Source organism: Streptomyces sp. NPDC048696, assembly GCF_043198895.1.
GTDB lineage: Bacteria > Actinomycetota > Actinomycetes > Streptomycetales > Streptomycetaceae > Streptomyces.
On sequence record NZ_JBICVJ010000007.1, the window covers coordinates 235,111 to 350,453 of the forward strand.

97 protein-coding genes, 5 tRNA genes and 1 pseudogene (2 of these 103 only partly in view) are annotated in these 115,343 nt (G+C 71.4%); 68 read left to right on the forward strand and 35 right to left on the reverse strand.

The features are described 5' to 3' along the window. A protein-coding gene (locus ACGFRG_RS17305) for an AAA family ATPase (RefSeq protein WP_393264707.1) crosses the window boundary here: on the forward strand, positions 1 to 1,389 show its end. The gene continues 1,713 nt to the left of window position 1, outside the view; 1,389 of the gene's 3,102 nt are visible here — the last part of the coding sequence; its start codon lies off the left edge, out of view; its stop codon occupies positions 1,387 to 1,389. 25 nt (positions 1,390 to 1,414) lie between these two features. Here ACGFRG_RS17305 and ACGFRG_RS17310 read toward each other — a convergent pair whose 3' ends face one another. Then, entirely contained in the window at positions 1,415 to 2,560 is a 1,146-nt protein-coding gene (locus ACGFRG_RS17310) for a PQQ-dependent sugar dehydrogenase (protein ID WP_361420509.1), read from the reverse strand. Between the two features lie 91 nt (positions 2,561 to 2,651). Then, complete coding sequence (locus tag ACGFRG_RS17315; protein ID WP_361420872.1) at positions 2,652 to 3,650, reverse strand: aldo/keto reductase; 999 nt, start codon at positions 3,648 to 3,650, stop codon at positions 2,652 to 2,654. Between the two features lie 74 nt (positions 3,651 to 3,724). On the opposite strand from ACGFRG_RS17315, the gene ACGFRG_RS17320 reads away from it, so the two are divergent. The 7 genes from ACGFRG_RS17320 to ACGFRG_RS17350 all read left to right on the forward strand — a co-directional run bounded on the left by ACGFRG_RS17320 (position 3,725) and on the right by ACGFRG_RS17350 (position 14,347). After that, positions 3,725 to 4,663, forward strand: a complete 939-nt coding sequence (locus tag ACGFRG_RS17320) for a 2-hydroxyacid dehydrogenase (RefSeq protein WP_361420506.1) — start codon at positions 3,725 to 3,727, stop codon at positions 4,661 to 4,663. A gap of 513 nt (positions 4,664 to 5,176) precedes the next feature. Beyond that, entirely contained in the window at positions 5,177 to 8,035 is a 2,859-nt protein-coding gene (locus ACGFRG_RS17325; RefSeq protein WP_393264711.1) for a putative bifunctional diguanylate cyclase/phosphodiesterase, read from the forward strand. Between the two features lie 228 nt (positions 8,036 to 8,263). Continuing rightward, entirely contained in the window at positions 8,264 to 10,150 is a 1,887-nt protein-coding gene (locus ACGFRG_RS17330; RefSeq protein WP_361420500.1) for an acetolactate synthase large subunit, read from the forward strand. A gap of 23 nt (positions 10,151 to 10,173) precedes the next feature. Next, positions 10,174 to 10,701, forward strand: a complete 528-nt coding sequence (gene ilvN, locus ACGFRG_RS17335) for an acetolactate synthase small subunit (RefSeq protein WP_067164603.1) — start codon at positions 10,174 to 10,176, stop codon at positions 10,699 to 10,701. Positions 10,702 to 10,802: 101 nt separating this feature from the next. Further along, on the forward strand, positions 10,803 to 11,804 hold the full coding sequence (gene ilvC, locus ACGFRG_RS17340) for a ketol-acid reductoisomerase (protein WP_361420497.1): 1,002 nt from the start codon (positions 10,803 to 10,805) through the stop codon (positions 11,802 to 11,804). 264 nt (positions 11,805 to 12,068) lie between these two features. Then, complete coding sequence (serA, locus tag ACGFRG_RS17345) at positions 12,069 to 13,658, forward strand: phosphoglycerate dehydrogenase (RefSeq protein ID WP_393264715.1); 1,590 nt, start codon at positions 12,069 to 12,071, stop codon at positions 13,656 to 13,658. Between the two features lie 68 nt (positions 13,659 to 13,726). Further along, positions 13,727 to 14,347 carry a TetR/AcrR family transcriptional regulator gene (locus ACGFRG_RS17350; protein ID WP_361420491.1) on the forward strand — a complete coding sequence of 207 codons (621 nt, stop codon included), beginning with the start codon at positions 13,727 to 13,729 and terminating at the stop codon, positions 14,345 to 14,347. On the opposite strand, the gene ACGFRG_RS17355 is transcribed toward ACGFRG_RS17350, so the two are convergent. Then, complete coding sequence (locus ACGFRG_RS17355; RefSeq protein WP_393264918.1) at positions 14,336 to 15,517, reverse strand: PucR family transcriptional regulator; 1,182 nt, start codon at positions 15,515 to 15,517, stop codon at positions 14,336 to 14,338. The genes ACGFRG_RS17350 and ACGFRG_RS17355 overlap by 12 nt on opposite strands. 184 nt (positions 15,518 to 15,701) lie before the next feature. On the opposite strand from ACGFRG_RS17355, the gene ACGFRG_RS17360 reads away from it, so the two are divergent. Together ACGFRG_RS17360 and pruA are read left to right on the forward strand one after the other, a co-directional pair. Then, positions 15,702 to 16,628 carry a proline dehydrogenase family protein gene (locus tag ACGFRG_RS17360; RefSeq protein WP_361420488.1) on the forward strand — a complete coding sequence of 309 codons (927 nt, stop codon included), beginning with the start codon at positions 15,702 to 15,704 and terminating at the stop codon, positions 16,626 to 16,628. A 31-nt stretch (positions 16,629 to 16,659) separates the two neighbouring features. Further along, the gene (gene pruA / locus ACGFRG_RS17365) at positions 16,660 to 18,291 is read left to right on the forward strand and encodes an L-glutamate gamma-semialdehyde dehydrogenase (protein WP_393264719.1); all 1,632 of its coding nucleotides are present in this window, start codon (positions 16,660 to 16,662) and stop codon (positions 18,289 to 18,291) included. Positions 18,292 to 18,374: 83 nt separating this feature from the next. Here pruA and ACGFRG_RS17370 read toward each other — a convergent pair whose 3' ends face one another. Together ACGFRG_RS17370 and ACGFRG_RS17375 are read right to left on the reverse strand one after the other, a co-directional pair. Beyond that, positions 18,375 to 19,241 carry an alpha/beta fold hydrolase gene (locus tag ACGFRG_RS17370; protein WP_393264722.1) on the reverse strand — a complete coding sequence of 289 codons (867 nt, stop codon included), beginning with the start codon at positions 19,239 to 19,241 and terminating at the stop codon, positions 18,375 to 18,377. 96 nt (positions 19,242 to 19,337) lie between these two features. After that, positions 19,338 to 20,042, reverse strand: a complete 705-nt coding sequence (locus ACGFRG_RS17375) for a nitroreductase family protein (RefSeq protein ID WP_361420478.1) — start codon at positions 20,040 to 20,042, stop codon at positions 19,338 to 19,340. 112 nt (positions 20,043 to 20,154) lie between these two features. Here ACGFRG_RS17375 and ACGFRG_RS17380 point away from each other — a divergent pair, with 112 nt between their 5' ends. Continuing rightward, positions 20,155 to 20,697 (forward strand): GNAT family N-acetyltransferase, encoded by a 543-nt coding sequence (locus ACGFRG_RS17380; protein ID WP_361420475.1) that lies wholly within the window; start codon positions 20,155 to 20,157, stop codon positions 20,695 to 20,697. 89 nt (positions 20,698 to 20,786) lie between these two features. On the opposite strand, the gene ACGFRG_RS17385 is transcribed toward ACGFRG_RS17380, so the two are convergent. Further along, positions 20,787 to 21,635 carry an NAD(P)-dependent oxidoreductase gene (locus ACGFRG_RS17385; RefSeq protein WP_361420472.1) on the reverse strand — a complete coding sequence of 283 codons (849 nt, stop codon included), beginning with the start codon at positions 21,633 to 21,635 and terminating at the stop codon, positions 20,787 to 20,789. A gap of 124 nt (positions 21,636 to 21,759) precedes the next feature. On the opposite strand from ACGFRG_RS17385, the gene ACGFRG_RS17390 reads away from it, so the two are divergent. Then, positions 21,760 to 22,593 (forward strand): helix-turn-helix transcriptional regulator, encoded by an 834-nt coding sequence (locus tag ACGFRG_RS17390; RefSeq protein WP_393264726.1) that lies wholly within the window; start codon positions 21,760 to 21,762, stop codon positions 22,591 to 22,593. Here ACGFRG_RS17390 and ACGFRG_RS17395 read toward each other — a convergent pair. From ACGFRG_RS17395 to ACGFRG_RS17410, 4 genes are all read right to left on the reverse strand, one after another. Further along, positions 22,583 to 24,643, reverse strand: a complete 2,061-nt coding sequence (locus tag ACGFRG_RS17395) for a phosphocholine-specific phospholipase C (protein ID WP_393264729.1) — start codon at positions 24,641 to 24,643, stop codon at positions 22,583 to 22,585. The two genes, ACGFRG_RS17390 and ACGFRG_RS17395, sit on opposite strands and share 11 nt — an antisense overlap. Before the next feature lie 141 nt (positions 24,644 to 24,784). Further along, a complete protein-coding gene (locus tag ACGFRG_RS17400; protein ID WP_361420463.1) occupies positions 24,785 to 25,549 on the reverse strand; it encodes a hypothetical protein in 765 nt (254 codons plus the stop codon). Next, complete coding sequence (locus ACGFRG_RS17405; RefSeq protein WP_361420460.1) at positions 25,546 to 25,893, reverse strand: PadR family transcriptional regulator; 348 nt, start codon at positions 25,891 to 25,893, stop codon at positions 25,546 to 25,548. Before ACGFRG_RS17405 ends, ACGFRG_RS17400 begins: the two co-directional genes overlap by 4 nt. Positions 25,894 to 26,087: 194 nt before the next feature. Next, positions 26,088 to 27,089, reverse strand: coding sequence for a zinc-binding dehydrogenase (locus tag ACGFRG_RS17410; protein WP_393264732.1), 1,002 nt, complete (start codon positions 27,087 to 27,089; stop codon positions 26,088 to 26,090). 101 nt (positions 27,090 to 27,190) lie between these two features. Here ACGFRG_RS17410 and ACGFRG_RS17415 point away from each other — a divergent pair, with 101 nt between their 5' ends. Continuing rightward, the gene (locus tag ACGFRG_RS17415) at positions 27,191 to 28,075 is read left to right on the forward strand and encodes a LysR family transcriptional regulator (protein WP_361420454.1); all 885 of its coding nucleotides are present in this window, start codon (positions 27,191 to 27,193) and stop codon (positions 28,073 to 28,075) included. A 207-nt stretch (positions 28,076 to 28,282) separates the two neighbouring features. Beyond that, entirely contained in the window at positions 28,283 to 28,426 is a 144-nt protein-coding gene (locus tag ACGFRG_RS17420) for a hypothetical protein (RefSeq protein WP_361420451.1), read from the forward strand. Between the two features lie 91 nt (positions 28,427 to 28,517). Here the strand turns inward: ACGFRG_RS17420 and ACGFRG_RS17425 are convergent, their stop codons facing one another. Next, positions 28,518 to 30,098, reverse strand: coding sequence for a purple acid phosphatase family protein (locus tag ACGFRG_RS17425; protein WP_393264736.1), 1,581 nt, complete (start codon positions 30,096 to 30,098; stop codon positions 28,518 to 28,520). Between the two features lie 266 nt (positions 30,099 to 30,364). Here ACGFRG_RS17425 and ACGFRG_RS17430 point away from each other — a divergent pair, with 266 nt between their 5' ends. Together ACGFRG_RS17430 and ACGFRG_RS17435 are read left to right on the forward strand one after the other, a co-directional pair. Next, entirely contained in the window at positions 30,365 to 31,405 is a 1,041-nt protein-coding gene (locus ACGFRG_RS17430; protein WP_361420445.1) for a 3-isopropylmalate dehydrogenase, read from the forward strand. A 234-nt stretch (positions 31,406 to 31,639) separates the two neighbouring features. Next, positions 31,640 to 32,728: a branched-chain amino acid aminotransferase gene (locus ACGFRG_RS17435; RefSeq protein ID WP_361420442.1), complete on the forward strand. Its 1,089-nt coding sequence runs from the start codon at positions 31,640 to 31,642 to the stop codon at positions 32,726 to 32,728. 277 nt (positions 32,729 to 33,005) lie between these two features. On the opposite strand, the pseudogene ACGFRG_RS17440 reads toward ACGFRG_RS17435, so the two are convergent. Next, positions 33,006 to 34,293: pseudogene (locus tag ACGFRG_RS17440) on the reverse strand (cytosine permease). Positions 34,294 to 34,455: 162 nt separating this feature from the next. Here ACGFRG_RS17440 and ureA point away from each other — a divergent pair. The 7 genes from ureA (at position 34,456) to ACGFRG_RS17475 (ending at position 43,441) form a co-directional block, all read left to right on the forward strand. Continuing rightward, positions 34,456 to 35,169, forward strand: a complete 714-nt coding sequence (gene ureA, locus ACGFRG_RS17445) for an urease subunit gamma (protein WP_393264740.1) — start codon at positions 34,456 to 34,458, stop codon at positions 35,167 to 35,169. A 47-nt stretch (positions 35,170 to 35,216) separates the two neighbouring features. Then, on the forward strand, positions 35,217 to 36,899 hold the full coding sequence (locus ACGFRG_RS17450) for an urease subunit alpha (protein WP_393264920.1): 1,683 nt from the start codon (positions 35,217 to 35,219) through the stop codon (positions 36,897 to 36,899). An 11-nt stretch (positions 36,900 to 36,910) separates the two neighbouring features. Beyond that, a complete protein-coding gene (locus ACGFRG_RS17455) occupies positions 36,911 to 37,945 on the forward strand; it encodes an agmatine deiminase family protein (RefSeq protein WP_361420436.1) in 1,035 nt (344 codons plus the stop codon). Positions 37,946 to 37,962: 17 nt separating this feature from the next. Next, complete coding sequence (locus ACGFRG_RS17460) at positions 37,963 to 38,580, forward strand: TetR/AcrR family transcriptional regulator (protein WP_393264742.1); 618 nt, start codon at positions 37,963 to 37,965, stop codon at positions 38,578 to 38,580. Between the two features lie 80 nt (positions 38,581 to 38,660). Next, a complete protein-coding gene (locus ACGFRG_RS17465; protein WP_361420430.1) occupies positions 38,661 to 39,986 on the forward strand; it encodes an MFS transporter in 1,326 nt (441 codons plus the stop codon). Positions 39,987 to 40,269: 283 nt separating this feature from the next. Next, positions 40,270 to 41,892, forward strand: a complete 1,623-nt coding sequence (gene cimA, locus ACGFRG_RS17470) for a citramalate synthase (protein ID WP_393264745.1) — start codon at positions 40,270 to 40,272, stop codon at positions 41,890 to 41,892. Positions 41,893 to 42,076: 184 nt separating this feature from the next. Continuing rightward, on the forward strand, positions 42,077 to 43,441 hold the full coding sequence (locus tag ACGFRG_RS17475; RefSeq protein ID WP_393264747.1) for a hypothetical protein: 1,365 nt from the start codon (positions 42,077 to 42,079) through the stop codon (positions 43,439 to 43,441). A gap of 152 nt (positions 43,442 to 43,593) precedes the next feature. Here ACGFRG_RS17475 and ACGFRG_RS17480 read toward each other — a convergent pair whose 3' ends face one another. After that, a complete protein-coding gene (locus ACGFRG_RS17480) occupies positions 43,594 to 44,196 on the reverse strand; it encodes a YceI family protein (protein ID WP_361420421.1) in 603 nt (200 codons plus the stop codon). Positions 44,197 to 44,350: 154 nt separating this feature from the next. Then, positions 44,351 to 45,700 carry a helix-turn-helix domain-containing protein gene (locus ACGFRG_RS17485; protein WP_361420418.1) on the reverse strand — a complete coding sequence of 450 codons (1,350 nt, stop codon included), beginning with the start codon at positions 45,698 to 45,700 and terminating at the stop codon, positions 44,351 to 44,353. Between the two features lie 136 nt (positions 45,701 to 45,836). Between ACGFRG_RS17485 and ACGFRG_RS17490 the strand changes: the two genes are divergently transcribed. The 4 genes from ACGFRG_RS17490 to ACGFRG_RS17505 all read left to right on the forward strand — a co-directional run bounded on the left by ACGFRG_RS17490 (position 45,837) and on the right by ACGFRG_RS17505 (position 51,646). Beyond that, positions 45,837 to 47,201, forward strand: a complete 1,365-nt coding sequence (locus ACGFRG_RS17490) for a M64 family metallopeptidase (RefSeq protein ID WP_393264923.1) — start codon at positions 45,837 to 45,839, stop codon at positions 47,199 to 47,201. 126 nt (positions 47,202 to 47,327) lie between these two features. Next, positions 47,328 to 49,682 carry a polysaccharide lyase 8 family protein gene (locus ACGFRG_RS17495; protein ID WP_393264750.1) on the forward strand — a complete coding sequence of 785 codons (2,355 nt, stop codon included), beginning with the start codon at positions 47,328 to 47,330 and terminating at the stop codon, positions 49,680 to 49,682. 154 nt (positions 49,683 to 49,836) lie between these two features. Then, positions 49,837 to 51,420: an acyl-CoA carboxylase subunit beta gene (locus ACGFRG_RS17500; protein WP_361420409.1), complete on the forward strand. Its 1,584-nt coding sequence runs from the start codon at positions 49,837 to 49,839 to the stop codon at positions 51,418 to 51,420. Between the two features lie 13 nt (positions 51,421 to 51,433). Then, positions 51,434 to 51,646, forward strand: coding sequence for an acyl-CoA carboxylase subunit epsilon (locus tag ACGFRG_RS17505; protein ID WP_361420406.1), 213 nt, complete (start codon positions 51,434 to 51,436; stop codon positions 51,644 to 51,646). 80 nt (positions 51,647 to 51,726) lie between these two features. On the opposite strand, the gene ACGFRG_RS17510 is transcribed toward ACGFRG_RS17505, so the two are convergent. From ACGFRG_RS17510 to ACGFRG_RS17545, 8 genes are all read right to left on the reverse strand, one after another. Further along, complete coding sequence (locus ACGFRG_RS17510) at positions 51,727 to 52,308, reverse strand: ATP/GTP-binding protein (protein WP_069978110.1); 582 nt, start codon at positions 52,306 to 52,308, stop codon at positions 51,727 to 51,729. Further along, a complete protein-coding gene (locus tag ACGFRG_RS17515; RefSeq protein ID WP_361420403.1) occupies positions 52,289 to 52,858 on the reverse strand; it encodes a DUF742 domain-containing protein in 570 nt (189 codons plus the stop codon). Before ACGFRG_RS17515 ends, ACGFRG_RS17510 begins: the two co-directional genes overlap by 20 nt. 115 nt (positions 52,859 to 52,973) lie before the next feature. Next, positions 52,974 to 53,387 (reverse strand): roadblock/LC7 domain-containing protein, encoded by a 414-nt coding sequence (locus ACGFRG_RS17520; RefSeq protein WP_026057603.1) that lies wholly within the window; start codon positions 53,385 to 53,387, stop codon positions 52,974 to 52,976. Between the two features lie 10 nt (positions 53,388 to 53,397). Further along, positions 53,398 to 56,799 carry a nitrate- and nitrite sensing domain-containing protein gene (locus ACGFRG_RS17525; RefSeq protein WP_393264754.1) on the reverse strand — a complete coding sequence of 1,134 codons (3,402 nt, stop codon included), beginning with the start codon at positions 56,797 to 56,799 and terminating at the stop codon, positions 53,398 to 53,400. A gap of 339 nt (positions 56,800 to 57,138) precedes the next feature. Further along, positions 57,139 to 57,720, reverse strand: a complete 582-nt coding sequence (locus ACGFRG_RS17530; RefSeq protein WP_361420397.1) for an ATP/GTP-binding protein — start codon at positions 57,718 to 57,720, stop codon at positions 57,139 to 57,141. Next, positions 57,701 to 58,108: a DUF742 domain-containing protein gene (locus tag ACGFRG_RS17535; protein ID WP_188275576.1), complete on the reverse strand. Its 408-nt coding sequence runs from the start codon at positions 58,106 to 58,108 to the stop codon at positions 57,701 to 57,703. The genes ACGFRG_RS17530 and ACGFRG_RS17535 overlap by 20 nt, the downstream gene beginning before the upstream one ends. A 109-nt stretch (positions 58,109 to 58,217) precedes the next feature. Next, a complete protein-coding gene (locus ACGFRG_RS17540; RefSeq protein WP_067164664.1) occupies positions 58,218 to 58,631 on the reverse strand; it encodes a roadblock/LC7 domain-containing protein in 414 nt (137 codons plus the stop codon). 9 nt (positions 58,632 to 58,640) lie between these two features. Beyond that, a complete protein-coding gene (locus ACGFRG_RS17545; protein WP_393264759.1) occupies positions 58,641 to 62,378 on the reverse strand; it encodes a nitrate- and nitrite sensing domain-containing protein in 3,738 nt (1,245 codons plus the stop codon). Between the two features lie 581 nt (positions 62,379 to 62,959). On the opposite strand from ACGFRG_RS17545, the gene ACGFRG_RS17550 reads away from it, so the two are divergent. The 9 genes from ACGFRG_RS17550 (at position 62,960) to ACGFRG_RS17590 (ending at position 67,019) form a co-directional block, all read left to right on the forward strand. Then, positions 62,960 to 63,139 (forward strand): hypothetical protein, encoded by a 180-nt coding sequence (locus ACGFRG_RS17550; protein WP_361420391.1) that lies wholly within the window; start codon positions 62,960 to 62,962, stop codon positions 63,137 to 63,139. A gap of 92 nt (positions 63,140 to 63,231) precedes the next feature. Next, a complete protein-coding gene (locus ACGFRG_RS17555) occupies positions 63,232 to 64,005 on the forward strand; it encodes a fumarylacetoacetate hydrolase family protein (RefSeq protein WP_393264761.1) in 774 nt (257 codons plus the stop codon). After that, on the forward strand, positions 63,998 to 65,473 hold the full coding sequence (gene gltX / locus ACGFRG_RS17560) for a glutamate--tRNA ligase (RefSeq protein ID WP_361420385.1): 1,476 nt from the start codon (positions 63,998 to 64,000) through the stop codon (positions 65,471 to 65,473). The genes ACGFRG_RS17555 and gltX overlap by 8 nt, the downstream gene beginning before the upstream one ends. 207 nt (positions 65,474 to 65,680) lie before the next feature. Beyond that, positions 65,681 to 66,400, forward strand: a complete 720-nt coding sequence (locus ACGFRG_RS17565) for an HAD family hydrolase (RefSeq protein ID WP_361420382.1) — start codon at positions 65,681 to 65,683, stop codon at positions 66,398 to 66,400. Positions 66,401 to 66,489: 89 nt separating this feature from the next. Further along, a tRNA-Gln gene (locus ACGFRG_RS17570) sits at positions 66,490 to 66,561 on the forward strand. A 41-nt stretch (positions 66,562 to 66,602) separates the two neighbouring features. Further along, a tRNA-Glu gene (locus tag ACGFRG_RS17575) sits at positions 66,603 to 66,675 on the forward strand. 62 nt (positions 66,676 to 66,737) lie between these two features. Continuing rightward, positions 66,738 to 66,810: transfer RNA gene (locus ACGFRG_RS17580), tRNA-Glu, on the forward strand. A 16-nt stretch (positions 66,811 to 66,826) separates the two neighbouring features. Continuing rightward, positions 66,827 to 66,898 (forward strand) — tRNA-Gln (locus tag ACGFRG_RS17585). A gap of 48 nt (positions 66,899 to 66,946) precedes the next feature. After that, positions 66,947 to 67,019: transfer RNA gene (locus ACGFRG_RS17590), tRNA-Glu, on the forward strand. A 92-nt stretch (positions 67,020 to 67,111) separates the two neighbouring features. Here the strand turns inward: ACGFRG_RS17590 and ACGFRG_RS17595 are convergent. After that, positions 67,112 to 67,756, reverse strand: a complete 645-nt coding sequence (locus ACGFRG_RS17595) for a MerR family transcriptional regulator (RefSeq protein ID WP_393264765.1) — start codon at positions 67,754 to 67,756, stop codon at positions 67,112 to 67,114. Positions 67,757 to 67,837: 81 nt separating this feature from the next. Between ACGFRG_RS17595 and ACGFRG_RS17600 the strand changes: the two genes are divergently transcribed. Beyond that, the gene (locus ACGFRG_RS17600; RefSeq protein ID WP_361420376.1) at positions 67,838 to 68,359 is read left to right on the forward strand and encodes a DUF4188 domain-containing protein; all 522 of its coding nucleotides are present in this window, start codon (positions 67,838 to 67,840) and stop codon (positions 68,357 to 68,359) included. Between the two features lie 128 nt (positions 68,360 to 68,487). Here the strand turns inward: ACGFRG_RS17600 and ndgR are convergent, their stop codons facing one another. Then, a complete protein-coding gene (gene ndgR / locus ACGFRG_RS17605) occupies positions 68,488 to 69,204 on the reverse strand; it encodes an IclR family transcriptional regulator NdgR (protein WP_005311436.1) in 717 nt (238 codons plus the stop codon). Positions 69,205 to 69,375: 171 nt separating this feature from the next. On the opposite strand from ndgR, the gene leuC reads away from it, so the two are divergent. The 4 genes from leuC (at position 69,376) to ACGFRG_RS17625 (ending at position 72,692) form a co-directional block, all read left to right on the forward strand. Next, complete coding sequence (leuC, locus tag ACGFRG_RS17610; RefSeq protein ID WP_393264768.1) at positions 69,376 to 70,800, forward strand: 3-isopropylmalate dehydratase large subunit; 1,425 nt, start codon at positions 69,376 to 69,378, stop codon at positions 70,798 to 70,800. A gap of 6 nt (positions 70,801 to 70,806) precedes the next feature. Further along, positions 70,807 to 71,400: a 3-isopropylmalate dehydratase small subunit gene (gene leuD / locus ACGFRG_RS17615; protein ID WP_361420370.1), complete on the forward strand. Its 594-nt coding sequence runs from the start codon at positions 70,807 to 70,809 to the stop codon at positions 71,398 to 71,400. Between the two features lie 260 nt (positions 71,401 to 71,660). Continuing rightward, entirely contained in the window at positions 71,661 to 71,888 is a 228-nt protein-coding gene (locus tag ACGFRG_RS17620; protein ID WP_188275272.1) for a hypothetical protein, read from the forward strand. A gap of 144 nt (positions 71,889 to 72,032) precedes the next feature. After that, complete coding sequence (locus ACGFRG_RS17625; protein ID WP_393264772.1) at positions 72,033 to 72,692, forward strand: HU family DNA-binding protein; 660 nt, start codon at positions 72,033 to 72,035, stop codon at positions 72,690 to 72,692. Positions 72,693 to 72,794: 102 nt separating this feature from the next. Here ACGFRG_RS17625 and ACGFRG_RS17630 read toward each other — a convergent pair whose 3' ends face one another. Continuing rightward, positions 72,795 to 72,998, reverse strand: coding sequence for a hypothetical protein (locus ACGFRG_RS17630; protein WP_361420363.1), 204 nt, complete (start codon positions 72,996 to 72,998; stop codon positions 72,795 to 72,797). Between the two features lie 10 nt (positions 72,999 to 73,008). Next, positions 73,009 to 73,728 carry a 2-phospho-L-lactate guanylyltransferase gene (gene cofC / locus ACGFRG_RS17635; RefSeq protein ID WP_361420863.1) on the reverse strand — a complete coding sequence of 240 codons (720 nt, stop codon included), beginning with the start codon at positions 73,726 to 73,728 and terminating at the stop codon, positions 73,009 to 73,011. A gap of 138 nt (positions 73,729 to 73,866) precedes the next feature. Here cofC and ACGFRG_RS17640 point away from each other — a divergent pair, with 138 nt between their 5' ends. The 3 genes from ACGFRG_RS17640 to ACGFRG_RS17650 are packed head-to-tail and all read left to right on the forward strand — an operon-like array spanning position 73,867 to position 76,830. After that, on the forward strand, positions 73,867 to 74,619 hold the full coding sequence (locus tag ACGFRG_RS17640) for a lysophospholipid acyltransferase family protein (RefSeq protein WP_361420360.1): 753 nt from the start codon (positions 73,867 to 73,869) through the stop codon (positions 74,617 to 74,619). After that, positions 74,616 to 75,629: an NAD(P)H-dependent glycerol-3-phosphate dehydrogenase gene (locus tag ACGFRG_RS17645; protein WP_393264775.1), complete on the forward strand. Its 1,014-nt coding sequence runs from the start codon at positions 74,616 to 74,618 to the stop codon at positions 75,627 to 75,629. The genes ACGFRG_RS17640 and ACGFRG_RS17645 overlap by 4 nt, the downstream gene beginning before the upstream one ends. A gap of 34 nt (positions 75,630 to 75,663) precedes the next feature. Further along, positions 75,664 to 76,830, forward strand: a complete 1,167-nt coding sequence (locus ACGFRG_RS17650; RefSeq protein ID WP_393264777.1) for a D-alanine--D-alanine ligase family protein — start codon at positions 75,664 to 75,666, stop codon at positions 76,828 to 76,830. Positions 76,831 to 76,928: 98 nt separating this feature from the next. On the opposite strand, the gene ACGFRG_RS17655 is transcribed toward ACGFRG_RS17650, so the two are convergent. Together ACGFRG_RS17655 and ACGFRG_RS17660 are read right to left on the reverse strand one after the other, a co-directional pair. After that, positions 76,929 to 77,411 carry a DUF3515 domain-containing protein gene (locus ACGFRG_RS17655; protein ID WP_361420351.1) on the reverse strand — a complete coding sequence of 161 codons (483 nt, stop codon included), beginning with the start codon at positions 77,409 to 77,411 and terminating at the stop codon, positions 76,929 to 76,931. Between the two features lie 20 nt (positions 77,412 to 77,431). After that, positions 77,432 to 77,665: an Lrp/AsnC family transcriptional regulator gene (locus ACGFRG_RS17660; protein WP_064070330.1), complete on the reverse strand. Its 234-nt coding sequence runs from the start codon at positions 77,663 to 77,665 to the stop codon at positions 77,432 to 77,434. A gap of 263 nt (positions 77,666 to 77,928) precedes the next feature. On the opposite strand from ACGFRG_RS17660, the gene ACGFRG_RS17665 reads away from it, so the two are divergent. Both ACGFRG_RS17665 and thiD read left to right on the forward strand, forming a co-directional pair. Continuing rightward, the gene (locus ACGFRG_RS17665; RefSeq protein ID WP_361420348.1) at positions 77,929 to 78,891 is read left to right on the forward strand and encodes a thiamine-phosphate kinase; all 963 of its coding nucleotides are present in this window, start codon (positions 77,929 to 77,931) and stop codon (positions 78,889 to 78,891) included. Next, positions 78,888 to 79,685, forward strand: coding sequence for a bifunctional hydroxymethylpyrimidine kinase/phosphomethylpyrimidine kinase (gene thiD / locus ACGFRG_RS17670; protein ID WP_393264781.1), 798 nt, complete (start codon positions 78,888 to 78,890; stop codon positions 79,683 to 79,685). The genes ACGFRG_RS17665 and thiD overlap by 4 nt, the downstream gene beginning before the upstream one ends. A gap of 223 nt (positions 79,686 to 79,908) precedes the next feature. Here the strand turns inward: thiD and rpmB are convergent, their stop codons facing one another. Then, on the reverse strand, positions 79,909 to 80,094 hold the full coding sequence (gene rpmB, locus ACGFRG_RS17675) for a 50S ribosomal protein L28 (RefSeq protein WP_003957616.1): 186 nt from the start codon (positions 80,092 to 80,094) through the stop codon (positions 79,909 to 79,911). Positions 80,095 to 80,341: 247 nt separating this feature from the next. Here rpmB and ACGFRG_RS17680 point away from each other — a divergent pair, with 247 nt between their 5' ends. The 9 genes from ACGFRG_RS17680 (at position 80,342) to mutM (ending at position 89,503) form a co-directional block, all read left to right on the forward strand. Then, a complete protein-coding gene (locus ACGFRG_RS17680) occupies positions 80,342 to 81,925 on the forward strand; it encodes a DAK2 domain-containing protein (RefSeq protein WP_393264784.1) in 1,584 nt (527 codons plus the stop codon). A 74-nt stretch (positions 81,926 to 81,999) separates the two neighbouring features. Next, positions 82,000 to 84,198, forward strand: coding sequence for an ATP-dependent DNA helicase RecG (recG, locus tag ACGFRG_RS17685; protein WP_361420339.1), 2,199 nt, complete (start codon positions 82,000 to 82,002; stop codon positions 84,196 to 84,198). Positions 84,199 to 84,323: 125 nt separating this feature from the next. Continuing rightward, on the forward strand, positions 84,324 to 84,908 hold the full coding sequence (gene rsmD / locus ACGFRG_RS17690; protein ID WP_361420336.1) for a 16S rRNA (guanine(966)-N(2))-methyltransferase RsmD: 585 nt from the start codon (positions 84,324 to 84,326) through the stop codon (positions 84,906 to 84,908). A 20-nt stretch (positions 84,909 to 84,928) separates the two neighbouring features. Then, complete coding sequence (gene coaD / locus ACGFRG_RS17695) at positions 84,929 to 85,411, forward strand: pantetheine-phosphate adenylyltransferase (protein ID WP_361420860.1); 483 nt, start codon at positions 84,929 to 84,931, stop codon at positions 85,409 to 85,411. A gap of 126 nt (positions 85,412 to 85,537) precedes the next feature. After that, positions 85,538 to 86,653, forward strand: a complete 1,116-nt coding sequence (locus ACGFRG_RS17700) for a cell division initiation protein (RefSeq protein ID WP_393264788.1) — start codon at positions 85,538 to 85,540, stop codon at positions 86,651 to 86,653. 144 nt (positions 86,654 to 86,797) lie between these two features. Then, positions 86,798 to 87,463, forward strand: coding sequence for a YceD family protein (locus ACGFRG_RS17705; protein WP_393264791.1), 666 nt, complete (start codon positions 86,798 to 86,800; stop codon positions 87,461 to 87,463). Positions 87,464 to 87,465: 2 nt separating this feature from the next. Next, entirely contained in the window at positions 87,466 to 87,639 is a 174-nt protein-coding gene (gene rpmF, locus ACGFRG_RS17710) for a 50S ribosomal protein L32 (protein WP_003965982.1), read from the forward strand. 19 nt (positions 87,640 to 87,658) lie between these two features. Beyond that, positions 87,659 to 88,492, forward strand: coding sequence for a ribonuclease III (rnc, locus tag ACGFRG_RS17715; protein WP_361420330.1), 834 nt, complete (start codon positions 87,659 to 87,661; stop codon positions 88,490 to 88,492). Positions 88,493 to 88,612: 120 nt separating this feature from the next. Further along, entirely contained in the window at positions 88,613 to 89,503 is an 891-nt protein-coding gene (gene mutM / locus ACGFRG_RS17720) for a bifunctional DNA-formamidopyrimidine glycosylase/DNA-(apurinic or apyrimidinic site) lyase (protein WP_393264795.1), read from the forward strand. Between the two features lie 198 nt (positions 89,504 to 89,701). On the opposite strand, the gene ACGFRG_RS17725 is transcribed toward mutM, so the two are convergent. Beyond that, entirely contained in the window at positions 89,702 to 90,130 is a 429-nt protein-coding gene (locus ACGFRG_RS17725) for a helix-turn-helix domain-containing protein (protein ID WP_361420324.1), read from the reverse strand. Between the two features lie 88 nt (positions 90,131 to 90,218). Next, positions 90,219 to 91,112: a CAP domain-containing protein gene (locus ACGFRG_RS17730; RefSeq protein WP_393264798.1), complete on the reverse strand. Its 894-nt coding sequence runs from the start codon at positions 91,110 to 91,112 to the stop codon at positions 90,219 to 90,221. A 178-nt stretch (positions 91,113 to 91,290) separates the two neighbouring features. Between ACGFRG_RS17730 and ACGFRG_RS17735 the strand changes: the two genes are divergently transcribed. The 4 genes from ACGFRG_RS17735 to ACGFRG_RS17750 all read left to right on the forward strand — a co-directional run bounded on the left by ACGFRG_RS17735 (position 91,291) and on the right by ACGFRG_RS17750 (position 97,611). Beyond that, positions 91,291 to 91,572 (forward strand): acylphosphatase, encoded by a 282-nt coding sequence (locus tag ACGFRG_RS17735; protein WP_361420318.1) that lies wholly within the window; start codon positions 91,291 to 91,293, stop codon positions 91,570 to 91,572. 381 nt (positions 91,573 to 91,953) lie between these two features. Next, positions 91,954 to 92,172: a hypothetical protein gene (locus ACGFRG_RS17740; protein WP_188275291.1), complete on the forward strand. Its 219-nt coding sequence runs from the start codon at positions 91,954 to 91,956 to the stop codon at positions 92,170 to 92,172. 254 nt (positions 92,173 to 92,426) lie between these two features. Further along, a complete protein-coding gene (smc, locus tag ACGFRG_RS17745) occupies positions 92,427 to 95,984 on the forward strand; it encodes a chromosome segregation protein SMC (protein ID WP_393264803.1) in 3,558 nt (1,185 codons plus the stop codon). 208 nt (positions 95,985 to 96,192) lie between these two features. Then, positions 96,193 to 97,611, forward strand: a complete 1,419-nt coding sequence (locus ACGFRG_RS17750) for a sugar porter family MFS transporter (protein WP_361420310.1) — start codon at positions 96,193 to 96,195, stop codon at positions 97,609 to 97,611. Positions 97,612 to 97,653: 42 nt separating this feature from the next. On the opposite strand, the gene ACGFRG_RS17755 is transcribed toward ACGFRG_RS17750, so the two are convergent. Beyond that, complete coding sequence (locus ACGFRG_RS17755) at positions 97,654 to 98,625, reverse strand: LLM class flavin-dependent oxidoreductase (RefSeq protein WP_393264806.1); 972 nt, start codon at positions 98,623 to 98,625, stop codon at positions 97,654 to 97,656. Between the two features lie 58 nt (positions 98,626 to 98,683). Further along, the gene (locus ACGFRG_RS17760) at positions 98,684 to 100,144 is read right to left on the reverse strand and encodes a cytosine permease (protein WP_393264808.1); all 1,461 of its coding nucleotides are present in this window, start codon (positions 100,142 to 100,144) and stop codon (positions 98,684 to 98,686) included. Between the two features lie 189 nt (positions 100,145 to 100,333). On the opposite strand from ACGFRG_RS17760, the gene ftsY reads away from it, so the two are divergent. Beyond that, positions 100,334 to 101,548 carry a signal recognition particle-docking protein FtsY gene (ftsY, locus tag ACGFRG_RS17765; RefSeq protein ID WP_393264811.1) on the forward strand — a complete coding sequence of 405 codons (1,215 nt, stop codon included), beginning with the start codon at positions 100,334 to 100,336 and terminating at the stop codon, positions 101,546 to 101,548. Positions 101,549 to 101,648: 100 nt separating this feature from the next. On the opposite strand, the gene ACGFRG_RS17770 is transcribed toward ftsY, so the two are convergent. Further along, positions 101,649 to 102,296, reverse strand: coding sequence for a bifunctional DNA primase/polymerase (locus tag ACGFRG_RS17770; protein ID WP_361420298.1), 648 nt, complete (start codon positions 102,294 to 102,296; stop codon positions 101,649 to 101,651). 424 nt (positions 102,297 to 102,720) lie between these two features. On the opposite strand from ACGFRG_RS17770, the gene ACGFRG_RS17775 reads away from it, so the two are divergent. From ACGFRG_RS17775 to ftsH, 6 genes are all read left to right on the forward strand, one after another. Beyond that, on the forward strand, positions 102,721 to 104,196 hold the full coding sequence (locus tag ACGFRG_RS17775; protein ID WP_361420295.1) for a hypothetical protein: 1,476 nt from the start codon (positions 102,721 to 102,723) through the stop codon (positions 104,194 to 104,196). Between the two features lie 332 nt (positions 104,197 to 104,528). Then, entirely contained in the window at positions 104,529 to 105,872 is a 1,344-nt protein-coding gene (locus ACGFRG_RS17780) for an ammonium transporter (protein WP_361420292.1), read from the forward strand. Next, positions 105,869 to 106,207 (forward strand): P-II family nitrogen regulator, encoded by a 339-nt coding sequence (locus ACGFRG_RS17785; RefSeq protein WP_101390346.1) that lies wholly within the window; start codon positions 105,869 to 105,871, stop codon positions 106,205 to 106,207. The genes ACGFRG_RS17780 and ACGFRG_RS17785 overlap by 4 nt, the downstream gene beginning before the upstream one ends. A gap of 47 nt (positions 106,208 to 106,254) precedes the next feature. Then, the gene (locus ACGFRG_RS17790) at positions 106,255 to 108,714 is read left to right on the forward strand and encodes a [protein-PII] uridylyltransferase (protein WP_393264815.1); all 2,460 of its coding nucleotides are present in this window, start codon (positions 106,255 to 106,257) and stop codon (positions 108,712 to 108,714) included. A gap of 150 nt (positions 108,715 to 108,864) precedes the next feature. Beyond that, complete coding sequence (ffh, locus tag ACGFRG_RS17795) at positions 108,865 to 110,406, forward strand: signal recognition particle protein (protein ID WP_361420285.1); 1,542 nt, start codon at positions 108,865 to 108,867, stop codon at positions 110,404 to 110,406. Positions 110,407 to 110,597: 191 nt separating this feature from the next. Beyond that, positions 110,598 to 112,514, forward strand: coding sequence for an ATP-dependent zinc metalloprotease FtsH (gene ftsH / locus ACGFRG_RS17800; protein WP_393264818.1), 1,917 nt, complete (start codon positions 110,598 to 110,600; stop codon positions 112,512 to 112,514). Between the two features lie 61 nt (positions 112,515 to 112,575). Here ftsH and ACGFRG_RS17805 read toward each other — a convergent pair whose 3' ends face one another. Beyond that, positions 112,576 to 113,418, reverse strand: a complete 843-nt coding sequence (locus ACGFRG_RS17805; RefSeq protein ID WP_393264820.1) for a methyltransferase domain-containing protein — start codon at positions 113,416 to 113,418, stop codon at positions 112,576 to 112,578. Between the two features lie 165 nt (positions 113,419 to 113,583). On the opposite strand from ACGFRG_RS17805, the gene proS reads away from it, so the two are divergent. Then, positions 113,584 to 114,996, forward strand: coding sequence for a proline--tRNA ligase (proS, locus tag ACGFRG_RS17810; RefSeq protein ID WP_361420276.1), 1,413 nt, complete (start codon positions 113,584 to 113,586; stop codon positions 114,994 to 114,996). A gap of 260 nt (positions 114,997 to 115,256) precedes the next feature. Continuing rightward, positions 115,257 to 115,343, forward strand: the 5' portion of a protein-coding gene (locus tag ACGFRG_RS17815) for a hypothetical protein (protein WP_101390352.1). The gene runs 507 nt beyond the window's last position; only the first 87 of its 594 coding nucleotides appear in the window; the start codon lies at positions 115,257 to 115,259; its stop codon lies beyond the right edge, outside the window.

Consider the following 115,343-nt stretch of genomic DNA (forward strand, 5'->3'; position numbering starts at 1 on the left):
GCGGCGGTCCTGGCCACCGCCGCCGGCTGGGGCATGCTGCACCGGCCCGGCTCCGAGTCGCTGGCCGCCGCCGAACGGGCCGTGGAGTACGCCAGGTTGGTCGATGCCGAGGAGATCGAGCTCAACGCCCGGCTCACGCTCGGCGGCCTGATGGTCGACGCCGGTGACGTCGAGGACGGCATCGCCATGATGCGCGAGGTGACCGAGCGCTCGCTGCGCCTCGGCCTCGTCGGCGAGGCGGGCCGCGGCTACGTCAACCTCTCCTCCAGCCTGGAGTCCCTGGGCCGCTTCCGGGAAGCCGTGGAGAGCGCCGCCGAGGGGCTGCGGGTCTCCCGGCGGTACGGGCTGCTCGACAGCGAGGCGTGGGCGGCGGGGAACGAGGCCTTCGCACTGCTGGCCCTGGGCGACTGGGAGGCGGCCGGTGCCCGCGCCGAGCACGTCCAGCGCTCCAGCGTCAGCGGCAAGCCCAAGGGCACGGCCGCGCTGATCCGCGCCCAACTGGCCGTGCTGCGGGGCGAGTCCGAGCTCGCCGCACAGTGTCTGACCGAGGCCGTCGGCTACTTCGGCCCGTACGACCCGATGCCCCAGCACTCCATCCCGATGGCCCGCGTCGCAGTGGAGCTCGCGGCCGGGCAGGGCCGGTTCGCGGACGCCCGGGCCGAGTTCGCCCGTACCGTCGAGGCCGGATTCCCGCCCGGCACCCAGCGCTACGGCTGGCCGCTGCTGCTGACCGCCGCCTGTGTGGAGGCCGATCTGCGCGGGCTGCCCGCCGCCGAGGAGGGCCGGGCCGCCTCGCTCGCCCTCATCTGGGACGCGGCCAAGGAGATGACCACGCCCGGCCCGCTGGCCATGGCGTACGCGCTCTGCGTCGAGGCGGAGCTCGCGCGGGCCGACGGGCGCGACGACGCGGCCCGCTGGGAGGCGGCGGCCATCGCGCTGCGGCCGCTGGAGCTGCCGCACCAGCTCGCCCAGGTCTGCCACCGCTGGGCCGCCGCGCTGCTCGCCGAGGGCGGTGACCGCGCGACGGCGGGCACCCTGCTGCGCCAGTCGTACGCGGTCGCCGTGCGCCTGGGGGCCCGGCCGCTGGTGGAGGAGCTGGAACTGCTGGCCCGCCGGGCGCGGCTGGCGCTGGCCGAGGAGGAGAGCACGGTGGCGGACGAGCCGGTCGACCCGGCCGAAGCGCTCGGGCTCACCAGCCGCGAACAGGACGTGCTGCGTCTTGTCGCCGTCGGTCACAGCAACCGTCAGATAGCGGAGGCGCTGTACATCTCGCCGAAGACGGCCAGCGTGCACGTCTCCAACATCCTCGCCAAGCTGGGGGTTTCGGGCCGGGGGGAGGCGGCCGCGCTGGCGCACCGGCTCAACCTGTTCGCACCGAGCGCGGCCTGATCCGGCCCGGTCGGCCCCGCCCCCGTCACGTCACGTCGAGCTCCAGGATGCGGTCGTCGCCGGGGTGCGGGGTGCCCCGGCCGTCGGTCGCGCTGGTGACCAGGAGCAGGGTGTGCGGCCCGGTCGCGATCACCGTGCGCAGCCTGCCGTACTGAGATGTCAAGAACGCCTCGGGCTCCGCGAGCGGCTTGGCGCCGTCGAGCGGGATGCGCCACAGCCGTTCGCCGCGCAGCGCCGCCATCCAGATGCTGCCCGCCGCGTACGCGATCCCGCTCGGCGAGGCGTCCGCCGTGCGCCACTGCTCCACCGGGTCCACGAACCCCGGCCTGTTGCCCTTGCCCTCGACCAGCGGCCAGCCGTCGTTCTCGCCCGGCCCGATCAGATTCAGCTCGTCCCAGGTGTCCTGGCCGAACTCCGAGGCCCACAGCCGGCCCGCGTCGTCCCAGGCCAGACCCTGCACATTGCGGTGGCCGTAGGAGTACACCACCGAGTCCGCCTCCGGGTTGCCGTGCACCGGCTGCCCGTCCGGGGTCATGCGCAGGATCTTGCCGCCCAGCGACTTCCTGTCCTGGGCGAGCCCGCGCTCGCCGGTCTCGCCGGTCCCCACGTAGAGCATCTTGTCCGGCCCGAACGCGATCCGGCCGCCGTTGTGGATGGTGCCCTTGGGGATGCCCCGCAGCACGGTGTCCGGCGCGCCCAGCTGCTGGCCCGCCGGGCGCTTGTCGTCGTAGAGCATCCGGGCGACGCGGTTGTCGGACTCGGTGGTGAAGTACGCGTACACGAGGTGGTCCGAGGCGTACGAGGGGGAGAGCGCGAGGCCCAGCAGGCCGCCCTCGCCGCCGGGTTTGACGCCCGTGACGGTGCCGAGCAGCGTCTTCTTCCCGCCCGCGTCGATCCGGGTGACGGTGCCGTCGTCGCGCGAGGCGACCAGCAGGCCGCCGTCCGGCAGCGGCGCCACGCCCCACGGCGACTTCAGACCCTCGGCGAGCGTCCGGACGACCTTCACCGAGCCCTTCCTGGGCGGGAGTTGAGCGGTGGAGGCCGGGGCCGAGGAGCCGGGCCCGGCGGTCGTGGGGCCGCCCTGCGGGCGCGGCGAGGTCCCGGACGAACACCCGGCCGCGAGCACCAGCGCGGCAGCGGCCAACAGGGCTCTCAGAGCGGGACGTTGCACGGTTCGCTTCCTTTCGGGCACGCGGGCATCAGCTCTCTACCGTACGGGTGCCGACCTCGCCGCCAGGGGTTGCGGCCGCGCGTCCCGCACCTCAGTCCCACGAACCCCGTGCCGCCGGGAGCCGGCCGATCTCCGCCTCGTCCTGCGGGGTCAGGGCGAGCCGGGCCGCCGCCGCGTTCTCGCGGGCCCACTCCTCGCGCTTGGTGCCCGGTACCGGCACCACGTGCGGGCCCCGGCCGAGCAGCCAGGCGAGGGCGACCTGGGCCGGGGTCACCGTGTCCCCGTGCCGCGCCGCGACCCGGCGCAGCCCCGCCACCACGGGCTGGTTGGCGGCCATCATCTCGGCGGTGAAACGGGGGTGGCGGGCGCGTACGTCGTCCGGCTCGAAGCCCTGGCCCGGGGTGAGCGTGCCCGTCAGGAAGCCGTTGCCCAGCGGCATCGCGGCCAGGAAGCCGACACCCCGCGCGGCGCACCACGGCAGCAGCGCGTCCAGTGCCTCCCGCGACCACACCGACAGCTCCGCCTGCACGGCGCTGACCGGGAACACCTGCTGCATACGCTCCAGTTGACGGATCGTCACTTCGTAAAGGGTGCCGGACCTGCGGGCGGCCCGGGCGCCCATCGCGCTCACCCCGAGCGCCCGCACCTTGCCCGCCGTCACCAGCTCCGCCATCGCGCCCCAGGTCTCCTCGACGGGTACCTCGGGGTCGGCGCGGTGCAGCTGGTAGAGGTCGATGACGTCGGTGCGCAGCCGCCGCAGCGAGGCGTCGCAGGCCCGCTTCACATAGCCGGGGCGCCCGTTGGCCACCACATGCGCGTCGCCGCCGACGAGCAGCCCGACCTTGGTGGAGACGAAGGCGTCGGCCCGGCGCTCCTTGATGGCCCGGCCCACCAGGAGCTCGTTCTTGAACGGCCCGTACATGTCCGCCGTGTCGAGCAGGCTGGACCCGGCGTCGAGCGCGGCGTGCACGGTGCGCAGCGAGCGCTCGCCGTGCTGCTGCGAACTGGTGTAACCCCAGCTCATGGGCATACAGCCGAGGCCGATCGCGCCCACCTCCAGGGCCGCCGCACCGATAGTCCTGCGCTCCAACTCCCCGTACCCCTCCTCAAGCCGCACCCCAAAGTAACCTCTGGCCACCGCATCCCCTGACATAGCCTCCGACCATGACTGCAGACGTGTGGCTCCCCGTCCCGCCCGAGGAGATCCCGGGCCTCCCCGACGCCTTCGCCTACCGGTTCTGGGACGGCGGGCCCGAGTACCCGGCCGACCCGGCCGACTGCGTGTACTACGTCGTCCCGTACATGAAGGGAGTGGACATCGCCGTACGCCCGCTCGCCGCGATGACCGGGGTCCGGGTCGTACAGACGCTGTCGGCCGGGATCGACCAGATGGAGCCGGGCCTGGGCGCACTGGCCCCGGGGGTGCTGCTGTGCAACGCGCGCGGAGTGCACGAGGCGTCCACCGCCGAGCTCACGCTGGCCCTGATCCTGGCCTCGCTGCGCGGCATCCCGTCGTTCGTCGCGGGCCAGGAGAAGGAGGAGTGGCGCTCCGGCTTCTATCCGGCGCTGGCCGACAAGTCGGTGCTGATCGTGGGGTACGGATCGATCGGCGCGGCCATCGAGGACCGGCTCGCACCCTTTGAGTGCGCGCGAGTGGCGCGCGTCGCGCGCTCCTGGCGCGCGACCGCGCGCGGCCCCGTGCATCCCCTCACCGAACTGCCGGAACTGCTACCGCATGCCGACGTCGTCATCCTGTCCACACCGCTGACGGAGCAGACGAAAGGGCTGGCCGGAGCCGCCTTCCTGAGCTCGATGAAGGACGGGGCGCTGCTGGTGAACGTGGCCCGCGGCCCGGTCGTCGACACGGGGGCGCTGCTCGCCGAGCTGGAGAGCGGACGGCTGCGGGCCGCCCTCGATGTCACCGACCCGGAGCCGCTGCCCGCCGGACACCCGCTGTGGCATGCGCCGCATGTGCTGATCAGCCCTCATGTCGGCGGATCCACCTCGGCGTTCATGCCGCGCGCCAAGCGTCTGGTGGTCCGTCAGCTCACCCGGTTCGCGGCCGGACAGCCGCTCGACAACGTGGTCCTGACGACGTCCTGACGCGGGATCCGGGCCAGGCGCCGACGGCGTCCTGGGAGCCGATCCGCCCCGGCCCGCCCCGGGTTGACCACGCTCCGCGTCGGCCCGGGTGCGATCCGTATCCACAACTGCCCTGGTGGTCACGGAGCGTAGAGGAACTATGTCCCTGAGTGACGAGACTGGTGTATCGTCCCGACCGGGGGCTGCGCCGCGCGACTGACGGCGCGGGGGAGCAATGTCACAGCGAGGGGGGCGACGGGCGATGCACGGCCAATGGACGAACGATCCGACGCGGCGGAGCCGCCGACGGCTACCCCGAGGCGCGCGTGCCGGACTGCCCCGGGCTCATGCGCGGCCCCGGCTCCACTGCCGGGGACGGACCCGGACGGCGGCGCGGACCCGGCCCCCGGCCCGGACCGCCCGCCCGCCGGCGCCGCAGGCCCGTCCCCGAGGCACGCGGGCTCATCCACCGGACCGAGGCGCGGGCCTCGCGGCGTCCCGCCGCCACAGCGCGACCGGGTCCGGAGGGACCCGGTGAGCGCCCCGGGCGCGGTGCTCGCCCGCCCGCCGGTCCCCGAGCTGTCCGACGGCGGATCGGGGCTCGTTTCCCAGCTGGTCCTCGCCGTGGTCTGCGCGGGGTATGCGACCGGGGCGGCGCTCGGCTGGGGATCACATGGAGTCGCCCTGTTCATGGGGGACTTCGGCCTCAGTGCGGCGGCGCTGATGGCCTCGGCCTCCTGTTTCCTCTACGCGCGCGGAGGCGGCGGGGAAGGGGAGAGCCGTTTGCGGCCGGCCTGGCTGCTGTTCTCCTTCTCCTCCGCCATGGCGGCGAGCGGCAACGGAGTCTGGGGGTGGTACGAGGTGGTGCTCCACTACCCGACCGTGCCCTCGCCCTCCCTGGCCGATCTGTTCTTCCTGCTCTTCGCGCCACCCGCGATCGTCGGCCTGCTGGTGCTCGCCAAGCGTCCGGTCACCCGGGCCGGCTGGGTGTGCCTGGCCCTCGACTCCTGGCTGATCGGCGGCTCGCTGCTGACGCTCTCCTGGAGCCTGGCCCTCGAACACACCGCGCACACGGAGGGCGCGAGCGTCGCCGGGGCCGCGCTGTCGCTGGCGTATCCGCTGCTCGACATCGTGCTGGTGAGCATGGTGCTCGCGCTGCACTTCCGGCGCTCGTCGGCCAACCGGTCGGCGATCAACACCGCGATCGCCTCGCTCGCCCTGACCGTGCTGTGCGACGCGCTGTTCACCTCGCCGCTGCTGCGCGACACCTACCGCTCCGGGCAGCTCCTGGACGCGGGCTGGTTCGCCGGGTCGCTGCTGCTCGCCTACGCGCCCTGGGGCGCCCGCCGGCTCGCCTCGACGGGCCGGGCCGTACCGCCCCCGCAGCGCCGCCCGGTCGCGCCCGCCACCACCCGGCCCATCGCGGGCTCGCTGGGGGCGCTCACGCCGTACCTGGCGGCGGCCGTCTGCACGCTGGGGATCCTCTACAACGTCATCGAGGGCCGCCGGGTCGACCGGGTGGTGGTCTTCACCGGGTGCACGGTGGTGCTCGCGCTCGTCGTGCGCCAGGGCATCATGCTCCTCGACAACATCGCGCTCACCCATGAACTGGCCCAGAAGGAGAACCACTTCCGCTCCCTGGTGCAGGGATCGAGCGACGTCATCATGATCGCCGCCCCCACCGGAATACTGCGCTACGTCAGCCCGGCCGCCGCGGGCGTCTACGGACGGGACGCGGAGGACCTGGTCGGCTCGGAGCTGGCCTCGATCATCCACCCGGAGGACCTGGGCAGAGTCGTGCACGAGGTGCGGCGATTTCTGGCCACGCCGCCGCTGGAGGAGCCGACCACCCGGATCGAGTGCCGCTTCAAGTCCGGTACGGGGGAGTGGCTGAACGTCGAGTCCACCATCAACCGGCACCAGGGCGGGCTGATCCTCAACAGCCGGGACGTCACCGAACGGGTGCGCCTGCAGGCCCAGTTGCAGCACAACGCGGAGCACGACCCGCTCACCGACCTGCCCAACCGGGCGCTGTTCACCGAGCGCACCCGCCAGGCGCTGACCGGCCGGCGCGCCGGTGACCCCGGCACCGCCGTGCTCTTCATCGACCTCGACGGCTTCAAGCAGGTCAACGACACCATCGGCCACCAGGCCGGCGACGAGCTGCTGATCCAGGCGGCCCGCCGCCTGCAGGAATCGGTCAGAGCCGGGGACACGGCGGCGCGCCTGGGGGGCGACGAGTTCGCCGCCCTGATCCTCGGCGACGGCGGCCGCGACCGCGCGGCCCGCCAGCGCCAGGTGTACGAGATCGCCGACCGGCTCCGCCTCACGCTCTCGCAGCCGTACCAGATCGACGGGAACGAGGTGCGGGTCGCGGCCTCCATCGGGGTCGCCTTCGCCGAGCGCGACATCACCGCCCGCGAGCTCATGCGCAACGCCGACCTCGCGATGTACCGGGCCAAGTCGGGCGGCAAGAACCGGGTCGAGATGTACGCGCCGCAGATGCAGGCCGAGGTCGTACGGAAGTCGGAGGTCGCGGCCCGGCTGCGCACCGCGCTGCACGACGGCGAGTTCGCGCTGCTGCACCAGCCGGTGGTCAACCTCGCCACCGGGCGGGTGGCCGCGGTGGCCGCGCAGGCGCGCTGGAGATCGGCCCAGGGGATCCTGTTCACCCCGGCCGAGTTCCTGCGGGTCGCCGACGACAGCGAGCGCACCGCCGAGCTGGGCCGCTGGCTGCTCGAAGAGGCCGTGGCGCAGGCCGCCGAGCGGTGCAGGGCCGGGCACGAGGCCCCGGTGGCGGTCCGCCTGCCGGCCCGCCGGCTGCTCGACAAGTCGATGCCGCTGGGGTCCGTGGAGGCCCTGCTGGCCCGGCACGGACTGCCGTCCGGCGCCCTGGTCATCGAGCTGGCCGACAGCGACCCCAGGATCTCCTTCGACGACCTGGAGCGGCGCCTGGTGAGCCTGCGCCGCCTCGGTGTGCGGATCGCCCTGGACGGCTTCGGCAGCGGCTACGCGGCGATCAACGCCCTGCGCCGGCTCCCCATCGACGTACTGAAACTGGACAGGGGGCTGGTCGAGGGCGTGGTCGAGTCCGCCCGGCTGCACAAGATCACCAGCGGGCTGCTGCGGATCGCCTGCGACCTGGGGATGCAGTCCGTGGCCGACGGGGTGGACGTGCCGGAGCAGGTGCTCGCGCTGCGGGCCATGGGGTGCACCCATGGGCAGGGCATGGCGTTTTCCGGTCCTCTCGACGAGTTCCGGCTGCGGCGGGCCCTGGTGCACGGTACTTTCCCGGTGCCGGGCGGGGCCGCGTTGCCCGTGCTCAGCGGCCGGAAGGTGCCCTCCGTCCGGGTCAATCACTCAAATAGTGAGACACCCGTCCCACCCACTTGACACGTCCGGGGCGCCGGAGGGAGGGTCAATGCCATGCGCACCCGAATTCTCGTACTTGGAAAGCGCGTCGGCTGAAGCCGGGCCCCGTCGCGGGCCCAGCGGACCACACCCGACGCGCTCCCCTCGCTTGCCTCACGGCACGAGGGGTTTTTTGTTGCACCGGTGCCCCCGGAGCAGCAGAGCGATCTCGACCAAACCCCCGCAAAAACCCTCAGCTTCGAGAAGAGAATGCCGATGACCGAGCAGGCCTCCGGGGCCCACCATCCGCAGCCGCGGGCCCGTAACGGCGGACACCACGCCGCCCCCGTCGAGCACGTCACGGGCGCGCAGTCCCTCATCCGCTCTCTTGAGGAAGTCGGGGCCGAGACCGTCTTCGGCATTCCGGGAGGCGCGATCCTCCCGGCGTACGACCCGATGATGGACTCCACCCGGGTCCGTCACGTCCTGGTCCGCCACGAGCAGGGCGCGGGCCACGCGGCCACCGGTTACGCGCAGGCCACCGGCAAGGTCGGCGTCTGCATGGCGACCAGCGGCCCGGGCGCCACCAACCTGGTCACGCCGATCGCCGACGCCCACATGGACTCGGTGCCGCTGGTCGCGATCACCGGCCAGGTCTCCTCCAAGGCGATCGGCACGGACGCCTTCCAGGAGGCGGACATCGTCGGCATCACGATGCCCATCACCAAGCACAACTTCCTGGTCACCAAGGCCGAGGACATCCCGCGCACCATCGCCGAGGCGTTCCACATCGCCTCCACCGGCCGCCCGGGCCCGGTCCTGGTCGACATCGCCAAGGACGCCCTCCAGGCGCGCACCACCTTCTCCTGGCCGCCGCACACCGACCTGCCGGGCTACCGGCCGGTCACCAAGCCGCACGCCAAGCAGATCCGCGAGGCCGCCAAGCTGATCGTGGCGGCCAAGCGCCCGGTCCTGTACGTCGGCGGCGGCGTCCTCAAGGCCGGTGCCACGGCCGAGCTGAAGGTTCTCGCGGAGCTCACCGGAGCGCCCGTCACCACCACCCTGATGGCGCTCGGCGCCTTCCCCGACAGCCACCCGCTGCACGTGGGAATGCCCGGCATGCACGGTGCGGTCACCGCCGTCACCGCACTGCAGAAGTCGGACCTGCTCATCGCGCTCGGCACCCGCTTCGACGACCGCGTCACCGGCAAGCTGGACAGCTTCGCCCCGTACGCGAAGGTCGTCCACGCGGACATCGACCCGGCCGAGATCGGCAAGAACCGCGAGGTCGACGTCCCGATCGTGGGCGACGCGCGCGAGGTCATCGCCGACCTGGTCCAGGCAGTGCAGGCCGAGCACACCGAGGGCCACACCGGCGACTACACCGCCTGGTGGAACGACCTGAACCGGTGGCGCGAGACCTACCCGCTCGGCTACGACCAGCCCGACGACGGCAGCCTCTCGCCGCAGCAGGTCATCCAGCGCATCGGCGAGCTCGCCCCGGCCGACACCATCTACGCGGCCGGCGTCGGCCAGCACCAGATGTGGGCCGCCCACTTCATCAACTACGAGCTCCCGGCCACCTGGCTGAACTCCGGCGGCGCCGGAACCATGGGCTACGCCGTCCCGGCCGCCATGGGCGCCAAGGCCGGTATGCCGGACCGCACCGTCTGGGCGATCGACGGCGACGGCTGCTTCCAGATGACCAACCAGGAGCTCACCACCTGTGCGCTCAACAACATCCCGATCAAGGTCGCCATCATCAACAACGGCGCCCTCGGGATGGTGCGCCAGTGGCAGACGCTGTTCTACAACGAGCGCTACTCCAGCACCGTCCTGCACGCCGACGACACGGGCCACGACACCATCGGCTCCCAGGTCGGCGCGTCCACCGCACCCCGCAAGGGCACCCGCGTCCCCGACTTCGTGAAGCTGTCGGAGGCCATGGGCTGCTACGCGATCCGCTGCGAGCGCCCCGAGGACCTGGACAAGGCCATCGAAGAGGCCAACTCGATCAACGACCGCCCGGTCGTCATCGACTTCATCGTCCACGAGGACGCCCAGGTCTGGCCGATGGTGGCCGCCGGCACCTCCAACGACGAGGTCATGGCCGCGCGCGGCGTCCGCCCCGACTTCGGCGACAACGAAGACGACTGAGAGAGCAGAGAGAGACCGACACCATGTCCACCAAGCACACGCTCTCCGTCCTGGTCGAGAACACCCCCGGCATCCTCGCCCGGATCGCCGCGCTCTTCTCCCGCCGCGGTTTCAACATCGACTCGCTCGCCGTCGGTGTCACCGAACACCCCGACATCTCGCGCATCACCATCGTGGTCAATGTCGAGGACCTGCCCCTGGAGCAGGTGACGAAACAGCTCAACAAGCTGGTCAACGTCCTGAAGATCGTCGAACTTGAGCCCAGCGCTGCGATCCAGCGCGAGCTCGTTCTGGTGAAGGTGCGGGCCGACAACGAAACGCGCTCCCAGATCGTCGAGATCGTCCAGCTGTTCCGCGCCAAGACCGTCGACGTCTCGCCGGAGGCCGTCACCATCGAGGCCACCGGCGGCGCGGACAAGCTGGAGGCGATGCTCAAGATGCTGGAGCAGTTCGGCATCAAGGAGCTCGTCCAGTCCGGCACGATCGCCATAGGGCGCGGCTCGCGCTCGATCACCGACCGCAGCCTGCGGGCCCTGGACCGTACGGCCTGATCCCGCCCCCTCGCGGTGTTCGCATCGCGAGACTTGAAACGTCCCGACGCATCCCCGCCGTACGGTGGGACGCAACACCAGCACACCAAGGAGATATCCCAGTGGCCGAGCTGTTCTACGACGACGACGCCGACCTGTCCATCATCCAGGGCCGCAAGGTCGCGGTGATCGGTTACGGCAGCCAGGGCCACGCCCACGCGCTGTCGCTCCGTGACTCGGGTGTCGACGTCCGCGTCGGTCTGCACGAGGGCTCCAAGTCCAAGGCCAAGGCCGAGGAGCAGGGCCTGCGCGTGGTGACGCCCGCCGAGGCCGCCGCCGAGGCCGACGTCATCATGATCCTGGTCCCGGACCCGATCCAGGCCCAGGTCTACGAGGAGTCCATCAAGGACAACCTGAAGAACGGCGACGCGCTCTTCTTCGGTCACGGCCTCAACATCCGCTTCGGCTTCATCAAGGCCCCCGAGGGCGTCGACGTCTGCATGGTCGCCCCCAAGGGCCCGGGCCACCTGGTCCGCCGTCAGTACGAGGAGGGCCGCGGCGTTCCGTGCATCGCGGCCGTCGAGCAGGACGCGACCGGCAACGGCTTCGCGCTCGCGCTCTCGTACGCCAAGGGCATCGGCGGCACCCGGGCCGGCGTCATCAAGACGACCTTCACCGAGGAGACCGAGACCGACCTCTTCGGCGAGCAGGCCGTGCTCTGCGGTGGCACCTCGGCGCTCGTCAAGGCGGGCTTCGAGACCCTGGTCGAGGCGGGCTACCAGCCGGAGATCGCGTACTTCGAGTGCCTGCACGAGCTGAAGCTCATCGTGGACCTCATGTACGAGGGCGGCCTGGAGAAGATGCGCTGGTCGGTCTCCGAGACCGCCGAGTGGGGCGACTACGTGACCGGCCCCCGCATCATCACCGCCGACACCAAGGCCGAGATGAAGAAGGTCCTCACCGAGATCCAGGACGGCACCTTCGCCAAGAACTGGATGGACGAGTACCACGGCGGCCTGAAGAAGTACAACGAGTACAAGACCCAGGACGAGAACCACCTCCTGGAGACCACCGGCAAGGAGCTGCGCAAGCTCATGAGCTGGGTGAACGACGAGGAGGCGTAAGCCTTCGCGAGGGGCCGCGGCACCGCGCCGCGGCCCCTTGTCCATCCCGTCCACCCCCGGACGGGTGACATTCCTCCCCCAAGGTCTTCATGACCAGGGGGGACCCCCATCGGCTGGAAAAGACCGCCCAGAGCACCACTACACTGCTGCTCAATACCTACGCGTCAGGCCCACAGCGTCGTGCGTCTTCCACGCGGCTAGCACCCTCCACCGCCTGCGGCCGTCGGGACGGCAGTCCGCAGCATTGGACTTGTGAGGACTCACGTGAGCTCGAAACCTGTCGTACTCATCGCTGAAGAGCTGTCGCCCGCCACCGTCGACGCCCTTGGTCCGGACTTCGAGATCCGGCACTGCAACGGCGCGGACCGCGCCGAACTGCTGCCCGCCATCGCGGACGTGGACGCCATCCTGATCCGCTCGGCGACCAAGGTCGACGCCGAGGCGGTCGCCGCCGCCAAGAAGCTGAAGGTCGTCGCCCGCGCGGGCGTCGGTCTCGACAACGTCGACGTCTCCGCCGCCACCAAGGCCGGCGTGATGGTCGTGAACGCGCCGACCTCCAACATCGTCACCGCCGCCGAGCTCGCCTGCGGTCTGCTCGTGGCCACCGCGCGCAACATCCCGCAGGCCAACACCGCGCTGAAGAACGGCGAGTGGAAGCGGAACAAGTACACCGGCGTCGAGCTGAGCGAGAAGACCCTCGGCGTGGTCGGCCTCGGCCGGATCGGCGTCCTGGTCGCGCAGCGCATGTCGGCCTTCGGCATGAAGATCGTGGCGTACGACCCCTACGTACAGCCCGCGCGGGCCGCGCAGATGGGCGTGAAGCTGCTGACCCTGGACGAGCTCCTGGAGGTCGCCGACTTCATCACCGTGCACCTGCCCAAGACCCCCGAGACGCTGGGCCTGATCGGCGACGAGGCGCTGCACAAGGTGCAGCCGCACGTGCGGATCGTGAACGCGGCGCGCGGCGGCATCGTCGACGAGGCCGCGCTGTACTCGGCGCTCAAGGAGGGCCGCGTCGCGGGCGCGGGCCTGGACGTGTACGCCAAGGAGCCCTGCACGGACTCCCCGCTCTTCGAGCTCGACCAGGTCGTGTGCACCCCGCACCTGGGCGCCTCCACCGACGAGGCCCAGGAGAAGGCGGGCATCGCGGTCGCCCGCTCGGTGCGCCTGGCGCTCGCCGGTGAGCTGGTGCCGGACGCGGTGAACGTCCAGGGCGGCGTCATCGCCGAGGACGTCAAGCCCGGTCTGCCGCTCGCCGAGCGCCTGGGCCGGATCTTCACCGCGCTCGCGGGCGAGGTCGCGGTCCGTCTCGACGTCGAGGTGTACGGCGAGATCACCCAGCACGACGTGAAGGTGCTCGAACTCAGCGCGCTCAAGGGCGTGTTCGAGGACGTGGTCGACGAGACGGTGTCGTACGTCAACGCCCCGCTGTTCGCGCAGGAGCGCGGCGTGGAGGTCCGGCTGACCACCAGCAGCGAGTCCCCGGACCACCGCAACGTGGTCACCGTGCGCGGCACGCTCTCGGGCGGCGACGAGGTGTCGGTCTCCGGCACTCTGGCCGGCCCCAAGCACCTCCAGAAGATCGTGGCCATCGGCGAGTACGACGTGGACCTGGCGCTCGCCGACCACATGGTCGTGCTGCGCTACGACGACCGTCCCGGCGTCGTCGGCACGGTCGGCCGCATCCTCGGCGAGGCGGGCCTGAACATCGCGGGCATGCAGGTCGCCCGCGCGTCGGAGGGCGGGGAGGCGCTGGCCGTCCTCACGGTCGACGACACCGTGCCGCAGCCGGTCCTCACCGAGGTGGCCGAGGAGATCGGCGCGGTCTCCGCGCGCTCGGTGAACCTGGTCTGAGCAGCTGCGTACTCGGCTCGTAGACGCTTGTCTTAGACATTCGTCTACGGGCCGAGTACGCTCCCCGCATGGGACACCGTGAGGATCTGCTGGAAGGCGCGAAGCGCTGCCTGCTGGAGAAGGGCTTCGTGCGCACCACCGCGCGCGACATCGTGAAGGAGTCCGGGACCAACCTGGCCTCGATCGGCTACCACTACGGCTCCAAGGACGCCCTGCTCGCGCAGGCGTACCTGGAGATGATCGAGAGAATCGGCGAGGACTTCGACGGCCCGCCCGGCGAGGAGCCGAGCGGCGCGCCCGGCTCGCTGGAGCGGTTCCAGCAGGTGTGGGCGAACGTCATCGAGACGATGGACACGGCCCGCCCGATCTGGCTGCTCAGCCTGGAGGTGGTCACCCAGGCCGACCGGATGCCCGGGGTCCGCGAGCACCTGGCGAAGGCGTCGATCGAGGGGCGCTCGGGGCTGATCCCGATGTTCCAGGGCGGCGCGGAGCCCGAGCGGGACGACCCCGTCGTCTCCTCGCTCGGCGGGCTCTACCAGGCGCTGCTCAACGGCCTGATGATCCAGTGGGCCTTCGACCCGGACACGGCCACCGACGCCGAGAAGCTGACCGAGGGGATGCGCCTGCTCATCGAGGGCGCCCGCAAGGCGGACAGCGGCGGCAGCGCGGAGCAGACCTCACAGGCGTGACGCCTTCAGCGCCATATGGAGCAGCAGCCGGTCCTCCCCGTCGTCGAGGTCGAGCCCGGTGAGCTGCTCGACCCGGGAGAGCCGGTAGTAGAGGGTCTGGCGGTGGATGCCGAGCGCCGCCGCCGTACGGCCCGCCTGGCCCGCGCAGTCGAGGAACACCTCGGCGGTGCGGGCCAGTTCGGTGTGGGCGGGGGAGAGCAGCGCCCGCACCGCCCGGTCGTGGGGTGCGGTGTCGGGGAGCGCGGTCAGCAGCCGGTACGGGCCGATGCCGCTCCACTGCGCCACCGGCCCCAGCCGTGCCTCGGCGCGGGCCGCCCGGGCCGCGGCTCTCGCCTCGTGCCAGGAGGCGGGCAGTTCGGCGAGCCCCCGGCGGGGTACGGCGATCCCGGCGGCCGCGCCCGGCCCGCCCGAGGCGCGCAGCCGCTCGGCGGCGGACAGCGCGGGCGCGAGCGCGTCGGCGGACCGGAGCCGGACGAGCGCGGCCAGCGCCTGCGGGGCGGCGGCGCCCGTGTCCTCGTCGGGAGCGCTCCGCTCCTCCCCGTACGTTCCCCACGGCACCACGCACAGCGCCGCCGTGCCCGCCACCGTGCGCACCGACGGGGCCTCGCCCGGCCAGGGGGTCGCGCAGACCACCGCGTGCAGGCCGTCCGCGTCCGGGCCGAGCGCCGCGCGCAGGGCCGCCATCGCCATGTCGCGCTGCCAGCCCCGGCCCGCCGTCAGGACCGCGCGGAACTCCCGGGAGAGATCGGTGCCCGCTTGGGCCTCGTCCGCGAGCAGACCGCCGATCCGGGCCGCCACCTCCATCGCGGCCGCGAGCCGGTCCTCGGCCGGGCCCGGGTCGGCGTCGAGCAGCCATACGTAACCGAGCACGATGCCCCGGTGGCGCACCGGCAGACAGACGCGGTCGCGGAAGACGCCCGCCTCGGGGGCGGCCGGGATGCGCACCGGGCCGGTGGCGCGGGTGATGCCGAACCCCTCGAACCAGGCGCGGACCGCCGGGGTGGAGCGGCGGGTCAGGATCGAGCGGGTGCGCACGGGGTCCATGGCGCTGTCGTCGTCGGAGTCGTGCGCGCCGAAGGCGATCAGCTTGAAGTCCCGGTCCTCCAGGGTCGCGGGGGTGCCGAGCAGCGCCGAGATCTCATCGACCAGGTCCTGGTAGTCGCCCTTCACGTCAGACATTCTCGCGCACATCGGCGCTGCCTTCAGACATCTGTCTGAGATGCGGGGCACGGATGCGTGACAGGTGTCGATGGCAGAGGATCGAAACGGTCCCTAGGTTTCACGGTGGTTCTCCGTGCCGTTCCCCAATAGTCGGGTTTCGGCCTCCTGCTACCCCTTTCCATGGAGGTGCCCCGTGCTGGGTCCCGTGATCCTTGCCGCGTCGCGCAGCGACAAGATGCGCCGTTTCATCTCGGCCGCCCCCGGCACCAAGCAGGTCGTCGACCGGTTCATCGCCGGTGAGACGGTCGACCAGGTGGTGCCGATCGTCAAGGACGCCGCCGGCAAGGGCCTGGAGGTCACCCTGGACGTGGTGGGCGAGGACATCACCACGGTCGAGCAGTCGTACGCCGCCCGGGACGCCTACCTGGAGCTCATCGGCCGCCTCAAGGACCTGGACTTGGGCGCCCGCGCCGAGATGTCCGTGAAGCTCTCCATGTTCGGCCAAGCGCTGGAAGGCGGCCACGAGCTGGCCCTCGCCAACGTCCGCCCGGTCGTCGAGGCCGCCGCCGCGATCGGCACCACGGTCACCCTGGACGCCGAGGACCACACCACCCTCGACTCGATGTTCGCCATCCACGAGGAGCTGCGGAAGGACTTCCCGCAGACCGGCTGTGTCATCCAGGCGTACCTCTTCCGCACTGAGGACGACGCGCGCCGCCTGTCGGCCGCCGGCAGCCGGGTCCGGATCGTGAAGGGCGCCTACAAGGAGCCCGCCTCCGTCGCGTACCAGGACAAGGCCGAGATCGACAAGGCGTACGTCCGCATCCTGAAGATCCTGATGGAGGGCGACGGCTACCCGATGATCGGGTCGCACGACCCGCGCCTGATAGCCATCACCCAGGAGCTCGCGCGGCGCGCCGGGCGCAAACTGGACGAGTACGAGTTCCAGATGCTGTACGGCATCCGCAGCGACGAGCACGTCCGGCTCGCGGCCGAGGGCCACCGGATGCGCGTCTACACGGCGTACGGCACCGACTGGTACGGCTACTTCATGCGCCGCCTCGCGGAGAAGCCCGCCAACCTGCTCTTCTTCGCCCGCTCCATCCTCACCAAGGGCTGAGCCCACCCCTCACAAAGGAGTTCAGAGACTCATGGACGCTGTAACCCAGGTCCCCGCTCCCGTCAACGAGCCGGTGCACGGCTACGCCCCCGGTTCCCCGGAGCGCGCGCGCCTCGAAGCCAAGCTCAAGGAGCTGGCCGAGAACCCCATCGAGCTGCCGATGACCATCAACGGCGAGCGCCGGATGGGCGGCGGCGAGCGCTTCGACGTCGTGCAGCCGCACAACCACAAGGCCGTCATCGGTACGTACGCCAACGCGACGACCCAGGACGCCCAGGACGCGATCGACGCGGCGCTGGCCGCCGCCCCGGCGTGGCGCGCGATGTCCTTCGACGACCGCGCCGCGATCATCCTGCGCGCCGCCGAGCTGCTGGCCGGCCCGTGGCGCGAGACGCTGGCCGCCTCGACCATGCTGGGCCAGTCGAAGACCGCCCAGCAGGCCGAGATCGACACCCCGTGCGAGCTCGTCGACTTCTGGCGCTTCAACGTCCACTACGCCCGCCAGCTGCTCGCCGAGCAGCCCCCGGCGAACTCCCCGGGCGTGTGGAACCGTATGGACCACCGTCCGCTGGAAGGTTTCGTCTACGCGATCACGCCGTTCAACTTCACGGCCATCGCGGGCAACCTGCCCACCGCCCCGGCCCTGATGGGCAACGTGGTCGTGTGGAAGCCGTCCCCGACGCAGACCCACGCCGCCGTGCTGCTGATGCGGCTCCTGGAGGAGGCGGGCCTGCCCAAGGGCGTCATCAACCTCGTCACCGGTGACGGCCTGGCGGTCTCCGAGGTCGCGCTGAACCACCGCGACCTCGCGGGCATCCACTTCACGGGTTCGACCAAGACCTTCCAGCACCTGTGGAAGACCGTCGGCACGAACATCGAGAAGTACCGCACCTACCCGCGCCTGGTCGGCGAGACCGGCGGCAAGGACTTCGTCGTCGCGCACCCGAGCGCCGACCGCGCTGTCCTGAAGACCGCGCTGACCCGTGGCTCCTTCGAGTTCCAGGGCCAGAAGTGCTCGGCGTCCTCGCGTGCGTACGTCCCGGCCTCGATCTGGAACGACGGCTTCAAGGAGGAGTTCGCGGCCGAGGTCGACGGCATCACCATGGGTGACGTCACCGACCTGTCGAACTTCATCGGCGCCGTCATCGACGAGCGCTCGTTCGCCAAGAACAAGGCGGCCATCGACCGTGCGAAGGCCGACGCCTCCTGCACGATCGTCGCGGGCGGCACCTACGACGACTCGGTCGGCTACTTCGTCCGCCCGACCGTCATCGAGTGCTCGGACCCGGCCAACGAGGTCTTCACGACCGAGTACTTCGGCCCGATCCTGGCGATCCACGTCTACGACGACGAGAAGTACGACGAGATGCTGACCCAGATGGAGTCGGTCTCGGACTACGCGCTCACCGGCTCGGTCATCTCGGGCGACCGCGCCGCGGCCGCGTACACGATGGACAAGCTGCGCTACGCCGCGGGCAACTTCTACATCAACGACAAGTCGACCGGCGCCGTCGTCGGCCAGCAGCCCTTCGGCGGCGGCCGCGCGTCCGGCACCAACGACAAGGCGGGCGCGCCGCAGAACCTGATGCGCTGGACGCTGACCCGCGCCATCAAGGAGACCCTGGTGCCTCCGACCGACTACACGTACCCGCACATGGGCTGACGCATAGTCACTTCCTGAAACCCCGCCCCCGTCCTTGGTCCCCCAACCGAGGACGGGGGCGGTTTCCATGTGTGCCGCCGTTCTCAGACCTTGCGGGCCAGGAAGTCGCCGATCAGGGCGCCGATCCGGCGCGCGTGCGTCTCCAGGGCGAAGTGGCCGGTGGGCAGGAGGTGGACCTCCGCCTCGGGCAGGTCGCGCTGGAAGGCGAGGGCGCCGGCCGGGACGAAGATCTCGTCGTGCGCGCCCCAGGTGGCGAGGAGGGGGACCTGGCTGGTGCGGAAGTACTCCTGGAACGCCGGGTAGAGGTCGAAGTTGGAGCCGTAGTCGGCGATCAGGTCCAGCTGGATCTCGGCCTGGCCGTCGCGGGCCATCAGCGCCGCGTCGTGGTGGTACGCGTCCGGGCTCACCAGCGACGGGTCCACAAGTCCGTGCAGATACTGCCACTTGATGCCGTCGAGCGAGCGGATCTCGCGGACCGGCGCCTCGGTCTCGGGGGTGCGCTCCGCGATCAGCGCGAGCGGCGCGGCCCACGCCTCGCCCAGGCCCTCGGTGTAGGCGTTGCCGTTCTGCGTGACGATCGCGGTGACCCGCTCGGGGTGCTTGAGGGCGAGCCGCAGCCCGATGGGGGCGCCGTAGTCCTGGATGTACAGCGCGTACCGGGTGAGCCCGACCCGCTCGGTGAACCGGTCCGTCAGATCGGCCAGGTCGGCGAAGGTGTACGAGAACTCCTTCGCCGACGGCGCCGAGGAGTAGCCGAAGCCGAGGTGGTCGGGGGCGATCACGCGGTAGCGGTCGGCCAGCAGGGGGATCAGGTCCCGGAACATGTGGGAGCTGGTGGGGAAGCCGTGCAGCAGCAGGATCGCGGGCGCGTCGGGCGCGCCCGCCTCCCGGTAGAAGATCTCCTGACCGTCGACGGTCACGCTCCGGTAGTGGATCTGCGCCGCGTCCATCTGTGCCCCCTCGTGCCGGCGCGACCGATCGTCGCGCGGTGGGCACAGCCAATCGCGAACACACCTAACCTGTCAATGGAGTTTTAGGGGTTAGTCTCAGATTTCGATCAGCACCTGGTCGAGCGATTTGCGGACCAGGTCCGGGACTTGGCAGTCGTCCGCCGGATAGCCGACCGGGATCACCGCGAACGCCTTCTCGTTGGTGGGACGGCCGAGCACCTCGGACAGGAACCGCATCGGGCTGGGGGTGTGGATCAGCGCGGCGAGGCCGCACTGGTGCAGCGCCGACAGGAGCAGGCCGACCGCCATCCCCACCGACTCGTCCACGTAGTAGTGCTTGTGCTTGGTGCCGTCCTCGGCCAGCCAGTACCGCTGCTGGAAGACGACGATCAGGGCCGGGGCGTCGGTGAGGTGCGCCTTCACCGCGTCCGTGCCCAGCGGGCGCAGCGCGGCCAGCCACTCCTCGCCGAGCCGGCCGTCGTAGGAGCGGCGCTCCTCGTGCTCGGCGGCCTCGCGGATGTGCCGCCGCACCTCGCGGTCGCGGACGAGTACGAAGGTCCACGGTTGCTGGTGGGCGCCGGAGGGCGCGGTCGCGGCGCACGCGATGGCGTCCCGGATCACCTGCTCGGGGACCGGGTCGGGGGAGAACTGCCGTACGGTCCGGCGCCGGTCCATCGTGTCGCGCAGCTCGGCCGCCCGCGCCAGGGATTCGGCGGCGGGCATCCGGTCGGGCCGGTAGGGAACGGGGCGGTAGGGATCGCCGTGGGTGGGCGTCCACCGCTGCTCTGTCGACGGTGACATGCCACCGAGTCTGCGGCACGGCCGCCGGGCGCGGTAGATCGCGAAACGGTCACCGGGTCCGGGCACGCCGTACGGCGGGGTGGAACGCGAAACGGCCTGCGAGAGTGGGCGCATGACTGAGTCACAGCACACCGCCCACACCTCGCAGCTCGGCCCGGACGGCCTGCCGAGGATCCGCGCGCTGCTCGACGCGGCCTTCGAGGGCGACTTCAGCGACGAGGACTGGGACCACGGTCTCGGCGGTGTCCACTCCTTCCTCGACGACGAGTCCGGGCTCGCGGCGCACGGCAGCGTCATCATGCGCCGGGTGCTGCACGGCGGCCGCTCGTACCGCATCGGCTATGTCGAGGCCGTCGCCGTGCGCGCGGACCGGCGCCGGCAGGGGCTCGGCGGGCGGGTCATGGCCGCCCTTGAGCATGTGATCGACGAGGCGTACGAGTTCGGCGCGCTCTCGGCGTCCGACGACGGGGCGGGGCTCTACCGGGCGCGCGGCTGGCAGCTCTGGGAGGGGCGGATCGAGGTGCTGAGCCCGGACGGGGTGGTGCGGCTCGCCGAGGAGGAGGGCAGCACGTTCGTGCGCCCGGCGGCGGGCCGCCCGCTGCCCGACCCCGCGCTGCCGCTGATCTTCGACTGGCGCGACGGCGACGTGCTGTGACAGCGGTGCGCGGGGCGGCGGTCCGGACCCCCGTCCCGGACCGCCGCCCCGCGCATCTCACCGTCCTGTAACGGCGTTACAGGACGGTGTTACAGGACCCCCGCGTCCCGTGCCGTCCACACCGACGGGTACAGCGGGCGAAATCCCAGCTCGTCCCGGATCCGCAGGGTCGACACGATCGTGTAGAACGGGTCCGGGTCGGTGCGCTCGGCCAGCTGCGGCGGCACCTCCACCCCGTTGAGCTGGAGCAGTTCGACCGCCGTCACCGGGCTGTCGTCCGCGATGTTGTACTTGCGGCCCGCGACCCCCGGCGCGTACAGCAGCCGCGTCAGGCCCTGGGCCACGTCGGCGTGGTGCACCATCGGCAGCCGCTGGTGCCCGGCCCACTGGGACGCCCAGTGCACCGACTGCGCCAGATGCGGGTCGCCCTCGCCGTAGACGAAGGCGAGCGCGCCGATGCGCACGTCGAGGCCGTGCTCGCGGTGGAGCGCGAGCAGCCCGGCCTCGGCCGCCCCCTTGGACTGCGCGTACGGGCCCCACAGCGGGCCGCCGGGCACCGGCTCGTCGTCCTCGGTCAGCGGACGGCCGCGCCCGAGCCCGTACACGAGGTTGGACGACACCTGGACGAAGCGGCTCACCCCGGCGTCGAGCGCGGCCCGGCCGAGCGCGATCGCCGCGTCGCCGTTGACCGCCCGGTTCTCCGCCTCCGGCACATCGCGGTAGGCGACCGCGAGGTTGACCACCGCGTCGACCCCGGCCAGCGCCTTGCGCACCGACTCCGCGTCCCGTACGTCGCCGACCGCCACCTCATGGGCGCCGAGCGCGTGGCCACGGGCTTCGTCGCGCACCAGCACGCGCACCACGTCGGACCGCTGCAGCAGCCTCGGCACATACCGCCGCCCGACCTGGCCCGTCGCGCCCGTCACCAGAATCCGCATCGTCCACTCCTCTCGGTTGCCTGGCTCAAGGCTGGCGCGAGGTGGCCCGTGGCGGGAGGGGTGTACGCATCCAGGGAGCGACACTCCCTGGATACCTGCGGGGACCGACCGTCATGCTGAGGGCGTGGACAGAGAAGAACTCGCGGATTTCCTGCGGCACTGCCGGGCCCGTCTGGAACCTTCGGACGTGGGCCTGGCGGCCGGGCCCCGCCGGCGCACGGCGGGGCTGCGCAGGGAAGAGGTCGCCCAGCTCACCGGGATGTCGGTCGACTGCTACACCCGGCTTGAGCAGGCCCGCGGCTCGCGCCCGTCCCGGCAGATGCTGACCGCGCTGGCGCGGGCGCTGAGGCTGACCCAGGACGGGCGCGATCACCTCTTCCACCTCGCCGACGAGGAGCCGCCGCGCGAGCGGCACGGCTCGGTCCATGTGCGCCCCGGTCTGATGCTGATCCTCGACCGGCTGCACGACGCGCCCGCGCAGGTGATGAGCGACTGGGGCGAGGTGCTGGCCCAGAACGCGCTCGCGGCCGCCCTGGTCGGCGAGGCCATGCCCGGCCGGAACATCATCCGGGGCTACTTCACCGAGCCCTCGGTGCGCCGGCTCTTCCCGCCCGAGGACCAGGCCGAGCACGCCCGCAACCACGTGGGCCAGCTGCGCGCGGTGCTCGCGGCCCGCCCGGACGACCCGGGACCGGCCGCGCTGGTGGCCGAACTGAGGGCGGCGAGCGAGGAGTTCGCGGCGCTGTGGGGCGAGCACGAGGTGGCGGTGCGGCGCTCCAAGGTGAAGCGGTTCGTCCACCCCGTCGTCGGTCTGCTGGAGCTCGACTGCGAGGTGCTGCTCAGCTCCGAGCACGGCCAGTACCTGGTGGTGCACTCGGCGCGGCCCGGCACGGAGGCCCACCAGCGGCTCGAACTGCTGCGGGTGGTGGGCCTCCAGGACCTGACGGTCAGCCGCTGACCGAGGCGTCGCCGGTCTCGATGTGGCCGGTGTAGCGCCGCGACCAGGTCGAGTCGACGTCCACCGTGACGGTGAGGTCGTACCAGCCGTTCTGGTACGCCACCGCGTTGAAGTAGTCCTCGGTCGAGGAGCCCGCCGCGACCTGGTACGTCCAGGGGCCGTCCGTACGGTAGTTGTCGGGCCTGATCGTGAAGGTCACCGGCGACGACGACGTGTTGGTCATCTTGAACCAGATGGCGATGCGCCCGGTGCCGCTCTCCACGCCGTACCGGGCCGCCACCTCGACCGCCTTGCCCGGCGCCGTCGCGTCGCCGGTGAAGCGGCGCTGGAAGCGGTTGGGGCCGGTCATGGTGAAGTCGTACTTGCCACTGCCGAAGGCGAGGCCGATGTTGAAGAAGTCGCTGGCCGTGCCGCCCGCGTCGACCGTGTACTGCCACGGCGTGGTGTCGCGGTACGCGTTGGGGTGCAGCGAGAAGTGGGCGGCCGACGTCGCCGGGTCGCCCTGGTTGGCCATCGAGAACCAGGCCAGGATCTTGCCCGCCGCCCCGTACTCGAAGCGGTCGAGGTTGCCGTTCGGCTGGTACGGCAGCGCGCGGGCCGGGCGGGTGCCGCTCTCCTGCACGGGCAGCGCGTTGTTCTGCGGCGCCGGGTTGGGCAGCGGGCCGCAGTTCACCCCGAGCGCCTTGGTGGCGGGCAGCCCGGACGGGACGCCGTACACCGGGTTGGTGAAGTCGAAGACGCCGGTCAGGTCGCCGGTCACCGTGCGGCGCCAGGGGCTGATGTTCGGGCAGGTGGCGGGGGTGCCGAGGGCGGCGGTCCAGGTCTCCAGGAAGCGCAGCACCGAGGTGTGGTCGAAGACCTCGGACGACACCCAGCCCCCGCGCGTCCACGGCGACATGACCAGCATCGGGACCCGGAAGCCCAGGCCGACGGGGACGCCGCCGACGAACTCCCCGGCCGCGCCCGAGGGCGGCGACGGCGGCGGGACGTGGTCGAAGAAGCCGTCGTTCTCGTCGTAGTTGAGGAACAGGACGGTCGAGTCGAACACCTCGGGGCTGGCCGCGAGCGCCCGGTAGACCAGGTCCACGAAGTGCGCGCCGTCGCCGGGCGGGGCGTAGGGGTGCTCGGAGAACGCCTGGTTGGCGACCACCCAGGAGACCTGCGGGAGGGTCCCCGCGAGCGCGTCCGCCTTGATGGCGGCGGCGATGTCGTCGGGGGTCGAGCCGGTGGCGGCCGGGACCGAGGACATGCCCCGGTCGTGCAGCGGGTCGCCGGCCGGGGCGTCGGTGAACTTCTTGAAGTACGCCAGACCGTTGTCGCCGTAGTTGTCGTTGGCGTTCTGGTACACCTTCCAGCTGACCCCGGCCCGCTGCAGTGCCTCCGCGTACGTCTCCCAGGTCAGCCCCGACTCGTCGCCGCCGTCCTTGCTGGCCGCGTCGACCTTGCCGCTCCACAGGAACGTACGGTTGGGGCCGGTGGCGCTGAGCGCGGAGCTGAAGTAGGCGTCGCAGACGGTGTAGTTGTCGGCGAGCGCGTAGTGGAACGGGATGTCGTCGCGGTCCAGGTAGCCGAGCGAGCGGACGTTGCCGACGCCCAGCACCCAGTTGTCCATCCGGCCCTTGTTCCAGGCCGAGTGCTGCGAGGTCCAGCTGTGCGGGAGATCGCCGCTGCACTGGGCGAGCGTCTCGCCGTCGGCGCCGCCGGAGGCCGGGGTGGAGCTGAGCTTCCACGGGTACTGCCGGCTCAGCCCGTTGGGCTGGTTGAACACCGGCTGCCCGCCCGAGATCAGGATCCCGCTGCGGTCGCCGAAGCCGCGTACGCCCTTGAGGCGGCCGAAGTAGTGGTCGAAGCTTCGGTTCTCCTGCATGAGGATCACCACGTGCCTGACGTCCTGGACCGTGCCGGTCGCCGAGGCGGCGGCCGCTGTGGTGACCGCCGTGCCGGTGACCGCCGTGCCCCCGGCCGCCTCGGCCGTCCCCACCGGCAGTACGGCGCCCGCCGCCACGCCCGCGCCGAGCGCCACGAACCCTCTACGACTGATCGGTGTCATTCCCGAACCGCCCGCCCTCTTGGCCTGCTAGTGCCCCAGCGGCACATCGAGCAGAAGGGTGGACCCGCCAAAGGTGTGAAGCCATACCTCTACCGGAAGGGATGGGTGAACACTGGGTCAACGGGCGGTATGGCGGGGCGGCTACGCGTCCTCGACACCCGCCGCGACCTCGCGCTTGATCCTGCGCAGGCCGAACAACGTCCCGATCACGCCCGAGAGCACCGCCGAGACGAACACGACCGGGAGGATGCCGTCGCCCGCGTAGTGGATCGCCGCGAAGGTCACCGTGCCCGAGACCACCGCGCCCGCGGCCATCTGCTTCAGCTTGCCCCGGTAGGTGCCGCTGAGGAAGAGCTGCTTGGCGGGCGGCGCCACCAGCTCGTCGAGCTCGGCGGCGGGACCGGCGCTCGCGGCCTTGGGGCGCTTGAAGTACATGAAGAACATCCACTGCGCGCACGGCTCCCAGCCGTCCGGGGCGAGCGCCGCCGTGAGCGACTCGCGCTCTCTCGCGTTGTTGGCGGCCTCGCGCCGGTACTCCCAGCGCATCGCCGCCGACGGGTCGCGGCGGCACACGAACCGGCCGAGCCGGTCCAGGCCCTCGACCTCCCAGCCCTGGTCGCCGTAGTGGTTGAGGTGCTTGCGGTCGGTGTAGATGTCGGCGGCCCACTTCCAGGTCTCCGCCTCGGCGGCCGGCTCCTCGGCCGCCGAGCCCCCGGTGAGCCGGGCCGCGAAGTCCTGGGGATCGCCGAACTCCTCGTACGCGTCCGTCGATCCGCTCTCCGCGAGATAGCCGGTGAGCTCGGCGACGGTGGTCGTCGCCTGCTGCTCGCTCATGCCCCGGGCCAGCAGCCCGGCGGCGAGCTCGATGAAGTAGTCGGGCCTCGCGGCGCCGTCCGTCCCGGTCATGTGGTTCCCCCTGATGTCGCGCTGGTCAGCATGGTCTTCACGGCGGTGTGGAACTCCAGCCAGGACGCGCCCTGTTCGGCGAGCGCCCGGTGTCCGTCCTCGGTCAGCCGGTAGTACCGGCGGCCCGGCCCGCGCTCGGCGGCGCGGAACTCCCCGACGGCGAGCCCGGCCTCTTCGAGCCGGTTCAGTACGGGGTAGAGCGTTCCGCCCTTGATCTCCCCGAGCCCGGCGGCGGCCAGGGCCTTGGAGATCTCGTAGCCGTAGCTCTCGCCCTCAGTCAGACAGGTGAGGACGAGGAGGTCGAGGACGCCCTTGAGCCAGCTGGATCTGCGGTCTGCGGCCATGCCTGTATTCCACCACCAGCTAGATAGGAATGCAACCTAGGTGGTGGTGCAGAGCTCCCCTGAAGGGGCGCGGGGCTGTGACATGTGCGGCTCCGCCGCGATGGGGGTCCCCCCTGTTCGAGCGGAGTCGAGAACTTGGGGGAGCGACAAGCCACGCACGGTCCGCAGACGAACAACCCGCCCCCGCGGAGCGCTCAGTCGCAGACGCGGATCAGCATCTTGCCCGTGTTGCCGCCCCGCAGCATGCCGATGAACCCCTCCACCGTCCGCTCCATCCCGTCGACGACCGTCTCGTCCGAGGCCATGCGCCCGGACCGCAGATGCGGCACCAGGAACTCCTCCAACTCGCCCTGCGCGTCCCGGTGGTCGCGTACGAGGACGCCCTCCAGGCGCAGGCTCTTCGCCACCACGGAGTAGAGGTTGCGGGGCGCGGCGGGCGGTGCGGCGGGGTTGTTGTACTGCGCGACCGCGCCGACCCAGGCGATCCGGCCATGAGCGCGCAGCGCCGAGATCGCGCCCTCCAGGTGGTCGCCGCCCACGTTGTCCAGATACGCGTCGATGCCGTCCGGCGCCGCCTTCGCCAGCTGCTCGCCCACCGGCCCGTCGTGGTAGTCGAACGCGGCGTCGTAGCCGACCGCTTCGGTCAGGAAGCCGACCTTCGCGGCCGAGCCCGCGCTGCCCACGATCCGCCCCGCGCCGAGCAGCCGCGCGATGCGGCCCGCCGCCGTGCCCACGCCGCCCGCCGCGGCCGAGACGAACAGGTCCTGTCCGGGCCGCAGTTGGAGCGTGCGGGTGAGCGCCACGTACGCGGTGAGGCCGGTGCCGCCGAGGATGCCCAGATGCGCGGAGAGCGGGACGCCCTCGTACGGCTGGATCGTGCGCGTGCCGTCCGTGCCGAGGGTGACCAGGGCGTGGGTGCGCCAGCCCTGGCGATGGAAGACCAGGTCGCCCTCGCGCAGCCCCGGGTCGCGGGAGGCGACGACACGGCCGAGCGCGCGGCCCTCCAGCGGCCGGAACAGCGGGCCGACGTCCATGACCTCGCGGTGGTACGGGTCCACGGACAGGTAGAGGTTCTCCACCAGCGCCGTGCCGGGCGCCGGGTCGGGAACCGGGGCCTCGACGAAGGCGAAGTCGGCGGGGGTGGGCAGGCCCGTGGGGCGGGCGGTCTGGTGCACGGTGATCGAGGTCGTCGTCATGGATGAGGACGGTAGGAAGGAATGCGCGCGGTGGGCAGGGGGTTGCGTCGATGGAACGCGCCGATCCATCAATTCCGTTCATACGTCCAGGTGGGAGCCCCATGTCGAACGATCTCGCCCCGCGTGAACTGCGCGTGCTCGTCGCGGTCGAGGAGGAGCGCAGCTTCTCCGGGGCCGCCGGGCGGCTCGGTATGACCCAGTCGGCGGTATCGCACTCGGTGCGTTCCAGCGAGGCCAAGATCGGCGCGGTGCTCTTCGAGCGGGGCCGCGGCGGGGCGGCCCCGACACCTGCGGGGGAGAGGGCCGCCGCCCATGCCCGCCGGGTGCTGCGGCTGCTCGACGCGCTGGGGGCGGAGGCGCGCGGGGCGGCGCCGGACCCGGCCGACGACACCGCGTCCGGACCGCTGCGGATCGCCGCCTTCCGTAGCGCCGCGCTGCATCTGCTGCCGCCCGCCCTGGAACGCCTCACCGCCCGCCACCCCGGCATCGTGCCCGAGGTCCACCTCGTACGGGAAGTGGGGCCGGGGACGGCTGGGGAGGTCGCGGCGGGGCGGGCGGATCTGGGCATCGCGACGGTCGGGACGACCTCGCCGGTGCCGTCGGGGCTGGTCGGCGGCGTCCTGCTGAAGGAGGGGTACGCGCTGGTCCACCCGGCCGGGCATCCGGCGCCGCGCTCGCTGCCGCTGGTGGACTGGACCGAGAACTGCACCTCGTACACCCGTGAGTGGTGGGCCGGGCAGGAGTGGATCCCGGCGGCGACGGTGCGGGCGGAGGACGACGGAGCGGTGCTCTCGATGGTGAGCAGTGGTTTCGGTATGGCGATCATGCCGGAGTTGTCGCTGGTCGGAGCGGAGCACACGGTCGAGATCACTGATCTCGGTCCGGAGCGCCCGACGCGGGACGTCGGCTATGTGACCACGCCCGAGCTCGCCTCCACGGTCGCCGTACGCGCCCTGATCCGGGAGCTGCGCGCGCTGCGGCGGTGAAGTCGCCGTCTCGGATAGTAGGAAGTCCGAGTAATTGTGGAGACAGGAGCGGGGTCCTCCCTTAGCTTTGTAGAAGCCGAACGTCTCGCTAGATCCAGCGAATGGCGGTCGCGAGCGCCGTGCCCCCTGGCAGGCAACCCCTGTGGCAGCGCTCCCCGCCCCTTCCGGCGCCCTGATATCCCCGTGATCTCAAGGAGTCGATCCCTCATGCCCGAGACGATGACCGTCCGCCGTGTCCGCCATGTCGCCCGTACGAGCGATGCCGACCGCAAGAACGCCGCGGCCGCGCTTCAGCGCGCGCTCGACCGTCGGGACAACGGGGGTGCGACGGGGCACGTGCGCGGCCAGTAGGTACGTTTTCGGGTGCGGGCCGTCTTGGGCTGGTCGCGCAGTTCCCCGCGCCCCTGAAGATGTAGGCGCGCGGGGACGTCAGTGCTCCCCCTTACCTACCGCGCCTGATCTCGAAGTGGTCGATGCGGGCGCCCGACTCGGCCAGGGCCGAGACCGTCATGCGGGGGTGCCTGCCCGCGTCCACCTGGACCGCGAGGAACGAGTAGCCGGTGTAGCGCACCCGCGACCACTCCACGGTCTCCTTCGCCTTCGCGCCGCCCTTGACCCAGTGGTACGTCGGCACGCTCTCCTGGTCCTTGACGTGGCCCTCGTAGCTGTCCGGGGCCGGGAAGTCGTAGAGCGAGCGGCCCGCGCCGCCGGCCGTGACGTAGACGATGCCGTCGCGCGTCGGGTCGGTGCGCTCGCCGATCGGGACCTTGCGGCCGACCGCGTTCGCCTTGATGGCGTCGGTGCGCTCGTAGACGTGGTTGTGGCCGTTGATGACCAGGTCGACCTGGTGCTTCTCGAAGAGCGGCACCCACGCCTCGCGCACCCCGCCCTCGGAGGCGTGCGAGTTGGTGGTCGAGAAGGCGCAGTGGTGGAAGAACGCCACGATGAAGTCGACGTTCCGGTCCGCCCGCAGCTCGGCCAGACGCCGGTCCAGCCACTGGGTCTGCTTGCCGCCGCTGATCCCGTAGTTGGCGGGGATCTCGTACGAGATGTCGTTGGCGTCCAGGGCCACGACGCCCACGTTGCCGTGCACGAACGAGTAGACGCCGGGCAGGTTCACCGGGTCCGGGCCGTTGTGCGGCAGCGACCAGCGGGCGTTCTGGCCGCCGTAGCCGTCCGGCGAGTACCAGGCCTCCATGTCGTGGTTGCCGGTGGTCACCATCCACGGCACGGTCTTGGCGACCGACTCCGTCTGGGCCAGGAACTGGTCCCAGGTGCGGGCGTCGTAGGTGTCGCCCGAGGTGCCCGAGCCCGACGGGTCGGCGTAGCAGATGTCGCCCGCGTGCAGATGGAACGACGGGTTCTGACCGAGGATCAGCTGGTCGTTGCCGAGGGCGTGGTAGCTGACGCCCTGGTCGCCGAAGGCCGTGAAGGTGAACGACTCGGCGCGCTCGGGCGCGGTGGTGAAGGTGCCGAGCGTGCCCAGGTTGCGCGGGTCCGCCGGGTCGAAGCCGTCGTGGCCGACGCCGTAGTAGTACGTGGTGCCGGGCCGCAGCCGCTCCAGGCCCGCGTGCACGTAGTACTGCTCGGCCGCCGCGATCTTCCCGCCGTTGAGCGCGGGCGTGGTGAGGTGGCGCACCTCGGCGGCGATGCGGTGGCTGAGCGACCACGGCTTGAGGCCGATCCGCAGGTACGGACGGCGCACCGCGAACGGGACCTGCCAGGAGACCGTCATCTGGGTCTTGGGGTCCGCGCCGTACTGGAGGTGGCGGCCGAACGGCGCGACCAGCGAACCGTCCACGTGCGGCGCCGAGTTGCGCGCGGTCAGCACGGTGGGCGCGGCGTACGCCGTCGACGCCGAGGCCAGCCCGGTGCCCACCCCGGCACCGGCGACCGCCGCGGTGGCCACGGAAGTGCGCAGTACTCCGCGTCTGGTCAGACGCGTGCGCAGGTACTCGTGCTGCTCGGCCATGGTCATGCGGCCGGCGAGCTTCTCGGGTACACCGAAACGAGGGATGTCCATGGCCGGAAACTTCCTCTTCTCAGGCGACGCGAATCTCACGAGTGGGTGAACGGGACGTTACGGCTCCCCATGCAACTCCCCGGAATCTCCCCGCACATCACGCCTTCCAGCCATTCGGCGGCCACCCGGAGGAACCAGGGCGGGGCTCACGCGCACCACAGCGCGCGCCACCCGGTCCTGACCGGCTCCACCGTCCGGGGGACCGGCGGCTGTCCGCATGATGGACTCGACATGTCAATGCATGGGACGCGGAGTACGGTGCTTGCATGTCTCGCAGCATCGATCTCGCAGTGATCCCCGGTGACGGCATCGGCCAGGAAGTCGTGGCGCAGGGCCTCAAGGTCCTCAACGCGGTCCTTCCGGCGGACGTGAAGCTGGAGACCAAGGAGTACGACCTCGGCGCCCGGCGCTGGCACCGCACCGGCGAGACCCTGCCGGACGCGGAGCTCGAAGCGCTGAAGACCCATGACGCGATCCTGCTCGGCGCGATCGGCGACCCGAGCGTGCCGTCCGGCGTCCTGGAGCGCGGGCTGCTCCTGAAGCTGCGCTTCGCCTTCGACCACTTCATCAACCTGCGCCCGTCGAAGCTGTTCCCGAACACCGCGACCCCGCTGGCCGGTCGTCCCGACATCGACTTCGTGGTCGTCCGCGAGGGCACCGAGGGCCCGTACACGGGCAACGGCGGCTCGCTGCGCACCGGTACGCCGGCCGAGGTCGCGACCGAGGTCAGCGTCAACACCGCGTACGGCGTGGAGCGGGTGGTGCGGGACGCGTTCGCGCGGGCCCAGGCGCGGCCGCGCAAGAAGCTGACGCTGGTCCACAAGAACAACGTCCTCGTCTTCGCCGGGCACCTGTGGAAGAACATCTTCGACACGGTGGCCGAGGAGTACCCGGACGTCACCACCGACTATCTGCACGTCGACGCCGCGACGATCTTCTTCGTCACCCAGCCCGAGCGCTTCGACGTGATCGTCACCGACAACCTCTTCGGTGACATCCTGACCGACCTCGCCGCGGCCGTGACCGGCGGCATCGGCCTGGCCGCGTCCGGCAACATCAACCCGACCGGCGCGTTCCCCTCGATGTTCGAGCCCGTGCACGGCTCGGCGCCGGACATCGCGGGCCAGGGCAAGGCCGACCCGACCGCCACGGTCCTCTCGGTCGCCCTGCTCCTGCGCCACCTCGGCTACCAGGCCGAGGCGGCCCGGATCGAGGACGCCGTCCAGGCCGATCTGGCCGCCCGGGACGGCTCCGCCCGCACCACGGACGAGATCGGCGACGCGCTCGCCGTACGCGTATCGGGCTGACCCGAGCGCTCTTCGAGACGAAAGCCGCCGGGTCGCACGAGGACCCGGCGGCTTTTCCTGTACGGCCCCGGGGTGCCACCATCAATCCCGGGCCGCAATCACACCACTTCTGTCATGGTCCCGCACGAGCGATAATCGAACGTGGGACCGCGGCATGCGGAAAGCTCGGACGTCCAAGCAGTAGGGACGCGTGAGCGCGGTCCGACCCACACAACCGGTGAAGGACACGCAACCATGACGACGCCCACGATCGAGCTCAAGCCCTCCGCGAACCCGCTGTCGGACGCGGAGCGTGACGCGATCCTGGCCGGCCCCGGATTCGGCCGCCACTTCACCGATCACATGGTGACGGTCAAGTGGACCGAGGGACGCGGCTGGCACGACGCGGAGCTTGTCCCGTACGCGCCGCTGTCGATGGACCCGGCGAACATGACGCTGCACTACGCGCAGACGATCTTCGAGGGCCTGAAGGCCTACCGCCAGCCCGACGGCACGGTGGCGACCTTCCGCCCCGAGGCCAACGCGGCGCGCTTCCGCGCCTCGGCGCGCCGTATGGCGATGCCCGAGCTGCCGGACGAGCTGTTCATCGGCGCCTGTGACGCGCTGATCCAGCAGGACAAGGCGTGGGTGCCGCCGTCGACCGGCGAGGCGTCGCTGTACCTGCGGCCGTTCATGATCGCGAGCGAGGTCGGGCTCGGGGTGCGGCCGGCCAACGAGTACCTGTTCATCGTGATCGCCTCGCCCGCCGGGGCGTACTTCCCGGGCGGCGTGAAGCCCGTCTCGGTCTGGCTCTCCGAGGAGTACGTGCGGGCCGTCAAGGGCGGTACGGGTGCGGCCAAGACCGGCGGCAACTACGCGGCGTCCCTCGTCGCCCAGGCCGAGGCGGCCGAGCACGGCTGCGACCAGGTGGTGTGGCTGGACGCGGTGGAGCACCGGTGGATCGAGGAGATGGGCGGGATGAACCTGTACTTCGTGTACGGGGACCGCATCGTCACCCCGGCGCTGACCGGCTCGCTGCTGCCGGGCATCACGCGCGACTCCCTGTTGAAGATCGCCCGTGACCTCGGCTACACGGCCGAGGAGGGCCGGATCTCCACGGAGGACTGGAAGCGGGACAACGAGGCGGGGACGCTGACCGAGGTGTTCGCCTGCGGTACGGCCGCGGTGATCACGCCGGTCGGGTCGGTGAAGTCGGCCCGGGCGAACTGGACGCAGGGCGACGGCGAGCCGGGCGAGGTCACGATGCGCCTGCGCCGCGCGCTCCTGGACCTCCAGATGGGCCGCACGGAGGACACCCACGGCTGGATGCACCCGCTGGGCTAGGGGGTTTGCCCCACCCCGCCCCTTCGCCTGAACCCTCCGGGGGTGGGTGGGGGTGGGTTTCCCGGGGGCTGCGCCCCCGGACCCCGGGCGGGGCCTGCGGCCTCTGCACCCCGCTCTGGAGCGTTCGTCTGACGACCGTGCTGGGTTGCTCGCGCAGTTCCCCGCGCCCCTGAAAGCGCCCCTGCGGGGCGCCCAGGGGGTTGCCGCGCAGCGGCGCTCTTAGGGGCGCGGGGAGCTGCGCGACCAGCCCCCACCGGGCCGCAGGTGAAACGTGGCCTCAACCCACCTCCACCCCCGGAGGGTTGAGGGAAGGGGCGGGGTGGGGGAGGCTCCGCCGGGTCACGGCCGCGTACGCCGCACCCCCCACCACCCCCGACAGCACGAAGCTGACATCCACCCCGCCGGTGAGCCGCAGCAGCGGGCCCTCGTAGCCCGGGAGCGACACCGCCGACAGACCCGCCGCCGCCCCCAGCGCCCACGCCCCCACGGCCCGCCAGTTCCACCCGCCCCGTGGCCCGCGAAGACACACACCGTCGCCACCCCCGCCACCGCGAACGTCGCCTGCGTACGCGACGCGCGCGGCAGGATCGCGTCCAGGTCGAGGCCCATGGAGTAGAGCATCAGACCCGCGTTGCCCACCGACCCCGCCGACGCGGCGAGCAGCAGCGGCACCAGGTACCAGCCGGGCGCCGCCGCGACCAGCGGACCCGCGTAGTCCGCCGCCGCCCGTGCCGCGTACGCCGTGAACGTGCCGAACAGCTGCGGCACCAGGAGTCCGGCCACCAGGCCCAGCCACGTCGCGTGCAGCACGCGGCGCGGGGAATGGCGGGTGGGGGAGATGTATCTCGTGTAGTCGCCCAGCAGCGTGATGAAGGCGATGGGGCCGCTCAGACCCGCCGCGACCAGCGCCAGCAGCCACGTCGGCCAGAACGAGCCGAGCAGGTAGCCGCCCGCGTCGGGCAGGGCGGCGGAAGTGAAGTGGGGGGCGTACGCCGCCACGCCCAGCACGAGGAGCGCGGTCATGCCCACCGCCAGGACCCGGGAGAGGCGCAGCAGCACCCGGTACCCGTACACCGCGCCGATCACCGTCGCCGCCGCCAGCACCGCGTACACGATCCCGTACGCGAGTCCGCCCGTGGGCAGGCCGAAGAGGCGGTGGAGCACGCCCGTCATCGCGTCGCCGCCGATCCAGACCGTGAGCGCGGTGTAGCCGAGCGACAGGAGCAGGCCGACCACCGAGCCGACCAGGCGGCCCCGTACGCCGAACTGCGCGCCCGACGACGTCGACAGGTTCGTCGCCGTGCGCAGGGACACCAGCGCCAGCGGGGCCGTCAGCAGGGTGCCGACCAGCGTGCCCGCGACCACCGCGCTCACCGACGCCCACCAGCCGAGGCCGAAGGAGACCGGCAGCCAGCCGAAGACGATCACGCCGAGGCAGAGGTTGGAGCCGAGCAGGATCGACACCAGATCGCCCGGGCGTTCCCCAAGCTCTTAAGGAGCAGGGGAGACCCCATCGTGCGTTCCCCCTCCGGGATCGTGTCGACTCCGCGCTGTTCGATCTGCATGCACTGCCCCTGACGCTCGACGGCCTTGTCGCTCGCTGGCCTGATTTCGACGTTCCGGTTGTTTGAGTGGCGTTTAATGTCGGCCATGTTCGGTCAGCCCGTCAACCCCTTGTCATCGTTATTTCAGCGGTTAGAGTGGTGTTCTAATCGGAGGTGTGGTGCGTGCGACTTACCCCTACAGAACGTGACCGGCTGCTGCTCTTCGGCGCCGCCGAGCTCGCCCGGGCCCGCCGGGCGCGCGGGCTGCGGCTGAACGTCCCCGAGGCGACCGCGCTGATCGCGGACACCGTCTGCGAGGCGGCCCGCGACGGGCAGCGGCTCGCCGACGCGATCGCGGCGGCCCGGACCGTCCTCGGCCCCGACGACGTCCTGCCGGGCGTCGCCGACGTGGTCACCGAGGTGCATGTCGAGGCCGTCTTCGACGACGGCTCGCGGCTCGCCGTGGTCCCGGCCCCGATCCGGGACGCGCGGCCGCTCGGCGAGGACGCGCCCGGCGCCGTACTGCCGGGGCCGCAGAGTCCGGACCCCGAGCCCGCCGTCCGGCTGACCGTGCGCAACACCGCGTCCGTCCCGGTCAGCGTCACCTCGCACTTCCACTTCTTCGAGGCCAATCCGCGCCTCGACTTCGACCGCGCCGCCGCCTACGGGATGCGGCTGTGCGTACCGGCCGGGTCCTCGGTCCGGTTCGACCCGGGCGGCGAGGGCGAGGTCGGGCTCGTCCCGATCGGCGGCGCCCGGATCGCCGTCGGCTTCGCCGGACTGGTCGACGGGCCGCTGGACGCGCCCGGCGCCAGGGAAGAGGCCCTGCGCCGGGCCGCCGCCTGCGGCTACCTCGGCGTGGGCGAGGGCACGCATCCCGAAGGAGGACCCGCGTGAGCAGGCCCAGCAGTCACAGCGACCACTGCGCGCCCGGCAGCCGCCACATCGACCCGCAGGAGTACGCGGCCGTCTTCGGACCCCGCGCGGGCGATCGCATCCGGCTCGGCGACTCGGGTCTCACCGTCCGGGTCGAGTCCGACGCCCAGCAGTCCGGCGACGAATTCCTCGCCGGGTTCGGCAAGACCGCCCGCGACGGGCTGCATCTGAAGGCCGCGGCCGTCCGCGAGACCTGTGACGTCGTGATCAGCAATGTGGTCATCATCGACGCCGTCCTCGGCATCCGCAAGGTCTCCATCGGGATCCGCGAGGGCCGCATCCACGCGATCGGGCGGGCCGGGAACCCGGACACGCTCGACGGCGTGGACGTCGTCGTCGGCACCGGGACCAGCATCGTCTCCGGCGAAGGGCTCATCGCCACCGCCGGAGCCGTCGACACCCATGTCCATCTGCTCTCGCCGCGCATCATGGAGGCCTCGCTCTCCTCGGGCGTCACCACGCTCATCGGCCAGGAGTTCGGGCCGGTCTGGGGCGTGGGCGTCAACTCGCCCTGGGCGCTGCGCAACGCCTTCGCCGCCTTCGACGCCTGGCCGGTCAACATCGGCTTCCTGGGCCGGGGTTCGTCGTCGGACCCGGCGCCGCTGGTGGAGGCGCTGGCCGAGGGCGGCGCCTGCGGGTTCAAGGTGCACGAGGACATGGGCGCGCACACCCGCGCCCTGGACACGGCCCTGCGCGTCGCCGAGGAGCACGACGTCCAGGTCGCCCTGCACAGCGACGGCCTGAACGAGTGCCTGTCGGTGGAGGACACGCTCAGGGTCCTCGACGGGCGCACCATCCACGCCTTCCACATCGAGGGGTGCGGCGGCGGCCATGTGCCGAACGTGCTGAAGATGGCGGGCGTGCCGAACGTGATCGGCTCGTCCACCAACCCGACCCTGCCGTTCGGCCGTGACGCGGTCGCCGAGCACTACGGGATGATCGTCTCCGTACACGGCCTCAAGCCCGATCTGCCCGGCGACGCCGCCATGGCGCGCGACCGGATCCGGGCCGGGACGATGGGCGCCGAGGACGTGCTGCACGACCTGGGCGCGATCGGCATCACCTCGTCCGACGCCCAGGGCATGGGCCGCGCGGGCGAGACCGTGCGCCGCACCTTCGCCATGGCCGGGAAGATGAAGGCCGAGTTCGGCCCCCTGGAGGGCGACGGCGAGGGCGACGACAACGCGCGCGTGCTGCGCTACATCGCCAAGCTGACCATCAACCCCGCGATCGCGCACGGCCTTTCGCACGAGATCGGCTCCATCGAGGTCGGCAAGCTGGCCGACATCGTGCTGTGGCGGCCCGCCTTCTTCGGCGCCAAGCCGCAGATGGTGCTGAAGTCGGGATTCCCCGCCTGGGGGGTCACGGGCGACCCGAACGGGGCCACCGAGACCTGCGAACCGCTGCTGCTCGGCCCGCTGTTCGGCGCCCACGGCGCCACCCCCGCCGAGCTCTCCGTCGCGTTCGTGGCCCGCGCCGCCCTCGACCGGGGCGGCGACCTGATGCCGACCCGCCGGCGCCGGGTCGCGGTGCGCGGCACGCGCGGCATCGGCCCGGCCGACCTGCTCCTCAACTCCCGTACCGGAGCGGTGGACGTGGACGGCCGCACCGGTCTGGTCACCCTCGACGGCGACCCGCTGCGCTCCGAGCCCGCCGACTCGGTCTCCCTCAACCGCCTCTACTTCCTGTAAGGAACCCTGTGATGACCGCTGCCGCCGACGGCTTTCGGATGCCCGCCGAGTGGACCCCGCACGAGCGGACCTGGATGGCCTGGCCGGGCCCCAACGTGACCTTCCCGAACGAGGCGGAGCTCGCCGAATCGCGCGCGGCCTGGGCCGCCGTCGCCCGGGCCGTACGCCGTTTCGAGCCGGTCACCGTCGTCTGCGGCCCCGGTCAGTCGGCCGGGGCGGCGGCGCTGCTCGGCCCGGACATCGACCTGGTGGAGCGCGAGCTCGACGACGCCTGGATGCGCGACATCGGCCCCACGTTCTTGACCAACGGCTCGGAACTGGCCGCCGTGGACTGGACGTTCAACGGCTGGGGCGCCCAGGACTGGGCGCGCTGGGAGCACGACGCCAAGATCGGCGCACATGTCTCGGACCTCGCCGGGGCGCGTACGTACACCTCGCGGCTGGTCAACGAGGGCGGCGCGATACATGTCGACGGCGAGGGCACGGTGCTGCTCACCGAGACCGTGCAGCTCGGCCCGGAGCGCAATCCGCACTGGACGCGCGAGGAGGTCGAGGCGGAGATCCACGCGATGCTCGGCACCCGCAAGGCGATCTGGCTGCCGCGCGGCCTGACCGCCGACTACCCCCCGCACGGCTACGGCACGCTGGGCCACGTCGACATCGTGGCCGCGTTCGCCCGCCCCGGAGTGGTCGTCGCGCACACCCAGCCCGACCCGGCCCACCCCGACCACGAGGTGTGCAAGGAGAACGTGGCGCTGCTGCGGTCCCAGACCGACGCCCGGGGCCGCAGCCTCGAAGTCGTGGAGATCCCCGCCCCGACCGTGGTCGCCGACGACGAGGGCTGGGTCGACTACTCGTATATCAACCACTACCTCTGCAACGGCGGCGTCGTGCTGTGCGGCTTCGAGGACCCGAGGGACGAGCAGGCGGCCGGGATCTTCCGCCGGCTGTTCCCGGAGCGGACCGTGACCCTCGTGGACGCACGTACGATCTTCGCGGGGGGCGGTGGTATCCACTGCATCACCCAGCAGCAGCCCAGGGTGTGATCCAGGAGGAGCAGGCAATGGCCGGTCCGGCCCGCGCGCGCAGGAACGCGCCGCCGCGCGAGGAAGTGCTGGCCGCCGCCATGGCCACGATCGCCGAGCGCGGTCTGGACGGCCTGACCATGGCCGGGCTCGGCCGTGAGGTCGGCATGTCCAGCGGCCATCTCCTCTACTACTTCCACAGCAAGGACGAGCTGCTGCTGCAGACCCTGGAGTGGAGCGAGGGGCAGCTCGGCGGCGAGCGCCGGGCGCTGCTGTCGCGGCCGGGCACGGTCCGTGAGCGCCTGGACGGTTACGTCGACCTGTACGTCCCGGACGGGCCGCGCGATCCGCACTGGATCCTGTGGCTCGAAGTCTGGAACCGCTCGCAGAACGCCGACGGCCAGGCCCGCGCCCGCCAGGCCGCCATCGAGGGCGCCTGGCACCGCGACCTGGTGGCGCTGATCGCCGAGGGCGTCTCGCACGGCGAGTTCCGGCCGGTCGACGCGGACCGCTTCGCGGCCCGGCTGCGCGCGCTGCTCGACGGCTTCAGCGTCCATGTGGCGGTCGGCCTGCCCGGCACCGGACGGGCCCAAGTACTCGACCACGTGCGGGAGTTCGTGGACGAGTCGCTGGCGGCCCCGGTGACCGGCCGCTGAACACAACGTACGCAAGTACGCCTTATCGTTGCGTCCACCACCCTTGTCGGCCCGTCCGACCTGGGCCAACGTGATCGTCCATGGGACGAGAGCAGTGGAAGAAGATCTGGGTCGGCTCGGCCGGGAACATGGTCGAGTGGTTCGACTGGTTCGTGTACGCGACCTTCGCGGTGTACTTCGCGGACGCGTTCTTCCCCAAGGGGAACGAGACCGCGAACCTCATGAACACCATGGGAATCTTCGCGGTCGGCTTCTTCATGCGGCCGGTGGGCGGCTGGTTCCTCGGCCGGATCGGCGACCGGCGCGGCCGCAAGGCGGCGCTCACCCTGACCGTCACGCTGATGTCGGCCTCCGCGATCCTGATCGCGGTGGCGCCGACGTACGGGGTGGCCGGATACGGGGGAGTGGCGGTCCTGCTCGTCGCCCGGCTGCTGCAGGGCCTGTCGGTGGGCGGTGAGTACGCGGCCAGCGCGACCTACCTCACCGAGGCGTCCGCCCCCGAGCGGCGCGGCTTCGCCTCCAGCTTCCAGTACGTGTCGATGACCGCGGGCCAGCTGGTCGGCCTCGGCCTCCAGATCGTCATGCAGCGCACGATGTCCGAGCACGCGCTGCACAGCTGGGGCTGGCGCATCCCGTTCATCGTGGGCGCGCTTGGCGCCGCGATCGTCTTCTATCTGCGCCGCTCGATGCTGGAGACCGAGGTGTACGCGGAGTCGGGCGCGGCCCGCGACGACGACCGGGGCACCCTGAAGGCGCTGTGGCGCCACCGCCGGGAGGCGTTCCTGGTGGTCGCGCTGACGATGGGCGGCACGGTCGCGTACTACACGTACACCACGTATCTGACGAAGTTCCTGTCCAAGAGCGCGGGCATGGAGAAGCAGACCGCCTCCCTGGTCAGCTTCTGCGCGCTGTTCGTCTTCATGTGTCTGCAGCCGCTCGCCGGGATGCTCTCGGACCGGATCGGCCGCCGTCCGCTGCTGATCACCTTCGCGGTCGGCTCGACGTTCCTGACCGTTCCGATCATGACGATGCTCAAGCACGCGGGCACGTTCTGGCCCGCCTTCGGCCTGGCACTGCTCGCCCTGGTGGTGGTGACGGGCTACACCTCCATCAACGCGTGCGTGAAGGCGGAGCTCTTCCCGACCGGCATCCGCGCGCTCGGCGTCGCCCTGCCGTACGCGGTCGCCAACGCCCTGTTCGGCGGCACGGCCGAGTACGTGGCCCTGTGGTTCAAGAAGGGCGGCATCGAGTCCGGCTTCTACTGGTACGTGGCGGGCTGCGCGGCGGTGAGTCTGGTGGTGTACCTGACGATGCGCGAGACGCGGGACATCGATCTGAACCGGGTCACGGCGCCCGCCCCCGCGGCCCCCGTTCCCACAGAGGCGGACGGGGTGCCCGCATCCTGAGACCGGCGCCCATCCGCCGTGCGGCGTATGGCAGACTGCGGACCGTGCTCGCTTTCATGATGATTATGGACAGCAGCGCGCCGGTCCGCAGTGACCGCTGAATTCGCGGCAAACCCCCGCGGCAGCGGACATCGTGCCCCAGACCCGCGCGCAGACCCTTCGCACCCGCGAGGGGTCTTTTCGTTTCCCGGCCCACCACGGCCGGACGCGAGCCGCACGCGATGATGGGGGCAAGTGGAGCCAGACGAATCCGGAGCCACTCACCCGACAGGAGTCACCGAGCATGACGACCAACGAGGCAGCCGAAGAGAGCCATCGCGTCGACGACAGCTTCCACGTCTTCGACACGACGCTGCGCGACGGCGCCCAGCGTGAGGGCATCAACCTCACTGTCGCGGACAAGCTCACGATCGCACGGCACCTGGACGACTTCGGGGTCGGTTTCATCGAGGGCGGCTGGCCGGGCGCCAACCCCCGCGACACCGAGTTCTTCGCCCGCGCCAAGCAGGAGATCAGCTTCAGGAACGCCCAGCTGGTCGCGTTCGGCGCCACCCGCCGCCCGGGCGGCACCGCGGCCACCGACCCGCAGGTCAAGGCGTTGCTCGCGTCCGGCGCTCCGGTGATCACGCTGGTCGCCAAGTCCCATGACCGCCATGTCGAGCTCGCCCTGCGCACCACGCTGGACGAGAACCTGGCGATGGTCCGGGACACGGTCTCCCATCTGCGCGAGCAGGGCCGCCGGGTCTTCGTCGACTGCGAGCACTTCTTCGACGGCTACCGGGCCAACCCCGAGTACGCCAAGTCGGTCGTGAGGGCCGCGAGCGAGGCCGGGGCCGACGTCGTCATCCTCTGCGACACCAACGGCGGCATGCTCCCCGCCCAGATCCAGGCCGTGGTCGCCACCGTCCTCGCCGACACCGGCGCCCGGCTCGGCATCCACGCCCAGGACGACACCGGCTGCGCCGTCGCCAACACCCTCGCGGCCGTCGACGCGGGCGCCACCCACGTCCAGTGCACCGCCAACGGCTACGGCGAGCGGGTCGGCAACGCCAACCTCTTCCCGGTCGTGGCCGCCCTGGAGCTGAAGTACGGCAAGAAGGTGCTGCCCGAGGGCGCGCTCGCCGAGATGACCCGGATCTCGCACGCGATCGCCGAGGTCGTCAACCTCACCCCCGCCACCCACCAGCCGTACGTCGGCGTCTCCGCGTTCGCGCACAAGGCCGGGCTGCACGCCTCCGCGATCAAGGTCGACCCGGACCTCTACCAGCACATCGACCCGGGCCTGGTGGGCAACCGGATCCGGATGCTGGTCTCCGACATGGCGGGCCGCGCCTCCATCGAGCTCAAGGGCAAGGAGCTCGGCGTCGACCTCGGCGGCGACCGCGAGCTGGTCGCCCGGGTGGTCGCCCGCGTCAAGGAGCGCGAGCTCAAGGGCTACACGTACGAGGCCGCCGACGCCTCCTTCGAGCTGCTGCTGCGCGCCGAGGCGGAGGGCCGGGCCCGCAAGTACTTCCGGGTCGAGTCCTGGCGGGCCATCGTCGAGGACCGCCCCGACGGCACCCACGCCAACGAGGCCACCGTGAAGCTGTGGGCCAAGGGCGAGCGGATCGTGGCGGTGGCGGAGGGAAACGGCCCGGTCAACGCGCTGGACCGGGCGCTGCGGGTGGGCCTGGAGCGGATCTATCCGCAGCTCGCCAAGCTGGAACTGGTCGACTACAAGGTCCGCATCCTGGAGGGGCGCCACGGCACCGACTCCACCACCCGCGTCCTGATCACCACGACGGACGGCTCCGGCGAGTGGTCCACGGTCGGCGTCGCCACCAACATCATCGGCGCGTCCTGGGGCGCCCTTGAGGACGCGTACACCTACGGCCTGCTGCGGGCCGGGGTGGTGCCGGCGGAGTAGGGGGCCGGGAGCCCGAGATCTTTTTTGGGGTGCGGCTGCGGGTGGGGGCTCGGCCCGAGATCTTTCAGGGGCGCGGGGAACTGCGCGACCAGCCCCCACCGGTCCGCAGACGAACTCGGGGCCCGGGGGCGCAGCCCCGGGAGGTTTTGTCCGTTTCGTGGGGGACTCCGGTAGCGTCGGAGCCATGAGGTCCCGGGTTCTGTACGCATTCTCCGCCGCCGCGCTGGCCGTACTGGCCGGTGCCGCCCCCCTGGCCGTGGCGGCGCCCGCCGCTCCGGCCGCGTCCGGTGTGGCCGAGGTCGCCGCCGCGCTCAAGAAGGCGCCGGTGTACGTCGACCCCGGCGCCGCCGGACAGCTCTCGGCCGCCCAGGCCGACGCGCTCACCAAGAAGATCAAGGACGCCGACAAGCCGCTGTTCGTCGCCGTGCTCCCCGCGTCCTCCGCGTTCCCCAAGGACACGCTGCTGCGGAACCTGCGCACCGACACCGGGGTCACCGGTCTGTACGCGGTCCGCCTCGGCGACGCGTTCAACGCGGGCGCCGACCGCAAGGTGATGTCATCGCAGGCGGTCGACAACCTGAAGAGCGCGGTACGGGCGCCCGGCACCGCCGCCGACGCCGCCACGCAGCTCAACGCCTTCGTCGACCAGGCGCTCCCCACCATGCGCGGCCGCGCCCCGGCCTCCTGGGGCGGCGGCTCCGGCGCGAACGGCGGGGTGTCGTCCACCGCCCTGATCGCCACCGGCGCGGTCGTCGTCGCGGGCGGCGCCGGGGCGTACGCGCTGGTGCGGCGCAGCCGCCGCAGGAAGGCCGAGGAGGAGCGGGCCGCGCTCCAGCGCCTCCAGGTGGTCGTCGACGAGGACATCACCGCGTTCGGCGAGGAGCTGGACCGGCTCGACTTCCACCCGGCCGAGGCGGGCGCCGACGACGCCATGCGCGCCGACTACGAGCGCGCCCTCGACTCGTACGAGACCTCCAAGACCCTGATGGCGGCGGCCCGGCACCCCGGCGATGTGCGCGGGGTGACCCAGGCCCTGGAGGACGGGCGGTTCTCGCTCGCCACGCTCGCCGCCCGCCGCGAGCACAGGCCGCTGCCCGAGCGGCGCGCGCCCTGCTTCTTCGACCCGCGCCACGGGCCGTCCGTCGAGGACGCCGCCTGGGCTCCGGTGGGCGGGGCGGCGCGCGAGGTGCCGGTGTGCCTCGCGGACGCGACCCGGCTGCGCGACGGCCAGGACCCGCTGGTCCGCCAGGTCGACACGGACCAGGGCCGCCGCCCCTACTACGACGCCGGGCCCGCGTACGGCCCCTGGGCCGGCGGCTACTTCGGCGGCGGCATCCTGCCCGGCCTGCTGATGGGCACCATGCTCGGCTCGATGCTCTCGACCCCGGCGTACGCGGCCGACTACGGCGGCGCCGACTTCGCGGGCCAGAGCTTCGACGGCGGCGACGTCTCCGGCGCGGACTTCAACCCCTCCGACTTCGGCGGCGGCTGGGGCGACGGCGGCGGTGGCGGTGGCGACGGCGGGGGCTTCGGCGGCGGGGACTGGTAGCGCCTCGACAGGTCTGTCCGCAGACCTCGCCGGACGCGCCGGAGCTCGCCCCGGTGCGGGACGTGGACGACGCGCACCTCGGGTTCGCGGTGAGGCGTTCCTGCCGGTGGACGAGGGGACGGCGGCCTTCCTCGCGCGGGCCGCCGCCCGGCTCACGCGGACTTGATGGCGGAGATGTCGAAGGTCAGCTTCACCTTGTCGCTGACCACGACGCCGCCGGTCTCCAGGGCCGCGTTCCAGGTCAGGCCCCAGTCGGAGCGCAGGATGTCGGCGCTGCCCTCGAAGCCGACGCGCTGGTTGCCGTAGGGGTCGACGGCCGAGCCGTTGAACTCCAGGTCGATGGCGAGCGGGCGGGTGACGTCCTTGATGGTCAGGTCGCCGATGATCCGGTAGCTGTCGCCGCCGAGCTGCTGGGCCTCGGTGGAGCGGAAGGTCATCAGCGGGAACTGCTCGGCGTCGAAGAAGTCGCCGCTGCGCAGGTGGTTGTCACGGTCGGCGATGCCGGTGTCGACGGTGGCGACCTGGACGTCGAGCACGGCGGAGGAGGCGGCCGGGTCGGCGCCGTTCAGCTCCAGGGTGCCCTCGAAGCCGGCGAACGCGCCGCGCACATTGGTGACCATGGCGTGCCGGACGGTGAACCCGATCCGGGAGTGGGCCGGGTCGATGGTGTAGGTGCCGGTCAGCGCGGCCAGGGCGGGGTCGACCTCGGCGACGGCGGTGGCGACGGCGGTGTTCTTGCGGCCGAAGAGAGCCATGACGTTCTCCTTTGGGGACGCGCTGCGGCCGGATGCCCAGCGGTTTAACTTTCAACAAGAACGACCCTAGACCCATTCCGTTCAAGTTTCAACAACTACTTTCGGTGTGTCCCCGCGTACTTTTCGTACGTCTGCGGATGTGCGCCCGGTACGACTACGGCCGCAGGCGCGGCGCCGCCGGGGCCGGGCCCAGGGTCGTGGTGCCCGGGGCCGCGCGGTGGCCCAGGCCCGTGCGGTAGGCGTCCATGGCCGCCTCCGCCCGGCCGGTGCGGCGCAGCAGATCGCCCAGCAGTCGGCACAGGTCCGCGAGGTCGCCGCTGGCGCCGCTGCGCTCCAGGAGGCCGAGCGCCGTCACATAGTGCTCCTCGGCCGACTCCAGATCGCCGTGCTCCTCGCGGATCAGACCGAGCAGCCGGTGCGCGCCGCCCGCGTGCACCGCGCCGTGCCGGTCGCCCAGCTCCGGCGCCGCCTCCACCAGCGGGCCGAGCAGCGCCGCCGCCTCCGTATGGCGGCCCAGGCGCCGCAGTACGTCGGCCAGCTCGACCTCCACCTGGCAGGTGAAGAGCGCGGCCCGCTTCGCCGCGAGCATGTCCCGCGCGGTACGCAACTCCCGCTCGGCGGCCGCCAGTTCACCGTCCTGCGCGTACACATAGCCGCGCATCCAGTGGCAGTGCGCCAGATCCGTACGCAGCCGCAGCTGGCGGTAGACGGACTGGGCCTTGGCCAGCGAGGCGTCGGCGTCGGCCGTGCGGCCCTCGGCGAGGAACGTGCGGGCCACCTGGCGGTGCATCCCGGCGACCAGGGCCGGATCCGAGACCTGCGGGGCGAGCGCGAGCGCCAGCTCGGCGGCGTGCGCGGCGCGGGCCTGCGCGCCCATGTCCAGATACGGGCCGATGATCGCCGAGTAGAGCAGTACCAGCGACTCCGGGTCGTCCAGGCCCGAGGTGCCCAGCTCGTCGATGGTGGACTCCAGCAGATAGCAGGCGTAGCGGAGCTCGCCCGCCAGGACGTGGGCGATCGCCCGGCCCCGGATCGCGCGGGTCCGGCGCGGCAGCGGCTCGCCCGACTGCTGGCGCTCGGCGGCCTCGAAGTGGCGGATGGCGTCGGCGAGTTCGCCGCACTCCAGGGCGCATTCGCCCAGACCCAGCAGTGCCTCGGCCTGTTCCGGGGCCAGCTCGTGCAGTTCGGCCTCGGTGAGCAGCTGGCGGTAGCGCACGGCGGCCTCGTCCGCCTCGCCGGTGGCGAGCAGGCGCTGGGCGTCGGTGAGGGCGAGCCGCAGCTCGGTGGCGAGGTGTGCGGGGCGGCCGGTGGCCAGCTCCTCGTAGCTGGTGCCGAGCCGTTCGGCGAGATGGCGAAGGGCCGCCTCGGACGGCCTGACCTTGCCGGACTCCAGGGTCGACACATAGGCCGGGGTGTAGGCGGGCTCGGCCAGCTGCCGCTGGGTCAGGCCCCGTTCGGCCCGCAGCCGCTGCACCCGGCGGCCGATCACCGCAGGTTCGTCCATCGTGTCTCCCTGGTCCCAGGGCATTGCGCCCACCTCGTGCGCCCCCTAACTTAAGCACGCCGATCAATTGATTTAACCGACCGCTTAATTTCCGGCTTAACTTCCGTCACTGGGGGAGGACTTCGTGCGCTCAGCCATGCGTCCGTCGCTGCGCAGAACCATAGCGGCGACCGCGCTCACCGCCGCCGTCGCGGCCGCGCTCATATCCGGGCCCGGCACCGCTGCCGCCGCCGACCCGAACCGGCCGGCGCCCCGGCCGCGGGTCCAGGTCGAGATACCCGGCCCGGAGACCGGCGGCGAGGCCGGCTCCGGCCATACGCTCGTCCCGGTCACCGGGCAGAGCCACGGGCGCCCCGCGCCCGCGCTCACCGGCCGCGCGGCCGCGGCCGACGGCCAGGTCACCAAGATCGTCGACAACGGCTCCACCGCCGACCGCCTCGACATCGTCATCGTCGGCGACGGCTACACCGCCGACCAGCTCGCGCAGTTCCACGCCGACGCCAAGGAGAAGTGGGGCGAGCTGACCGGCGTCGAGCCGTACACCACGTACCAGAACCTCTTCAACGTATGGACGGTGGACGCCGTCTCCGCCCAGTCCGGTGTCTCCGGCGACCCGGCCCAGGGCGATGTGAAGAACACCGCGCTCGGCTCCTACTTCTGGTGCGACGGGGTGGAGCGGCTGCTCTGCCTCGACCAGGACAAGGTCGACTCGTATGTGGCGAAGGCGCCGCAGGCCGACCTCGTCATCGTCCTCGCCAACAGCGCCAAGTACGGCGGCGCGGGCTACAACGAGCCCAGCAAGAAGCTGGGTTACGAGGGGATCTCCACCGCGTCGGCCGGGAACGCCAAGTCCGGCCAGGTCGCCATCCATGAGACCGGGCACTCGCTCGGCAAGCTCGCCGACGAGTACTTCTACCCGGGCACGCCCGGCTACGAGCACTACTCGGGTCCCGAGGCCGCCCAGCCCAACATCTCGGTGCTGAGCGCGGACCAGATGGCCGCGCAGAAGACCAAGTGGTACCGCTGGCTGGGCGAGACGTCCCCGGACGGCGGCACGGTCGGGGTGTACGAGGGCGGCGGCTACTACGTCACCGGCCTCAGCCGCCCCACCGACAGCTCGATCATGCGCGTCCTGGGCAAGCCCTTCAATCTGCCCGGGCGCGAGGCGATGATCGCCGGGTTCTACCGGCACGCGTCGATCGCGACGGCGGCCGTGCGCACCGACCGCCCGCTGCGGGCCCACGACAGCGCCAGGGTCACCGTGCCCCGCCTGGTGGGCGCGAACGCGAAGCAGCTGCGGGTGCGCTGGTACCTGGACGGCAAGGAGCTGCGCTGGTTCGAGGGCCGCACCTCACTGAAGGCCGCCCAGGCCGTACTGAACCCGTGGGACCACAAGGCGCACAAGCTGTCGGCGACGGTCTCCGACCCGACGGCCTCGGTGCGCGATCCTCGGATCGCCGCCACGCTCGCCGACACGGTGACCTGGACCGTACGCCGCTGACCCCGGCCGACGGCCAGGACATGACAACAAGCGCTTTCTGTAAGGTGCGTCCGGGGCATTGAACGCCTCGGGCGCACCGTGCTACACCAGCGGGCAGCGGTCCACACCAACTCCCCGGGAGCCCCTGTGTCCGAGTCGCCCGCACTGCCCCGGTGGTCCCGTCGCACCTTCCTCGCCGCCACCGGAGCAAGCGCTCTCCTTCTCGGCGCGGCACCGGGAGCCCGCGCCGCCGCCGACGACGAGTACGCGGTGCTGCGCCGCCGCTGGCGGGACCTCTCGCTGGGGACCGGGTTCGACGCGGGCGCCGAGCCGTACGCGTCGCGGCTGAGGGAGAGCGGCGACCTCGCCCGCACCTTCCGCGCCTCGATGGCCCCGGCGGCCGACTCCCTGTGGCCCGACGCCCCGTTCGACCCGCCCGCCGGGATCACCCAGAGCTACGCACGGCTGTGGACCATGACCCAGGCGTATCTCCAGCCCGGCACCGGCCTCACCGGCGACGCGTCCCTGTTCGCCGACGTCGTCACCGGCCTCGACCATGTCTCGGCGACGGTCTACAACCCGGCCACCACCCGCTACGGCAACTGGTGGGAGTGGCAGATCGGCAGCCCCAGACTCCTCATGGACCTCGTCAACGCGCTCCACGACGAGCTCACCGAGGACCGGATCCAGGCGGCCTGCGCGGCCGTCGACCACTTCGTGCCCGACTCCGCGCTCGCCGTCTACTCGGGCACCTCCACCGGCGCCAACCGCGTCGACCTGTGCCGCTCGGTCGCGGTGCGCGGCGCCGTCGGACGCGCCCCCGCCAAGCTCGCGCTCGCCCGGGACGCCCTGTCGCCGGTCTTCCCGTACGTCACCAAGGGCGACGGCCTGTACGCCGACGGATCGTTCGTCCAGCACACCTCGATCGCCTACTCCGGTACGTACGGACAGGTCATGCTCGACGGGCTCGGGCGGCTCTTCACGCTGCTCGCCGGGTCGAGCTGGGCGGTGACCGACCCCAACCGGCAGATCATCCTGGACAGCGTGGAGCACGCGTACGCGCCGCTGATCCACAACGGCCTGGTGATGGACAGCGTCAACGGGCGTGCGGTGAGCCGGGGTTATCTGCTGGGCGACGATCTGCACGTGATGCGCGGCGACCACTTCCACGGTCAGGGCCTGATGGCCGCCATCGCGCTGCTCGCGGGCGGCGCCTTTGAGGCCGAGCGGACCCGCTGGTACGGGCTGATCAAGGGCTGGGCCGAGCGGGACCCCACCCATCCCGACCTCGCCGCGCGCCAGTTCGGCGTGGCCGACCTCGCCCGGCTCCAGGCGGTCGCCGACTCCGCGGTGGCGGCCGCGCCCGAGCCGGTCGGGCACACCCTGTTCACCGCGATGGACCGGGCCGTCCACCGCCGCCCCGGCTGGACCGCGAACATCGCCATGGCCTCCGAGCGGATCTCGTACTACGAGTGCGGCAACGGCGAGAACCCGCGCGGCTGGCACACCGGCGCCGGAATGCTCTACTGGTGGCCCGGCGAGCAGGGCAACGACCAGTACACCGACTGGTTCTGGCCGACCGTCGACCCGTACCGGCTGCCGGGGACGACCGTCTCCACCAAACGCCTCGCCGACAAGGCGGGCGGCGAGTGGGGCGCGGCCAAGCCCGCCGTGAGCTGGGTGGGCGGCGCGAGCGACGGCGAGTTCGCGGCGGTGGGCCAGCACGTGAAGGGGCTCGGCTCGACCCTTGAGGCCCGCAAGTCCTGGTTCTGCACGGCCGGTACGGTCGTCTGCCTCGGGGCGGGCATCACCGCCGCCGACGGCGTCCCGGTCGAGACGGTCGTCGACAACCGCAACCTGGGCGAGGGCGGCACGAACGCCTTCACCCTGGACGCCGGACCCCGCCCGCGCTGGGCACACCTCGCCGGGCACGGCGGCTGGGTCTTCCCCGGCGGCACGGGCGCGCTGCGCACCCTGCGCGAGGACCGGACCGGCGCGTGGAGCGACATCAACACCACCAGCTCGACCGAGCGCCGGACCCGGACCTACCAGACGCTGTGGCTGGACCACGGCGTCGACCCGGTGGGCGCCTCGTACCATTACCAGCTGATGCCGGACGCCTCACCGGCCACGGTGTCGGCGCGCGCGGCGGACCGGGCATGGGTGTCGGTGCTCGCCAACACGGCCGCCCGCCAGGCCGTCTCGGTGCCCTCGCTGGGGCTCGTCGGCGCGAACTTCTGGCAGGCGGGGAGCGCGGGCCCGCTCGCGGTCACCGCACCGGCGAGTGTGCTCGTACGGAGCAAGGGGGCGAGCGCCACGCTGGTGGTGAGCGAGCCGCCGCGCACCGGTCAGCCCTTCGAGGTCGCCTGGCACCATCCCGTACGACGGGTGACCAGCGCCGATCCCTCGGTCGAGGTGCTGGGCACCGGAGCGGTGCTGCGGCTGCGGATCACGCCCGGCACGGCTGGTGCGAGCCACCGGTGTGACGTGGGTCTCACCTGACCGTGTTGTGGGACCCCCACAAAGCCGGACCGTCCTGAGCTGGCACTTCGCCTGCATCGCGGGATTGTTCTGTTCAGGGCTACCAGGAAAAAGGTCCGGAGACTGTGTGAAGTCGACGGCGGGAAATTCTTGGTCGACTTCGTAGGGTCGATGCATGACCGTTGTGGACGAAACCCCGGGTGAGCCGAGTGACGCGCGTGGCCGCGTGGCCGAGCTGCTGGCCCTGCGCGAGCAGGCCCGGCGCGGGCCGAGTGAGCGCGCCACCGAGGCGCAGCACGCCAAGGGCAAGCTGACCGCGCGCGAGCGCATAGAGCTGCTGCTCGATCCGGGTTCGTTCAAGGAGGTCGAGCAGCTGCGGCGGCACCGCGCCACCGGGTTCGGCCTGGAGGCCAAGAAGCCGTACACGGACGGTGTCATCACCGGCTGGGGCACGGTCGAGGGCCGTACGGTCTTCGTCTACGCCCATGACTTCCGCATCTTCGGCGGCGCGCTCGGCGAGGCCCACGCGACCAAGATCCACAAGATCATGGACATGGCCATCTCGGCCGGTGCGCCGCTGGTCTCGCTGAACGACGGCGCGGGCGCCCGGATCCAGGAGGGCGTCTCGGCGCTCGCCGGTTACGGCGGCATCTTCCAGCGCAACACGCGCGCCTCCGGTGTCATCCCGCAGATCTCCGTGATGCTCGGCCCGTGCGCGGGCGGCGCGGCGTACTCGCCGGCGCTGACCGACTTCGTGTTCATGGTCCGCGAGACCTCGCAGATGTTCATCACCGGCCCGGACGTGGTCCGCGCGGTGACGGGCGAGGAGATCTCGCAGAACGGCCTGGGCGGCGCGGACGTGCACGCCGAGACCTCCGGTGTGGCGCACTTCGCGTACGACGACGAGGAGAGCTGCCTCCAGGAGGTGCGCTACCTCCTGTCGATGCTGCCGTCCAACAACCGCGAGAACCCGCCCTCGCACCCCGCCGAGGACCCGGCCGACCGGCGCGGCGACGTGCTGCTCGACCTGGTGCCCGCCGACGGCAACCGGCCGTACGACATGCACAAGGTGATCGAGGAGCTCGTCGACGACGGCGACTACCTGGAGATCCACGAGCGCTGGGCCCGCAACATCATCTGCGCGCTGGCCCGGCTCGACGGCCAGGTCGTCGGCATCGTGGCCAACCAGCCGCAGACGCTGGCGGGCGTCCTGGACATCGAGGCGTCGGAAAAGGCTGCCCGTTTCGTCCAGATGTGCGATGCTTTCAACATTCCGATCGTCACCCTTTTGGACGTACCCGGGTTCCTGCCCGGCGTCGACCAGGAGCACGGTGGAATCATCCGGCACGGCGCCAAGCTGCTGTACGCGTACTGCAACGCGACCGTGCCCCGGATCTCGCTGATCCTGCGCAAGGCCTACGGCGGGGCGTACATCGTCATGGACTCCCAGTCCATCGGCGCCGACCTCACCTACGCCTGGCCGACCAACGAGATCGCGGTCATGGGTGCCGAAGGCGCCGCCAACGTGATCTTCCGCAAGCAGATCGCGGAGGCCGAGGACCCCGAGGCGATGCGCGTGCGCATGGTCAAGGAGTACAAGGCCGAGCTGATGCACCCGTACTACGCGGCCGAGCGGGGCCTGGTCGACGACGTCATCGACCCCGCCGAGACCCGCGAGGTGCTCATCGCCTCCCTCGCGATGCTGCGCACCAAGCACGCCGACCTGCCGTCCCGCAAGCACGGCAACCCGCCTCAGTAACGAGGAGCCCCGAGTGAACACCCCGACTTCCGTCCCTTCCGCGTCCGTCCTGCGGGTGGAGAAGGGCGACGCGGACCCGGAGGAGCTGGCGGCCATCACGGCCGTCCTGCTCGCCCGCGCCGCCGCCCAGTCCGCCACGGCCCCCTCCCGGGGCCGCGACACGGCCGGCTGGCGCCGCCTGGAGCGCACCCCGGGCTTCCGAGCCCCGCACTCCTGGCAGGGCTGAGCACAAGCCGCTTGAACGAAGGCCCCGGCCGCTCCTCTCGGAGCGGCCGGGGCCTTTTCGTGTCGCGGGGCAGCGCGGAGCTACCGCAGGCGTGCCATCAGCGCATGCTCGACCAGGGTGATCAGCGCGCTCTTCGCGTCCGCGCGGTGGCGGGCGTCGGTGGTGATGATCGGGGTGTCCGGGCCGATCTGGAGGGCCTCGCGGACTTCGTCGGGGGTGTACGGCTGGTGGCCGTCGAAGCCGTTGAGGGCGATGACGAACGGCAGGCCGCTGTTCTCGAAGTAGTCGACCGCCGGGAAGCAGTCGGCGAGGCGGCGGGTGTCGACGAGCACGACGGCGCCGATGGCGCCGCGTACCAGGTCGTCCCACATGAACCAGAAGCGGTCCTGACCGGGGGTACCGAAGAGGTACAGGATCAGGTCCTGGTCGAGCGTGATGCGGCCGAAGTCCATCGCGACCGTGGTGGTCGTCTTGTCGCCCGTGTGCGTGAGGTCGTCGATGCCCGCCGAGGCGGACGTCATGACGGCTTCGGTACGCAGGGGGTTGATCTCCGAGACCGCGCCGACGAACGTGGTCTTGCCCACGCCGAAGCCGCCCGCCACCACGATCTTCGCGGAAGTAGTGGAGCGGGCAGCACCGCCGCTAGAGCTTGCGAAGTCCACTGAGCACCCTTTCGAGCAGTGTCACATCTGGCTGGCCGCCGGCGGACTCGTCGCCGCCGGGCTGGTGGATGGCGACAAGTCCGGCCTCGGCCAGGTCGGCGACGAGGATTCGGGCGACGCCGAGGGGAATGGAAAGGAGTGCCGAGATCTCGGCGACCGACTTGATCTCACGGCACAGATGGCAGATCCGCTGGTGCTCGGGCAACTGCCCTTGCAGCCGCGACGGTTCCGCCGTGGTGTGCACCAGCGCCTCGATGGCGAGCTGGTAGCGCGGCCGGGTGCGGCCGCCGGTCATGGCGTACGGACGCACAAGGGGGTTGTGCGTGCCGCCCGCCGGTGAAGGCTTGGGGACCTGCCTGGGCGCCACCGGCTCGATGCGGGGCTGCGGCGGCTGGTCGTAAGGGCTGGGCTGCCGGTGCGGCTGCTGGTAAGGCTGCTGACCCTGGCCGTGTCTGCTGGGCGCGGAGGGAAAGTTGAACCGGTTGTGCCCGTGCTCACCCGGAGACTGCTGACCACCGTTGTATGGGTGTCCGCCTGGGGGTGTTGTCACGTTTCCTCCTCCGACTGCCGGTCGCCCATTTCATTGGGACCGCGCCACCGCACCTTATGGCGCGGTGGCGAGAAACGCACTGCCTGTCTGCCGGTTGAGAACCGGAATTTCACAATTAATTGAGAAGGCTGCCCTGGAGTTCCGCCCGCAGGTCGGGGGTGAGGACCGTGCCCGCACGGTCCACGAGGAGAGCCATCTCATAGCCCACCAGACCGATGTCGGCCTCGGGGTGGGCGAGTACGGCGAGCGAGGACCCGTCCGAGATGGACATGATGAAGAGGAAGCCGCGCTCCATCTCCACCACCGTCTGGTTGACGGCGCCGCCCTCGAAGATCCGGGAGGCACCCGCGGTGAGGGACGTCAGACCGGAGGCCACGGCCGCCAGCTGATCGGCCCGGTCCCGGGGGAAGCCTTCGGACATCGCCAGCAGGAGTCCGTCGGCGGAGACCACCACGGTGTGGGACACCCCGGGGGTGTTGTCCACGAAGTTGGTGATCAACCAGTTCAGATTCTGCGCCGCCTGGCTCATCGGGCTCACACTAACGCTCCTGGTTGTAGGTGTTACTGGTGTCCGACCCCGCGCTGCGGCCCTGCTGGACGCCGCGGCGCAGGTTGCTCAACCTGCCGCGTACGTCCTCCGGAGCGCGGGAGACCTGTGGGCCGCCCTGCGGGGTCTGCTCGGCCGCGCCCTCGACCAGGTTGGCCTTGGGCACCCGCCGGGGGAGACCGGAGGGGGTGACCCCGCCGGCCTTCGGCTCACGCAGCTTCTCGGCGCGCGTCCAGCGCTCGTCGTTGGTCGAACGCCAGTCGCCGGTCGGCTCGTCGGCGGTGGTCGCGGCGGCGTCGTCGGTGGCGGCGCCGGACTCGGCGACGGTTCCGCTTCGGGAGCCGTCACGGGTCGCGGGACCACTGCCGTCGACGGGCCGCTGGCGCTGCTCGGGCCGCTGCTGCTCGGACTGCCGCTGCGGCTCCTGAGCGTCGGCCTGCCAGCGCTGCTGCTGCGGCTGCTGGCTGCCGCGCCTGGGCAGACCGGCGCCGGTCAGCTCGTGGGCGGAGGCCGGGGCGGGGCCCGGCCGGTCGAAGCCTACGCGCTCGTGGCCGTTCGCGGGAGCGTCCGGTGCGGATTCCGCTTCCGGGCCGCCCTGCTGGTACTCGGAGGCGTACGGCGCCTGGTAGGAGCCGGTCTCGCTCTCCTGGTAGGAGGAGCTGCCCGGCCAGTCGTCGTGCTGGGACCGGTTGCCGAAACCGCCGTCGTAGTGCTGCCCGTCGGCCGTCGGCGCCTGGTAGGCGGCGTCCGCGTAGCCCTGCTCGGCGTAGCCGTCGCCCTGGCCGTTCCGCCGGCCGTACGACTCCTGCTGGTAGGAGTCGGAGTAGTCCTGCGCGTACTGCTGCGAGCCGTCGTACTGGCCCTGCGAGCCGTCGAACTGGCCGTCGTAGCCGCCCTGCTGGGCGTTGTACGCCTCGAACTGGGCGGTGTCGCCCTGGCCCTCGTAGGCCTGGTGCTCGTACTGCTCGTCGTAGCTCTGGGGCTGCTGCCGGCCGTCGACCTCGTCACGGAAGAGCGGGCGGTCGCCGCCGTGCGCCTGGGCCTCCAGGGCCGCGCGGCGCTCCTCGCGCATCAGCGAGCGGTTGACCGGGTCGAGCTGAAGGGCCTCGCCCTGCTCGCCCGTCTCGTAACGGGAGTCGTCGAAGCCGAGCTCGGCGGCGGTGCGCATGGCCGGGGCCGGGGCCTCGAAGCTCTGCTGCTCCGGGATGATCTGCGAGACCGTGAAGTCGTCGCCGGGCAGCGGCTGGCCACCGCCACCGTGGGTGATCGCGTCCGGGAGCATGACCAGCGAGGTGGTGCCCGCCTGCTCGCCGGAGGGGCGCAGCTGGACCCGGATGCCGTGGCGGTCGGAGAGCCGGCCGACCACGAACAGGCCCATGCGCTGCGAGACGGCCGCGTCCACGGTCGGCGGGTTGGCCAGCTTGTGGTTGATGTCCGCGAAGTCCTCGGCGGTCAGGCCGATGCCCTTGTCGTGGATCTCGATCATGACGCGACCGTCCGGGAGCCGGGTGGCGGTCACGCGAACCTTGGTCTGCGGGGAGGAGAACGTCGTGGCGTTCTCCAGGAGCTCGGCGAGCAGGTGCACGAGGTCGGTCACGGCCTGGCCGTGGATCTCGCTCTCCGGCACACCGGTCAGCTCGATGCGCTCGTACGACTCCACCTCGGAGGAGGCGGCGCGCAGCACGTCGACCAGCGGGACCGGCTGGTTCCAGCGGCGGCCCGGCTCCTCGCCGGCGAGGACCAGGAGGTTCTCGCCGTTGCGGCGCATACGGGTCGCGAGGTGGTCCAGCTTGAAGAGGCTTTCGAGCTGGTCCGGGTCGGCCTCGTTGTTCTCCAGGTCGGTGATGAGGGTCAGCTGGCCCTCGATCAGGGACTGGTTGCGGCGCGACAGGTTGGTGAAGATCGCGTTGACGTTGCCTCGCAGCAGCGCCTGCTCGGCGGCGAGCCGGACGGCCTCGCGGTGGACCTGGTCGAAGGCGCGGGCGACCTCGCCGATCTCGTCCGTGGAGGTGATCGGTATCGGCTCGACCCGGGTGTCGACCCGGCCGGGCTCGGTGCGCGAGAGCTGGTCGACGAGCATCGGCAGGCGGGTCTCGGCGACCTCGAAGGCGGCCGAGCGCAGTCGGCGCATCGAGCGGCTCATCTGGCGGGCCACCATGCCGGCCAGGATGAACGCGGCGAGCAGCGAGACGACGACGATCGCGCCGTTGATGTAGGCGGAGGTCTTGGCGTCGTCGGCGATCTGGCCGGCCTCGGTCACGGCCCGGTCCACCAGGTCGGTCTCGATCTCGGTGTAGCCGTCGAACTTGGCGGTGGAGGCGGACATCCACGCCTCGGGGGTGATGTTCTGGGCCTTGAGCTTCTTGACGCTCTGGCCCTCACCGATCGCGGCGGCCATGCCGTTGTAGACCGAGCCGTCGCGGACCGGCGCGGCACCGATGTGCGCGCCGTTCTCGGGCTGCTGGGTCGCCCCGGGGAAGTCCTTGGCGGCCTGCGCGGCCTTGGCGGCCATCACCTGCTTGAGGTGCGCGCTGTCGGCGTCCGTACCACCGGCGTCGAACTCGCCGAGGGCGATGAACTCCAGGTAGTTGTACGAGTTGAACGCCTTGACCTGCAGCTGGAAGGTCTGCTGGTCCTCGCTGGGGCGGACGAGCAGGTGCATGCCGATCGAGCGCTGCAGCGACTCCGCGGCCTTGGCGAGGTCGACGGCGTACACCATGCGGCCGTAGCTGGTGATGTTGCCGGTGCCCAGGCCCAGCTCGTTGGAGAAGGTGCTCAGGTAGTGCGGGACGGCCGTGTAGCCCTCCTCGGTGAGCACCGGGTTCTTCGCCTCGACGCCCTTGGTGAAGGCCGTCTTGCGGAGCATGTCGAGGTTCTTCTCGGCCTCGCGGACCTTGGCCAGGCGGCGCTGGAGGCTCGGGGTGTCCGGCATGCCCTTGACGACGTCGTCGAACTTGGCGCGGGCCGCGTCGGAGGTCGCGTACGCCTTGCTGATGACGTCGCTGTCGCGCTTGTTCTGCAGCAGGGGCTGAGCGGTGAGGTCACGCTCGTTGAGCAGGGCCTGGCCGTACTCCGAGGCGGCGCGCACGATGAGCGCCGTCTTCTCGGCGTCCTTGGCCTGGGTCCAGGTGTCGATGGATCCCTTGACCTCGAAGCCGCCCATGACGAGGCCGACGAGGACGGGGATGAGGAGGATGGCGTTCAGACGGGTGGCCACCCGCCAGTTGCGCGGCGAGAACTTGCTCTGGCTGCCGGCGTCGGGACCGGCGGACTTGCCCCCGGCCTTGCCCCCGGAGGGGGGCGGCAGCTCGTCCGGCGTCGGCGCATTGCGCTGCGGCGGGGTGAAGTTGCCCCGCGCCTGCTGCGTCGCGGAGCTCGTCGTGCTTCGCCTCACTCGACCAACAACCTCTCGGCGCGGCACCTCTCGCGGTGTGCCTTTAAATGTTCTGAGCCGTACTACTCGGGAGTTCGTCGAATTCCAGCACGCCGGGCGGGTCGGTTCCAAACAGCTGGAATCTGCGGTTCCGAGTGGCACACGCCTCAGATAAAACGGGCATAAAGAGCGAGCCCCGTCAAAAGGCGGGGCCAATGTGAGCGCAGTGACACCATGTGAACGCGCATGGTGGCCGTGACGTGCGAATTCTCTGTCGAAACGTTATGAACACAGGGGCGGATCGTGTCAAAGGACACAGTCCGCCCCCGTTCCTCTACGACAACTGCCGTATGCCCCCGCCTACTTGAGTCGTGCCATCAGTGCGTGCTCCACCAGCGTGATCAGCGCACTCTTCGCATCGCCGCGGTGGCGGGCGTCGGTGGTGATGATCGGGGAGTCCGAACCGATCTGCAGCGCCTCGCGCACCTCGTCCGGCGTGTACGGCTGGTGGCCGTCGAAGCCGTTGAGGGCGATGACGAACGGCAGGCCGCTGTTCTCGAAGTAGTCGACCGCCGGGAAGCAGTCGGCCAGGCGGCGGGTGTCCACCAGGACCACGGCGCCGATCGCGCCGCGCACCAGGTCGTCCCACATGAACCAGAAGCGGTCCTGACCGGGCGTACCGAACAGGTACAGGATCAGGTCCTGGTCCAGGGTGATGCGGCCGAAGTCCATGGCGACGGTCGTCGTCGTCTTGTCCCCGGTGTGCGTCAGGTCGTCGATCCCGGCGCTCGCGCTCGTCATCACGGCTTCGGTACGCAGGGGGTTGATCTCCGAGACCGCGCCGACGAACGTGGTCTTGCCCACGCCGAAGCCGCCCGCCACCACGATCTTCGCGGAAGTGGTGGAGCGGGCGGCACCGCCGCTAGAGCTTGCGAAGTCCACTGAGCACCCTTTCGAGCAGCGTCACATCCGGCGTGCCGCCGGCCTCTCCATTGCCCGGCTGGTGGATCGCCACCATGCCGGCCTCCGCCAGGTCGGCGACAAGAATCCGGGCGACGCCGAGCGGCATCTGCAGCAGCGCCGAGACCTCCGCCACCGACTTGACCTCACGGCACAGGTGGCAGATCCGCTGGTGCTCGGGCAGCAGCGTGGCCAGGTGCGCGGGGTCCGCGGTCGTGCTGACCAGCGCCTCGATGGCGAGCTGGTAGCGCGGCCGGGTGCGGCCGCCCGTCATGGCGTACGGGCGGACCAGCGGCTGGTCGCCATCACTGTCGTAGTGCGCGTCGTGCAGAGCGCCGTACGAATCGTGTGAGGCGGGTGGCGGGGTCATGGATCCTCCGGGCGGGACAGCAGGGACAGCGAGTGTCTTCGAGCCGTCTGATGTGGCCGGTGGGGGGCGGGGTGCGGCCGGACGGTGGTTTCTGACTGAGTGGGGGGCCTCAGTGGAGCAGGCTTCCCTGGAGTTCCGCGCGCAGGTCCGGGGTGAGGACGGAGCCCGCGCGGTCGACCAGGAGAGCCATCTCGTAACCGACCAGGCCGATGTCGCACTCGGGGTGGGCGAGTACGGCCAGCGACGAGCCGTCGGAGACGGACATCAGGAAGAGGAAACCGCGCTCCATCTCGACCACGGTCTGGGCGACGGTGCCGCCCTCGAAGATCCGGGACGCACCCGCGGTCAGCGAGGTGAGACCGGACGCCACGGCCGCGAGCTGGTCGGCCCGGTCCCGCGGGAAACCCTCGGACATGGCCAGCAGCAGGCCGTCGGCGGAGACCACCACCGTGTGGGACACCCCGGGGGTGTTGTCCACGAAGTTGGTGATCAACCAGTTCAGATTCTGCGCCGCCTGGCTCATCTGACTCAACTAACGCTCCTGCTGGTGAGTGGGGTCCATCGAGAAACTGCCGGTCGACGGGCCGTTGCCGGCCTGCCGCCCCTGCTGGATACCCCGGCGGAGATTGGTCAGGCGACCGCGCACATCGTCGGGCGCACGCGAGACCTGGGGGCCTGCCTGGTTCTGCTGTTCCTGTGCGGTGCCCGCGACCAGATTGGCGCGCGGGACCCGCTTGGGCAGACCGGAAGTGGTGACACCGCCGGCGGCGGGCTTGCGGGCCCGCTCGGCCTGGCGGACGAGTTCGTCGTTGGGCGAGGGGCGCCACGAGCCGTTGCCGCCCGTACCGGCGTCGCGGGACCCGGGCGCCGGACGGCGCTCGGGCTGCGGCGCGACCGGGCGCTGTGCGGGACGCGCACCCTGCTGCGGAGCACCCTGACCCTGCTGCGGACCGCCCTGGCCCGGTCGGCCCTGGCCGTCCTGCTGCTGGCCGTTCTGCTGGTTGAACCAGTTGGTCTCCAGCGTGTCGTACAGCGGTGTACGGCCGTCACCGGCGTTGGACGCCGGCGGCAGGGCCTCGGGCTGCGACCGCTCCGGCAGGTTCCCGACGGCCGGACGCGGCGCCTGGTTCTGCCGGGGCTGCTGCGGAGCCTGGTACTGCGGCTGCTGCGGCTGCTGCGGGACGGGCGGACGCGGCGCGTCGAAGTCGGGCCGGGCGAACTCGGAGGTCGCGCCGGGACCCTGGCGGTCGTCCATCGGCGGCCGGGCGAACTGGCCGGTGTGCTGACCGGTGTTCTGGCCGCTGCCGGGTCCCGCGTTCTGGCCGTTGTACGAGGTGGGGCTCGCGAACTGGCCGGTCTGTGCGGGGTCCTGGTTGCCCTGGGGCGTGCCGAACACGTCGCCGCGGACGAACTGACCGCCCGCCTGCGGCGGCTGGGGCGCGCTGCCCTGGCCGGGCGGCGGCCCGTCGAAGTCGGGGCGGGCGAACTCGGCGGTGGAGCCGGGGCCCTGGCGGTCGTCCAGCTGCGGCACCGGGTACTGGCCGGTGTGCTCCTCGTGGCCGCGCGGCACGTCGAGGGACGGCTGGTCGTTGCCCCAGCTCGCCGCCTGCGGGCGCTGCTGCTGCGGGTTGCCGCCGGGCAGCTCGGCGCGCGGGGCGCCGGGCTGCGGGCTCAGCGGGCGGTCGCCGCGGCGCGGCGCGGGCGGCTGCTGGGCCGGGGTGCCGGTGCCGAAGGCGCCGCCCTGGCCGAAGCCGCCCTGGTTCTGGCCCTGGCGGGGCGGCTGCTGGCCGCCGTCGCGCGGGGGCAGCGCGGCACGCGGACCCGCGCCACCGGCCACCTGGCCGCGCGGGGCGCCCGCGCCGAGCCGGCCGCCGGGCGCACCCGGACCACCGGCCGGGCCGCTGCCGAGCGCGGCCGCGAGACCGGCCCGGGCGCCGGGGCCCGGGGTGACGCCGGGACGGCCGGCGCCGGGGCCCGCCGGGGCCTGCGACTGGGGGCCGCCGGGCTTGCCCGGGGCCTTCTTGCCGCCCTGGGCGACATCGACGGGCAGCATGACGAGCGCGGTCGTACCACCGGAGTCGGACGGGCGCAGCTGGATGCGGATGCCGTGTCGCAGGGACAGGCGGCCGACCACGAACAGACCCATGCGGCGCGAGACCGAGACGTCCACGGTGGGCGGCGACGCGAGCCGCTCGTTGATCGCGGCCAGGTCCTCGGGGGAGAGGCCGATGCCGGTGTCGTGGATCTCGACCAGGACGCGGCCGTCGGGCAGCGCGTGACCGGTGACGCGGACCTTGGTCTGCGGCGAGGAGAACGAGGTGGCGTTCTCAAGCAGCTCGGCGAGCAGGTGCACGAGGTCGTTGACCACGCGCCCGGCGACGTCGGTCGCGGGCACGGCGGCCAGTTCGATGCGCTCGTACTGCTCCACCTCGGAGGCGGCGGCGCGGAGCACGTCGACCAGCGGGACCGGGCGGGTCCAGCGTCGGCCCGGCTCCTCACCGGCGAGGACGAGGAGGTTTTCGCCGTTCCGGCGCATACGGGTCGCGAGGTGGTCGAGCTTGAAGAGCGAGGAGAGCTGGTCCGGGTCGGCCTCGCGGGACTCCAGTTCGGAGATGAGCGAGAGCTGACGCTGGATGAGGCCCTGGGAGCGGCGCGAGAGGTTGGTGAACATCGCGTTGACGTTGCCTCGCAGCAGGGCCTGCTCGGCGGCGAGTCGTACGGCCTCGCGGTGCACGTCGTCGAAGGCCGCGGCCACCTGGCCGATCTCGTCCCGGGAGTGCACGCCGACCGACTCCACGGAGGTGTCGACGTCCTGCGGGTCCGACTCGGAGAGCTGCTTGACGAGCTCGGGCAGACGGTCCTGGGCGACCCGGGTGGCGGTGTCCTGCAGGCGCCGCAGCGAGCGGATCATGGACCGGGCCACGACGAACGCGCCGACCAGCGAGACGCCGAGGACGATCAGGATCAGGGCACCGTTGAGGATCGCGTCCCGCTGCGACTGGTCGCGCAGCTCGCGGGCCTTCTGCTCCATCTCGCCGAGCAGGGTCTGCTCGATCGTCTTCATCTGGTTGATCTTGTTGGAGTCCTGGTCGTACCAGTCGAGGTACGAGCGCTTGGTCTCCGTGGCCAGACCGCCCTTGAGGACGCGCTGGGAGTACGCGTTCGCCGCGGTGATCTCCGAGTTGCCCTTGTCGAGCGGCGCCGTCAGCTCCTCGGCCTTGCCGCCGTTGCCGTTGTACACCGTGGCGAACGACTGCAGCTGCTGGCGCTCGCCGTCCTGGGCGGACTTGGCGTAGAGGCGGTCGGGCTCGGAGAGCGTGCCGGTCTTGTCCTTGGTCGCGGGGAGCGACGCGGCGATGATCGCGCGCTGGATCGAGGCGTACTCCTTGGCGGAGGAGAACGCGGCCAGGGCACGGGTCCGCTTGATCATCTCCGGGTTGGAGGTGGCCTGCGCCATGTCCTGGGAGAGGCTGAGCAGACCCCGGATGAGACGGCTGTAGCTCTCGACGGTCTGGGAGTCCGAGACGTTGCCCTGGTAGGCGCTGCGGCGGATGTTGTCGAGGTCCTGGAGCTGGATCGCGATCGCCGTGACGTTTTGCCGGATCGATTCGAGCGCGTCGTCGTTGTCCGGGTTGTCGACGTCCTGGGTCGCGGTCATGAACGACTGCTTGACCCGGTCGGTGGTGGACCGCGCCGTGGAGACCATGTCCGAGCCGGTGCCGGTGGCCAGCGGGCCCGCCGACTTGTCGCGCTCCTCCTGGAGCGCGGCGGCCAGCTCGGTGGCCTGCTTGGTCATGTCGGTGAGCAGCTGCATGTGGTCGAGCTGCTTCATGTCGTTCATCGACTGGTTGATGCGCAGCCCGCCGAGGGTGGTCGCGGCGACCACGGGCAGGGTCAGCAGCGCGACCAGTCGGGTGGAGATGCGCCAGTTGCGCAGGGCTATTCGGGAGCCGGTGTCCACCACGGGCTTCACCTGGGGCGCGGCCGCGGGCTTCTCGGCGCCGGCGGACTTGGTTCCGCTCGACTCGGCGTTGCCGCCCTTGGCGCCCTTCTTGCCGCCGCCCTTCTTGCCGCCCGGCTTGCCCGGGCGACCGGGGGGACCGGCCGGGCCGGAGACCTCGTCGCCGCCCGGCGACGGAGCCGACGGGTTCTGGGGGGCCCGGGGGTTCTGGGCGTGCTGGGGCGAGGAACTGACTGATGTGGGGCCAGTCCCGCCGTGCGGCTCCTGCTCCGCCGCAGCGCTGCCATCCCTCTTGAAACGTCCCTGCACTAGCGTCGCAACCTCTGGACCAGGCGTCCCCCGCTCTGAACGGAAGGGACGGTGTCGGCGTCGTGGGGCAAGTGTGCGCCCCATGTGTTGGTCGTGAGTGACCGGCGCTTGTTGGTCTCCCCCTCCCCGCCGCCACTCGGCGCTGCGTTGCGCCCCTGCGCGCCGGTCAGTGACCCGCGGCGGTGCCGGAATTCCAGCACAGTGCCGGATCTCCAACAAGGCCCGCGTACCGGGCTGTGACCTAGGTGACACATGGTGACGGGCGGGTAACAAGCCGTAGAAAGTGGCTACGGATGATTCGGACGTTTACGGACGAGTCGTTTAGGTGGGGGGAGTGACCCAGTCGCCATGATCAAGAGCGGAATGGAAGGTTCAGTGGTGCAATGTCCGTTTCGGTGGCCTGAATTGACGGGGCGTAATGCCCGGATTGTTCACCAACTCGTGAGCAAACTCACACGATGATCGTCGGCTCTACAGCCCTTTGCCGGGAATTCGAATGTTTAGCCTGACGCTTTACAGGGATGGCCAATCCGACAACCGGCGCCGCCGCGCGCCCGCAACCGACAGGGTTCGAACGGCAGATGAAGACCACGATGATGATGCGCAACATAGCCAACCCCCGCCGCACCACCCTGGCGCACCTTTCGGACGCCGAGGAGATGCAGGCGGAGGTCCTGCCCGAGCACTCCGTCGACCTGCCCACCCAGACGGCCAACCCGCGCCGCACCATCCTGATGGACGCCCCCGTCGCCGGCGCGTGACGCGCCTGGACGATGACGGTCGCCCCCCTCACCCGCGTTAGCCTGGAGCGTCAGTCTCCAGCCAGCGACCAAGTGAGGGGCGACAGCATCCCGTGCGCATCGCCAGGTTCTCCATCGACGGCAATGTCGCCTTCGGCGCGGTCGAGGACACCCCGCAGGGGCTTGTCCTCGACATCATCAAGGGCATCCCGTACGCCGACTTCGAGCTCTCCGGTACGAAGGTGCCGCTGAGCAAGGTCCGGCTGCTGCCGCCGGTGCTCCCCAACAAGGTCGTGGCCATCGGCCGCAACTACGCGGAGCACGCCAAGGAGCTCGGCAACGAGGTCCCGGACGTCCCCGTCGCCTTCTTCAAGCCCACCACCTCGGTGATCGGCTCCGGCGACGCGATCGAGTACCCCTCCTTCTCCAACGAGCTGCACCACGAGGCCGAGCTGGCCGTCGTGATCGGCCGGATGTGCCGCGAGGTCCCGCGCGAGCGCGTCAAGGACGTCATCTTCGGCTACACCTGCGCCAACGACGTCACCGCGCGCGACGTGCAGCAGCGCGAGAAGCAGTGGGCCCGGGCCAAGGGCTTCGACACCTCGTGCCCGCTCGGCCCCTGGGTGGAGACCGACCTCGACCCGGCGGATCTCACGATCCAGGCGACGGTCAACGGCGAACAGCGTCAGCTGGGCCGTACGAGCGACATGATCCGCTCCATCGAGGACCTGGTCGTCCACATCACCGAGGCGATGACGCTGCTCCCGGGCGACGTCATCCTCACCGGCACCCCCGCCGGGGTCGGCCCCCTCACCGTCGGCGACGAGGTCGCCGTCACCATCGAAGGCATCGGCACTCTCACCAACAAGGTGATCAAGCGTGGCTAACGCGAATATCCGCGTACGTTTCTGTCCCTCCCCGACCGGCAACCCGCACGTCGGTCTGGTCCGCACAGCCCTGTTCAACTGGGCGTTCGCGCGGCACAACCAGGGCACCATGGTCTTCCGCATCGAGGACACCGACGCGGCGCGCGACTCCGAGGAGTCGTACAACCAGCTGCTCGACTCGCTGCGCTGGCTGGGCCTCGACTGGGACGAGGGCCCCGAGATCGGCGGCCCGCACGCGCCCTACCGCCAGTCGCAGCGGATGGACATCTACAAGGACGTCGCCGAGAAGCTGCTCGCGGGCGGTTACGCGTACCACTGCTACTGCACCACCGAGGAGCTCGACGCGCGCCGCGACGCGGCCCGCGCCGCCGGGCGGCCGTCCGGCTACGACGGCCACTGCCGCGAGCTGAGCGAGGCGCAGAAGAGCGCGTACGAGGCGGAGGGCCGCACGGCGATCGTGCGCTTCCGGATGCCCGACGAGCCGATCACCTTCACGGACCTGGTGCGCGGCGAGCTCACCTTCACCCCGGACAACGTGCCGGACTACGGCATCGTCCGGGCCAACGGCGCCCCGCTGTACACGCTGGTGAACCCGGTCGACGACGCGCTGATGGAGATCACCCACGTCCTGCGCGGCGAGGACCTGCTCTCCTCCACCCCCCGCCAGATCGCCCTCTACAAGGCGCTGATCGAGCTCGGCGTGGCCAAGGGGACCCCGGCCTTCGGCCACCTCCCGTACGTCATGGGCGAGGGCAACAAGAAGCTCTCCAAGCGCGACCCGCAGGCCTCCCTCAACATCTACCGGGAGCGCGGCTTCCTCCCGGAGGGCCTGCTCAACTACCTCTCGCTGCTCGGCTGGTCCTTCTCGGCCGACCAGGACGTCTTCTCGATCTCCGACATGATCGCGAAGTTCGACGTCGCGGACGTCAACGCCAACCCGGCCCGCTTCGACCTGAAGAAGGCCGAGTCGATCAACGGCGACCACATCCGCATGCTCGACGTGAAGGCGTTCACGGCCGCCTGCGAGCCCTGGCTGAGTGCCCCGCACGCCAACTGGGCGCCCGAGGACTTCGACCGCGCCGCCTGGGAGGCCATCGCGCCGCACGCCCAGACCCGGGTGACGGTCCTGTCCGACATCACGGCCAACGTCGACTTCCTCTTCCTGAAGGAGCCGGTCGAGGACGAGGCGTCGTGGGCCAAGGCGATGAAGGAGGGCTCGGACGCGCTGCTGCGCACGGCCCGCGAGAAGCTGGAGAGCGCCGACTGGTCCTCCCCGGAGTCCCTCAAGGAGGCCGTCCTGGCCGCCGGTGAGGCGCACGGCCTCAAGCTCGGCAAGGCCCAGGCCCCGGTCCGCGTCGCCGTCACCGGCCGCACGGTGGGCCTCCCGCTCTTCGAGTCCCTGGAGATCCTGGGCAAGGAGAAGACACTGACGAGGATCGACGCGGCGCTGGCCAAGCTGTCCGCGTAACCGATTCCACTTCACGTCCCCGAGGGGCGGCGGCCGACCCGGCTGCCGCCCCTCGGGCATATGCGAATGCCCGCACCCGCCCCCGCCGTGCGGAGTACCGTCGGATCATGGCCACCCGAGCCGTCCTCTGGGACATCGACGCTGCGTTCTTCGGGGGATAACCCCCGAACCCCCAGCCGGAAGCGGGACCGGGAGTACCGTCGGATCATGGCCACCCGAGCCGTCCTCTGGGACATCGATGACACGATCTTCGACTACGCGACGGCCGCGCGGGACGGGATGCGGGCGCATCTCGGGGCCGAGGGGCTGCCCGAGGGGTACGCGTCCGTCGAGGAGGCGCTGAGCGGCTGGGACGAGGTCACCGCGTACCACTGGGCGCGGTTCGCGGCGGGGGAGACCGACTGGGCGGGGCAGCGGCGCGACCGGGTGCGCTCCTTTCTGCGGACGGAGCTGGACGACGTCGCGGCGGACGCCTGGATCGAGCGGCACGTCGTGCACTACGAGGCCGCCTGGTCGCTCTTCCCGGACGCCGTGCCCGCCCTCGACCTGCTCGCCGGCGCCTACCGGCACGCGGTGCTCTCCAACTCCTCGCAGTACCACCAGGAGCGCAAGCTCAGCGTGCTCGGTGTGCGCGACCGGTTCGAGGCCGTCGTGTGCGCGGCCGAGCTGGGGATCTCCAAGCCCGAGGCGGGCGCCTTCCACGCGGCCTGCGAGGCGCTGAAGCTGGCGCCCGACGAGGTCGCGTACGTCGGCGACCAGCCGGACATCGACGCGCGCGGGGCGGCCGACGCGGGGCTGCTCGGGATCTGGCTGGACCGCCGGGGAGTGGGCGGCAGGCCCGAACTCGTGCGGATCACCGGCCTGAACGAGCTGCCCGGCCTGTTGCGCGGCGATACCCGTTTTGGAGCGCCGGACACCTTCGGGTAATGTTCTTCCTGCGCCGAGGGGAACGGGAAGAAAAGCCCGGAACCGAAAGCGCAAGCCGAGCTAGACCCCCAACGGGGGTTGAGGTTTGGTGGCCTATGGTGTAATTGGCAGCACGACGGTTTCTGGTTCCGTTAGTCTAGGTTCGAGTCCTGGTAGGCCAGCTCGCAGAGCTTATCTGTACCGCGGATTCCAGATCCGCAAAGCCCCCGTTGTGTAGCGGCCTAGCACGCTGCCCTCTCAAGGCAGTAGCGCCGGTTCGAATCCGGTCGGGGGTACAGATCCTTCCCAGGGAGGCAGTCCGGGTCGCACCCGCTGCCCCTCATGCAGGATCGCTAGGGCCCCCGTTGTGTAGCGGCCTAGCACGCCGCCCTCTCAAGGCGGTAGCGCCGGTTCGAATCCGGTCGGGGGTACTGGTCTAAACCACCATGGGCTATGGTGTAATTGGCAACACTACGGTTTCTGGTACCGTCATTCTAGGTTCGAGTCCTGGTAGCCCAGCTGGATCCACAAGATCCAAGGATCTTCTTCACGAAGATCCGAACGTGAGCCCCCGTTGTGTAGCGGCCTAGCACGCCGCCCTCTCAAGGCGGTAGCGCCGGTTCGAATCCGGTCGGGGGTACTTACGAAGCGAGGCCCTCCACTTCGGTGGGGGGCCTTCGCCGTTCCCGGGACCGTGCGCCTTCCCGGGGGCGGGAAGGCGCACGGGCGCCGTCACTCGAAGCCGTACCGCCGTGCCGACTCCTCCTCCTGTGCCAGCCGGTGCAGCGCCTTCAGTACGGGCTCGACCAGGATCGTCGCCGCCACCGCCGTCTCGATCCGCTCCCGCTCCGTCGGCTGGGTCTCCACGTAGTCCAGATCGCGGATGGCCGCCTGGTGCATCAACTCCGCGTACGGCAGGAGCAGTTCGGCGTCCCACGTGTAGCCGAGCCGCCTGAGCGCGGCCACCGCGAGCACCAGCGAGCGGTGGGCGGGCGAGATGGTGCTCAGGGCCTCGGCGTTCGTCCAGCCCAGGGTGCTCAGGACCTGCTCCACCTCGTGCTGCGCGGCCCGCACGCTCTCGTCGTCCTCGTCCGGCTCGGGCGACTGGGGCAGTGCCCAAAGGGCCGCTCCCAGCCGGATCGTGCGGCCCAGCGAGTCGTCGTCGACATGCCCCAGCACTTCCTTGATCGTCGCCACGGGGAGGCGGCCGACCTGGATCATCGCGCGGATCAGGCGCAGTCGGCGCAGATGCCCCTCGTCGTAGTCGGACGTGGTCGCGGTGACGCGGCGGCCGGGCGCCAACAGCCCTTCCCGCAGGTAGTACTTGATCGTCGCGGCGGGCACACCGCTCTGCTCGCTCAACTCCGACAGTCGCATCCCTTGACACCTTTCCTTGGGTAGCGCCACTATCCAATCACCAGCACTTGGATAGTGCCGGTATCCAATGAGGGGGCCGACATGTTCCGCAAGCCCGTGATGGGCAAGACGACCGCAGCCGCCGAGGGAGACGTGGTGGTCCTGCTGATCGGGATGCGCGTCAACCACTTCTGGGCGGTGCACCAGTGGCTGCCGGTGATGCTGTCGATGTTCCGCATGCTCGGCGAACTGGCGAAGAACCCCGGCCGGGGCCTGCTCGGCCGGGTGCTGCTGACGGGCTCGCCGCGCACGTACTACGTCGTCCAGTACTGGGAGTCCAAGGAGAAGCTGTACGCGTACGCCGCGTCGCCCGAGATGTTCCACCACCGGGCGTGGGCGGTCGTCAACCGCAAGGACCGGGCCGGGAAGGTGCGCGGCCACGTCGGGATCTGGCACGAGGCGTACATCGTGCCCGAGGGCTCGTACGAGGCCATCTACGCCGATATGCCGCCCGTCGGCCTGGCGGCTGCCACGGGGGTGCTGCCGCTGGAGAAGCGCGGCCGGTACGCGGCGGACCGGTTCGCGCACCGCTCGCCGGGAGCGAAGGCGGAAAAGGCGAGCTGAGGGGATCAGGCGACGAGGGGGCCTGCCGAGTGGCAGGCCCCCTCGTCGTCCCGTACAGGTCCGGACACACCTACGGCCCACCGCTGCGGCGTTGAAGCGGTGGGCCGTGGAGGCAGAAGTGAGGGGCGTCAGCCGTTGCGGCGCAGGGCCTCCGAGAGGCGCGCCGCGGCGTCGATGACCGCCTGGGCGTGCATCCGGCCGGGGTGCCGGGTCAGGCGCTCGATCGGTCCGGAGACCGAGACGGCGGCGACCACGCGGTTGGACGGCCCGCGCACCGGCGCCGAGACCGAGGCCACGCCCGGCTCGCGCTCGCCGATCGACTGGGCCCAGCCCCGGCGCCGTACGCCGGACAGGGCCGTCGCCGTGAAGCGCGCGCCCTGAAGGCCCCGGTGCAGCCGCTCCGGCTCCTCCCAGGCCATCAGGATCTGCGCGGAGGACCCGGCCTTCATGGTGAGCGTGGAGCCCACCGGAACCGTGTCCCGCAGTCCGGACAGCCGCTCGGCCGCCGCCACGCAGATCCGCATGTCGCCCTGACGGCGGTAGAGCTGCGCGCTCTCGCCCGTCACATCGCGCAGATGCGTGAGCACGGGGCCGGCCGTGGCCAGCAGGCGGTCCTCGCCGGCCGCGGCGGCGAGCTCCGCCAGCCGCGGGCCGAGGATGAACCGGCCCTGCATGTCCCTCGCCACCATGCGGTGGTGTTCCAGTGCCACGGCGAGACGGTGTGCCGTGGGTCGTGCGAGTCCGGTGGCCGCGACCAACCCCGCGAGGGTGGCCGGACCGGACTCCAGGGCGCTCAAGACGAGAGCCGCCTTGTCGAGAACGCCGACGCCGCTAGAGTTGTCCATGAAACGATACTCGCGTCTCACTCTGTGAAACGCAAGTTCAATTTTCTCCGGAACTTGCGAACCTGTACTGGCGGTCCGCACAACGGCCGCAGCCACCGTCCGGTCCCGGGGGCCCGGCGGTACACCCGGTCTCTAGTTGGGCCGGCGACGACGCCGGCCGGAGGGAAAGCGATGGGTAGGACACTCGCGGAGAAGGTCTGGGACGACCATGTCGTCAGGCGCGCCGAGGGCGAGCCCGACCTCCTCTTCATCGATCTGCACCTGCTGCACGAGGTGACCAGCCCGCAGGCGTTCGACGGCCTGCGCGCCAACGGCCGCCCGGTGCGGCGCCTCGACCTCACCATCGCCACCGAGGACCACAACACCCCGACCCTCGACATCGACAAGCCCATCGCGGACCCGGTCTCCCGGGCCCAGCTGGAGACGCTGCGCAAGAACTGCGCGGACTTCGGTGTCCGGCTGCACCCGCTGGGCGACGTCGAGCAGGGCGTCGTCCACGTGGTGGGACCGCAGCTGGGCCTGACCCAGCCCGGCACCACCGTGGTCTGCGGCGACTCGCACACCTCCACGCACGGCGCCTTCGGCGCCCTGGCGTTCGGCATCGGCACCTCACAGGTAGAGCATGTGCTCGCCACCCAGACCCTGCCACTGGCGCCGTTCAAGACGATGGCCATCACGGTCGAGGGCGAACTGCCCGACGGCGTCACCGCCAAGGACCTGATCCTGGCCATCATCGCCCGGATCGGCACCGGCGGCGGCCAGGGCTATGTGCTGGAGTACCGCGGCCCGGCCATCGAGAAACTCTCGATGGAGGCCCGGATGACGATCTGCAACATGTCGATCGAGGCCGGTGCCCGGGCGGGCATGATCGCCCCGGACAAGACCACCTTCGACTACCTTCAGGGCCGCGCGCACGCCCCCAAGGGCGCGGACTGGGACGCGGCGGTCGCGTACTGGCAGACCCTGAAGACGGACGAGGACGCCGTCTTCGACGCCGAGGTGGTCATCGACGCCTCCGCGCTCTCGCCGTTCGTCACCTGGGGCACCAACCCCGGCCAGGGCGCGCCGCTTTCGGCGGCCGTCCCCGACCCGGCTTCGTACGAAGACGCTTCGGAGCGCCTGGCGGCCGAAAAGGCCCTGGAATACATGGGGTTGACCGCCGGGCAGCCGCTGCGCGCCATCGACGTCGACACCGTCTTCGTAGGTTCGTGCACCAACGGCCGCATCGAGGACCTGCGCTCGGCCGCCGCGATTCTGGACGGCCGCAAAGTCGCCGACGGCGTACGGATGCTGGTCGTCCCGGGCTCGGTCCGGGTGGCCCTGCAGGCCGTGGAGGAGGGTCTGGACAAGGTCTTCACGGCCGCCGGAGCCGAATGGCGGCACGCGGGCTGCTCGATGTGTCTGGGCATGAACCCGGACCAGCTGGCCCCGGGCGAGCGCTCGGCGTCCACCTCCAACCGCAACTTCGAGGGCAGGCAGGGCAAGGGCGGCCGTACGCACCTGGTCTCGCCGCAGGTCGCCGCCGCGACGGCGGTTCTCGGCCATCTGGCCTCGCCCGCCGACCTCTCCGACGCCCGTACGCCCGCTGGAGTCTGATCAGCCATGGAAGCTTTCACCACGCACACCGGCCGGGCCGTCCCGCTGCGCCGCTCCAACGTCGACACCGACCAGATCATCCCGGCCCACTGGCTGAAGAAGGTCACCCGGGACGGCTTCGAGGACGGATTGTTCGAGGCCTGGCGCAAGGACCCCGAGTTCATCCTGAACAAGCCCGAGCGCCAGGGCGCCTCGGTGCTGGTCGCGGGCCCGGACTTCGGTACCGGCTCCTCCCGTGAGCACGCGGTCTGGGCGCTGCAGAACTACGGCTTCAAAACCGTGATCTCGTCCCGGTTCGCCGATATCTTCCGGGGCAACTCGCTGAAGAACGGCCTGCTCACGGTGGTTCTCGACCAGAAAGTCGTGGACGCGCTCTGGGAGCTGACCGAGCGCGACCCGAACGCCGAGATCACGGTCGACCTCCAGGACCGCCAAGTGCGCGCCGAGGGCGTCACGGCGGACTTCGCACTCGACGAGAACGCCCGCTGGCGGCTGCTGAACGGCCTGGACGACATCAGCATCACGCTGCAGAACGAGCCGGACATCGCCGCGTACGAGGCGAAGCGGCCCTCGTACAAGCCGAGCACTTCGCAGGTCTGACCGTCGAGTACGGCCGGGCGGGAACACCGCCCGAACGCCCTGCGGCAGTCTTTCGGCCCAACACGCCCCCCGTCTTTCGAGACGGGGGGCGTGTTGCGTCGGGGGGTGTCAGGGTGGCGTCAACTAGCCTAGTGTGCACCGTAGATGGCCGGATAGGTGCTTGCGCGTACGGCGGTGGCTGAGGGTGCCGAAAACTGCCCGGAATCCCTCAGTTGCCCCCGCCGGAGGCGACAACTCGCCCCAGATGGCACAATCGGCGCATGGAACGCGACAGCCAACTCAAGCTCTACCGGGTCGTCGCGGACCAACTGAAAGAAGCGCACACAGCAGTGCGCGAACTGCAAGTCCCGGAGGGCGTACGGATGGCGCTGTCCCGGAAGCTGCTGGTCATCACAGCGGCTGCCAAACACGATCTCGCCGATGCGGCAAGGCGTCTGGACCGGTTGATGAAGGACCTCGACGAGGGCCGATTCCCCGAAGACGACTGAGCCACAAGGAACTCGGCGAAGGCCGACTTCGTTGCGGCACTAGGGTGATTAGCCCGTTTCGTGTTTGATTTGCGGTATATATCTGCCTAACGTGCGAAAAAGCCAGAACAGATTCGTTCCGGCAATGTCTCCGAAGGGGAAGACGTGAACAAGGCGCAGCTCGTAGAAGCGATTGCCGACAAGGTCGGCGGCCGTCAGCAGGCCGCGGACGCCGTGGACGCGGTCCTGGACGCGATCGTCCGGGCCGTCGTCGCCGGCGACCGGGTCTCGGTCACCGGTTTCGGTTCGTTCGAGAAGGTCGACCGCCCGGCCCGCTACGCCCGCAACCCGCAGACGGGTGAGCGGGTGCGGGTCAAGAAGACCTCGGTGCCGCGCTTCCGCGCGGGCCAGGGCTTCAAGGACCTGGTCAGCGGCTCGAAGAAGCTCCCCAAGGGCGGCGAGGTCGCGGTCAAGAAGGCGCCCAAGGGCAGCCTCTCGGGCGGCACCACCACCCGCTCCACGGTCAAGAAGGCCGCGGCCAAGAAGGCCACCACGGCCAAGAAGACGGTCGCCAAGAAGACCACGGCCGTGAAGAAGACCGCGGCGGCGAAGAAGACCACCACGGCGAAGAAGGCCACCACGGCCAAGAAGGCCACGGCGACCGCGAAGAAGACGACCGCCAAGAAGGCCACGGCGACGGCGAAGAAGACCGCCACCGCCAAGAAGACCGCGCCCGCGAAGAAGGCCGTGGCCAAGAAGGCCCCCGCCAAGAAGACCACCGCGCGCAAGACCACCGCCAAGAAGACGACCGCCCGCAAGAAGTAAGGCACGTCGGACGGCTCACTCGCCGGGCCGGGCTCCCCTCGGGGAGCCCGGCCCGCGGTGTGAGGGCGCCTTCGGGCGCCATCAGGCGCCTCGGGGCGCCTTTCAGAACGTCTGCAGCGTCACCAGCGTGATGCGAAGGCCCTTGCCCTCGCCCTCCGTCTCGATACGGACCCGCTGGCCCACCCGGAGCAGCCGGAGCCCACCCGCCTCGAAGGCCTCGGGCCCGAACTCCACCGGGGTGCCGTCGTCGAGCAGCACGCTGCCGCTGTGGGTCTCGAAGTCGTATGTGTACGCGGTCGCCTGCATGCCGTGCAGCCTAGTACCCGGGTACGACATCGACGGCGGCGCGCAGGGCCGTGGTGGCCGGGCCCGCGCCGAGCGCGAGGGCCGCGCGCAGATCGGCGCCGGTGTCCACGTCCTGGCGCACCGAGTCCACCCCCGCCAGCAGGATCTCGGCCGCCCCCGAGGCCGAATGGGCCGCCCGCGACGGTCCGCCGAAAGCGGGGGCCAAATCCGTACCCGGACCGGCCGAAAGAAATGTCGTGCCGATTCCGGCCGCATCGGCCAGAAATGCGCGGGGAAATAGGGACGCGGCATCCAGGACCCGGCCCAATTCCGCGGGGCGCAGTGCGGGCAGATCGGCGTTGAGCGCGGCGACGGCGGCATCCGGACGCGCCCGGCGCACCGCGTACGCGCCGTGCGCGAGGGCGGCGTTGAGGCCCGCGCCGGGGCGGTCGGCGACGATCCGGGCGCCCAGCGAGGCCAGCTCCGCACCCGCCAGCGGATCGTCCGTGACGACCGCCACATCCCGTACCGACGCGCAGGCCAGCGCGGCCGCGACGGTGTCAAGGGCGAACGCCAGCGCGAGCCGTGGGCGCAGCGCCGCGCCCACGGCGGCGGCGAGCCTGCTCTTGGCCAGTGCCAGCGGCTTCAGGGGCACGACGAGGGACCAGCGGGCGGTCGATGCGGTGTTCGTGGCGTCCCCTTCGTCCCAGGGCCCGGCCGGTGCGACGGCACTGGACAGGCCGAGGCTCATTGTCACCCGGCCAGGAGCGGTCGCGGCACGGGCGGGGCGTACGGTGTTCTCGACAGACCGGAGGGCCGGGGCGACACTTGCTCCCTGCGCAGTCGCGCAGTGGTCGACAGTGGTCTGTCCTAGAGGAAGGTGCTCCGAGTGTCCCGCCGCAGAATCGGCTTCTGGTACCGCCTTGCGGCGGTCATCGCCAAACCTCCACTGGTGGTGCTTTTCAAGCGGGACTGGCACGGAATGGAGAACATTCCGGCGGAGGGCGGTTTTATCACCGCCATCAATCACAACTCGTATCTCGACATGTTCTCCTACGGGCACTTCCAGTACAACACCGGACGCGTGCCCCGATTCCTTGCCAAGGCCGCGCTCTTCAAGGCCCCGGGTGTGGGACTGCTGCTGCGCGGGACGGGCCAGATTCCCGTCTACCGCGAGTCCACCAACGCGTTCGGCGCATTCCGCGCCGCCGTCGCGGCCGTCGAGCGCGGTGAATGCGTCGCGTTCTACCCCGAGGGCACCCTCACCCGCGACCCCGGCATGTGGCCGATGACCGCCAAGACCGGCGTCGCGCGCGCCGCGCTCCAGACGAAGGCGCCGGTCATCCCGATCGCCCAGTGGGGCGCCAACTTGGCGATGCCGCCGTACGCCAAGGAGAAGAAGGTCCGCCTCTTCCCGCGCAAGACCCTCCAGGTGCAGGCCGGTCCGCCGGTCGACCTCGCGCGCTTCTACGACAAGGAGCCCACCCCCGAGGTGCTGCGCGAGGCGACCGAGGTCATCATGGCCGCCATCACCCGCCAGCTGGAGGAGATCCGGGGCGAGAGCGCGCCCGCGAAGCCGTACGACCCGCGCGAAGTCCGCGCGCAGCAGCGCCGCAAGGCCGCCGGGGAGGGCACCAAGTGACGCACGCCGCCACCAAGGCAGCAGTATTCGGAACCGGCTCCTGGGGTACGGCGTTCGCCATGGTCCTCGCCGACGCGGGCTGCGAGGTGACCCTGTGGGGCCGCCGCCCCGAACTCGCCGAGGCCGTCAACACCACCCGGACCAACCCGGACTACCTGCCCGGCATCGAACTGCCCGCGGGCGTACGGGCGACCACGGACGCGGCCGAGGCCGCCGAGGGCGCGGACTTCACCGTGCTCGCCGTGCCCTCGCAGACGCTGCGCGCCAACCTCGCCGCCTGGACGCCGCTGCTCGCGCCCGACACCGTCCTCGTCTCCCTGATGAAGGGCGTCGAACTCGGCACCGCCAAGCGGATGAGCGAGGTGATCGAGGAGGTCGCCAAGGTCAGCGCCGACCGCGTCGCCGTCGTCACCGGCCCCAACCTCGCCAAGGAGATCGCCCAGCGCCGGCCCGCCGCCGCCGTGGTCGCCTGCCGCGACGAGACCGTGGCCCAGCGCCTCCAGGCCGCCTGCCACACCCCGTACTTCCGCCCGTACACCAACACCGACGTCGTCGGCTGCGAACTCGGCGGCGCGGTCAAGAACGTGATCGGGCTCGCCGTCGGCATCGCCGACGGCATGGGCCTGGGCGACAACGCCAAGGGCTCGCTCATCACCCGGGGCCTGGCCGAGACCACCCGGCTCGGCCTCGCGATGGGCGCCGACCCGCTGACCTTCTCCGGTCTCGCGGGCCTCGGCGACCTCGTCGCCACCTGCTCCTCGCCGCTCTCGCGCAACCACACCTTCGGCACCAACCTCGGCAGGGGCATGACCCTGGAGGAGACCATCGCGGTCACCCGGCAGACCGCCGAGGGCGTCAAGTCCTGTGAGTCCGTACTGGATCTGGCCCGCAGGCACGGCGTCGACATGCCCATCACCGAGACCGTGGTCGGCATCGTCCACGAGGGCAAGCCGCCGGTGGTCGCGCTCAAGGAGCTGATGTCGCGCAGCGCCAAGGCCGAGCGGCGCTGAATCAGGTGAGGGGAGCGGGTACGCTCAACGCGATATGAGCAGCGAGAACCTCCCCCAGAGCCCTGAAAAGAGCACCGAGCAGCCCCGCAAGCCGCGGGTGGCCGTCGTGTTCGGCGGCCGCAGCTCCGAGCACGGCATCTCGGTCGTCACCGCCGGTGCCGTGCTGCGCGCCATCGACCGGACGAAGTACGACGTGCTGCCCATCGGTATCACGACGGACGGCCGCTGGGCGCTCACCGCCGACGCGCCCGAGCGGATGGCGATCACCGACCGCAAGGTGCCCAGCGTCGCGGACCTCGCCGAGTCCGACCAGGGCGGCGTCGTGCTCCCCGTGGACCCCGGCAGCCGCGAGGTCGTCTACAGCGAGCCCGGCCAGGTCCCCAAGGCCCTGGGCGAGGTCGACGTCGTCTTCCCCGTGCTGCACGGCCCCTACGGCGAGGACGGCACCCTCCAGGGCCTCCTGGAGCTCTCCGGCGTCCCCTACGTCGGCGCGGGCGTGCTCGCCTCGGCCGTCGGCCAGGACAAGGAGTACATGAAGCGGGTCTTCACCTCCTTCGGGCTGCCCGTCGGTCCGTACCTGGTGATCCGGCCGCGCGAGTGGGAGCAGGACGAGCAGGGCGCCCGCAAGAAGATCGCCGCGTTCGCCGGTGAGCACGGCTGGCCGCTGTTCATCAAGCCGTCCCGGGCCGGCTCCTCCTTCGGCATCACCAAGGTCGACTCCTTCGAGGGCCTGGACGAGGCCATCGAGGAGGCCCGCCGCCACGACCCGAAGTTCCTGGTCGAGGCGCTGCTGCGGGGCCGCGAGATCGAGTGCGGGGTGCTGGAGTTCGAGGACGGGCCGCGCGCGAGCGTGCCGGCCGAGATCCCGCCGGTCACCGCGCACGACTTCTACGACTTCGAGGCCAAGTACATCGACTCGGCGGACGGGATCGTGCCCGCGCCGATCGGCGCCGAGGCCACCGCCGAGGTGCGCCGCCTCGCGGTCGACGCGTTCGAGGCCGCGTCCTGCGAGGGTCTTGTCCGGGCGGACTTCTTCCTCCAGGAGAACGGCGAGTTCGTCATCAACGAGATCAACACGATGCCGGGCTTCACCCCGATCTCGATGTACCCGCGGATGTGGGAGGCGACCGGCGTCGACTACGCGGAGCTGGTCGACCGCCTGATCCGGGCGGCACTGCGCCGGCGCACGGGCCTGCGGTAGCCCTCGGCGGTGGTCCGGCCGCGGCTCGTCCGCGGCCGAGCACGCCCACGTGGCGCGGCCGCACGGCGCGACACGGCCCCGCGCCCCTGAAAGCGGCGCTACAGGCTCTCCGGGACCGTCTTCTTGATGGGCCCGGAGAGCCCGGTCAGCCACCCGATGTCCCCGGCGGGCCTGCCCCCACGCGTGGGCATCGTCACCTCCACGTACGCCTTGCGGTACGTCGTGGTGAACCGGAAGCCGCCCTTCAGCTGCTCCAGGAGCCAGTTGACGCCGTCCACGGTGACCCCGTCCGCCTCGGGATCGCTCATCTTCTCGGGCCGGTCGATCCCGCAGCGCAGTACGATCCCGTCGTCACCCCACCCGGCGGTCAGCTCCGACGCCGGGCTGGGATCATTCCGCCTGAGCCCGTCGAGCTTCTGGGGCAGCGCCTTGTGCAGCGCGCCGCAGAGCGCGACCGTGGCCTTCGGCGGAGTGGGAACCGTGATCGTCGCCTTCGCGTCCGTGGAGGAGCAGCCCGCGGCGGCCAGCATGACCAGGGCGGCTGCGGGCGGGAGGAGGGACCGGCGGCGAGAGGAAGTCACCGGCCAAGGGTAAGCGGGGGCTAGAGATGAACCACCGGGCAGGTCAGGGTGCGGGTGATCCCGTCCACCTGCTGGACCTTGGCGACCACCATGCGGCCCAGCTCGTCGACCGTGTCCGCCTGGGCCCGCACGATCACGTCGTACGGCCCGGTGACGTCCTCGGCCTGGATCACTCCCGGAATCTTTGCGATGGTCTCGGCGACGGTCGACGCCTTGCCCACCTCGGTCTGGATGAGGATGTACGCCTGTACCACGGAACCTCCAGGGCGGCCACGAGGATCATGTCCCCTCCCTACGGCGGGGAGGGCCAAGGGGGGAAGAACCCAAGGGGGAAGAAAGAGACGCCACGGTATCGCGTCGCCGTGCGCCCGGGGGAGTCCCGCGCAGGCGCGGACGCCCGCACATCCGGGTGCGCCGAGCAGAAGTTGACGTATGTGTTGACGGTACCCACCGAGGTGACGCCTCGCGACCGCGAGCGCGCCGGGTACCGAGGGGTACGAGGATGAGAGGTGGCACGGTGAAAGGCACTGTGGGCGAGTTGGGGGAGTTCGGGCTCATCAGGGAGCTGACCTCCCGGCTCACCTCGACCCCCGCGGTACGGATCGGGCCCGGCGACGACGCCGCGGTCGTGACCGCACCCGACCGCAGGGTGGTGGCGAGCACGGACATCCTCCTGGAGGGCCGCCACTTCCGCCGCGACTGGTCGACCGCGTACGACGTGGGCCGCAAGGCCGCCGCGCAGAACTTGGCCGATATCGCCGCCATGGGCGCCGTACCGACCGCCCTGCTGCTCGGTCTGGTCGTCCCCGCCGAGCTCCCGGCGACCTGGCCCATCGAGCTGATGGACGGGATCCGGGACGAGTGCCAGGTCGCGGGGGCGGCCGTGGTCGGCGGCGACGTGGTGCGCGGGGACACCATCACCGTCGCGATCACCGCGCTCGGCGATCTGCGCAACCACGAGCCGGTCACCCGGGCCGGCGCCCAGCCCGGCGACGTGGTCGCGGTCACCGGCTGGCTCGGCTGGTCCGCCGCGGGCTACGCGGTCCTGTCCCGCGGCTTCCGCTCGCCGCGCGCCTTCGTGGAGGCGCACCGCCGCCCCGAGCCGCCGTACCACGCGGGCCCCGCCGCCGCCGGGCTCGGCGCCACCGCCATGACGGACGTCAGCGACGGCCTGGTCGCCGACCTCGGGCACATCGCCGAGGCCAGCAAGGTCCGGATCGACCTGCGCTCGGGCCTCATCGACATCCCCACGCAGATGAACGACATCGGCCAGGCGGTCGGCGTCGACCCGCTGCAGTGGGTGCTGACCGGGGGAGAGGACCACGCCATCGTCGCGACCTTCCCGCCGGACGTGAAGCTGCCCGCCCGCTGGAAGGTGATCGGCGAGGTCCTGAACCCGTCGGCGCTGCCCCAGGTCACGGTCGACGGCGCCCCCTGGACCGCCAAGGGCGGCTGGGACCACTTCGGGGACGCGGAGTGACACCCGCGCGCGTGCTCACCGTCGCCGGATCCGACTCCGGCGGCGGCGCGGGCGTCCAGGCCGACCTGAAGACGATGCTGGCCCTGGGCGTCCACGGGATGAGCGTGATCACCGCGGTGACCGCGCAGAACTCGCTGGGCGTCCAGGGCGCCTGGGAACTGCCCGCCGAGGCGGTGCGGGCGCAGTACCGCTCGGTCGTGGACGACATCGGCGTCCAGGCCGTGAAGACCGGCATGCTCTCGTCCGCCGCGCTGGTGGAAACGGTGGCGGAGCTGCTGTCCAGCACGGACGCGCCCGTCGTCGTGGACCCTGTAGGGGTCTCCAAGCACGGGGACGCCCTGCTCGCGGCCGAGGCGCTGGAGTCGGTGCGCGAGCGGCTGCTGCCGACCGCGACCGTGGCCACGCCCAACCTCGACGAAGTGGCGCAGCTCACCGGCGTACGGGTCGAGGACGAGGCCGGGATGCGGCGCGCGGCCGAGGCGATCCTCGCCTTCGGCCCCCGCTGGGCCCTGATCAAGGGCGGCCACCTGGCGGGCTCGGCCTCGCCCGAGGCGGTCGACCTGCTCACCGATGGCACCGAGGAGCACTGGCTGCGCACCCCGCGCCTCGACAACCGCCACACCCACGGCACGGGCTGCACCCTCGCCTCCGCCCTGGCCTCGGGCCTGGCGAAGGGCCTCACGGTGGCGGAGGCGGCGCGGGCGGCGAAGGAGTACGTCACGGGCGCGATCGCGGCGGGCTTCGCCCTGGGCGCGGGGATCGGCCCGGTGGACCACGGCTGGCGCGTGCGCTGAGCGGCCCTGTGGAGGGCTGCTGACGTCCCGGACGCCTTCAGGGGCGCGGGGCTGTGACATGTGCGGCTCCGCCGCGATGGGGGTCCCCCCTGCTCCTTGAGAGCTCGGGGGAGCGGCCGGCCCCCATCGGCCCGCACGCGAAATCGATACGGCAAAAAGCCGGCCCACCGAGGTGGACCGGCTTTTCAAGGCAACCGCAGGGACTGCGCTACGACGTACGGCGTTAGCGCGAGACCTTGCCGGCCTTGATGCACGAGGTGCAGACGTTGAGCCGCTTCGGCGTCCGACCGACCACGGCACGCACACGCTGGATGTTCGGGTTCCAGCGACGAGACGTACGGCGGTGCGAGTGCGAAATGTTGTTGCCGAAGCCCGGCCCCTTGCCGCAGACGTCGCAGTTGGCAGCCACGGGTCACTCCAAAGACTTCAGATTTACAGTGAAATCCGGCGCACCGGAATCAGAGATCTGAAGTGGCTTGCCGGGGGAATGGCCCGACTCTCGCCGGGCAACCGAAGCAGCATACAACGGCTGCTCCTGAGATACGAAACTACCATGGCGCCGCCCGCCACCCACCCCGGGCCGGGTGGCCGCCCCGGGTCTAACCTGCCGCTAGCCCGCAGCTCAGCAGCTCAAGCAGCTCCAAGGAGGACACCAGGTGCCGCAGACTCTCGACGCCGTCGCGGTACGGACCTGGTGCTCGCTCGCGCTGGCCGGGCTCGGCCGGGACCGCGAGGAGATCGACTCGGTCAACGTCTACCCGGTCGCCGACGGGGACACCGGCACCAACCTCTACCTGACCGTGGAATCCGCCCACCAGGCCGTCGAGGCGGTCTTCGCCGCGTACGCCGAGGCGCCCGGGACGGCCGACGTCATACGGGCCATGGCCCACGGCGCCCTGATCGGGGCCCGGGGCAACTCCGGCACGATCCTGTCGCAGCTGCTGCGCGGGATGGCCGAGGTCCTGGCCCGGCCCGAACCGGACCTCGCCGCGGCCCTGCACCGCGCCGCCGAGGCGGCGTACGAGGCGGTCGCGCACCCGGTCGAGGGCACCGTCCTCACCGTCGCCACCGCCGCGGCCAAGGCGGCCCAGGAGGCGTCCGGCGACGCCGCCGCCGTGGCCAGGGCGGCCTTCGAGGGGGCCGGAGCGGCTCTGGAGGCCACTCCGGGGCAGCTGGAGGTGCTCGGCAGGGCAGGAGTCGTGGACGCGGGCGGCTGGGGCCTGGTGACGGTCCTGGGGGCGCTGGCGCAGGCACTGTCCGGCGAGGCCCCGGCGGTACGGCACGAGACGCGCCCGCACCTGGACGCGCACGCCTGCCCGGCCGACCCCGCCGAGGAGTCCGGGCCCGCCTTCGAGGTGATCTACCTCCTGGACGCCGACGACGCGGCCGTGGCCCGGCTGCGGAGCAGGCTCGACGCGCTCGGCGACTCCCTGGTGGTCGTCGGCGGCGACGGGCTGTGGAACGTCCACGTACACGTGGACGACGCGGGCGCGGCCGTCGAGGCCGGGGTGGAGGCCGGGCGCCCGCACCGGATCCGCATCACGCACTTCGGGCACCCGGCCGAGCCGCGCGAGCGGGCCCAGCGGGCCGTGGTCGCGGTCGTGCCCGGCGAGGGCCTGGCCGGGCTCTGCGCCGAGGCCGGGGCGAGCGCGGTGCTCGCCCGGCCGGGCGAGGCCCCGGCCAGCGGCGAACTCGTCGACGCGATCCGCCGCGCCCACGCGCGCGAGGTCGTGCTGCTGCCCAACGACGCCGAGCTGCGCCACACCGCGGCCGCCGCCGTCGAGCAGGCGCGGGCCGAGGGCGTACGGGTCGCGCTCATCCCCACCCGCTCCCCGGTCCAGGGCATCGCCGCCCTCGCGGTGCACGCGCCCGAGCGCCGCTTCGACGAGGACGTGGTCGCGATGACCGCGGCGGCGGGCGCCACCCGGTACGCCGAACTCGCCGTCGCCGAGCGGCAGTCCTGGACCACGGCCGGGATCTGCCAGGCCGGGGACATCCTCGGCCTCATCGACGGCGACGTCGCCGTGATCGGCCAGGACCTGGCGGCCACGGCGGCGGCGGTCCTGGACCGGATGCTGGCGGCGGGCGGCGAACTGGTCACCCTGGTCCTGGCCGCCGACACCCCGCCGGACCTGGCGCCGGGCCTGCAGGCCCACGTACGGGAGACGCATCTGGCGGTGGACACCATGGTCTACGAGGGCGGCCACCAAGGCGCGCCGCTGCTGATCGGCGTGGAGTAGCGCCACCGCGGCGCACCGCGCGTCGTCCACAGGCGGCCGGGGGTTCCTGCGCGATGTCGGTGCTGTGGTGTGCAATGGATCGCGTGCCTGCGCTCGATGAACCCCTGAAGAAGCTGCTCGGCGGACCCACCGCGAAGGTGCTGGCCGAGCAGCTCGACCTGCACACGGTCGGCGACCTCCTCCACCACTACCCCCGGCGGTACGAGGAGCGCGGCCAGCTGACCAAGCTCGCCGAGCTGCCCCTCGACGAGGACGTCACGGTGGTCGCGCAGGTCGCCGACGCCCGGGTGCACACGTTCAACGGCGGCCGCGGCCAGCGTCTGGAGATCACCATCACGGACGGCAGCGGCCGCCTCCAGCTGGTGTTCTTCGGCCGCGGCATCCACAAGCCGCACAAGGAGCTGCTGCCCGGCAGCCGCGCGATGTTCGCGGGCAAGGTGTCGATGTTCAACCGCCGCCTCCAGCTGGCCCATCCCACGTACGCGAAGCTGGGCGCCGACAGCGACGAGGACGGCGAGACGGTCGACTCCTGGGCGGGCGCGCTCATCCCGATCTACCCCGCCTGCAAGGGACTTGAGTCCTGGAAGATCGCCAAGGCGGTCGACGCGGTGCTGCCGAGCGCCACTCAGGCCGTCGACCCGCTGCCCGAATCCCTGCGCGAGGGCCGGGGCTTCGTGCCGCTGCCCGAGGCGCTGCTCAAGGTCCACCGCCCGCACACCAAGGACGACGTCGAGGACGCGCGGCAGCGGCTGAAGTGGGACGAGGCGTTCGTCCTCCAGGTGGCGCTGGCCCGGCGGCGCCACGCGGACGCGCAACTGCCCGCCGTGGCCCGGCGGCCCGCGCCCGGCGGCCTGCTCGACGCCTTCGACGCCAAGCTGCCGTTCACCCTCACCGACGGCCAGAACAACGTCTCCAAGGAGATCTTCGACGACCTGGCGACCGAGCACCCCATGCACCGCCTGCTCCAGGGCGAGGTCGGCTCGGGCAAGACGATGGTCGCCCTGCGGGCCATGCTCGCCGTGGTCGACTCCGGCGGCCAGGCCGCGATGCTGGCGCCCACCGAAGTCCTCGCCCAGCAGCACCACCGGTCCATCACGGAGATGATGGGCGAGCTCGCCGAGGGCGGCATGCTCGGCGGGTCCGATCTCGGCACCAAGGTCGTGCTGCTGACCGGCTCCATGGGCGCGCCCGCCCGCCGTCAGGCGCTGCTCGACCTGGTCACGGGCGAGGCGGGGATCGTGATCGGCACGCACGCGCTGATCGAGGACAAGGTGCAGTTCCACGATCTGGGCCTGGTCGTGGTCGACGAGCAGCACCGCTTCGGCGTCGAGCAGCGCGACGCGCTGCGCGGCAAGGGCAAGCAGCCGCCGCATCTGCTGGTGATGACGGCGACGCCGATTCCGCGCACGGTCGCCATGACCGTCTTCGGCGACCTGGAGACGTCCGTCCTGGACCAACTGCCCGCCGGGCGCTCGCCGATCGCCAGCCATGTCGTCCCGGCCCAGGACAAGCCGCACTTCCTGGCCCGCGCCTGGGAGCGGGTGCGCGAGGAGGTCGGCAAGGGCCACCAGGCGTACGTGGTGTGTCCGCGCATCGGTGACGATGAGGACGAGAAGAAGGCGGCCAAGAAGAAGTCCGCCGAGGACGAGGCCGAGAAGCGGCCGCCGCTCGCCGTGCTCGACATCGCCGACCAGCTCACCCGGGGCCCGCTCCAGGGCCTGCGGATCGAGGTGCTGCACGGCAGGATGCAGCCGGACGACAAGGACGACGTGATGCGCCGGTTCGCCGCCGGCGAGGTCGACGTGCTGGTCGCCACCACCGTCATCGAGGTCGGTGTCAACGTCCCCAACGCCACCGCGATGGTGATCATGGACGCGGACCGGTTCGGCGTCTCGCAGCTGCACCAGCTGCGCGGCCGGGTCGGGCGCGGCTCGGCCCCGGGCCTGTGCCTGCTGGTCACCGAGATGCCCGAGGCGAGCGCCGCCCGGGCCCGGCTGAACGCGGTGGCCGCCACGCTGGACGGCTTCGAGCTCTCCCGGATCGACCTCGAACAGCGCCGCGAGGGCGATGTGCTCGGCCAGGCCCAGTCGGGCGTGCGCTCCTCGCTGCGGATGCTCGCGGTCATCGAGGACGAGGAGGTCATCGCGGCGGCCCGGGAGGAGGCGGTGGCGGTGGTGAGCCAGGACCCGGACCTGGAGCACCTGCCGGCGCTGCGCACCGCGCTCGACGCGCTCCTCGACAAGGACCGCGAGCAGTACCTCGACAAGGGGTGACAAGGGCTGGCAGGGGCTCTGGCAGGAGCCGAGGAGGGCCGTGCGCGGGCGCGGAGGCCGCGTCCGCGCCGGGTTCTGAGAAACTGGGGGACATCAGTGACGTACGTACACCGACAAGGACTCAGATGACCCGCGTGATCGCCGGCCGGGCCGGCGGACGCCGCCTGGCCGTACCGCCGGGCAACGGCACCCGCCCCACCTCCGACCGGGCGCGCGAGGGCCTCTTCTCCACCTGGGAGGCCCTGCTCGGCACCCTGGAGGGCATCCGGGTCGCCGATCTGTACGCCGGGTCGGGCGCGGTGGGCCTGGAGGCGCTGTCCCGGGGCGCCTCGCACGCGCTGCTCGTGGAGGCGGACGCCCGGGCGGTGAAGACCGTCCGCGAGAACGTGCGCGTACTGGGCCTTCCGGGCGCCGAGGTACGTAACGGAAAAGCGGAGCAGATCGTCGCGGGCCCGGCCCCCGAAACCCCGTATGACGTGGTCTTTCTCGACCCGCCGTACGCCGTGACGGATGACGATCTTCGCGAGATCCTGCTCACACTCACCTCTGGGGGCTGGCTCGCCGAGGACTGCCTGGTCACCGTGGAGCGCAGCACCAGAGGCGGGGAATTCGGCTGGCCGCAGGGGTTCGAGCCGCTGCGGGCCCGTCGTTACGGCGAGGGCACGCTTTGGTACGGTCGCGCCGCCTCTACGTGCGAAGACGCACCATGACCGGGAGCGAGGGACTTCAGTTGCGCCGAGCCGTCTGTCCGGGGTCATTCGACCCCATCACCAATGGACACCTCGACATCATCGCCCGGGCCTCCAAGCTGTACGACGTCGTGCACGTCGCGGTGATGATCAACCAGTCGAAGAAGGGCCTGTTCACCGTCGAGCAGCGGATCGAGATGATCCGCGAGGTGACCGCCGACTTCGGCAACGTGGAGGTCGAGTCCTTCCACGGCCTTCTCGTCGACTTCTGCAAGCAGCGGGACATCCCGGCCATCGTGAAGGGGCTCCGCGCGGTCAGCGACTTCGACTACGAGCTCCAGATGGCCCAGATGAACAACGGGCTCTCGGGCGTCGAAACCCTGTTCGTGCCGACCAACCCGACGTACAGCTTCCTGTCGTCGTCGCTGGTCAAGGAGGTCGCCACGTGGGGCGGGGACGTCTCGCACCTGCTGCCCGCGACCGTCAACGACGCACTGGTCGCACGGATCGCCGAGCAGAGCTGAGCTGACGGTCCGTCATCCGGTGTGCGCGGGTCCTCCGCACCCGCTCGGGTGTAGGGGGACGGTGCCGACTGGCCTTACAGTCGTCCCGTCCGTCTCCAACCAGTCGTAGAGAGTGGCGAGCACACGGTGGACGTGCAGAAGAAACTGGACGAGATCGTCGGCGCCGTCTCGGGCGCCCGCTCCATGCCGATGTCGGCCTCGTGCGTGGTCAACCGCGCCGAGCTGCTCGCGCTCCTCGAAGAGGTGCGCCAGGCGCTGCCCGGCTCCCTGGCGCAGGCCCAGGAGCTGATCGGCGGCCGCGAGCAGATGGTCGAGCAGGCCCGCCAGGAGGCCGAGCGGATCATCGAGTCCGCGCACGCCCAGCGCGGCACGCTGATCTCCGACACGGCCGTCGCCCGGCAGTCCCAGGACGAGGCCGACCGCATCCTCGCCGAGGCCAAGCGCGAGGCCGACGAGATCCGCGCCGAGGCGGACAACTACGTCGACTCCAAGCTGGCCAACTTCGAAGTGGTCCTCACCAAGACCATCGGCTCGGTCGACCGCGGCCGCGAGAAGCTGCTCGGCCGCGGCCCCGGCCTCGACGAGCAGGGGCAGGCGGACGCGGACGCCCCCGAGTACAGCGCGGACCCCCAGACGCTGATCCGGCGCGCCGACGAGTACGTCGACGCCAAGCTCGGCGCGTTCGAGGCCGTGCTCGCCAAGACGCTGGAGGCCGTCGGCCGCGGCCGCGAGACCCTGCACGGCCGCATCGCCTCCGACGAGCTGGGCGCGCACATGGCCGCGCAGGACGCCGCCGGGGCGATGGGGGTGCACACCAGCGACGCGGACTATCTGGCGGGCCTGGCGGAGCTTGCCGACCCCGCGCCGCGGGCCGCCGAGCCGCAGCAGGTCCAGGTGCCCGCGCAGGTGTACGACCCGTACGGCTACGGGCAGCCCGCGCCCGCCCAGCAGGACCCGTACGCGGTCGCGGCCGACGGCTCGGCCGGTTACGCCACGCCGTACGCGGCGCAGACGCACCAGCAGTACGGGCAGTACGGCTACGAGCAGCAGATGCCGCAGCAGGATCCGTACGGCTACGAGCAGCAGGCGTACGGCCAGGGGCAGGTGCAGAGTCAGGTGCAGGGCCAGGTCCACATCCCGCAGCCCGCGCATCCGCAGCAGGGCGCCCTGGACGAGACCAGCCTGTTCGACACGAGCATGATCGACCTGGAACAGCTGCGGCAGTACGAGCAGGGCCGCTAGCGGCTCCGCCGGGGGCGCGGAGGCGGATTGGGCCAATCGGCGCCCGTCCAGTATCCTGGCTCTTCGGTCGCGCGTACGTCCGCGATCAACGCTGCCCGCGCGGCGCCGCACCCACGGCGACGCCCGGCAGCCACCCTCCACGATGTGAAAGCGGGAAGAGCCCTGAGCACGCACCTTGACCACCGCAACCCTCTCGTGTTCGACACACACGAGCTGGGTCGGCGTCCTGGTGCCCTGCAGCGGATCTCCCGCACGGTCGAGGCGCCCAAGGATCTCGGGATCCAGGACGTCGTGGGAGTGCCCGAGGGCGCGCCCGTGGAGATCGAGCTCCGCCTGGAGTCGGTCATGGAAGGGGTGCTTGTCACAGGCACCGCCCGTGCATCGGCCGAGGGTGAGTGCGTAAGGTGTCTGGAGCCGCTGGAGCTCGCGCTCGATGCGGACTTCCAGGAGTTGTTCTCGTACCCTGACGCCGACGACCGGGGCCGCAGCAAGCAGGCGGAGCCGGCCGACGACGCCGAGGACGAGGACATCATCCCGCTTGAGGACGGACTCTTCGACCTTGAGCCCGTGCTGCGTGATGCGGTGGTGCTCGCACTGCCGATGCAGCCGGTGTGCCGGGAGACCTGCCTTGGCCTGTGTTCCACGTGTGGATTCAGGCTTGAGGACGACCCCGACCACCACCACGATGCCGTCGACATCCGTTGGGCGGCACTGCAAGGACTCGCCGGGACCATCCAGGACGGCGAGAAGGACAACATGAGCGGCACTGCCTCTGACGCGCAGACCGCCGCCGAGAAGCAGGAGAAGTAGCCGTGGCTGTTCCGAAGCGGAAGATGTCGCGCAGCAACACGCGCCACCGCCGGTCGCAGTGGAAGGCTGCGGTCCCCACCCTGGTTTCGTGCGAGCGTTGCCAGGAGCCGAAGCTCCAGCACATCGCGTGCCCGAGCTGCGGCACCTACAACAAGCGCCAGGTCCTCGAGGTCTGAGCGGCTGGTGAGAGGCCCGATGTCTGATCTGTCGAATGCCGGCGCCAAGAAGGCGGGCACCAGCGACAACAACTCGGCCTCGTCCCACACGCTTCTGGAAGGGCGGCTCGGGTATCACCTTGAGTCCGCCCTTCTGGTGCGTGCCCTGACCCACCGGTCGTACGCGTACGAGAACGGCGGTCTGCCGACCAACGAACGGCTTGAGTTCCTCGGGGACTCGGTGCTCGGTCTGGTCGTCACCGACACGCTGTACCGCACCCACCCGGATCTCCCGGAGGGCCAGTTGGCCAAGCTCCGGGCCGCGGTGGTCAACTCTCGTGCGCTGGCGCAGGTGGGCCGCGGGCTCGACCTCGGCTCCTTCATCCGGCTCGGCCGGGGCGAAGAGGGCACGGGCGGCCGGGACAAGGCGTCCATCCTCGCCGACACCCTTGAAGCGGTGATCGGCGCGGTCTATCTGGACCAGGGCCTGGAGGCGGCTTCCGAGCTCGTCCACCGGCTCTTCGACCCCCTGATCGAGAAGTCCTCGAACCTCGGGGCCGGACTGGACTGGAAGACCAGCCTCCAGGAGCTGACCGCGGCCGAAGGCCTCGGTGTTCCGGAGTACCTGGTCTCCGAGACGGGTCCCGACCACGAGAAGACCTTTACTGCTGCCGCCCGCGTCGGTGGTGTCTCGTACGGCACCGGCACCGGCCGCAGCAAGAAGGAAGCGGAACAGCAGGCCGCCGAGTCGGCCTGGCTGGCGATTCGCGCGTCCGCCGACGAGCGGATCGCGAAGGCGAAGGCGGAGGCCGAGGCCCCCGTGTCCGAGCAGGACGGCGGGACGCCGACCCCCGCCGCCGACCCGGCTGCCTGAACCGTTTTCTTCCGCCCCTGCCCGCACGGAATCCGTGCGGGCAGGGGCTTTTCCGTGCCGCACGAGGAGCGGGATACGCTGCGGGTGTCCCGTAGTTCCGCGCCCCCTCCGGAGGACCCCGTGCCCGAACTTCCCGAGGTCGAAGTCGTGCGGCGGGGTCTTGAGCGCTGGGTCGCCGGGCGGACCGTCGACGACGTCGAGGTGCTGCACCCCCGGGCCGTACGCCGGCACCTGGCCGGCGGGGCGGACTTCGCGGCCCGGCTCAAGGGCCACCGCGTCGGGGTCGCGCGCCGGCGCGGGAAGTATCTGTGGCTGCCCCTCGACGACAGCGACCAGTCCGTGCTCGGGCACCTCGGCATGAGCGGGCAACTGCTCGTCCAGCCCGCGAGCGCGCCCGACGAGAAGCACCTGCGGATCCGCATCCGGTTCCAGGACCCGGTGAGCGCAGATGCCTCCGGGGCGGCCGGGACCGAGCTGCGCTTCGTCGACCAGCGCACCTTCGGCGGGCTCTCGCTGCACGACAACACCCCCGACGGGCTGCCCGACGTCATCGCGCACATCGCGCGCGACCCGCTCGACGAACTCTTCGACGACAACGCCTTCTTCACCGCGCTGCGGCTGCGGCGCACGACCGTCAAGCGCGCGCTGCTCGACCAGTCGCTGATCAGCGGGGTCGGCAACATCTACGCCGACGAGGCGCTGTGGCGCGCCAAGTTGCACTACGAGCGCCCCACTTCGACCCTCACGCGCCCCAAGTCCGCCGAACTCCTCGGCCACGTGCGGGAGGTGATGAGCGCGGCGCTCGCCGTCGGCGGCACCAGCTTCGACAGCCTCTACGTGAATGTGAACGGGGAGTCGGGGTACTTCGACCGCTCCCTCGACGCGTACGGCCGCGAGGGCGAGCCGTGCCACCGGTGCGGCACCCCGATGCGCCGGCGCCCGTGGATGAACCGCTCCAGCTACTTCTGCCCGCGCTGTCAGCGCCCGCCCGTCGCCCGCCGCCACCCATGACCGAGCGCTCCGCGCGCCCCTTAGAGCCTGTCTTTGAACCCCCGCCTGCGCTGCGACGCCCGGCACGCACGCTCGCCGCACGGTGTGCCAGGACAGGTGGCTCCGCCACATGACCTGGCACACCGCACGCCGATCGCACGCACCGACCGCCGCTGCGCCCGCCCTCCGGGCGGACGACGGGGGTTCAAAGACAGGCTCTTACGACTCGCGCGCCGTGTCGTAACTCTCGCGCGCCGCGAGGACCGTCGGCATCCGGTCCTCCATGAAGTGGATCAGGCCGACGAGCCGCTCGGCGACCTCGCGGCCGAGCGGGGTCAGGCTGTAGTCGACGCGCGGCGGGTTGGTCGGCTGCGCCTCGCGGTGGACGAGCCCGTCGCGCTCCAGCGCCTGCAGTGTCTGGGAGAGCATTTTCTCGCTGACGCCGTCGACCCGGCGGCGCAGCTCGTTGAAGCGGAAGCCGCCCTCGTACAGCGCCCCCAGCGTGAGACTGCCCCAGCGGCCGGTGACGTGCTCCAGCGTGCCCCGGGACGGGCACGCCTTGGAGAACACGTCGAAGGGCAGATCGGCCTGCGGGCAGGCGGCCTCGGCGGTCGGCGCGGTGACGGTCCCGGTGGCGGTCTCTTCCATAACGCCACCGTACTCCGACACAGCGCTAACTAGAAGTTAGCGCTGTGTCCCGGAGTGCGGCCGGTCCGACTGCGGCCGGGTCAGAACCTCAGAAGCCGAAGTCCTGCGTCCACCACGGGCCGCCCTCGCCGAAGTGCACTCCGACGCCCAGCGTCTTGTAGTCGCAGTTCAGGATGTTCGCGCGGTGGCCGGGGCTGTTCATCCACGCCTCCATGACCGCCTTGGCGTCCGCCTGGCCGCGCGCGATGTTCTCGCCGCCCAGGTTGCCGATGCCCGCCTTCGCGGCCCGGTCCCAGGGGCTCTTGCCGTCCGGGTCGGTGTGGTCGAAGAAGCCGCGCGCCGCCATGTCGTCGCTGAACGTGGTCGCCAGCGCCGCGAGCGAGCCGTCGGCCTTCACCGGGGAGCAGCCCGCCTGCGCGCGCTGCTGGTTGACGAGCGAGACGACCGTGGCGGCCGCCGCGGCCTCGGCGGTCGGCGCCTTGGCCTGCCGCTGCTCGGGCAGCTGCGTGACCTTCGGCGCGTGCGTGGCCGGGGTCTCGGTCCTGGGCGCGGCCGGAGCCGTCGACTTCTGCTCCGACGGGGTCGAGGAGGGCGACGGCTGCTTGCTCGGCGCGGAGGCCGAGGGGGAGGTGAGGGGCGCGTGGGTGCTCGGCGAGGTGGTGGCCGGCGTCGCCGAGGGGGCCGCGCTGGTCGGCTTCACCGCCTCGCCGCCCTGCTGGCGCAGATCGGAGGTGCCGTCCGCCTGGACGTGCTGGTCGGCGGTGCTGCCGCCGTTGAGGGCGAAGGTGGAGCCGCCCGGCAGCAGGCCCGAGGCTATGGCGACGGCGCCCACGGCGACGGCGGCGGACGCGCCGAGCAGACCGGTGCGCACGGGCACCACGGGCCGCTTCTTGCGGCGCGCGGCACCCCGGGGCGTACTTCCCGTGCCCTGCGCGTGGTCTTCGGCGGCGGGCGCGGGGGCGGAGCGACGATGGCGTCCCATCTGCGGACCTTCCCTCATGACTGCGGTGCTGTTCCAGTGCCTGAGCCCCCGGAGCCCGGTTGCCCCGAGAGGCCGCTGGGTCTAGTCCGAATGGGTGAGGCTCATTGCGTCGGGACTGTACGCCATGACGCAGGAGGGCGAAGTGCTCCGTGTGCAATTGGCCGGTTAGCGTGCAGCCATGAACGAAGATGCACGGCTCGTCGCGTGGGTACGCGGCCGAGTACAGGGAGTGGGCTTCCGCTGGTTCACCAGGGCAAACGCTTTGGAGATCGGCGGGCTCGTCGGATTCGCGCTCAATCTCGACGACGGCCGGGTGCAGGTGGTGGCCGAGGGGCCACGTGAGAATTGCCACCGTTTGCTGGAGTGGCTTCGCGGCGACGACACACCCGGCACGGTCGACGGCGTCACCGAGATCTGGGACGCGCCGCGCGGCGGCTACGACGGCTTCGCCATCCGCTAGGGCGCGCCCGCCGCGATCGGCGGGCCCCCGGCGCCCCCGCCGCCGGGTCGGCTCCGTCCGCACGCCCCTGACCTCGTACGACTTCGTTGTTGCCATTCCGGTTCAGGCGTGCAAGGCTGCGGAAGCAAGGATGATCTCCACGCCCCCAGGGCTCCGAGGAGAGGCCGCGCCCGAGTGCTTCCGGGCCGAACGGCCCCCGGATTGCCCGCCATACGGGGCGTGATCGTGTTGACCGTCAAACTTTTTGGTGAGACGCTGGAAGCCCCGCGCACCTTAGCTGTTTGGCATGAAGAACCGCAGTCAAGTCCAAGCACCGCGGGTGCGATTCCCTCACGACCCACACCGCTTCGGTCGGTCACTCAGTGTGGAGGACCATCCATCATGGCAAAGGCGCTTCTCGGTTACGTCGGCGGTTCCGACCCGCGACTCCTCGCCGAGATGCGACGGCTCCAGCAGCGTGTCCAGGACCTTGAGTCCGAGCTCGTACGGATCCAGTCCGAGAAGGACGCGTTGTCGGCTGCCGTTGCTTCGCACCACGGAGACTCGCTGCTCGAAGGCATCGACATCGACGTACCCCAGGCGGAGCCTGCGCTCACCTGATCCGGGCCGTACCCCGATGGCCCGCAGGGTGAGGAACACTCTCCCGAGATAGATATGCAAGGGACGCTTTTGGCGTCCCTTCTTTCTTGTCGCTCGCCGTTGCCGCTCGCTGCTCGTCGGTGACGCACGCTTGTTCGCCCGCAGACCAGGGTTGATCTGTTCACGTCTGATCTGCCCCTGGTTCCCGGTGGCGAAACCGCCGTGGCCGTGCCTTCCCGGCGCCTGCCCGGGGGCGCGGAGTAGAGTCCGACGGCGTGCACCTCAAGGCCCTGACCCTGCGCGGGTTCAAATCCTTCGCTTCCGCGACGACACTGAAGTTCGAGCCGGGCATCACCTGTGTCGTGGGACCCAACGGCTCCGGCAAGTCCAATGTGGTGGACGCGCTGTCGTGGGTCATGGGCGAGCAGGGGGCCAAGTCGCTGCGCGGCGGCAAGATGGAGGACGTCATCTTCGCCGGGACGACCGGCCGCCCGCCGCTGGGCCGCGCCGAGGTCTCCCTCACCATCGACAACTCCGACGGCGCGCTGCCGATCGAGTACGCCGAAGTGACCATCACCCGGATCATGTTCCGGGGCGGCAGCAGCGAGTACCAGATCAACGGTGACACGTGTCGCCTGCTCGACATCCAGGAGCTGCTCTCCGACTCCGGCATCGGGCGCGAGATGCACGTCATCGTCGGGCAGGGCCAGCTCGACTCGGTGCTGCACGCGGATCCGATGGGCCGCCGCGCGTTCATCGAGGAGGCGGCGGGCGTCCTCAAGCACCGCAAGCGCAAGGAGAAGGCGCTGCGCAAGCTGGACGCGATGCAGGCCAACCTCGCGCGCGTGCAGGACCTCACCGAGGAGCTGCGCCGCCAGCTCAAGCCGCTGGGCCGGCAGGCGGCCGTGGCGCGCCGGGCCGCCGTCATCCAGGCCGACCTGCGCGACGCCCGGCTGCGGTTGCTCGCCGACGACCTCGTGACGATGCGGGAGGCGCTACGCGGCGAGATCGAGGACGAGGCGGAGCTCAAGCGGCGCAAGGAGAGCGCCGAGGCCGAGCTGAAGGCCGCCCTCGCGCGCGAGGCGGAGCTGGAGGACGAGGTCCGCCGCCTCGCGCCCCGGCTGCAGAGCGCCCAGCAGACCTGGTACGAGCTCTCCCGGCTGGCCGAGCGGGTGCGCGGCACCGTCTCGCTCGCCGACGCGCGCGTGAAGAGCGCCACCGCCCAGCCTCCGGAGGAGCGCCGGGGACGCGACCCCGAGGACATGGAGCGCGAGGCCGCCCGGATCCGTGAGCAGGAGGCGGAGCTGGAGGCGGCCCGCGAGGCGGCGGAGCGGGCCCTGGAGGACACCGCCTCCCACCGCGCCGAGCTGGAGCGGGAACTCGCGCTTGAGGAGCGGCGTTTGAAGGATGTGGCCCGGGCCATCGCCGACCGGCGCGAGGGTCTGGCCCGGCTGCACGGACAGGTCAACGCGGCGCGGAGCAGGGCGGGTTCGGCGCAGGCGGAGATCGACCGGCTGGCGGCGGCGCGCGACGAGGCGGGCGAGCGGGCGGCGCTGGCCCAGGAGGAGTACGAGCAGTTGAAGGCCGAGGTGGACGGCCTGGACGCGGACGACCACGAGCTGGCCGAGGCGCACGACGGCGCCAAGCGGGAGCTCGCGGACGCCGAGGCGGCCCTGGGCGCCGCCCGCGAGGCGGTCACGGCCGCAGAGAGGAAACGTGCCGCCGTGGCCGCCCGCCATGACGCGCTCGCCCTGGGCCTGCGCCGCAAGGACGGTACGGGCGCGCTGCTCGCCGCGAAGGACTCGCTGGCCGGGCTGCTCGGGCCCGCGGCCGCGCTGCTCACCGTCGAGCCCGGCCATGAGGTCGCGGTGGCGGCGGCGCTGGGCGCGGCCGCCGACGCGCTCGCGGTGTCGGGGCCCGCCACCGCCGCCGAAGCGATTCGCTTGCTGCGCAAGCAGGACGCCGGGCGGGCCGCGCTGCTTGTGGGCGGGCTGCCGGGAGCCGAGGAGCCTGTTCCGGTACGGCCGGGCGGGCCGCCGTGTGCGGCCGATCTCGTCCGGGGGCCCGAGGAGTTGCTGCCCGCCGTGCGCAGGCTGCTGCGCGGCGTCGTGGTCGTGGGCACGCTGGAGGACGCCGAGGATCTGGTCTACGCGCAGCCCGCCCTGACCGCCGTCACCGCCGAGGGCGATCTGCTCGGGGCGCACTTCGCGCAGGGCGGCTCCGCCGGGGCGCCGAGCCTGCTCGAAGTACAGGCGTCGGTCGACGAGGCGGCGGGCGAGCTCGCCGAACTGGCCGTGCGCTGCGAGGAGCTGGCCGCCGCCGAGCAGTCGGCGAAGGACGTGCGCACGCGGTGCGCGGCGCGCGTCGAGGAGCTGGGGGAGCGCCGCCGGTCCGCCGAGAGGGAGAAGGCGACCGTGGGCAACGAGCTGGGGCGGCTCGCCGGGCAGGCGCGGGGCGCGGCCGGTGAGGCCGAGCGCACCGCCGCGGCCGCCGCCCGCGCCCAGGAGGCCCTGGAGAAGGCAACCGAGGAGGCCGAGGAGCTGGCCGAGCGGCTGCTCGTGGCCGAGGAAATGCCAGTGGAGGAGGAGCCCGACACCTCCGTACGGGACCGGCTGGCCGCCGACGGGGCCAACGCGCGCCAGACCGAGATGGAGGCCCGGCTCCAGCTGCGTACGCACGAGGAGCGGGTCAAGGGGCTGGCCGGGCGGGCCGACGCGCTCGACCGGGGCGCGCGCGCCGAGCGCGAGGCGCGCGCCCGGGCCGAGGAGCGGCGCGCCCGGCTGCGCCACGAGGCCGAGGTGGCCGGGGCCGTGGCGGCGGGCGCGCGCACCCTGCTCGCGCACGTCGAGGTCTCCGTCGTACGGGCCGAGCGGGAGCGGGCCGCCGCCGAGGCCGCGAAGGCCGCCCGCGAGCAGGATCTGGCGGCCGCCCGGGCCACCGGCCGCGACCTCAAGGGCGAGCTCGACAAGTTGACGGATTCGGTTCACCGCGGCGAGGTACTCGGCGCCGAGAAGCGGATGAGGATCGAGCAACTGGAGACCAAGGCGCTGGAGGAGCTGGGGGTCGAGCCGGCCGGGCTCGTCGCCGAGTACGGGCCCGACCAGCCGGTTCCCCCGTCGCCGCCCGCCGACGGAGAGGAGCTGCCACAAGACCCTGACCACCCGCGCAACCGGCCCCGGCCGTTCGACCGGGCCGACCAGGAGAAGCGCCTCAAGTCAGCCGAACGGGCGTACCAGCAGCTGGGAAAGGTCAACCCGCTCGCGCTTGAGGAGTTCGCGGCGCTGGAGGAGCGGCATCAGTTCCTCTCCGAGCAGCTGGCGGACCTGAAGAAGACGCGCGCCGACCTTCTTCAGGTGGTGAAGGAGGTGGACGAACGCGTCGAGCAGGTCTTCACCGAGGCGTACCGGGACACGGCCCGGGAGTTCGAGGGCGTCTTCGCGCGGCTGTTCCCGGGCGGCGAGGGGCGGCTGATCCTGACCGACCCCGACAACATGCTCGCCACCGGCGTCGACGTCGAGGCGCGCCCGCCCGGCAAGAAGGTCAAGCGCCTGTCGCTGCTCTCGGGCGGCGAGCGCTCGCTGACGGCCGTGGCGCTGCTCGTCTCCATCTTCAAGGCGCGGCCGAGCCCGTTCTATGTGATGGACGAGGTCGAGGCGGCCCTCGACGACACCAACCTCCAGCGGCTGATCCGGATCATGCAGGAGCTCCAGGAGTCCTCGCAGCTGATCGTGATCACGCACCAGAAGCGGACGATGGAGGTCGCGGACGCGCTGTACGGCGTATCGATGCAGGGCGACGGCGTCTCCAAGGTCATCAGCCAGCGCCTTCGCTGAATCCCATCAAGATCATTTCAAGACTTGAAGCATCAACCTCATAAACTTCGTTCGAAGTCACAGCGAACACCCTATTGACTTCGAAACTTGAAGGCATAGTCTCTGCAACGTTGCTTTTACCTTCAAGTGGTGGGTGACCCGAAGTTGTGCGCCACTTGAAGTGCCCCCAACGCCCGGCGACGCTGCCGGGCGGCCCCAGGAGTACAACGTGACCAGCACTACGCGCCCACCGGCCTCGGGAGCCCGCACGGCACACCCCGAGCACCTCGGCCATGTCATCTTCATCGCGGCCGCCGCCGCCATGGGCGGCTTCCTGTTCGGCTACGACAGTGCCGTGATCAACGGCGCCGTCGAGGCCATCCGGGGCCGTTACGACATCGGGTCCGCGGCCCTCGCCCAGGTCATCGCGATCGCCCTGATCGGCTGCGCCATCGGCGCCGCCACGGCGGGCCGCATCGCCGACCGCATCGGCCGCATCCGCTGTATGCAGATCGCCTCCGTGCTGTTCACGATCAGCGCCGTCGGCTCGGCGCTGCCGTTCGCCCTGTGGGACCTGGCGTTCTGGCGCATCATCGGCGGCTTCGCCATCGGCATGGCGTCGGTGATCGGCCCGGCCTACATCGCCGAGGTCGCCCCCGCCGCGTACCGCGGGCGCCTGGGCTCCTTCCAGCAGGCCGCCATCGTCATCGGCATCGCGATCTCGCAGCTGGTCAACTGGGGCATCCTCAACGCCGCGGGCGGCGACCAGCGCGGCAAGCTGATGGGCCTTGAGGCCTGGCAGGTCATGCTCGGCGTGATGGTCATCCCCGCCGTCCTCTACGGCCTGCTCTCCTTCGCGATCCCCGAGTCGCCGCGCTTCCTCATCTCCGCGGGCCGCGACGCGCGCGCCCGTGAGGTGCTCAAGGAGGTCGAGGGCGACGAGGTCGACCTGGACGCCCGGGTCGCCGAGATCGAGCACGCCATGAAGAGCGAGCACAAGTCGACCTTCAAGGACCTGCTCGGCGGCGGCTTCTTCTTTAAGCCGATCGTCTGGATCGGCATCGGACTTTCGGTCTTCCAGCAGTTCGTCGGCATCAACGTCGCGTTCTACTACTCCTCGACGCTGTGGCAGTCGGTCGGCGTCGACCCCTCGCAGTCGTTCTTCTACTCGTTCACCACGTCGATCATCAACATCGTCGGCACCGTGATCGCGATGATCTTCGTGGACCGGATCGGCCGCCGCCCGCTGGCGCTCATCGGCTCCGTCGGCATGGCCGTCGGTCTGGCCCTGGAGGCCTGGGCGTTCTCGTACGACCTGGTCGACGGCAAGCTGCCGGGCACGCAGGGCTGGGTCGCCCTGATCGCCGCCCATGTCTTCGTGCTCTTCTTCGCCCTGTCCTGGGGTGTCGTGGTGTGGGTCTTCCTCGGCGAGATGTTCCCGAACAGGATCCGCGCCGCCGCCCTCGGCGTCGCCGCCTCCGCCCAGTGGATCGCCAACTGGGCCATCACCGCGAGCTTCCCGTCGCTGGCCGACTGGAACCTCTCCGCGACCTACGTGATCTACACGATCTTCGCCGCCCTCTCGATCCCCTTCGTACTGAAGTACGTGAAGGAGACCAAGGGCAAGGCGTTGGAGGAGATGGGCTAATCCCCGCTGCCCCTCTCTCCTCGAACCACGTACTGCCCCGGCTCAGCCCTTGAGCCGGGGCAGTACGTCGTTCGTGAACAGCCGCAGGCTGCGCCAGCCCTCCTGCGGCGGCATCCCGCCGCACAGCGGGTGCAGCACCAGGCTGTCGGCGCCGAGCGAGGCGCACTCGTCGGGGGTCAGCACCCGGTAGACGCCCTCGGCGCGCAGCTCCTCGACCGTCGTGGCCGCCGAGCGCACCGCCGAGCGGATGTCCTTGGACTGCCAGGACGCGTACGTCCGCGCCTCGTGCAGGAAGTGCTCGCCGTACTTCGCCCAGGTGCGGTCGGGGTCCTCGCTGAGGTGCAGCAGCGGGGTGCGCTCGCCCGGCATCATCGTCCAGCCCTCGGTGCCGTGCGCCGCCAACTGCTCGCGGTAGTACGCCTCAAGCTCCGGCAGATGGGCGCTCGGGAAGAACGGCAGGCCGAGCCGGGCCGCGCGCCGCGCCGCCGCCCGGGACGAGCCGCCGACGAGCAGCATCGGGTGCGGCTGGGTGAACGGACGCGGGGTGACGCGCACGGTGCGGCCCTCGTACGTGAACGGCTCGCCCGTCCACGCCTTGACCAGGGTTTCCAGGAGCCGGTCCTGGAGCTCGCCGCGCCGGCCCCATGGGACGCCCGCCCGCTCGTACTCCTCGGGCCGGTAGCCGATCCCCGCCACCGTCACCAGGCGCCCGCCGCTCAGCAGGTCGAGCACGGCGATGTCCTCGGCGAGCCGCAGCGGGTCGTGCAGCGGCCCGATGATCGCGGAGACCGTCACCGCGATCCGGTGCGTGGCGCCCAGGACCGCGCCCGCGAAGGTGAACGGTGAGGGCAGCCAGCCGTTGCCGGTGCCGTGGTGCTCCTCGGTCTGCACGGTGTCGACGCCGTGCTCGTCCGCGTACGCGGCCATCTCCACGGCGGCCCGGTAGCGGGCCGAGCGGGACTCGGGCGGCTCGTGCGGGGCCACCAGGTTCATCCGGACGACCGTGAACGGCATGGCAAGTCCCCCTCCACCGGGCTGGGTTCGGTGCAGGGGGACGGTAGCTGACGACGCGTCAGACAGCCAGGGGTGCGGGCTCCTCGGCCGCTTGGGCCGCCTCGGCCGCCTGGGCCGGGGCGTATACGGCGGGCTTCGGCAGGACCACGTACAGCAGTCCGGAGACCACGATGGTGACCATCCAGCCCAGGCCGTACTCGCCGACCGGGTTGTTCGAGGCGAGCGGGCCGGTGAACCAGTCCGAGGTGGTGAACATCAGACCCGCGAGCAGACCGAGCGCCCAGGAGGCGACGGCGGCGGGGGAGAAGCCGCCCTTGTACCAGTAGGCGCTGGTGGGCGTGGTGTCGAGCAGCGCCTTCGCGTCGTACTCCGTGCGCCGCAGCATGTCCGCCCCGAAGACGCCGACCCAGGCCGAGAAGGCGACGGCGAGCAGCGAGAGGAAGGCGATGAAGGAGCCCATGAAGCTCTTGGCGACCAGCATCAGGATGCCGCCGAAGACCAGCGAGATCACCGCGTTGACCGACACCGCCCAGTGGCGCGGGATCTTGAAGCCGAGGGTCTGCGCGGTGAAGCCCGCCGAGTACATCGACATCGAGTTGATCAGCACCATGCCGACCAGGGCGATCAGCAGATACGGCACCGCGATCCACATCGGCAGGATCTCGCCGAGGAAGGAGACCGGGTCCGCGGCCGAGGCCAGGTCCGGCGTGGAGACCGCCATGACCGCGCCCATCAGGACCATCGGCAGCACGACGATCCCGGCGCCGCCCACCGAGCTCGCCACCATGGCCTTGGAGGAGGCCGTGCGCGGCAGATAGCGGGTGAAGTCGGGGGCGGACGGGATCCAGCTGACACCACCGGCGGCGATCAGACCGGTACCGGCGACCATCAGCGACATCTTCCCGGCGGGGCGGTCGAAGACCGCGCTCCAGTCGGTGTTCACGGCCAGATACCCGAGCACGAGCACGGAGAACGCGCCGAACAGGTAGGTCGCGTACTTGTTGCACTTCTGTACGACGTTGATGCCGAGGCCCGAGATCGCGAACGTCGTCACCACGAAGAGCAGCAGCGTCACGATGATCAGGAAGGTGTTGCTCTTCACGCCGAGGACGATGTCCAGGACGGTCAGCATCGCGTAGGCGCCGGTGACCGCGTTGATCGTCTCCCAGCCCCAGCGGGCGACCCAGATCAGGGAGCCGGGCAGCAGATTGCCGCGCTGCCCGAAGACCGCGCGCGACAGTGCCATGCCGGGCGCGCCACCGCGCTTGCCGGCGATGGATATGAGCCCGACCAGGCCGTAGCTGACGACCGGCGCGGCGATCGCGACGACGATCGCCTGCCAGAAGTTCAGCTTGTACGTCACGACGAGGCTGGCGCCCATCGTGAGCAGCAGCACGCTGATGTTCGCGGCGACCCAGGTGGGGAAGAGCTCCCGGGTTCTGGCGGTGCGCTCGCTGTCGGGGACGGGCTCAAGGCCACGGGTTTCCAGTGCGCCTTCGGACTGGGAAGTGGTGCTCATGAGGTGCGGTTGCCTCTCGCTCGGCTCTGGCGGGAGCCGTGTGGGGGTCATCTTCGGGGACTCTACGCGCGTTGACGCCGCCTCTTCCATCGTAACTTAATACGACGATTGCCCCATAATTCCCTTTGATCTTCAGCGGAAGACACGAGCGGGGCCCGTCGGCGGCCCATGACTGATACTGGGGAGGTTATGGAATTCGTCATCCTTGCCGTAGTCATCGCCCTGGTCGCGGTCGGCGCGATCAGCGGGCTCGTGGTCAGCAGCCGCAAGAAGAAGCAGCTGCCGCCCTCGGCCCCGTCGTCCACGCCGACCATCACTGCCCCGCCCGCCGAGCCCCATGTCGGCGAAGAAGCCGCGGAGACCGCCGAGGAGCAGCGCCGCACCATCGAGGAGGTCGCCCTCCCCGAGGCCCCGGCGAGCCCCGTCGTGGTCGAGGAAACGCCCGCCGAGGCGCTCGCGGCTCCCGAGGTCGAGGTGCCCGAGCCGACGGCCGGCCGCCTCGTGCGGCTGCGCGCCCGGCTCGCCCGCTCGCAGAACTCGCTGGGCAAGGGGCTGCTCACGCTCCTGTCCCGGGACAACCTCGACGAGGACACCTGGGAGGAGATCGAGGACACCCTCCTCACCGCCGACGTCGGCGTCGCCCCGACCCAGGAGCTGGTCGAGCGGCTGCGCGAGCGCGTGCGCGTGCTCGGCACCCGCACCCCGGCCGAGCTGCGCGCCCTGCTGCGCGAGGAGCTGATCGCGCTCCTCGGCCCGGACTTCGACCGCGCGGTGAAGACCGAGGGCGGCCTGGAGAGCCCCGGCGTCGTGATGGTCGTCGGTGTCAACGGCACCGGCAAGACCACCACCACCGGCAAGCTCGCGCGCGTGCTCGTCGCCGACGGCAAGTCGGTCGTCCTGGGCGCCGCGGACACCTTCCGTGCGGCCGCCGCCGACCAGCTCCAGACCTGGGGCGAGCGCGTCGGCGCCCGCACCGTGCGCGGCCCCGAGGGCGGCGACCCGGCGTCGATCGCGTTCGACGCGGTCAAGGAGGGCATCGCCGAGAACGCGGACGTCGTCCTCATCGACACGGCGGGCCGGCTGCACACCAAGACCGGGCTCATGGACGAGCTCGGCAAGGTCAAGCGCGTCGTGGAGAAGCACGGCCCGCTGGACGAGATCCTGCTGGTCCTCGACGCCACCACCGGTCAGAACGGTCTGGTCCAGGCCCGGGTGTTCGCCGAGGTCGTCGACATCACCGGCATCGTGCTCACCAAGCTCGACGGCACCGCCAAGGGCGGCATCGTCATCGCCGTCCAGCGCGAACTGGGCGTCCCGGTCAAGCTCATCGGCCTCGGCGAGGGCGCGGACGACCTCGCGCCGTTCGAGCCGGGGGCGTTCGTGGACGCGCTCATCGGAGACTAGGCGTTACGTACGTAACGCGTACGCGTGCGAACACGTGCCCGTTCCCCTCGTGTAGAGGGGGACGGGCATTGTCGTGTCAGGACGGGGCCCGACTGTCGTGTCAGGACGGGGCCCGGTGGCAGATGTACGCCAGGGTGCCGAGCAGCAGGCGGGCCTCCGGGGGGCGGATCGCGGTGTCCAGGGACGGCGGGCGCAGCCAGCGCACCTCGGCCGACGGGGGCGCCGGGACGTACGCTCCCGGCCCCGGGCAGACCAGGTCCAGGTCGGCGTCGTCCCAGCCCATCCGGTAGAGCAGGCGCGGCAGTTGGGCCGCCGCTCCCGGGGCGACGAAAAAGTGCGTACGGCCCGCCGGGGTGGTGGAGACCGGGCCCAGCGGCAGCCCCATCCGCTCCAGGCGCACCAGCGCGCGCCGCCCCGCCGGGGCGGCCACGTCCAGGATGTCGAAGGTGCGCCCCACCGGCAGCAGCACCGTCGCCCCCGGGCACTCGGCCCACGCCTTGCCGACCTCGTCCAGTGTCGCGCCCGCCGGGATCTCCGGGGCGAAGCCCAGCGGGTGGGCGCCCGGCTCCGGGCAGGCCGGGGCGCCGCAGGAGCACTCGCCGGACAGCTCCCGGGCCCCCGGGGCCACGTCCCAGCCCCACAGTCCCGTGTACTCGGCCACCGCGGTGACCTCGGTCGCGCGGCCGCGGCGCCGCGGGCCGGGCCGGATTTCGCGGATCCCCCGGCTGCCGCCGATCGTGAAGCCCATGCCCCCTCCAACGGATCTGACTCGACGGTGGTTACGACCCGGAGTTCCCTCGTTACGCACTGCATACCCGGCGGCTTGCGGCGGAGGGAAGGGTGGTGCGAACCGGCCCGCGCGCCCCGGCGTGCACCGTTCCATCAACTCCGTTTCGGCCTGTGTCAAGTGAATCGCGCGCAGCGCCAGGGGAGTTCATTCGAAGGGGTGGCGAATGGTGGCGTTTCTGCAATCGCCCTCGCGGGAGCAGTGATCGTAGGATTACTTTCAGTGCATGGACCCTGTAGGCACGCGCACTCGTGGGTATGCCAACGGCAAGGCGCATTCCCGTCCGAGGGCTCGGGTCCGGCGGACAGGAAGCCCCGACTAGCGGCATTCTGATAGCGGTTCGCGCGGAAAAAGCACAAGGCTTCAGCAGAATGGGGGCGTTCCAGTGGTCGGCAGTGGGGCTAGCGGTACGAGCGCCGGGAAGCGCCCCAACGAGCAGCTGAGTTCGTGGTTCGTACGGAGCGGCTGGTCGAAGGGCGAGCTCGCTCGGCAGGTCAACCGGCGGGCGCGCCAGCTCGGCGCGCACCACATCAGCACGGACACCTCCCGGGTGCGCCGCTGGCTCGACGGCGAGATGCCGCGCGAGCCGATCCCGCGCATCCTCTCCGAGCTGTTCTCCGAGCGGTTCGGCAGCGTCGTGGCGGTCGAGGACCTCGGCCTGCGCACCGCCCACCAGTCCCCGTCCGTCTCCGGCGTCGATCTGCCCTGGGCCGCCCCCCAGACCGTCAGCCTGCTCAGCGAGTACTCGCGCAGCGACCTCATGCTGGCCCGGCGCGGCTTCCTCGGGACCTCGCTGGTCCTGTCCGCCGGCCCCGCCCTGATCGAGCCCATGCAGCGCTGGCTGGTGCCCTCGCCCGGCAACGAGCGCATCCTCGCCGAGACCCCCGCCAACGCCCGGCGCCCCTCCCGGCTCTCCAAACCGGAGCTCGACCTCCTGGAGACCACCACCGAGATGTTCCGCCAGTGGGACGCGCAGTGCGGCGGGGGACTGCGCCGCAAGGCCGTCGTCGGCCAGCTCCACGAGGTCACCGACCTCCTCCAGGAGCCGCAGCCCGACGCCACCGCCAAACGCCTCTTCCGTGTAGCGGCCGAACTGGCGGAACTGGCCGGGTGGATGAGCTACGACGTGGGCCTGCAGCCCACCGCCCAGAAGTACTTCGTCCTCGCCCTGCACGCCGCCAAGGAGTGCGGCGACAAGCCACTCGGCTCGTACATCCTCTCCTCGATGAGCCGCCAGATGATCCATCTGGGCCGCCCCGACGACGCCCTGGAACTCATCCACCTCGCCCAGTACGGCAGCCGGGACTGCGCCACCCCCCGCACCCAGGCGATGCTGTATGCGATGGAGGCGCGCGCGTACGCGAACATGGGCCAGCCCAGCAAGTGCAAGCGGGCCGTCAGGATGTCCGAGGACGCCTTCGGCGACGCCGGGCTCGACGGCGAGCCCGAGCCCGACTGGATCCAGTTCTTCTCCGAGGCCGAGCTCAACGGGGAGAACGCGCACTCCTTCCGCGACCTCGCCTATGTGGCCGGGCGCAGCCCCACGTACGCCTCGCTCGCCGAGCCCGTGATGGAGAAGGCCGTCATGCTCTTCGGCAAGGACGACGTCCACCAGCGTTCGTACGCGCTGAACCTGATCGGCATGGCCACCGTCCACCTCCTGAAGCGCGAGCCCGAGCAGTCCACGGTGCTGGCCGGGGAGGCACTGAAGATCGCCAAGACGGTCCGCTCCGAGCGGGTCAACACCCGGCTGCGCAAGACCGTCGACACCGCGCTGCGCGAGTTCGGCGACGTCGCCGAAGTCGTCGACTTCACCGATCTGCTCGGCAAGGAACTGCCCGAGACCGCCGAGGCGGTCTGACGCCCCCGGCCGCTCCCCGGCCGGCATACAAGGACGCCGGCCGCGGCGCCCGCCCCGTACAGCCCGACTCGGCTCCCTCACGCCAGGTCAACCGGGAGACGTCGCGGCCGGTCACCCGTTCGCGGGTACGCGGAGGGTAACCGCTGCACCGGACACTGATCCGGCGGTTCATGTGTGCGTAACACGTCCGACCTCTTCGTCACGGACGCGAAACATCGTGCGGCATTCGCCGAAACGGCGCTGCGCCAACCTCATGGCGCATAACCGGCCCACTGTTTTGCCCCACTCGTTCGCCCCGCACGGGCCGCCGTACCGACGACGAGGAGACGCCGATGCCCCCAGGCATCACGCTCGCAGCCGCCACTCCGCAGCTGTCCAGCGCCAACACCGGGTTCATGCTGATCTGCTCAGCGCTGGTGATGATCATGACCCCCGGCCTGGCCTTCTTCTACGGAGGCATGGTCCGCGTCAAGAGCACGCTCAACATGCTGATGATGAGTTTCATCAGCCTCGGCATCGTCACGATCCTGTGGGTGCTCTACGGCTTCAGCCTCACCTTCGGTGAGTCCAACGGCTTCATCGGCTGGAGCAAGGACTACTTCGGGCTCAGGGGCATCGGCCTCGTCCAGCTCTGGCCCGGCTACACCATCCCGATCTACGTCTTCGCCGTCTTCCAGCTGATGTTCGCGGTGATCACCCCGGCGCTGATAAGCGGCGCCCTGGCCGACCGCGTCAAGTTCAGCGCCTGGGCCCTGTTCATCACCCTGTGGGTCACGGTCGTCTACTTCCCGGTCGCGCACTGGGTGTGGGCCTCGGACGGCTGGCTCTTCAAGAAGGGCGTCATCGACTTCGCCGGCGGCACCGCCGTCCACATCAACGCGGGCGCCGCGGCCCTCGGCGTGATCCTCGTCATCGGCAAGCGCGTCGGCTTCAAGAAGGACCCGATGCGTCCGCACAGCCTGCCGCTGGTCATGCTCGGCGCGGGCCTGCTGTGGTTCGGCTGGTTCGGCTTCAACGCCGGATCCTGGCTCGGCAACGACGACGGCGTCGGCGCGGTGATGTTCGTCAACACCCAGGTCGCCACCGCCGCCGCCATGCTCGCCTGGCTGCTCTACGAGAAGCTGCGCCACGGCACCTTCACCACCCTCGGCGCCGCCTCCGGCGCGGTCGCGGGCCTCGTCGCCATCACCCCCTCCGGCGGCTGCGTCAGCCCCCTCGGCGCGATCGCGGTCGGCGCCATCGCGGGTGTGCTGTGCGCCATGGCCGTCGGCCTCAAGTACCGCTTCGGCTACGACGACTCCCTCGACGTCGTCGGCGTCCACATGGTCGGCGGCATCGCCGGCTCGCTGCTCATCGGCCTCTTCGCCACCGGCGGCGTACAGTCCGACGCCAAGGGCCTGTTCTACGGCGGCGGCCTGGACCAGCTCGGCAAGCAGGCCATCGGCGTCGGCGCGGTCCTCGGCTACTCGCTGGTGGTCTCGGCGGTCCTCGCCTTCGCCCTCGACAAGACGATCGGGATGCGGGTCAGCGAGGACGACGAGGTCTCGGGCATCGACCAGGTCGAGCACGCCGAGACGGCGTACGACTTCAGCGGCGCCGGCGGCGGTACCGTCGCCCGCACGGCCGCCCCGGCCCCGAGCGAAGCGGCGGCGCAGAACAAGAAGGTGGACGCATGAAGCTCATCACCGCGGTCGTCAAGCCGCACCGCCTGGACGAGATCAAGGAAGCCCTCCAGGCCTTCGGAGTCCAGGGCCTCACGGTCACCGAGGCCAGCGGATACGGGCGCCAGCGCGGCCACACCGAGGTCTACCGCGGCGCCGAGTACACCGTCGACCTGGTCCCCAAGATCCGGATAGAGGTCCTGGTCGAGGACGACGACGCCGAGCAGCTGATCGACGTCGTGGTCAAGGCGGCCCGGACCGGGAAGATCGGGGACGGCAAGGTGTGGAGCGTGCCGGTCGAGACGGCCGTACGCGTGCGCACCGGCGAACGCGGCCCCGACGCCCTCTGAGCCCGCCTCAAGAGTTGGCCTTAGTCGGTACGGACAGGAGCTGCCGGGTGACGAGCGTGGAAGTCAGCACAGAGACAGAAGACTCCGGCACCGGCGGCTACGCGGCGGCCCGGCTGCGCCTCCTGCACCAGTCGGCCCAGGGGGAGGGGCGGTCCGGGCCGCCGCGCCGTGCCGCCCTCGCCCGGCTCACCGACGACTGGCTGGCCACGCTCTTCGCGGGCGCGGCCGAGGCCGCCGGTGTGCGGGGCGCGGCGCTGGTCGCCGTCGGCGGCTACGGACGCGGTGAACTCTCCCCCCGCAGCGACCTCGACCTGGTGCTGCTGCACGACGGCAGCGCGGGCGCGGGCGCCGTCTCCGCGCTCGCCGACCGCCTCTGGTACCCCGTGTGGGACCTGGGCCTCGCCCTCGACCACTCGGTCCGCACCCCCGCCGAGGCCCGCAGGACGGCGGGCGCCGACCTCAAGGCGCACCTCGGCCTCCTGGACGCCCGCCACCTCGCGGGCGACGCGGCCCTCACCGCCGCTCTGCGCGGCGCCGTACTCGCCGACTGGCGCAACCAGGCCACCAAGCGGCTCCCCGAACTCGACGAGATGTGCCGCGAACGGGCCGAGCGCCAGGGCGAGTTGCAGTTCCTGCTCGAACCCGACCTCAAGGAGGCGCGCGGCGGGCTGCGCGACGCCACCGCCCTGCGCGCCGTCGCCGCGTCCTGGCTCGCCGACGCGCCCCGCGAAGGACTCGACGAGGCCCGCCGGCGCCTGCTGGACGTCCGCGACGCGCTGCACCTGGCCACCGGCCGCGCCACCGACCGCCTCGCCCTCCAGGAACAGGACGCCGTCGCCGCCGCACTCGGCCTGCCGGACGCGGACGTGCTGCTGCGTCAGGTCTACGAGGCCGCGCGGACCATCGCGTACGCCGGTGACGTCACCTGGCGCGAGGTCGGCCGGGTCCTGCGGGCCCGCTCCGCGCGGCCCCGGCTGCGCGGGCTGCTCGGCGGCGGCAGAACGGCCGCGCCCGTGCGCACCCCGCTCGCCGAAGGCGTCGTCGAGCAGGACGGCGAGGCCGTGCTCGCGCTCGCCGCCAAACCCGAACGCGACCCGGTGCTGCCGCTGCGGGCCGCCGCGGCCGCCGCCCGGGCCGGTCTGCCGATCTCGCCGCACGCGGTACGCCGCCTCGCCGCCGCGCCGCGGCCGCTGCCCGTGCCGTGGCCCGCCGAGGCCCGCGAGGAGCTGGTCACGCTGCTGGGCGCGGGCGAGTCCACCGTGCCCGTGTGGGAGGCGCTGGAGGCCGAAGGGCTCATCACCCGGCTGCTGCCCGACTGGGAGTGGGTGCGCTGCCGCCCGCAGCGCAACGCCGTGCACACCTTCACCGTCGACCGCCACCTGGTGGAGACGGCCGTGCGCGCCTCCTCGCTGACCCGCCGGGTGGGCCGCCCCGACCTGCTCCTGGTGGCCGCCCTGCTCCACGACATCGGCAAGGGCCGGCCCGGCGACCACAGCGTGGCCGGCGAGGCCGTCGCGCGCGAGGTGGCCGCCAGGATCGGCTTCGACAAGGACGACGTGGCCGTCGTCGCCACCCTCGTACGCCATCACCTCCTTCTCGTGGAGACGGCGACCCGGCGCGATCTGGACGATCCCGCGACGGTACGGATGGTCGCCGAGGCGGTCGGCACCACCGCCACCTTGGAGCTGCTGCACGCGCTCACCGAGGCGGACGCGCTGGCGACCGGCCCCGCCGCCTGGTCGTCGTGGCGGGGCTCGCTCGTGGCCGACCTGGTGAAGCGGGCGGGCGCGGTGCTCGCGGGGGAGCCGGTGGAACGGGAGGCCCCGGCGACCACGGCCGAGCAGGAGCGCCTGGCCGTCGAGGCCTACCGCACAGGCGGCCCGGTGCTGGCCCTGAGCGCCCAGCCGGACGGCCCGGGCGAGGAGGAGTCGCGCGAGCCGCTGGGCGTCGAGCTGCTGATCGCGGTCCCGGACCAGCCGGGGGTGCTCCCGGCGGCGGCGGGCGTGCTGGCCATGCACCGCCTCACCGTGCGGGCCGCGGAGCTGCGCGCGATCGAACTCCCGGACCCGGTGGGCGGCGAGATCCTGCTCCTGGACTGGCGGGTGGCGGCGGAGTACGGCTCGCTGCCGCAGGCGGCCCGCCTGCGCGCGGATCTGGTGCGGGCGCTCGACGGCTCCCTGGACGTTCCCGCCCGCCTCGCCGAGCGCGAGGCGGCCCGCCGCCGGGGCCCGGCGGCACCGCCGCCCCGCGTCACCGTCGACCCGGCGGCGTCCCGGCTGGCCACGGTGATCGAGGTCCGCGCCCAGGACGCGCCGGGTCTGCTGCACCGCATCGGGCGGGCGCTGGAGACGGCGGCGGTACGGGTGCGCAGCGCGCGTGTGTCGACGCTCGGGGCGAACGCGGTGGACGCGTTCTATGTGACGGACGTGGCGGGTGCGCCGCTGTCGCCGGAGGTCGCGGGGGAGGTGGCGCGACTCGTGGAACGCGCCCTGGCCCCCGCCCCGTAAACCGCTCGCCCACCACCCGGGCGCCCGCCCGGACCCCCGGCGGAGCCGCGTATGTCACAGCCGGGAAGGGGCGGGGTGGGGAAAACTCCCGCCGGGATACCCTGGGGGGCGTCACCCGACCGCCCTACGAGCCGAGGATCCGCGACCACCGTGTTCGATACCCTCTCCGACCGCCTCAGCGCGACATTCAAGAACCTCCGGGGCAAGGGCCGCCTGTCCGAGGCGGACATCGACGCCACGGCGCGCGAGATCCGTATCGCGCTGCTCGAAGCCGACGTGGCGCTCCCCGTGGTCCGCGCGTTCATCAAGAACGTCAAGGAGCGCGCCCTCGGGAGCGAGGTCTCCAAGGCCCTGAACCCGGGCCAGCAGGTCCTCAAGATCGTCAACGAGGAGCTTGTCACCATCCTCGGTGGCGAGACCCGTCGCCTGCGGTTCGCCAAGACCGCCCCGACGGTCATCATGCTGGCGGGTCTCCAGGGTGCCGGTAAGACCACCCTGGCCGGAAAGCTCGGCCAGTGGCTCAAGGGCCAGGGGCACTCGCCGCTGCTCGTCGCCTGTGACCTCCAGCGCCCCAACGCCGTCAACCAGCTGAGCGTCGTCGCCGAGCGCGCCGGTGTCGCCGTCTACGCGCCGGAGCCCGGCAACGGCGTCGGCGACCCGGTCAAGGTCGCCCAGGACTCCATCGAGTTCGCCCGGTCGAAGCAGTACGACGTGGTCGTGGTCGACACCGCCGGCCGCCTCGGCATCGACCAGGAGATGATGCAGCAGGCCGCGGACATCCGCGACGCCGTCAAGCCCGACGAGATCCTGTTCGTCGTCGACGCGATGATCGGCCAGGACGCGGTCAACACCGCCGAGGCCTTCCGCGACGGCGTCGGCTTCGACGGCGTGGTCCTCTCGAAGCTCGACGGCGACGCCCGGGGCGGTGCGGCGCTCTCCATCGCCCACGTCACCGGCAAGCAGATCATGTTCGCCTCCAACGGCGAGAAGCTCGACGACTTCGACGCGTTCCACCCGGACCGCATGGCGTCCCGCATCCTCGACATGGGTGACCTGCTCACCCTGATCGAGCAGGCGGAGAAGACGTTCAGCCAAGAAGAGGCCGAGAAGATGGCCTCCAAGCTGGCGTCGAAGAAGGGCCAGGACTTCACGCTCGACGACTTCCTGGCGCAGATGGAGCAGGTCCGCAAGATGGGCTCCATCTCCAAGCTGCTCGGGATGCTGCCCGGCATGGGGCAGATCAAGGACCAGATCAACAACATCGACGAGCGCGACGTGGACCGCACCGCCGCGATCATCAAGTCGATGACCCCGGGCGAGCGCCAGGACCCCACCGTCATCAACGGCTCGCGCCGCGCCCGTATCGCCAAGGGCTCCGGCGTCGAGGTCAGCGCGGTCAAGAACCTGGTCGAGCGGTTCTTCGAGGCCCGCAAGATGATGTCGCGGATGGCCCAGGGCGGCGGCATGCCCGGTATGCCGGGGATGCCCGGCATGGGTGGTGGTCCCGGCCGGCAGAAGAAGCAGGTCAAGCAGGCCAAGGGCAAGCGCAAGAGCGGCAACCCGATGAAGCGCAAGGCCGAGGAGGAGGCCGCCGCCGCACGCCGCGAGCAGGGCGCCCTGGGCCTCCCGTCCGCCGCCCAGGCCCCCGAGGACTTCGAACTGCCCGACGCCTTCAAGAAGTTCATGGGCTGACGCTCCCGCTACGTACTACGTACGTCAGCAGGCGGCGCCCAGCGCGTTGACGAGAAGGGCCCGCGAGCCACCCGGCCGCGGGCCCTTTCGCCTGCCCGCCCCCGCCCCCGCACCGGCCCCATCGGCCCAGCCGGGAATGCCCCCGCCGCCGCGCTCTTCGATACTGGCCGTACTGGCCCAAGGAGAGCAGCGTGCCCACTCCCGTACCCCCGCGAGATCGCACCGACCAGCCGTGGCGCTCGGAGGGCGCGCCCCCGCCGCCTCCGCCGAAGCGCAAGATGCCCGGGGGCTGGGGCAGCCTGATCCTCACCGCTCTCGTCGTCTACCTGATCACCAATCTCATCCTGTCCTTCTTCGACGAGGGCAATGAGCCGACCCTGTCGTACACCGAGTTCAGCAAGCAGGTCGCGGCCGGGAACGTCGAGAAGATCTACGCCAAGGGCGACGCGATCCAGGGGCAGCTGAAGAGCGCGCAGAACCAGCCGGGCGGCGGTGGCAAGTACACGAAGTTCACCACCCAGCGGCCGACCTTCGCCGACGACGACCTGTGGGCGCAGCTGACCAAGCAGCAGGTCACGGTGACCGCCCAGCCCGTCGTCGAGCACCGCAGTTTTCTTTCCAACCTGCTGATCTCGCTCGCCCCGATGCTGCTGCTCGTCGTGCTGTGGCTGTTCATCGCCCGCCGGATGAGCGCGGGGCTCGGCGGCGGGATGCTGGGGCGCAAGGCGCCGCCCAGGCCCGTCGAGCTGACCGAGGGCAAGCGGACCACGTTCGAGGACGTGGCGGGCATCGACGAGGTGGAGGGCGAGCTCAACGACGTCGTGGACTTCCTCAAGAACCCCGACGCCTACCGGCGGATGGGCGCCAAGATGCCTGGCGGTGTACTGCTCGCGGGCCCGCCCGGCACCGGCAAGACATTGCTGGCCCGGGCTGTGGCGGGGGAGGCGGGGGTGCCGTTCTTCTCGGCGTCGGCCTCGGAGTTCATCGAGATGATCGTGGGCGTGGGCGCGTCGCGCGTACGGGAACTCTTCGCCGAGGCGCGCAAGGTGGCCCCCGCGATCATCTTCATCGACGAGATCGACACCATCGGACGCGCGCGTGGCGGCGGCGCCGGGATGGGCGGGCACGACGAGCGCGAGCAGACCCTCAATCAGATCCTCACCGAGATGGACGGGTTCTCCGGGTCCGAGGGCGTCGTGGTCATCGCCGCCACCAACCGGGCCGACGTACTGGACCCCGCGCTCACCCGGCCCGGCAGATTCGACCGGATCGTGCAGGTCAGCCCGCCGGACCGGGGCGGCCGCGAGTCGATCCTGAAGATCCACACCCGGGAGATCCCGATGGCCCCGGACGTCGACCTCGCCCAGCTGGCCCGCACCACCCCCGGGATGACCGGCGCCGAACTCGCCAACCTGGCCAACGAGGCGGCCCTGCTCGCCGTCAAACGCCGCCAGAGCGAGGTCACCCATTCGGACCTCTCCGACGCGCTGGAGAAGGTGCAGCTCGGCGCGGTGCGGCCGCTGGTGATGCCGCAGGAGGAGCGCCGGCGCACCGCGTACCACGAGAGCGGCCACGCCCTGCTCGGGATGCTCCAGCCCGGCGCCGACCCCGTCCGCAAGATCACCATCGTGCCCCGGGGGAGGGCGCTGGGCGTGACGCTCTCCACGCCCGACGCCGACAAGTACGCGTACACCGAGGACTATCTGCGCGGCCGCATCATCGGCGCGCTCGGCGGGATGGCCGCCGAGCACGTCGTCTTCGACGTCATCACGACCGGCGCCGAGAACGACCTCGAACAGGTCACCAACCTCGCGCGCGGCATGGTCGCCCGCTGGGGCATGAGCAAGAAGATCGGCCCGCTGACCGCCCTGCCGAGCGACGCCCAGCAGGCGTACGGGCTCTCGGCCGCCCCGCAGACGCTGGACAACATCGACGGCGAGATGCGCCGCATCGTCGACGAGTGCTACGCCGAGGCCTGCCGTCTGCTGCGCGACAACCGCGCCCGCCTCGACGCGCTCGCCGAGGCGCTGCTCCAGAACGAGACCCTGGAGGAGGAGGCCGCCTATCGGGCGGCGGGCATCCCGCGCCTGGCCAAGACGGAGAGCTGAACACGGAGAGCTGAACAAGGGGGCTGAACAGGGGGGCTGAAGAAACGTTCCGTAGCCCGCTCTACGGCGTACGCGCGATCAAGTAGCGGAATATGTTCGGCATCCACACCGTGGCGTCCCGGCGCAGATACGGGTGGAGCGCCTCGGTGAGCTCCTTGACCACCTGGGCGTGGTCCGTCGCCCGCTCGGCCGCGTCGAACAGGCCCGTCGCCAGCAGCCCGCGCACCGCGCTGTCCATGTCCGCGTAGCCGAACGGGCAGGCCACCCGCCCCGAACCGTCGGGCAGCAGACCGGCCCGGGACGCCACGTCCTCCAGGTCGTCGCGCAGGCTCGGCCGCCAGCGGGGAGCGTCGGTGAGCCGGGAGGCGATCCGCAGCACACCGGAGGTGGCGCACCGCTCCGGCGGGCCCCAGCCGGTGAGCACCACGACGCCGCCGCGCTCCGCCAGCGGCACCGCGGCCGCCAGCGCCGGGGCCAGGCCGTCGGAGTCGCCCGCCGTGCAGCCGACCGGCTCGAAGGCGGTCACCAGGTGGTACGGGCCCCCGTCGGGCCCTGCCGCGGCCGGGTCGCCCTCCACCAGCCGGGTGGCGCCGCCGTCACGCCCGCCGCCCCACACGCCGTCCGGGAGCAGCCGTTCACGGGCCAGCGCCAGGCGCTCCGGGCGGCTGTCGACGCCCGTCACGCGCGCGCCGCGCGAGGCCGCGATCAACAGGGCGAGCCCGGAGCCGCAGCCCAGGCCCAGCAGCCGGGTGGCGGGTCCCACCTCCAGCCGCTCGTACACCGCTTCGTAGAGCGGTACCAGCATCCGTTCCTGGATCTCGGCCCAGTCCCGGGCGCGGGCGCACGCCCGCGCGGGCGGGGCGGAGGCCGCCAAGGACTGGTGCCGGACGAGCACAGGTGTCATGGAAAGCGCCCCAATCCGCAGAAGAGGTCAGCCGTGCACTGAATGACAGCCCCCGTACACGTGCGGTCGCACTCCCCCCGTATGCCAGGGAACTCCGCATCCGCCACCGCGTCCAGAGGGAGGGCGATTCACGTTCGGGGCCGCCGGGCCCGTACCATTCGCGCCATGGCAAAGGCACCCGTTCTCACGCCCCAGGCGGAAGACTTCCCCCGCTGGTACCAGGATCTGATCAACAAGGCCGAGCTCGCGGACAACGGTCCGGTGCGCGGCACCATGGTGATCCGACCGTACGGCTACGGCCTGTGGGAGCGGATGCAGCAGGAGATGGACGCACGCATCAAGGACGCCGGCGCCCAGAACGCGTACTTCCCGCTCTTCATCCCCCAGTCTTACCTGACTCGCGAGGCGGAGCACGTCGAGGGCTTCGCGCCCGAGCTCGCGGTGGTCACGCACGGTGGCGGCAAGGAGCTCGAAGAGCCCGTCGTGGTGCGTCCCACCTCCGAGACGATCATCAACGAATACTTCTCCAAGTGGGTGCAGAGCTACCGGGACCTGCCGCTGCTCATCAACCAGTGGGCCAACGTGGTCCGTTGGGAGATGCGGCCGCGCGTCTTCCTCCGTACGAGTGAGTTCCTCTGGCAGGAGGGCCACACCGCGCACGCCAGCTACGAGGACGCGCGCGACTACGCCGCCCGCATCCACCAGGACGTGTACGCGGACTTCATGATCAACGTCCTGGGCATCGACGTGGTCCTCGGCCGCAAGACGCCCAAGGAGCGGTTCGCCGGAGCCATCAACACGCTCACGCTCGAAGGCATGATGGGCGACGGCAAGGCCCTGCAGCTGGGCACCAGCCATGAGCTGGGCACCAACTTCGCCAAGGCCTTCAACACCCAGTACCTGTCCAAGGACGGCAAGCAGGAGCTCGTCTGGCAGACCTCCTGGGGTGTCTCCACCCGGATGGTCGGCGGTCTGATCATGTCGCACGGCGACGACAACGGTCTGCGCGTGCCGCCGCGGCTCGCCTCCGTCCAGGTCGTCGTCATGGCCATCAAGGGCGACGAGGCCGTGGCCAAGGTCCGCGAGCTCGGCGACCGGCTGAAGGCCGCGGGCATCCGCGTCCAGGTCGACGACCGCGTGGACACCCCGTTCGGCCGCCGTGCGGTGGACTGGGAGCTCAAGGGCGTGCCCGTACGCGTCGAGATCGGCCCGCGCGACCTGGAGGCCGGTACCGCGATGCTGGCCCGCCGCATCCCGGGCGGCAAGGAGCCCGTCTCCATCGACGCGCTCGCCGAGCTGCTGCCCACCGTCCTCGAAGAGGACCAGGCGCAGCTGCTGCGCGAGTCCCGCGAGCGCCGCGAGTCCCGTACGAGTGACGTATCGACCATCGAGGAGGCCGCCGAGGCCGCGGTCTCCGGTGGCTGGGCGCGCATCCCGTGGGCGACGCTCGGCGCCGAGGGCGAGGCCAAGCTGGCCGAGCAGGCGGTGTCCGTACGGTGTCTGGTCGCCGAGGACGGGTCGGTCCCCGACGCCGACGACGCACCCGGTACCGTCGCGATCGTCGCGCGCGCCTACTGAGGCCTCGCTGGCCAGTCCCGGTCGGCCGAAAACGCCCCTTGCGCAACGGCCGGTTCCCGTAATCCCGGCGCGTGGACATCATCTACGCGCCGGGGCGTACGCGCCGCTACGTACTACCTTGGTGTGAGCTGTGAGGCTTCTCCGCAGTTCAGCGCACCCGCCCTCGTCCGGACGCATCAACGGCAACTGACGGGTACGTGCAAATTATTTGGGATGCCCCGGAATAGGAACACCGGGGCACTCCGGCTCGTTGTCACGACGTGAGCACGACACCACCTGTTCTCGCCGCAGAGCTGGCGCAGGCGTGGGCCGACATTCAGCGGTACCACCCCGAGCTGCCGGACCTT

Bases quoted from the DNA above. Each gene is read 5' to 3' on its own strand.
- rnc (WP_361420330.1), top strand. From the start codon at position 87,659: ATGTCTGATCTGTCGAATGCCGGCGCCAAGAAGGCGGGCACCAGCGAC.
- ACGFRG_RS17380 (WP_361420475.1), top strand. From the start codon at position 20,155: ATGACTGAGTCACAGCACACCGCCCACACCTCGCAGCTCGGCCCGGAC.
- ACGFRG_RS17620 (WP_188275272.1), top strand. From the start codon at position 71,661: ATGGAACGCGACAGCCAACTCAAGCTCTACCGGGTCGTCGCGGACCAA.
- ACGFRG_RS17725 (WP_361420324.1), bottom strand. From the start codon at position 90,130: ATGGAAGAGACCGCCACCGGGACCGTCACCGCGCCGACCGCCGAGGCC.
- ilvN (WP_067164603.1), top strand. From the start codon at position 10,174: ATGTCCACCAAGCACACGCTCTCCGTCCTGGTCGAGAACACCCCCGGC.
- ACGFRG_RS17565 (WP_361420382.1), top strand. From the start codon at position 65,681: ATGGCCACCCGAGCCGTCCTCTGGGACATCGATGACACGATCTTCGAC.
- ACGFRG_RS17650 (WP_393264777.1), top strand. From the start codon at position 75,664: ATGAGCAGCGAGAACCTCCCCCAGAGCCCTGAAAAGAGCACCGAGCAG.
- ACGFRG_RS17550 (WP_361420391.1), top strand. From the start codon at position 62,960: ATGAAGACCACGATGATGATGCGCAACATAGCCAACCCCCGCCGCACC.
- ACGFRG_RS17755 (WP_393264806.1), bottom strand. From the start codon at position 98,625: ATGCCGTTCACGGTCGTCCGGATGAACCTGGTGGCCCCGCACGAGCCG.
- ACGFRG_RS17730 (WP_393264798.1), bottom strand. From the start codon at position 91,112: ATGGGACGCCATCGTCGCTCCGCCCCCGCGCCCGCCGCCGAAGACCAC.
- ACGFRG_RS17600 (WP_361420376.1), top strand. From the start codon at position 67,838: ATGTTCCGCAAGCCCGTGATGGGCAAGACGACCGCAGCCGCCGAGGGA.
- ACGFRG_RS17370 (WP_393264722.1), bottom strand. From the start codon at position 19,241: ATGGACGCGGCGCAGATCCACTACCGGAGCGTGACCGTCGACGGTCAG.
- ACGFRG_RS17435 (WP_361420442.1), top strand. From the start codon at position 31,640: ATGACGACGCCCACGATCGAGCTCAAGCCCTCCGCGAACCCGCTGTCG.
- cofC (WP_361420863.1), bottom strand. From the start codon at position 73,728: ATGAGCCTCGGCCTGTCCAGTGCCGTCGCACCGGCCGGGCCCTGGGAC.
- recG (WP_361420339.1), top strand. From the start codon at position 82,000: ATGGATCGCGTGCCTGCGCTCGATGAACCCCTGAAGAAGCTGCTCGGC.
- ACGFRG_RS17455 (WP_361420436.1), top strand. From the start codon at position 36,911: ATGACCGCTGCCGCCGACGGCTTTCGGATGCCCGCCGAGTGGACCCCG.
- ACGFRG_RS17395 (WP_393264729.1), bottom strand. From the start codon at position 24,643: ATGACACCGATCAGTCGTAGAGGGTTCGTGGCGCTCGGCGCGGGCGTG.
- ACGFRG_RS17535 (WP_188275576.1), bottom strand. From the start codon at position 58,108: ATGACCCCGCCACCCGCCTCACACGATTCGTACGGCGCTCTGCACGAC.
- ACGFRG_RS17540 (WP_067164664.1), bottom strand. From the start codon at position 58,631: ATGAGCCAGGCGGCGCAGAATCTGAACTGGTTGATCACCAACTTCGTG.
- ACGFRG_RS17415 (WP_361420454.1), top strand. From the start codon at position 27,191: ATGTCGAACGATCTCGCCCCGCGTGAACTGCGCGTGCTCGTCGCGGTC.
- ACGFRG_RS17465 (WP_361420430.1), top strand. From the start codon at position 38,661: ATGGGACGAGAGCAGTGGAAGAAGATCTGGGTCGGCTCGGCCGGGAAC.
- pruA (WP_393264719.1), top strand. From the start codon at position 16,660: ATGGACGCTGTAACCCAGGTCCCCGCTCCCGTCAACGAGCCGGTGCAC.
- ACGFRG_RS17760 (WP_393264808.1), bottom strand. From the start codon at position 100,144: ATGAGCACCACTTCCCAGTCCGAAGGCGCACTGGAAACCCGTGGCCTT.
- rsmD (WP_361420336.1), top strand. From the start codon at position 84,324: ATGACCCGCGTGATCGCCGGCCGGGCCGGCGGACGCCGCCTGGCCGTA.
- ACGFRG_RS17785 (WP_101390346.1), top strand. From the start codon at position 105,869: ATGAAGCTCATCACCGCGGTCGTCAAGCCGCACCGCCTGGACGAGATC.
- ACGFRG_RS17740 (WP_188275291.1), top strand. From the start codon at position 91,954: ATGGCAAAGGCGCTTCTCGGTTACGTCGGCGGTTCCGACCCGCGACTC.
- ACGFRG_RS17595 (WP_393264765.1), bottom strand. From the start codon at position 67,756: ATGCGACTGTCGGAGTTGAGCGAGCAGAGCGGTGTGCCCGCCGCGACG.
- ACGFRG_RS17490 (WP_393264923.1), top strand. From the start codon at position 45,837: ATGCGTCCGTCGCTGCGCAGAACCATAGCGGCGACCGCGCTCACCGCC.
- ACGFRG_RS17350 (WP_361420491.1), top strand. From the start codon at position 13,727: ATGGGACACCGTGAGGATCTGCTGGAAGGCGCGAAGCGCTGCCTGCTG.
- ACGFRG_RS17430 (WP_361420445.1), top strand. From the start codon at position 30,365: ATGTCTCGCAGCATCGATCTCGCAGTGATCCCCGGTGACGGCATCGGC.
- ACGFRG_RS17735 (WP_361420318.1), top strand. From the start codon at position 91,291: ATGAACGAAGATGCACGGCTCGTCGCGTGGGTACGCGGCCGAGTACAG.
- ACGFRG_RS17500 (WP_361420409.1), top strand. From the start codon at position 49,837: ATGACCGTTGTGGACGAAACCCCGGGTGAGCCGAGTGACGCGCGTGGC.
- ACGFRG_RS17520 (WP_026057603.1), bottom strand. From the start codon at position 53,387: ATGAGCCAGGCGGCGCAGAATCTGAACTGGTTGATCACCAACTTCGTG.
- ACGFRG_RS17805 (WP_393264820.1), bottom strand. From the start codon at position 113,418: ATGACACCTGTGCTCGTCCGGCACCAGTCCTTGGCGGCCTCCGCCCCG.
- ACGFRG_RS17375 (WP_361420478.1), bottom strand. From the start codon at position 20,042: ATGTCACCGTCGACAGAGCAGCGGTGGACGCCCACCCACGGCGATCCC.
- ftsY (WP_393264811.1), top strand. From the start codon at position 100,334: ATGGAATTCGTCATCCTTGCCGTAGTCATCGCCCTGGTCGCGGTCGGC.
- ACGFRG_RS17385 (WP_361420472.1), bottom strand. From the start codon at position 21,635: ATGCGGATTCTGGTGACGGGCGCGACGGGCCAGGTCGGGCGGCGGTAT.
- leuC (WP_393264768.1), top strand. From the start codon at position 69,376: ATGGGTAGGACACTCGCGGAGAAGGTCTGGGACGACCATGTCGTCAGG.
- ACGFRG_RS17320 (WP_361420506.1), top strand. From the start codon at position 3,725: ATGACTGCAGACGTGTGGCTCCCCGTCCCGCCCGAGGAGATCCCGGGC.
- ACGFRG_RS17400 (WP_361420463.1), bottom strand. From the start codon at position 25,549: ATGACCGGGACGGACGGCGCCGCGAGGCCCGACTACTTCATCGAGCTC.
- ACGFRG_RS17485 (WP_361420418.1), bottom strand. From the start codon at position 45,700: ATGGACGAACCTGCGGTGATCGGCCGCCGGGTGCAGCGGCTGCGGGCC.
- ACGFRG_RS17480 (WP_361420421.1), bottom strand. From the start codon at position 44,196: ATGGCTCTCTTCGGCCGCAAGAACACCGCCGTCGCCACCGCCGTCGCC.
- ACGFRG_RS17420 (WP_361420451.1), top strand. From the start codon at position 28,283: ATGCCCGAGACGATGACCGTCCGCCGTGTCCGCCATGTCGCCCGTACG.
- ACGFRG_RS17770 (WP_361420298.1), bottom strand. From the start codon at position 102,296: ATGGGCTTCACGATCGGCGGCAGCCGGGGGATCCGCGAAATCCGGCCC.
- proS (WP_361420276.1), top strand. From the start codon at position 113,584: ATGGCAAAGGCACCCGTTCTCACGCCCCAGGCGGAAGACTTCCCCCGC.
- ACGFRG_RS17630 (WP_361420363.1), bottom strand. From the start codon at position 72,998: ATGCAGGCGACCGCGTACACATACGACTTCGAGACCCACAGCGGCAGC.
- leuD (WP_361420370.1), top strand. From the start codon at position 70,807: ATGGAAGCTTTCACCACGCACACCGGCCGGGCCGTCCCGCTGCGCCGC.
- ACGFRG_RS17425 (WP_393264736.1), bottom strand. From the start codon at position 30,098: ATGGACATCCCTCGTTTCGGTGTACCCGAGAAGCTCGCCGGCCGCATG.
- ndgR (WP_005311436.1), bottom strand. From the start codon at position 69,204: ATGGACAACTCTAGCGGCGTCGGCGTTCTCGACAAGGCGGCTCTCGTC.
- ACGFRG_RS17405 (WP_361420460.1), bottom strand. From the start codon at position 25,893: ATGGCCGCAGACCGCAGATCCAGCTGGCTCAAGGGCGTCCTCGACCTC.
- ACGFRG_RS17475 (WP_393264747.1), top strand. From the start codon at position 42,077: ATGAGGTCCCGGGTTCTGTACGCATTCTCCGCCGCCGCGCTGGCCGTA.
- cimA (WP_393264745.1), top strand. From the start codon at position 40,270: ATGACGACCAACGAGGCAGCCGAAGAGAGCCATCGCGTCGACGACAGC.
- ACGFRG_RS17780 (WP_361420292.1), top strand. From the start codon at position 104,529: ATGCCCCCAGGCATCACGCTCGCAGCCGCCACTCCGCAGCTGTCCAGC.
- ACGFRG_RS17330 (WP_361420500.1), top strand. From the start codon at position 8,264: ATGCCGATGACCGAGCAGGCCTCCGGGGCCCACCATCCGCAGCCGCGG.
- ACGFRG_RS17410 (WP_393264732.1), bottom strand. From the start codon at position 27,089: ATGACGACGACCTCGATCACCGTGCACCAGACCGCCCGCCCCACGGGC.
- ACGFRG_RS17460 (WP_393264742.1), top strand. From the start codon at position 37,963: ATGGCCGGTCCGGCCCGCGCGCGCAGGAACGCGCCGCCGCGCGAGGAA.